102 protein-coding genes and 1 tRNA gene (1 of these 103 running past the window's edge) are annotated in these 115,343 nt (G+C 39.4%); 48 read left to right on the plus strand and 55 right to left on the minus strand.

All coding sequences use genetic code 11. The features are described from left to right. Positions 1-378 precede the first annotated feature (378 nt). The gene (locus tag IE080_RS12250) at positions 379-543 is read right to left on the minus strand and encodes a PIN domain-containing protein (RefSeq protein WP_189582839.1); all 165 of its coding nucleotides are present in this window, start codon (positions 541-543) and stop codon (positions 379-381) included. Between the two features lie 3 nt (positions 544-546). Continuing rightward, positions 547-786, minus strand: coding sequence for a hypothetical protein (locus IE080_RS12255; RefSeq protein WP_189582842.1), 240 nt, complete (start codon positions 784-786; stop codon positions 547-549). 169 nt (positions 787-955) lie between these two features. Here IE080_RS12255 and IE080_RS12260 point away from each other — a divergent pair, with 169 nt between their 5' ends. Beyond that, positions 956-3,460, plus strand: coding sequence for a hypothetical protein (locus IE080_RS12260; RefSeq protein WP_189582845.1), 2,505 nt, complete (start codon positions 956-958; stop codon positions 3,458-3,460). 462 nt (positions 3,461-3,922) lie between these two features. Here the strand turns inward: IE080_RS12260 and IE080_RS12265 are convergent, their stop codons facing one another. From IE080_RS12265 to IE080_RS12290, 6 genes are read right to left on the minus strand one after another with little or no spacing between them, the layout of a single operon-like run. After that, positions 3,923-4,414, minus strand: a complete 492-nt coding sequence (locus tag IE080_RS12265; RefSeq protein WP_189582848.1) for a hypothetical protein — start codon at positions 4,412-4,414, stop codon at positions 3,923-3,925. Between the two features lie 48 nt (positions 4,415-4,462). Beyond that, complete coding sequence (locus tag IE080_RS12270; RefSeq protein ID WP_189582851.1) at positions 4,463-5,098, minus strand: ABC transporter ATP-binding protein; 636 nt, start codon at positions 5,096-5,098, stop codon at positions 4,463-4,465. A gap of 1 nt (position 5,099) precedes the next feature. Then, entirely contained in the window at positions 5,100-5,879 is a 780-nt protein-coding gene (gene lpxA, locus IE080_RS12275; RefSeq protein ID WP_189582854.1) for an acyl-ACP--UDP-N-acetylglucosamine O-acyltransferase, read from the minus strand. After that, positions 5,876-7,270 carry a bifunctional UDP-3-O-[3-hydroxymyristoyl] N-acetylglucosamine deacetylase/3-hydroxyacyl-ACP dehydratase gene (locus tag IE080_RS12280; RefSeq protein WP_189582856.1) on the minus strand — a complete coding sequence of 465 codons (1,395 nt, stop codon included), beginning with the start codon at positions 7,268-7,270 and terminating at the stop codon, positions 5,876-5,878. Before IE080_RS12280 ends, lpxA begins: the two co-directional genes overlap by 4 nt. A 34-nt stretch (positions 7,271-7,304) precedes the next feature. Beyond that, positions 7,305-8,327, minus strand: coding sequence for a UDP-3-O-(3-hydroxymyristoyl)glucosamine N-acyltransferase (gene lpxD, locus IE080_RS12285; RefSeq protein WP_189582858.1), 1,023 nt, complete (start codon positions 8,325-8,327; stop codon positions 7,305-7,307). Between the two features lie 16 nt (positions 8,328-8,343). Further along, entirely contained in the window at positions 8,344-9,582 is a 1,239-nt protein-coding gene (locus IE080_RS12290; protein WP_189582860.1) for an HD domain-containing protein, read from the minus strand. 51 nt (positions 9,583-9,633) lie between these two features. Between IE080_RS12290 and porX the strand changes: the two genes are divergently transcribed. The 3 genes from porX to IE080_RS12305 are packed head-to-tail and all read left to right on the plus strand — an operon-like array spanning position 9,634 to position 12,836. Continuing rightward, entirely contained in the window at positions 9,634-11,193 is a 1,560-nt protein-coding gene (porX, locus tag IE080_RS12295; protein ID WP_189582862.1) for a T9SS response regulator signal transducer PorX, read from the plus strand. A 1-nt stretch (position 11,194) separates the two neighbouring features. Further along, positions 11,195-11,644 (plus strand): tRNA (adenosine(37)-N6)-threonylcarbamoyltransferase complex ATPase subunit type 1 TsaE, encoded by a 450-nt coding sequence (gene tsaE, locus IE080_RS12300; protein WP_229800620.1) that lies wholly within the window; start codon positions 11,195-11,197, stop codon positions 11,642-11,644. Continuing rightward, positions 11,637-12,836 (plus strand): alanine dehydrogenase, encoded by a 1,200-nt coding sequence (locus IE080_RS12305; protein ID WP_189582866.1) that lies wholly within the window; start codon positions 11,637-11,639, stop codon positions 12,834-12,836. Before tsaE ends, IE080_RS12305 begins: the two co-directional genes overlap by 8 nt. On the opposite strand, the gene IE080_RS12310 is transcribed toward IE080_RS12305, so the two are convergent. Next, a complete protein-coding gene (locus IE080_RS12310) occupies positions 12,833-13,303 on the minus strand; it encodes a response regulator (protein ID WP_189582869.1) in 471 nt (156 codons plus the stop codon). The genes IE080_RS12305 and IE080_RS12310 overlap by 4 nt on opposite strands. Before the next feature lie 158 nt (positions 13,304-13,461). On the opposite strand from IE080_RS12310, the gene IE080_RS12315 reads away from it, so the two are divergent. From IE080_RS12315 to IE080_RS12345, 7 genes are all read left to right on the plus strand, one after another. Then, entirely contained in the window at positions 13,462-15,729 is a 2,268-nt protein-coding gene (locus IE080_RS12315; RefSeq protein ID WP_189582872.1) for an Rv1355c family protein, read from the plus strand. After that, positions 15,722-16,426, plus strand: coding sequence for a hypothetical protein (locus tag IE080_RS12320; protein ID WP_189582875.1), 705 nt, complete (start codon positions 15,722-15,724; stop codon positions 16,424-16,426). The genes IE080_RS12315 and IE080_RS12320 overlap by 8 nt, the downstream gene beginning before the upstream one ends. Further along, complete coding sequence (locus IE080_RS12325; protein ID WP_189582878.1) at positions 16,420-16,851, plus strand: 7TMR-DISMED2 domain-containing protein; 432 nt, start codon at positions 16,420-16,422, stop codon at positions 16,849-16,851. Before IE080_RS12320 ends, IE080_RS12325 begins: the two co-directional genes overlap by 7 nt. 14 nt (positions 16,852-16,865) lie before the next feature. Then, positions 16,866-18,494: a sensor histidine kinase gene (locus tag IE080_RS12330; RefSeq protein ID WP_229800621.1), complete on the plus strand. Its 1,629-nt coding sequence runs from the start codon at positions 16,866-16,868 to the stop codon at positions 18,492-18,494. Further along, positions 18,484-19,608: a hybrid sensor histidine kinase/response regulator gene (locus tag IE080_RS12335; RefSeq protein WP_189582883.1), complete on the plus strand. Its 1,125-nt coding sequence runs from the start codon at positions 18,484-18,486 to the stop codon at positions 19,606-19,608. Before IE080_RS12330 ends, IE080_RS12335 begins: the two co-directional genes overlap by 11 nt. A 77-nt stretch (positions 19,609-19,685) precedes the next feature. After that, positions 19,686-20,225: an inorganic diphosphatase gene (locus IE080_RS12340; protein WP_189582886.1), complete on the plus strand. Its 540-nt coding sequence runs from the start codon at positions 19,686-19,688 to the stop codon at positions 20,223-20,225. Positions 20,226-20,288: 63 nt separating this feature from the next. Next, on the plus strand, positions 20,289-21,335 hold the full coding sequence (locus tag IE080_RS12345; protein WP_189582889.1) for an outer membrane beta-barrel protein: 1,047 nt from the start codon (positions 20,289-20,291) through the stop codon (positions 21,333-21,335). Here IE080_RS12345 and IE080_RS12350 read toward each other — a convergent pair. Then, positions 21,307-21,786 (minus strand): hypothetical protein, encoded by a 480-nt coding sequence (locus IE080_RS12350; RefSeq protein WP_189582892.1) that lies wholly within the window; start codon positions 21,784-21,786, stop codon positions 21,307-21,309. The two genes, IE080_RS12345 and IE080_RS12350, sit on opposite strands and share 29 nt — an antisense overlap. A gap of 68 nt (positions 21,787-21,854) precedes the next feature. Then, positions 21,855-22,466, minus strand: coding sequence for an acyl carrier protein phosphodiesterase (locus IE080_RS12355; RefSeq protein WP_189582895.1), 612 nt, complete (start codon positions 22,464-22,466; stop codon positions 21,855-21,857). A 68-nt stretch (positions 22,467-22,534) separates the two neighbouring features. On the opposite strand from IE080_RS12355, the gene IE080_RS12360 reads away from it, so the two are divergent. Further along, positions 22,535-24,460, plus strand: coding sequence for an AAA domain-containing protein (locus IE080_RS12360; RefSeq protein WP_189582898.1), 1,926 nt, complete (start codon positions 22,535-22,537; stop codon positions 24,458-24,460). A gap of 63 nt (positions 24,461-24,523) precedes the next feature. Here IE080_RS12360 and IE080_RS12365 read toward each other — a convergent pair whose 3' ends face one another. Beyond that, positions 24,524-25,051, minus strand: a complete 528-nt coding sequence (locus tag IE080_RS12365) for a DUF4924 family protein (RefSeq protein WP_189582901.1) — start codon at positions 25,049-25,051, stop codon at positions 24,524-24,526. Positions 25,052-25,148: 97 nt separating this feature from the next. On the opposite strand from IE080_RS12365, the gene lepA reads away from it, so the two are divergent. From lepA to IE080_RS12390, 5 genes are all read left to right on the plus strand, one after another. Beyond that, positions 25,149-26,942 carry a translation elongation factor 4 gene (lepA, locus tag IE080_RS12370; RefSeq protein ID WP_189583114.1) on the plus strand — a complete coding sequence of 598 codons (1,794 nt, stop codon included), beginning with the start codon at positions 25,149-25,151 and terminating at the stop codon, positions 26,940-26,942. Between the two features lie 147 nt (positions 26,943-27,089). Further along, the gene (locus IE080_RS12375; protein ID WP_189582904.1) at positions 27,090-27,482 is read left to right on the plus strand and encodes a four helix bundle protein; all 393 of its coding nucleotides are present in this window, start codon (positions 27,090-27,092) and stop codon (positions 27,480-27,482) included. 214 nt (positions 27,483-27,696) lie between these two features. After that, a complete protein-coding gene (locus IE080_RS12380; RefSeq protein ID WP_189582907.1) occupies positions 27,697-28,581 on the plus strand; it encodes a bifunctional 5,10-methylenetetrahydrofolate dehydrogenase/5,10-methenyltetrahydrofolate cyclohydrolase in 885 nt (294 codons plus the stop codon). A gap of 81 nt (positions 28,582-28,662) precedes the next feature. After that, positions 28,663-28,746 (plus strand) — tRNA-Leu (locus IE080_RS12385). A 276-nt stretch (positions 28,747-29,022) separates the two neighbouring features. Continuing rightward, a complete protein-coding gene (locus IE080_RS12390) occupies positions 29,023-29,562 on the plus strand; it encodes a DsrE family protein (RefSeq protein WP_189582910.1) in 540 nt (179 codons plus the stop codon). On the opposite strand, the gene rnhB is transcribed toward IE080_RS12390, so the two are convergent. The 4 genes from rnhB to IE080_RS12410 form a co-directional block, all read right to left on the minus strand. Beyond that, the gene (gene rnhB, locus IE080_RS12395; RefSeq protein WP_189582912.1) at positions 29,559-30,155 is read right to left on the minus strand and encodes a ribonuclease HII; all 597 of its coding nucleotides are present in this window, start codon (positions 30,153-30,155) and stop codon (positions 29,559-29,561) included. The two genes, IE080_RS12390 and rnhB, sit on opposite strands and share 4 nt — an antisense overlap. Further along, a complete protein-coding gene (locus IE080_RS12400; protein WP_189582914.1) occupies positions 30,130-32,805 on the minus strand; it encodes an MGH1-like glycoside hydrolase domain-containing protein in 2,676 nt (891 codons plus the stop codon). The genes rnhB and IE080_RS12400 overlap by 26 nt, the downstream gene beginning before the upstream one ends. Positions 32,806-32,939: 134 nt before the next feature. Beyond that, positions 32,940-34,028: a glycosyltransferase family protein gene (locus IE080_RS12405; protein WP_189582916.1), complete on the minus strand. Its 1,089-nt coding sequence runs from the start codon at positions 34,026-34,028 to the stop codon at positions 32,940-32,942. A gap of 6 nt (positions 34,029-34,034) precedes the next feature. Further along, on the minus strand, positions 34,035-34,898 hold the full coding sequence (locus IE080_RS12410) for a UDP-2,3-diacylglucosamine diphosphatase (protein ID WP_189582918.1): 864 nt from the start codon (positions 34,896-34,898) through the stop codon (positions 34,035-34,037). A 225-nt stretch (positions 34,899-35,123) separates the two neighbouring features. Between IE080_RS12410 and IE080_RS12415 the strand changes: the two genes are divergently transcribed. Next, entirely contained in the window at positions 35,124-35,579 is a 456-nt protein-coding gene (locus tag IE080_RS12415; RefSeq protein ID WP_189582920.1) for a hypothetical protein, read from the plus strand. Here IE080_RS12415 and IE080_RS12420 read toward each other — a convergent pair whose 3' ends face one another. Both IE080_RS12420 and IE080_RS12425 read right to left on the minus strand, forming a co-directional pair. Beyond that, positions 35,580-36,923 carry a sensor histidine kinase gene (locus tag IE080_RS12420; protein ID WP_189582923.1) on the minus strand — a complete coding sequence of 448 codons (1,344 nt, stop codon included), beginning with the start codon at positions 36,921-36,923 and terminating at the stop codon, positions 35,580-35,582. Then, positions 36,913-38,295, minus strand: a complete 1,383-nt coding sequence (locus IE080_RS12425) for a sigma-54-dependent transcriptional regulator (protein ID WP_189583117.1) — start codon at positions 38,293-38,295, stop codon at positions 36,913-36,915. Before IE080_RS12425 ends, IE080_RS12420 begins: the two co-directional genes overlap by 11 nt. Before the next feature lie 216 nt (positions 38,296-38,511). On the opposite strand from IE080_RS12425, the gene IE080_RS12430 reads away from it, so the two are divergent. Beyond that, positions 38,512-38,940 carry an FKBP-type peptidyl-prolyl cis-trans isomerase gene (locus IE080_RS12430; RefSeq protein WP_189582926.1) on the plus strand — a complete coding sequence of 143 codons (429 nt, stop codon included), beginning with the start codon at positions 38,512-38,514 and terminating at the stop codon, positions 38,938-38,940. 33 nt (positions 38,941-38,973) lie between these two features. On the opposite strand, the gene IE080_RS12435 is transcribed toward IE080_RS12430, so the two are convergent. The 4 genes from IE080_RS12435 to rsfS form a co-directional block, all read right to left on the minus strand. Continuing rightward, positions 38,974-39,813 (minus strand): hypothetical protein, encoded by an 840-nt coding sequence (locus IE080_RS12435; protein WP_229800622.1) that lies wholly within the window; start codon positions 39,811-39,813, stop codon positions 38,974-38,976. Beyond that, on the minus strand, positions 39,810-40,571 hold the full coding sequence (locus tag IE080_RS12440) for a UDP-2,3-diacylglucosamine diphosphatase (protein ID WP_189582930.1): 762 nt from the start codon (positions 40,569-40,571) through the stop codon (positions 39,810-39,812). The genes IE080_RS12435 and IE080_RS12440 overlap by 4 nt, the downstream gene beginning before the upstream one ends. 96 nt (positions 40,572-40,667) lie before the next feature. After that, complete coding sequence (gene ftsH, locus IE080_RS12445) at positions 40,668-42,722, minus strand: ATP-dependent zinc metalloprotease FtsH (protein ID WP_189582933.1); 2,055 nt, start codon at positions 42,720-42,722, stop codon at positions 40,668-40,670. 52 nt (positions 42,723-42,774) lie between these two features. Continuing rightward, on the minus strand, positions 42,775-43,134 hold the full coding sequence (rsfS, locus tag IE080_RS12450; RefSeq protein WP_189582936.1) for a ribosome silencing factor: 360 nt from the start codon (positions 43,132-43,134) through the stop codon (positions 42,775-42,777). 88 nt (positions 43,135-43,222) lie between these two features. Here rsfS and IE080_RS12455 point away from each other — a divergent pair, with 88 nt between their 5' ends. Continuing rightward, positions 43,223-43,981 carry a biotin--[acetyl-CoA-carboxylase] ligase gene (locus tag IE080_RS12455; protein WP_189582939.1) on the plus strand — a complete coding sequence of 253 codons (759 nt, stop codon included), beginning with the start codon at positions 43,223-43,225 and terminating at the stop codon, positions 43,979-43,981. 72 nt (positions 43,982-44,053) lie between these two features. Continuing rightward, positions 44,054-45,373: an adenosylhomocysteinase gene (gene ahcY, locus IE080_RS12460; protein ID WP_189582942.1), complete on the plus strand. Its 1,320-nt coding sequence runs from the start codon at positions 44,054-44,056 to the stop codon at positions 45,371-45,373. A 53-nt stretch (positions 45,374-45,426) separates the two neighbouring features. Here the strand turns inward: ahcY and IE080_RS12465 are convergent, their stop codons facing one another. Further along, positions 45,427-46,242: a hypothetical protein gene (locus tag IE080_RS12465; protein WP_189582945.1), complete on the minus strand. Its 816-nt coding sequence runs from the start codon at positions 46,240-46,242 to the stop codon at positions 45,427-45,429. Between the two features lie 128 nt (positions 46,243-46,370). On the opposite strand from IE080_RS12465, the gene IE080_RS12470 reads away from it, so the two are divergent. Further along, entirely contained in the window at positions 46,371-47,243 is an 873-nt protein-coding gene (locus IE080_RS12470; RefSeq protein ID WP_189582947.1) for an SDR family oxidoreductase, read from the plus strand. A 107-nt stretch (positions 47,244-47,350) separates the two neighbouring features. Here the strand turns inward: IE080_RS12470 and IE080_RS12475 are convergent, their stop codons facing one another. Beyond that, positions 47,351-48,304: a sodium-dependent bicarbonate transport family permease gene (locus tag IE080_RS12475; RefSeq protein ID WP_189582950.1), complete on the minus strand. Its 954-nt coding sequence runs from the start codon at positions 48,302-48,304 to the stop codon at positions 47,351-47,353. 133 nt (positions 48,305-48,437) lie between these two features. On the opposite strand from IE080_RS12475, the gene IE080_RS12480 reads away from it, so the two are divergent. After that, positions 48,438-49,364 carry a LysR family transcriptional regulator gene (locus IE080_RS12480; RefSeq protein ID WP_189582953.1) on the plus strand — a complete coding sequence of 309 codons (927 nt, stop codon included), beginning with the start codon at positions 48,438-48,440 and terminating at the stop codon, positions 49,362-49,364. Between the two features lie 14 nt (positions 49,365-49,378). Here IE080_RS12480 and IE080_RS12485 read toward each other — a convergent pair whose 3' ends face one another. From IE080_RS12485 to IE080_RS12495, 3 genes are all read right to left on the minus strand, one after another. Continuing rightward, positions 49,379-50,779: an MBL fold metallo-hydrolase RNA specificity domain-containing protein gene (locus IE080_RS12485; RefSeq protein WP_189582956.1), complete on the minus strand. Its 1,401-nt coding sequence runs from the start codon at positions 50,777-50,779 to the stop codon at positions 49,379-49,381. A 120-nt stretch (positions 50,780-50,899) separates the two neighbouring features. Then, positions 50,900-52,813 (minus strand): PspC domain-containing protein, encoded by a 1,914-nt coding sequence (locus tag IE080_RS12490; protein WP_189582958.1) that lies wholly within the window; start codon positions 52,811-52,813, stop codon positions 50,900-50,902. Then, complete coding sequence (locus IE080_RS12495; RefSeq protein WP_229800623.1) at positions 52,810-53,163, minus strand: PadR family transcriptional regulator; 354 nt, start codon at positions 53,161-53,163, stop codon at positions 52,810-52,812. Before IE080_RS12495 ends, IE080_RS12490 begins: the two co-directional genes overlap by 4 nt. Before the next feature lie 361 nt (positions 53,164-53,524). On the opposite strand from IE080_RS12495, the gene IE080_RS12500 reads away from it, so the two are divergent. Then, positions 53,525-54,637, plus strand: coding sequence for a putative type IX sorting system protein PorV2 (locus IE080_RS12500; protein ID WP_189582961.1), 1,113 nt, complete (start codon positions 53,525-53,527; stop codon positions 54,635-54,637). Between the two features lie 3 nt (positions 54,638-54,640). After that, positions 54,641-59,671, plus strand: coding sequence for a putative type IX secretion system sortase PorU2 (porU2, locus tag IE080_RS12505; RefSeq protein WP_189582964.1), 5,031 nt, complete (start codon positions 54,641-54,643; stop codon positions 59,669-59,671). 1 nt (position 59,672) lies between these two features. Here the strand turns inward: porU2 and IE080_RS12510 are convergent, their stop codons facing one another. Continuing rightward, complete coding sequence (locus IE080_RS12510) at positions 59,673-60,368, minus strand: VTT domain-containing protein (protein WP_189582967.1); 696 nt, start codon at positions 60,366-60,368, stop codon at positions 59,673-59,675. A gap of 78 nt (positions 60,369-60,446) precedes the next feature. Between IE080_RS12510 and IE080_RS12515 the strand changes: the two genes are divergently transcribed. Beyond that, positions 60,447-61,595 carry a cystathionine gamma-synthase gene (locus IE080_RS12515; protein WP_189582970.1) on the plus strand — a complete coding sequence of 383 codons (1,149 nt, stop codon included), beginning with the start codon at positions 60,447-60,449 and terminating at the stop codon, positions 61,593-61,595. Positions 61,596-61,597: 2 nt separating this feature from the next. Here the strand turns inward: IE080_RS12515 and IE080_RS12520 are convergent, their stop codons facing one another. The 4 genes from IE080_RS12520 to IE080_RS12535 are packed head-to-tail and all read right to left on the minus strand — an operon-like array spanning position 61,598 to position 69,350. Next, positions 61,598-62,431 (minus strand): hypothetical protein, encoded by an 834-nt coding sequence (locus tag IE080_RS12520; protein ID WP_189582973.1) that lies wholly within the window; start codon positions 62,429-62,431, stop codon positions 61,598-61,600. 3 nt (positions 62,432-62,434) lie between these two features. Further along, positions 62,435-63,379 carry a Smr/MutS family protein gene (locus tag IE080_RS12525; protein ID WP_189582976.1) on the minus strand — a complete coding sequence of 315 codons (945 nt, stop codon included), beginning with the start codon at positions 63,377-63,379 and terminating at the stop codon, positions 62,435-62,437. Continuing rightward, a complete protein-coding gene (locus tag IE080_RS12530) occupies positions 63,376-64,677 on the minus strand; it encodes a cryptochrome/photolyase family protein (RefSeq protein WP_189582979.1) in 1,302 nt (433 codons plus the stop codon). The genes IE080_RS12525 and IE080_RS12530 overlap by 4 nt, the downstream gene beginning before the upstream one ends. A gap of 11 nt (positions 64,678-64,688) precedes the next feature. Then, a complete protein-coding gene (locus tag IE080_RS12535) occupies positions 64,689-69,350 on the minus strand; it encodes a translocation/assembly module TamB domain-containing protein (RefSeq protein ID WP_189582982.1) in 4,662 nt (1,553 codons plus the stop codon). Between the two features lie 13 nt (positions 69,351-69,363). Between IE080_RS12535 and tsaD the strand changes: the two genes are divergently transcribed. The 4 genes from tsaD to IE080_RS12555 all read left to right on the plus strand — a co-directional run bounded on the left by tsaD (position 69,364) and on the right by IE080_RS12555 (position 73,570). Further along, positions 69,364-70,371, plus strand: coding sequence for a tRNA (adenosine(37)-N6)-threonylcarbamoyltransferase complex transferase subunit TsaD (gene tsaD / locus IE080_RS12540; protein WP_189582985.1), 1,008 nt, complete (start codon positions 69,364-69,366; stop codon positions 70,369-70,371). 145 nt (positions 70,372-70,516) lie between these two features. Further along, positions 70,517-70,984, plus strand: coding sequence for an SsrA-binding protein (gene smpB / locus IE080_RS12545; protein ID WP_189582988.1), 468 nt, complete (start codon positions 70,517-70,519; stop codon positions 70,982-70,984). A gap of 56 nt (positions 70,985-71,040) precedes the next feature. After that, complete coding sequence (locus IE080_RS12550) at positions 71,041-71,553, plus strand: HNH endonuclease (RefSeq protein WP_189582990.1); 513 nt, start codon at positions 71,041-71,043, stop codon at positions 71,551-71,553. 133 nt (positions 71,554-71,686) lie between these two features. Beyond that, positions 71,687-73,570 (plus strand): amidophosphoribosyltransferase, encoded by a 1,884-nt coding sequence (locus IE080_RS12555; RefSeq protein ID WP_189582992.1) that lies wholly within the window; start codon positions 71,687-71,689, stop codon positions 73,568-73,570. 35 nt (positions 73,571-73,605) lie between these two features. Here IE080_RS12555 and IE080_RS12560 read toward each other — a convergent pair whose 3' ends face one another. The 3 genes from IE080_RS12560 to sucD all read right to left on the minus strand — a co-directional run bounded on the left by IE080_RS12560 (position 73,606) and on the right by sucD (position 75,688). Further along, positions 73,606-73,974, minus strand: coding sequence for a hypothetical protein (locus tag IE080_RS12560; protein WP_189582994.1), 369 nt, complete (start codon positions 73,972-73,974; stop codon positions 73,606-73,608). A 127-nt stretch (positions 73,975-74,101) separates the two neighbouring features. Next, the gene (gene hemG, locus IE080_RS12565; RefSeq protein ID WP_189582996.1) at positions 74,102-74,641 is read right to left on the minus strand and encodes a menaquinone-dependent protoporphyrinogen IX dehydrogenase; all 540 of its coding nucleotides are present in this window, start codon (positions 74,639-74,641) and stop codon (positions 74,102-74,104) included. 165 nt (positions 74,642-74,806) lie between these two features. Continuing rightward, positions 74,807-75,688 carry a succinate--CoA ligase subunit alpha gene (sucD, locus tag IE080_RS12570; RefSeq protein WP_189582998.1) on the minus strand — a complete coding sequence of 294 codons (882 nt, stop codon included), beginning with the start codon at positions 75,686-75,688 and terminating at the stop codon, positions 74,807-74,809. A gap of 131 nt (positions 75,689-75,819) precedes the next feature. On the opposite strand from sucD, the gene IE080_RS12575 reads away from it, so the two are divergent. From IE080_RS12575 to IE080_RS12595, 5 genes are read left to right on the plus strand one after another with little or no spacing between them, the layout of a single operon-like run. Next, positions 75,820-79,248 (plus strand): sensor histidine kinase, encoded by a 3,429-nt coding sequence (locus tag IE080_RS12575; RefSeq protein ID WP_189583000.1) that lies wholly within the window; start codon positions 75,820-75,822, stop codon positions 79,246-79,248. Between the two features lie 52 nt (positions 79,249-79,300). Next, the gene (locus IE080_RS12580) at positions 79,301-80,479 is read left to right on the plus strand and encodes a hybrid sensor histidine kinase/response regulator (RefSeq protein ID WP_189583004.1); all 1,179 of its coding nucleotides are present in this window, start codon (positions 79,301-79,303) and stop codon (positions 80,477-80,479) included. 2 nt (positions 80,480-80,481) lie between these two features. Continuing rightward, complete coding sequence (locus IE080_RS12585) at positions 80,482-81,114, plus strand: ABC transporter ATP-binding protein (protein WP_189583006.1); 633 nt, start codon at positions 80,482-80,484, stop codon at positions 81,112-81,114. Then, positions 81,111-82,334 carry an ABC transporter permease gene (locus IE080_RS12590; RefSeq protein WP_189583009.1) on the plus strand — a complete coding sequence of 408 codons (1,224 nt, stop codon included), beginning with the start codon at positions 81,111-81,113 and terminating at the stop codon, positions 82,332-82,334. The genes IE080_RS12585 and IE080_RS12590 overlap by 4 nt, the downstream gene beginning before the upstream one ends. 31 nt (positions 82,335-82,365) lie before the next feature. Then, positions 82,366-82,809 carry a hypothetical protein gene (locus IE080_RS12595; RefSeq protein ID WP_189583011.1) on the plus strand — a complete coding sequence of 148 codons (444 nt, stop codon included), beginning with the start codon at positions 82,366-82,368 and terminating at the stop codon, positions 82,807-82,809. Between the two features lie 56 nt (positions 82,810-82,865). Here IE080_RS12595 and IE080_RS12600 read toward each other — a convergent pair whose 3' ends face one another. Beyond that, positions 82,866-83,687, minus strand: coding sequence for an aminotransferase class IV (locus tag IE080_RS12600; protein WP_189583014.1), 822 nt, complete (start codon positions 83,685-83,687; stop codon positions 82,866-82,868). A 40-nt stretch (positions 83,688-83,727) separates the two neighbouring features. Between IE080_RS12600 and IE080_RS12605 the strand changes: the two genes are divergently transcribed. Both IE080_RS12605 and IE080_RS12610 read left to right on the plus strand, forming a co-directional pair. Further along, on the plus strand, positions 83,728-84,162 hold the full coding sequence (locus tag IE080_RS12605; RefSeq protein WP_189583017.1) for a MerC domain-containing protein: 435 nt from the start codon (positions 83,728-83,730) through the stop codon (positions 84,160-84,162). A 59-nt stretch (positions 84,163-84,221) separates the two neighbouring features. Then, entirely contained in the window at positions 84,222-84,650 is a 429-nt protein-coding gene (locus IE080_RS12610; protein ID WP_189583020.1) for a hypothetical protein, read from the plus strand. Here the strand turns inward: IE080_RS12610 and IE080_RS12615 are convergent. Genes IE080_RS12615 through IE080_RS12625 form a run of 3 tightly spaced genes read right to left on the minus strand, consistent with a single transcriptional unit; the run spans position 84,647 to position 86,302 of the window. Beyond that, the gene (locus IE080_RS12615; protein WP_189583023.1) at positions 84,647-85,102 is read right to left on the minus strand and encodes a c-type cytochrome; all 456 of its coding nucleotides are present in this window, start codon (positions 85,100-85,102) and stop codon (positions 84,647-84,649) included. The two genes, IE080_RS12610 and IE080_RS12615, sit on opposite strands and share 4 nt — an antisense overlap. Before the next feature lie 2 nt (positions 85,103-85,104). Further along, positions 85,105-85,758 carry an SCO family protein gene (locus IE080_RS12620; RefSeq protein WP_189583026.1) on the minus strand — a complete coding sequence of 218 codons (654 nt, stop codon included), beginning with the start codon at positions 85,756-85,758 and terminating at the stop codon, positions 85,105-85,107. Between the two features lie 10 nt (positions 85,759-85,768). Beyond that, positions 85,769-86,302, minus strand: coding sequence for a CopD family protein (locus IE080_RS12625; RefSeq protein ID WP_189583029.1), 534 nt, complete (start codon positions 86,300-86,302; stop codon positions 85,769-85,771). 51 nt (positions 86,303-86,353) lie between these two features. Between IE080_RS12625 and IE080_RS12630 the strand changes: the two genes are divergently transcribed. Next, positions 86,354-86,758 carry a hypothetical protein gene (locus IE080_RS12630; RefSeq protein WP_189583032.1) on the plus strand — a complete coding sequence of 135 codons (405 nt, stop codon included), beginning with the start codon at positions 86,354-86,356 and terminating at the stop codon, positions 86,756-86,758. A gap of 30 nt (positions 86,759-86,788) precedes the next feature. Then, positions 86,789-87,790, plus strand: a complete 1,002-nt coding sequence (gene meaB / locus IE080_RS12635) for a methylmalonyl Co-A mutase-associated GTPase MeaB (protein ID WP_189583035.1) — start codon at positions 86,789-86,791, stop codon at positions 87,788-87,790. An 8-nt stretch (positions 87,791-87,798) separates the two neighbouring features. Here meaB and dnaA read toward each other — a convergent pair whose 3' ends face one another. From dnaA to IE080_RS12650, 3 genes are all read right to left on the minus strand, one after another. Next, positions 87,799-89,226 carry a chromosomal replication initiator protein DnaA gene (dnaA, locus tag IE080_RS12640; RefSeq protein WP_189583037.1) on the minus strand — a complete coding sequence of 476 codons (1,428 nt, stop codon included), beginning with the start codon at positions 89,224-89,226 and terminating at the stop codon, positions 87,799-87,801. 117 nt (positions 89,227-89,343) lie between these two features. Next, entirely contained in the window at positions 89,344-90,246 is a 903-nt protein-coding gene (locus IE080_RS12645) for a bifunctional metallophosphatase/5'-nucleotidase (RefSeq protein WP_189583040.1), read from the minus strand. A 4-nt stretch (positions 90,247-90,250) separates the two neighbouring features. After that, a complete protein-coding gene (locus tag IE080_RS12650; RefSeq protein ID WP_189583043.1) occupies positions 90,251-91,006 on the minus strand; it encodes a 5'-nucleotidase C-terminal domain-containing protein in 756 nt (251 codons plus the stop codon). A gap of 136 nt (positions 91,007-91,142) precedes the next feature. Here IE080_RS12650 and IE080_RS12655 point away from each other — a divergent pair, with 136 nt between their 5' ends. The 3 genes from IE080_RS12655 (at position 91,143) to IE080_RS12665 (ending at position 97,011) form a co-directional block, all read left to right on the plus strand. Further along, positions 91,143-92,543, plus strand: coding sequence for a methylmalonyl-CoA mutase family protein (locus tag IE080_RS12655; protein ID WP_189583046.1), 1,401 nt, complete (start codon positions 91,143-91,145; stop codon positions 92,541-92,543). A gap of 12 nt (positions 92,544-92,555) precedes the next feature. Next, the gene (gene scpA / locus IE080_RS12660) at positions 92,556-94,697 is read left to right on the plus strand and encodes a methylmalonyl-CoA mutase (RefSeq protein ID WP_189583049.1); all 2,142 of its coding nucleotides are present in this window, start codon (positions 92,556-92,558) and stop codon (positions 94,695-94,697) included. A 151-nt stretch (positions 94,698-94,848) separates the two neighbouring features. Further along, positions 94,849-97,011, plus strand: coding sequence for a cation:proton antiporter (locus IE080_RS12665; protein WP_189583052.1), 2,163 nt, complete (start codon positions 94,849-94,851; stop codon positions 97,009-97,011). Between the two features lie 65 nt (positions 97,012-97,076). Here the strand turns inward: IE080_RS12665 and IE080_RS12670 are convergent, their stop codons facing one another. The 4 genes from IE080_RS12670 to IE080_RS12685 form a co-directional block, all read right to left on the minus strand. Then, the gene (locus IE080_RS12670) at positions 97,077-97,397 is read right to left on the minus strand and encodes a 2Fe-2S iron-sulfur cluster-binding protein (RefSeq protein ID WP_189583055.1); all 321 of its coding nucleotides are present in this window, start codon (positions 97,395-97,397) and stop codon (positions 97,077-97,079) included. Positions 97,398-97,408: 11 nt separating this feature from the next. Then, entirely contained in the window at positions 97,409-98,413 is a 1,005-nt protein-coding gene (locus IE080_RS12675; protein WP_189583058.1) for an NAD(P)/FAD-dependent oxidoreductase, read from the minus strand. Between the two features lie 80 nt (positions 98,414-98,493). Further along, positions 98,494-98,934 (minus strand): MarR family winged helix-turn-helix transcriptional regulator, encoded by a 441-nt coding sequence (locus IE080_RS12680; RefSeq protein ID WP_189583060.1) that lies wholly within the window; start codon positions 98,932-98,934, stop codon positions 98,494-98,496. 69 nt (positions 98,935-99,003) lie between these two features. Further along, positions 99,004-99,861: a toxin-antitoxin system YwqK family antitoxin gene (locus IE080_RS12685; RefSeq protein ID WP_189583063.1), complete on the minus strand. Its 858-nt coding sequence runs from the start codon at positions 99,859-99,861 to the stop codon at positions 99,004-99,006. Between the two features lie 132 nt (positions 99,862-99,993). Here IE080_RS12685 and IE080_RS12690 point away from each other — a divergent pair, with 132 nt between their 5' ends. The 3 genes from IE080_RS12690 (at position 99,994) to amaB (ending at position 104,439) form a co-directional block, all read left to right on the plus strand. Further along, positions 99,994-101,196, plus strand: coding sequence for a pyridoxal phosphate-dependent aminotransferase (locus tag IE080_RS12690; protein WP_189583065.1), 1,203 nt, complete (start codon positions 99,994-99,996; stop codon positions 101,194-101,196). Positions 101,197-101,802: 606 nt separating this feature from the next. Beyond that, positions 101,803-102,825: a DUF4421 domain-containing protein gene (locus tag IE080_RS12695; RefSeq protein ID WP_189583068.1), complete on the plus strand. Its 1,023-nt coding sequence runs from the start codon at positions 101,803-101,805 to the stop codon at positions 102,823-102,825. 69 nt (positions 102,826-102,894) lie between these two features. Next, positions 102,895-104,439, plus strand: coding sequence for an L-piperidine-6-carboxylate dehydrogenase (gene amaB, locus IE080_RS12700; RefSeq protein WP_189583071.1), 1,545 nt, complete (start codon positions 102,895-102,897; stop codon positions 104,437-104,439). A gap of 125 nt (positions 104,440-104,564) precedes the next feature. On the opposite strand, the gene IE080_RS12705 is transcribed toward amaB, so the two are convergent. Together IE080_RS12705 and IE080_RS12710 are read right to left on the minus strand one after the other, a co-directional pair. After that, positions 104,565-105,071, minus strand: a complete 507-nt coding sequence (locus IE080_RS12705; RefSeq protein ID WP_189583074.1) for a PIN domain-containing protein — start codon at positions 105,069-105,071, stop codon at positions 104,565-104,567. Beyond that, the gene (locus IE080_RS12710) at positions 105,071-106,126 is read right to left on the minus strand and encodes a helix-turn-helix domain-containing protein (RefSeq protein WP_189583077.1); all 1,056 of its coding nucleotides are present in this window, start codon (positions 106,124-106,126) and stop codon (positions 105,071-105,073) included. Before IE080_RS12710 ends, IE080_RS12705 begins: the two co-directional genes overlap by 1 nt. Positions 106,127-106,401: 275 nt before the next feature. Between IE080_RS12710 and IE080_RS12715 the strand changes: the two genes are divergently transcribed. The 3 genes from IE080_RS12715 to IE080_RS12725 all read left to right on the plus strand — a co-directional run bounded on the left by IE080_RS12715 (position 106,402) and on the right by IE080_RS12725 (position 109,024). After that, a complete protein-coding gene (locus IE080_RS12715) occupies positions 106,402-107,415 on the plus strand; it encodes a CBASS cGAMP-activated phospholipase (protein WP_189583080.1) in 1,014 nt (337 codons plus the stop codon). A gap of 2 nt (positions 107,416-107,417) precedes the next feature. After that, positions 107,418-108,146: a cyclic GMP-AMP synthase DncV-like nucleotidyltransferase gene (locus IE080_RS12720; RefSeq protein ID WP_189583083.1), complete on the plus strand. Its 729-nt coding sequence runs from the start codon at positions 107,418-107,420 to the stop codon at positions 108,144-108,146. 155 nt (positions 108,147-108,301) lie between these two features. Further along, the gene (locus IE080_RS12725; protein ID WP_229800625.1) at positions 108,302-109,024 is read left to right on the plus strand and encodes an SEC-C domain-containing protein; all 723 of its coding nucleotides are present in this window, start codon (positions 108,302-108,304) and stop codon (positions 109,022-109,024) included. A gap of 49 nt (positions 109,025-109,073) precedes the next feature. Here the strand turns inward: IE080_RS12725 and IE080_RS12730 are convergent, their stop codons facing one another. The 7 genes in view from IE080_RS12730 to hsdR are tightly spaced (at most 20 nt apart) and all read right to left on the minus strand, a layout consistent with a single transcriptional unit that may run on beyond the window. After that, on the minus strand, positions 109,074-110,570 hold the full coding sequence (locus IE080_RS12730) for a P-loop NTPase fold protein (protein ID WP_189583088.1): 1,497 nt from the start codon (positions 110,568-110,570) through the stop codon (positions 109,074-109,076). Between the two features lie 20 nt (positions 110,571-110,590). After that, on the minus strand, positions 110,591-111,046 hold the full coding sequence (locus tag IE080_RS12735; RefSeq protein ID WP_189583091.1) for a preprotein translocase subunit SecB: 456 nt from the start codon (positions 111,044-111,046) through the stop codon (positions 110,591-110,593). Beyond that, positions 111,043-111,525, minus strand: a complete 483-nt coding sequence (locus tag IE080_RS12740; RefSeq protein ID WP_189583094.1) for a helix-turn-helix transcriptional regulator — start codon at positions 111,523-111,525, stop codon at positions 111,043-111,045. Before IE080_RS12740 ends, IE080_RS12735 begins: the two co-directional genes overlap by 4 nt. Beyond that, positions 111,518-111,721 (minus strand): hypothetical protein, encoded by a 204-nt coding sequence (locus tag IE080_RS12745; protein WP_189583097.1) that lies wholly within the window; start codon positions 111,719-111,721, stop codon positions 111,518-111,520. The genes IE080_RS12740 and IE080_RS12745 overlap by 8 nt, the downstream gene beginning before the upstream one ends. A gap of 17 nt (positions 111,722-111,738) precedes the next feature. After that, positions 111,739-113,064, minus strand: a complete 1,326-nt coding sequence (locus tag IE080_RS12750; RefSeq protein ID WP_189583100.1) for a restriction endonuclease subunit S — start codon at positions 113,062-113,064, stop codon at positions 111,739-111,741. Continuing rightward, a complete protein-coding gene (locus IE080_RS12755; protein ID WP_189583102.1) occupies positions 113,064-114,527 on the minus strand; it encodes a class I SAM-dependent DNA methyltransferase in 1,464 nt (487 codons plus the stop codon). Before IE080_RS12755 ends, IE080_RS12750 begins: the two co-directional genes overlap by 1 nt. A gap of 8 nt (positions 114,528-114,535) precedes the next feature. Next, positions 114,536-115,343, minus strand: partial view of a type I restriction-modification system endonuclease gene (gene hsdR, locus IE080_RS12760; protein WP_189583105.1) — the 3' end only. Its footprint extends 2,426 nt past the window's final position; the window shows 808 of its 3,234 coding nt (coding positions 2,427-3,234); the start codon falls outside the window, past its right edge — the gene reads right to left on this strand; its stop codon occupies positions 114,536-114,538.

A 115,343-nucleotide genomic window follows, 5' to 3' on the forward strand; every position in this document is an offset into this window, starting at 1 on the left:
CTTCATCCTTTTCCTCCTCCCCTCCGAGCCGGCCCCTCGCTAAAAAGCTATTACTATAGCTTTTCTTCACGCTCGGTCCTCCTTCATCCTTCCTCCTTCCTCCTTCATCCTTCATCCTTTCTAATAATTCATCCTTCGGAGTTGGACGTTCATCATTCGACATTTTTTTTCTCGCCACCGGCGCAAAGATTTAAACGCCACGGCCGCAAAAAATATCCCCAACTTTTATATCTATACTCTAGCCTTAAAAATTACAGAAAAGAATAGTGGAACTATTGGGTAGCAATCTAAACTTATACTCCGAAATTTTGAAGATTGGTTTAAATGCACACTCATCAATTAAACATCTGTAGAATTCTGGTAATCATTTCCAGAAAGTTACTTTTTTTGCGTCCAATTCTCCAGTTTCAGATTTTTTAAATGTCTAAAATCTTTAACGTTGTCCGTTACTAGAATCATTTCGTTAGCTAATGCTGTAACACCAATAATTAAATCAAATTCATCATGCATGGGAGTTCCTTCTTGTCGAAGCAAGTATTGCATAATTCAAATTTTTACATCTTTTGATCTGAATTTCCTGCTTTCTCTTAAATCCTTCGCGATTTCTTCTGCGGACTTTTCTGAAACGAAACCTCCAAAAGAGCTGAAAAAGTCCTTTTCTTTTGTCTTTTTTCCCTTCCTGATAGATTTTGCAAGCCGTTCCAGTAGCTCTAATTTATTTTCCGAACTCATGTTTTCAAAAAGCTCAGAGTATGTTTCGATAATATGGCGTTCTGTAAGTGACATAACCTAAATTTCAATAAATATAAATAATTCCTTCCTATCTAGAAAACTAAACGTTTGTTTAATTCAATTCATGAGTTATCTTAGTTGGTAAAAATTCCATGTGGAGTTTGAAGCCAATGGTTGGGTTTTATCGTTAAAAACATATCCCTAATAGATATCATTACCACCCATGATTAAGCGATTGTTCCTATGCTCTATTTTTTTCCTGAACCTGTCCTACCTAGCGCAGGGGCAGACGGCTTATGAACAAAAGCTGGTGGTGGAGTTTGAGCAAAAGGCGAGGCAGCATGCAAGACCGATAGAGTACCTGCAGACAGATAAGGATATCTATGAGACAGGGGAACAGCTTTGGTTCAGGTTTACGCAGCTTGACGGACAGTTGTTGACCCCACATCCCAAAGACAGTATCCTGTATCTTAGACTGGTGAAACAGACGGACAGGGAGGTTTTTTGGGAGGAGAAGTACCCGCTGAGGGGTGGATTTTCAGACGGAATGGTCCTTATCAGGGATGACCTTGTACCGGGGATATACCAGTTGGAAGCCTATTCCCCCTCAGGAGTGTACCAGGGGATGGAGCGCTACCATGCATTCAAGGAACTCGAAATCCGCAAATACATCAGCCCCGAGATTATCATCAGACATAACCATGAGGATGATGGGGACAGCCTAAGCCTGATAATCTCCGATAAACAGGCCAAGAGGCTCTCAGGAGCCGAGGTCAAGGCCAGTTGGCTGGATGTGCAGAAGCAACCTGTGCATCAGGCATCTTTCCGCTCAGATGCAGAAGGGAAACTGTCCATCCCACTCCAAAGAAACGGGGCGAAATTACTGGACCTGGAGATAGTTTCAGGCAATAAACAGGTATTCCAGCGCTTACCATTGAGGGGCCAAAAGGGATCAGAACGACTGACCTGGCATCCAGAGAGTGGCAAACTGGTCCATCATCAGGAAACCTCCGTGATGCTTTCATCCACGGGCAGTACTTCCAAGGATCAATCAAGACAGGGAGTACTAATGAAGGACGGGAAGATGCTACAACCCATTGGTACAGGAGCTGATGGCTTGGGAAAACTGAGGATCAAACCGGAAAAGGGTTCCGTGTATGGTATCCTGTGGAACGATGCGCCCTCTGATACATTACCTGTTTTTGATCAGATCGAGGAGCAGGGAGTAACGATCCATCTAAGGCCTATGGGCGATACGCTGATGGTGGGTATTCAGACCTCCTGGCCCCATCAGAAACACCTTGTGAGGATACAGATGAGAGGGATCGTGTACGTGTTTCAGGAATTTATGCTGGAAAGCAATTCCCAGATAAAGGTGCCAATCGCCCATATTCCATCAGGCATAGCAGAAGTAGCGGTATTCAATGAAGCCTCCGAACCCTTGGGCCAACGGCTGGCATGGATAGAGAACAATGGTAAGCTGCATGTGGAAGCAATCCTCAGCCAATCTGAATACGGTACCAGGGAGAAAGTCGATGTCACTTTCACCGTAAGGGATTCCCAGGGAAAGGCGCTAGGAGGTGTACTCTTGGGGGGAGCTGTATCGGATAAGCTTTTCCATAATGCGGGATACAAAAGGAACTTGTATACCCTGGCACACATACTCACCCAAGTGGGGCCACAGCCCAATCTTGAGTTCCTTATGGCAGCACCTGAGGCAAATGACAGCAGAAAGCTACAGACCATATTGGAATCCTGTGCGATAGAACAGTATATCTGGCTGGAAGAGCAGATGAAAGACCATCAGTCCAAGGCCCCCCTTCTTCCCAACAAGCTTAGGGGACAGATTGTCTATAAAAGCTCCAAAAAGCAGGACAATCCAAATTTTGCGCTTTTGTTCCGAGGGGACGATGAGTCCTCCACGGAGATTATTCCCTTGGATGGAGCGGGCAATTTTGAAATAGATGCAGAAATTCTTGACTTTGGGAGGGACGAGTATCTGTATGTAAAAGCGCTGCCGAAAGGTTCGATGCAAATCAATCTTTCCATCGAGGAACCTTTAGAACTTTTGTCTCCTGTAATGAAAACAAAAGGACTGATTTACCCAAGTATGACTTATGGAAAGCAGGAAGAGGAGAAGCTGGACTTTCCTGCCTTTGACAGGAATATGATTCTATTGGGGGAATTTGTGGTCAGAGGAAGGCGTATGGTTCAGGAACGTGAAAAGTTTATTGGTGATCTGGTTGAAAGGGCTAAATTGGATTTTAATAATGACTTTGTTTGTAATGGTGGTTATTTAAATTGTCCAATTTGTGGTTATACTGACAAAAAACCAATAGAGGGAGAGACTTACATAGAGATTTTATATTTACAAAAAGCTAATCATAGTATTTCAACAAGGGGCAATTGGAGACGTATTATATATCGATATCCAGTCTACACCGATGAGGAGTTGATGAGGATGTATAATATGACCCGGACCAAGGGATTTTTTATAGGTCGAGGGTTTGTACATAAAAAGTATCTTGATGTAGCTTCCAAAAATGACCCTGAGTCGGATTACAGGAATACGCTGACCTGGATACCGTATCTGTTGACCGATGAAGAGGGGAAGGCTGAGATGGAATTTTATACCTCCGATATCCGCTCGATATTCACCGGCAACTTCGAAGCCCTCGGTCCGGATGGAAAGATGGGGCAAGTGATTTTTGAGTTTGTGGTGGAGTAGATCTCACGAAAAAAGTCCACGAATGGCACGAATTACACGAAGGCATCATTCTGAAAGGATAAATCTAAAATCTACCTTCTAAAATCATAAATAAAAAGTCCACAGATGGCACAGATTTGCACAGATTAAGGTGTTGGGAGAAACTTGGGGGATAGTTTAGAAAAATTGCAGGCTTGACTTTTAATTTCCTCGCATGGCTTGGGTGATGGGTTTTCATCTTTCCTCCTTTCTCCTTTTCCTCCTCCCCTCCGAGCCGGCCCCTCACTAAAAAGCTATTACTATAGCTTTTCTTCACGCTCGGTCCTCCTTCATCCTTCCTCCTTTACCAAAATTCATCATTCGGAGTTGGACGTTCATCATTCGATATTTTTTTCTCGCCACGGGCGCAAAGACTTAAAGGCCACGCCTGCGACGTGATTTTCCTCCTGATTAAATTTAAAATCTACCTAAGGGAAGGCATGTCTACCTTCTTTTAAGAGTGAAAATATAGTTCCCAGCAATAGCTTCAACCCGTTCTTCTATTCTACCTGAAGGCATCGGAACATTGAAAGTGAGGATTAAGTTATCAGCAGTCCTTGTGAAGGTAATGTCTCTACCCGCAGCTGGTCTTGTACCTGATAACCTCAAACGATCAAAGTTACCTCCCTCAAATGTCCAAGTGCCGTTAGAATCAAAAAGATTATTGCTATTGGTTGTTTGATACGTTTTATTGCTGCCAGAGCTTGCTAACGTGAATTCAAAATTAGCAAATAGGGCTGTCTCTGTTCGTCCATCTCTAGTGACCGAACCCCCACCTGCAATGGTCCATACCTGAGAAGATCCGGATGTTAGATCTAAGATTGCCAGTTCTTCGGGTGTTTTTTGTGGTTCAGGATCTGAACCTGATCCTCTACAAGATCCTAGTACGAATACAATTACTAAGGGGGAAATTAAAGTGAAAAATATTTTTTTCATGCGACTAATTTTAATATTGAATGAAATGTAGCTGTTTTATTTTAACAATCAAAGTTTAGGTCTAGTCTTGTAATGCTCAATCACTATATTTTGTTTACAAAAACCATATTCTTTTGGCTCATTTGAACAAACAAGTATTTTTCTGTCCCGTCCAAAGTCATCAACTAAACTTAAATACCAATTACAACCTTTATTGTCCAAATTCGAAGAAGGCTCATCAAGTAAAATTAAAGGTACATCAGAGAAAAAGCAAAGTCCTAGCTTCAGTCGTTGTTTCATACCTGAAGAAAATTGAGAAACTGTTTTGTTTTTGTGTTCGCTGAGATACATAATGTCTATCATTTTTTTGATTGATAGATCCTTAAATGCCTTTTTGAATTTAAAATGAAATCCAAGCACTTCTTGTAAAGTAAACTCTTCTGGTAGCTCTAAATACGGAGCACTAATTACCAAGTGTTGATAAATAGTTGCATCTGAAATGCTGTTGCCATTGATACTGTAGAGTATGCTTCCGCTAGTCAGTGGGAGTTGGCCAGAAATACATTTAAGTAACGTAGATTTTCCGGATCCGTTTGACCCTGTTATGGCCCAAGCTTTCGCATCATCTAGGTTAAGAGAGATGTCTTTAAAAATCCATTCAAATTGGAATCTTTTGGAAATTTTATCAAGTTGAATGGAAATCATATTAGCTGATATAGCCTTTCATTACGCCGCGCTCAGAAGAGCGAATGAAATTGACAATTTCATCCCGCTCTTTGGTGGCTGGTAAATTAATTTCAATCTCTTCCAAAGCCCTGCTGTTGTTAAGGCTATTTAAGAATAGGTATCTATAAACCTCTTGTATGTGGCTGATGCTTTCAGAAGAAAATCCTCTTCTTCTCAAACCTAAACTATTGACTCCCGCATAACTTAAGGGTTCTCTAGCAGCTTTTGTAAATGGCGGCACATCCTTTCTTACAAGTGATCCACCCGAAATCATGCTATGCATGCCGATTTTGACAAATTGATGGATAGCACTACTGCCTCCTACAATTGCCCAATCATCAATTGTTACATGGCCTGCCACTTGTACTGAGTTGGCAATAATAACATTGTTTCCAACAATGCAGTCATGGGCAATATGGACATAAGCCATCAATAGGCAATTGCTTCCTACTTTGGTAATTCGTTTGTCTATCGTGCCACGACTAATGGTTACACATTCCCGAATGGTCGTGTTGTCTCCGATTTCTACCGTAGATACTTCTCCTTGAAATTTTAGGTCCTGAGGGATTCCTGCAATTACTGCACCAGGAAAAATTTTACAGTTTTTACCGATTCTTGCACCGGGATAAATAGTTACATTGGACCCAATCCATGTGCCTTCACCAATGATTACGTCTTCATGTATCATGGTAAAAGGGTCTATATGAACCTCGGTACCAATGATTGCTTTGGGGTCAATATGGGAAAGATTGCTGATCATGATTCTTTTCTTACAATGCTGGCTGTCATAGTAGCTTCACAAACAAGCGTATTGCCTACATAAGCCTCTCCTTTCATCTTCGCAATACCACGTCGGATAGGGGCCAAAAGTTCACATTTAAATATAAGGGTATCTCCAGGAAGAACCATTTTTCGGAATTTACAATTTTCAATTCCTAAGAAATAGGTCCAATAATTTTCAGGATCATCTACTGTACTCAATACTAATATCCCACCTGTTTGCGCCATTGCTTCAACTTGTAATACACCTGGCATCACTGGATTTGCAGGGAAGTGACCCATAAAAAATGGCTCATTGATAGTTACATTCTTCACCCCAGCTACAGTAGTCTCATCCAAATAGATGATTTTATCCAATAATTGGAAAGGGTATCTATGCGGAAGAATATTGCTGATCTGATTAATATCCATCACAGGTGGCAGTTTTGGGTCATAATGGGGGATATGGTTATGTCCCATTTTTTCCCAAGCTCTTTTTAGTTTTTTAGCAAAGGCAACATTCGCGGCATGACCAGGACGGGCAGCTAATATCTGAGCTTTTAAAGGTCTTCCTACCAATGCTAAATCACCAACTACATCCAAAAGTTTATGTCTGGCAGGCTCATTTTTATAACGAAGGTCTACATTATTTAGAATCCCTTCTTTTCGAACCTCGACTTTGTTTTTGTTGAACATTTTGGCTAGATGCTCCAATTCCGAATCATCGACAACCCTGTCCACAACCACTATCGCATTGTTTAAATCACCACCTTTTATCAAGTTTTGCTTGTAAAGCATTTCTAATTCGTGTAAGAAACAGAAGGTTCTGCAAGAAGCAATTTCAGCTTTAAATTGGTTGATATTGGTGATTGAGGCGTGCTGACTTCCTAGCACAGGAGAATTATAGTCAACCATAACAGTCACACGGTAGTCATCCAAAGGAAGTGCTGCAATTTCAACTTCACGGGAGGCATCTCTGTAAGAGATGCTTTCTGGAACTTCAAAAAATCTTCTCAAAGCATTTTGCTCTTCAATTCCAGCATTTTCTAAAACTTCAATAAACTGTATAGATGAACCGTCCATGATAGGAGGCTCTGGTCCATCCAATTGAATCAACACATTATCAATCTCTAAACCTACTAATGCTGCCAATACATGCTCTACTGTAAATACACGTGCACCACTTTGTTCCAAAGTTGTTCCACGAGATACGTCTACTACATTATCTACATCTGCATCGATGATTGGTCTTCCTTCAATATCTATTCGTTGAAATTTGTAGCCGTGATTTGGTGGGGCTGGTAAAAATGTCATATTTGAAATGACACCTGTGTGCAAACCTACACCGCTTACAGTTACTTGTTTTTTGATGGTATGTTGTTTTACCCTCATGATTCTTTTGTACAGATTTTTAAAAGATGCAAATTTAGTCTTTTTTTTCCAGTTCCTTAATTCTTTGTTGGATTTGAGGGAGATTTCTGAAAATGGCATAAGACTTCAAAAAATCCTTGAGGTCCATTGCCACAAAGCCAAAGAGTGTTTGTCCTTTATTTGTGATATTTTTACTGATTCCTGTTTTTGCTCCGATTGTAGTATTGTCTGCAATTTTGATATGCCCTACAATACCGGCTTGCCCGGCAATCACACAATTTTTACCGATTTCTGTAGAACCAGAAATACCTGTTTGAGAGGCGATTACGGTATTTTCACCTATGATTACATTGTGGGCAACTTGAACCAAGTTATCAATTTTAACTCCCTTTTTTATAATCGTAGAGCCCATAGTGGCACGGTCTACCGTTGTATTAGCCCCTATGCTGACGTTGTCTTCGATGATAACATTCCCTATTTGAGGAATAGTCTTGTAAGTGCCGTCTTCTTGAGGTGCAAAACCGAATCCATCAGAACCGATTACTGCTCCAGAGTGAATTTCACAGTTGGAGCCAATCCTGCTGTCATACTGAATTTTAACGCCTGGGTGAATGATGGTGTTATCTCCGATTTCACAGTTATCCCCTACATGGGCTTGTGCGTGAATTTTTACGTTTTTTCCGATTTTACAGTTTTTACCAATGTAAGAAAAGGCTCCTCGAAACCCGAAGTCTCCCATACTTGAACTCGCATCCATAAATGCAGGTTCTTCTACACCTTGTTTGCTTTGCTTGGTCAGTTGGCTGTAAGCTTCTAGTAGCTGGGTAAATCCAGTGTAGGGGTTTTTTACACGGATCAAGTTACATTTAACTTCTTTTTGTAAAAGCAGCGTTTCAGAAATAATTACAGCTGTTGCCTCCGTTTGGTAAAGAAAAGGCTCATATTTTTCATTGGATAAGAAACTAATGCCCCCAGCTTTTCCTTCTTGGATTTTGTCCAATCGGTTGACAGTAGCTGACCCATCCCCCTCTACCTTTCCTCCTAAAATTCCTGCAATTTGATCAAGTGTAAATTTCATTCCTTGTATTTAAAGCCTACAAATTTAAATTTTTAGCCTGACAAATGTAGTGTTTGGTCACTATTTTACTCATTGCTTTGATATTTGGCAGGTCCGCAGCTTGCGCTACATCCAAAATCTCTCCTTTTTTGGTAAGAATATGTATTTTCTCCTTCGTTAGATATGCGTAGTTACTGATGCTTCCGTAAGTAAAGAAATAGGGTAAGTCATCCTCAGGTATGACGAGTCTTTTTATGGCTTTTGTCCTGGCCTCTTCAATTTCTTCTAACAAATACTCTTCATTTCTCAAATTGATCTTAAATAGCTTCCGTCCCAAAAACATGTTTGAAATGCATTTGAGCACGTAATCTTGTTCATTTTTCCAGAGTTTGATACCTCCCCAAATATCAAAATCATCAAGGGATAAAAATAAGTTAAGTAAATCTGTAGACTGCTCAAAATCTCCCAAGGTGAAGTCATGGGAAAGAAAATGCAGCAACTCATCTGTTGCTCTTAGGTTCCCACGATTTTGCTGTACATGTTTGGCTCTGAGCACCAGGTTGATAAGCATTTTCTCTGCGCTGACGGTTGTCTTGTGCAGGTACACTTGCCAATACATTAAGCGGCGGGCAGATAAAAAATTCTCTATACTATACAGCCCTTTTTCTTCTACCACTAATTGGTCATGCTTGATGTCCATCATTTTGATGATACGGTCCGCACCGATAGTGCCTTCTGAAACCCCGGTGAAAAAGCAATCACGCTGAAGATAATCCAAACGGTCAATGTCTAATTGGGATGATACTAGCTGATGAAAAAACCTTCGTTCGTATTGGTTATTGAATATTCTTAGTGCTAAGTCAAGTTTGCCGTCAAACTGACGGTTTAGCTCTTCCATTACCAAGATGGACAAACGCTCGTGTGGAATGTTTTTGAGCAGACTATATTCGAGCGCATGGGAAAAAGGACCATGCCCCACATCATGCAGTAATATGGCAATCAATGAGGCCTCGAATTCTTCCTCGGAGATTTCATGACCTTTGTATCGGAGGTTTTCGAGCGTAATACTCATCAGGTGCATGGCGCCCAAGGCATGGTGGAATCGGGTATGCAATGCTCCGGGATAAACGAAATCTGTCAAACCTAGCTGCCTGATCCGACGTAACCTTTGAAAGTAGGGATGGTCAATGATGGAAAAAATCAACTCACTAGGGATGGTAATAAACCCGTAAACGGGGTCATTTAGAATCTTTCTGCTTTTCAATGTCGCTGACATTTGATTGATTCCAAAAGTAATTATAATTTTAAAAGAATTAAACCGAATTTTATGCAAAAATTTAAAATCCTTTGGGCTGATGACGAAATAGATCTATTGAAACCACATATTCTGTTTCTTCAACAAAAAGGCTACGAAATTGTAACTGTCAATTCGGGGGTGGATGCTATCGATGAAGTGGAGGAGCAATCGTTTGACGTGATTTTTTTGGATGAGATGATGCCTGGTATGACGGGGCTAGAAACCTTGCAGCAAATAAAAATGATCAAGCCGCATATCCCTGTGGTGATGATCACTAAAAGTGAGGAGGAGCATATCATGGATGATGCTATTGGCGGGAAGATTGCAGATTATCTGATCAAACCTATCAACCCTAATCAGATCTTACTTTCGGTAAAGAAAATTTTGCAAAACAAACAGCTCATTACAGAAAAAACCAATCTTTCTTATCGGCAGGATTTTATGAATATCAGCATGGCATGTAATGATGCATCCACTCATCGGGAATGGGCTGATATCTATAAGCGATTGACTTATTGGGAACTGGAAATTGATGAGACTGAAAATAAAAGCATGCAAGATGTGCTAGATACCCAAAAGACGGAGGCCAATAGTTCATTTGCAAAGTTTATCAAAACTAATTACCTCGATTGGCTAAATGATCCAAAGATTGAAAAGCCATTATTGAGTCCCCGAGTAATGAAAGAAAAAGTATTTCCTCACCTCGTGGAAGGGAAGCCTTTATTTTTTATAGTTATCGATAACTTAAGATTGGATCAGTGGGAAGTGTTGAAACCTTTGATAACCGAGTATTTTAACATTAAAGAAGAAACTTCTTATTTTAGTATTTTGCCAACGACCACTGCCTATGCTAGAAATTCGCTATTTAGTGGTATGATGCCATCTGAAATGGCACGTTTCCACCCGGATTTATGGGAAGGTGAAGATACAGATGAAGGGAAAAATAACAATGAAGAAGAGTTTCTAGCTGAAAATTTGCATAAAAATAGGCTGAATATAAAATTCAGTTATACTAAGATTTTACAAGCCTACCAAGGAAAAACAGCCTTGGAGCAATTCCATAATTTGTTGCACAACGATCTCAATGTGTTGGTGTATAATTTTGTGGACATGATGTCTCATGCACGTACGGATATGAAAATGATCCGTGAACTTGCCCCCAATGAGTCTGCCTACCGTTCCCTAACCAAAAGTTGGTTTGAGCATTCTACGTTGTTTGAGATGTTCAAAAAAATCAATGATGCCAAAGCCGAAGTTATTGTGACTACAGATCATGGTACCAAGCGTGTGAACAAACCCTATAAAATTATCGGGGATAAGACCATTACAACGAATCTGCGGTATAAGCAAGGGAAGAATCTTAACTTCGAAAGTGGAAAGGTTTTTGAAATTCATAAACCGGAAGATGCCAAGCTTCCTAGGTTTAATGTGTCCACAAGTTATGTTTTTGCAGTGGAAGATTATTTCTTTGCATATCCAAACAATTACAATTACTACGTCAATTTCTATAAGGACACCTTTCAGCATGGAGGCGTTTCATTGGAGGAAGTGATTGTACCTTTGGCGCATTTAAAACCCAAGACGAGCTAAATTGGAATCAAAAACCATAGACAACTATTCGTTGTCAGATATTCACGAAGTAGCCCAACAAGTAAAATCTTTTGCTCAAGATATGCCAATTTGGGTCTTCAAAGGAGCAATGGGAGCTGGCAAGACGACACTTGTTAAGGCTATTGCGGTTGCCTTTGGCGTGGAGGATCAAGTGTCTAGCCCTACCTTTGGTTTAGTGAATGAATACAGAAATGGAAAAGGTCAAACTTTCTATCATTTTGATTTTTATCGAATTAATGAAGAGGAAGAGGTGTTGGATATCGGTATAGATGAGTATTTTTACAGCGGGAACTATTGTTGGTTAGAGTGGGCGGAGAAAATTCCACATTATTTGCCTGAAGATTTTGTATTGATAACCTTAGCGGTAGATGAATCTGGCAAGAGAAAAATCCAAATGAACCGAGTGATTAAGGGGCAAAAACATGGTTGAGATAACTGATACAACGGTATTGACGCAAGAGGCTAAGGCCAAGGTGAAAACACGAAATAACTCTTTGGTAATAGGCATTCCCTTGGAACGCTCTGCGCAAGAAAAAAGGGTGGTTCTCACACCGGATGCTGTGGCACTACTAGTCAATAATGGTCAACAAGTCGTGGTGGAAACTGGGGCTGGTAAGGATTCCAAATTCACCGATAAGGATTATTCAGATGCAGGGGCAAAAGTCGTCTATTCAGCCAAGGAAGCATTTGAGGCAGAAGTGGTACTAAAGGTAGAGCCACCTACTGAAGAAGAAATCGGTTTCATGCCAGTTGGTGCTTGCCTTATTTCAGCGCTTCAGCTTGGTAAGCAAGAGGCATCTTTTATTCATGCCTTGAATGCAAAAAAAATCACAGCTGTATCCTTTGAAAATCTTGAAGACAAAGTAGGAGGTATGCCGGTGGTCAGGGCTATGAGTGAAATAGCGGGCTCCACAGTGATGTTGATAGCTGCTGAGTATTTAAGTTCTGTCAGTGCTGGCAAAGGCTTACTGCTTGGCGGTATTACAGGTGTGCCTCCGACAAAAGTAGTCATTATAGGAGCGGGAACAGTCGCTGAATATGCAGCTAGAACTGGGTTGGGGCTAGGAGCTAATATTAAAGTGTTTGATAATCATTTGTATAAGCTCCGAAGAATTAAGCAGTTACTTGGGCAACAGATATACACATCAACTATTGATAATTATACATTGGCTGAGGAGTTGAAAAATGCTGATGTAGTCATTGGTGCGCTCCGTGCAGAAAAAGGTCGTAATATGATTGTTATCACAGAAGAAATGGTGGCTGGTATGAGTCCTGGAAGCATCATCATTGATGTCAGTATCGATCAGGGTGGCTGTGTGGAAACCGCAGAAATGACCACACATGATAATCCGGTATTTATCAAGCATGATGTCATACACTATTGCGTTCCCAATATTGCCTCAAGGGTGGCTCGGACAGCATCTTTTTCTTTGAGTAATATTTTTACACCGATTATTTTACAAATGGCAGATCTGGGTGGTGCCGAAGAGATGGTGTTTAACTACAAATGGTTTATGAAAGGAGTATACACCTATAGAGGTAGCCTGACAAATGCACATTTGGCAAGAAAGTTTGGCATGACCCATAAGGAACTTCAGCTATTACTAGCAGCTAGATTTTAAGACAAAAGATTTTGGCGAAGCAAAAACTCGAGTTGCTCGTTGACCCTTATTAGATCTTGGGTTAATTTTTTATTTTCCTTTCTCAATGAAAAAACTTCAAATGCATTTCTAATTACATTTTTTAAATATTCTTCATCCCATGGCTTTGTAAGGTAATGATAAATCTGTCCTTTATTGATTGCATCTATTACAGCTTGTATGTCAGTATATCCCGTTAATAAAATTCTCATTGGCTCTGGATGAGTTGGGATGATTGATTCTAAAAAGTCAACACCTGTTTCATCGGGCATCCGTTGATCGGTAATTATAATATCCACTTTTTCTTTTGATAAAATAGCCCTTCCCTCATCTGCTGAAATAGCAATATGTACTTTAAAATCTCTTCTAAAAGTTGCCTTGAACGCTTGCAGATTATGCATTTCATCATCAACATACAAAACTGAAACTTTGTCATCTGGGATCATCATAGGGATCGGGCGTTCATTTATTTATCACAAATTTAATATACCTTACTTCAAATATCTTCTTTTCATACAAAATCTGTGAATAATTTCTAGTAAAAAGAAAAAGTTTTGCATTCATTCGTTTAAATTTACTAGAAATTTCACCCACTTAATTATTTTCAATGCCAATTCTTCCTAAGCCTTTGTATGAAGAAGACTCAAAACATATTATTTTAAATCTAACAAAAAAAAATGACTTGCGTCATTTTTTGGATTTAAAGCAAGATAGTACTATTCGAAAAATCGATCTTATACTCAATCAAATTGAAGATCTAATCAAGCTTCAAAACCCTACCAGGCAGTTTACGAGAGCAGAATTGGCAGATAAGTCAAAAGAGTTTTTGCAAGCAAATGGTGGAGACTCCTATGGGAATTGGGTATTTTATCCATGGAGAAGAAGTTTAATTCATATTTTGCCCGAAAAGGAGTATAGAGATGTACGTACTGTGAGGAATAGATATAAAATCACAGATGAAGAACAAGCGATTCTTGAAGAAAAGAAAATCGGGGTAGTTGGACTTTCAGTTGGTCAAAGCGTTGCTATTGCCCTGACGTTGGAAAGGTCTTATGGGGAGTTAAGGATAGCAGATTTTGATACCTTAGAGTTAAGTAATCTGAATAGACTTCGATCCGGTATTCACTATCTTGGTGTAAAAAAGACAACTATCGTTAGTAGAGAAGTAGCAGAGATTGATCCATATCTTCAAGTAACTGTTTTTGAAGGGGGAGTTTCAGAAGATAATATAAATAATTTTCTTTTAGATGGGGGGCAACTGGATCTCTTAATTGATGAATGCGATAGTTTGGATATGAAATTGATGATGAGGGAACGAGCTCGTCAACTTGGTATTCCTGTATTAATGGATACCTCTGATCGGGGGATGTTGGATATTGAAAGGTTTGACTTAGAGCCTCATCGAGAAATTTTCCATGGATTGGTTGGAGATTTGGACTATAGAGTTCTTAAGGATCTACCAATGAAAGAAAAAATACCTGTAGTTCTAAAAATTACGGGATTAGAGACTTTGTCTTCCCGTATGAAAGCCTCTCTGTTAGAAGTTAATCAAAGTATCACCTCTTGGCCTCAGGATGCATCTTCTGTTTTTCTGGGAGGGGCTTTGGGGGCATATGCCAGTAGAAGTTTGCTATTGGGAAATCATTCTGAATCAGGTAGATATTTTGTTGATTTTGATGAACTTCTGTTTACCAAAGCTCGATCTTTTGAAGAAAGTAAAAAGACTCTACAATTAAATAAACTGGTCAGTGAAAGTTTCTCGGTCAAGGGAAATTTGAAATCAGAATATCAACTTCCAAAAGAAAAGATAGTCGAGCTTGTTGAATTTGCGAACTTAGCACCATCTGGAGGAAATGTTCAGCCTTGGATATGGATTTTTAATAAACAAGGAGTCTTGGAATTATGGCATGATCAAGAAAGGTCTGACTCGTTATTAGACTTCAATGGAACGGGCTCTTTATTAGCCTTCGGTGCAGCCTTGGAAAATATTAGGATATGGACTCGTGCTAATGGTGTTTTAATTGAAGTTATTGAACATATACGTGAGTTTGGGCAAAATCAAATTGCATCGGTTGTGTTTTTGTCTGCTCATGCTGATTTAAAAAAAGAAGAACCTTTATTCGATTACGTATCAAGAAGGATTACTAACAGGCTTAATCAGAAGAGAATCCGAATACCTTTAGATCATATTCGGCAACTTTATCAAATTCTGGAAGGAACTGAATTTGAATTAAAGATTTTTGAGGAACCAGAAGACCTTCAGTTTTTAGCTCTTATCAATGGTAAAATGGATTGGGTCCGTATGTTGAATAAACAAGGGTATGAGGATTTTTTGGAGGAGGTTCGATGGACACCAGAGGAAGCTGAGCAGACTAAAGACGGGATAGATTTAGCCACTTTCGATTTTGGGGCAGCAGAAAAAGCTTTAATGAAGCTTATTAGCAACCGACAAGCAATGGATGTGATTCGGAAATTCAAATTAGGGCAAGGTTTTACTAAGATTTCAGATGATACATTTAAATCTGCATCAGCAATTGGGGTATTTATAGGACCGGATTTCACACCTCAAACATATCTTAATGGAGGCTCACTTCTTCAAAGAATATGGATTACAGCAAATAAGTTAGGGATAAGTTTTCAACCAGTAACCGCATCTTTATTTATGTTTCATAGATTTTTTAGGGGAGGAGAGAAAGATTTTTCATCATTCGAAAGTAATTTAATTCATGCAAGTTTTAATGAACTTCAAAGACTCATCAATATGAAAAAAGAAGTGCCTCTATTCATGTTTCGTTTGAATATTACTAATGGTGATGTTACTACTTCTTATCGTCGGGATGTAAGTGATACTCTTAAGTTTTTGCAAAATGTTTAAATTTAGAGCTTTTAGAGCTATTGATGATCAGCAGTCGTGCAAAGAATTTGCATCAGGCCATCACAATGTGTTGCAGCAATATGGGGTCAACAAGGTAACATCTGCAAATAATGATTGGATGTATAATCCTTTTGTATATGTGGTGGTGGTTGAACTTAAGGAAACAGGTGAGATAGTTTCTGGTTTGAGATTGCATATAGCTCATCCTGACTATCCTTTACCAATGGAGACGGCTGTTTCTCAAGTGGATAAAAATGTTTTTGAACTTGTGTGTTCTTACGGTAAACATGGAACAGCAGAAGTTTCCGGATTGTGGAATTCAAGAAGCATTTCTGGCTATGGAATTGGTGCGGTTTATTTGATTAGGGCAGGTATTGCGCTTTCAACTCAATTAAAATTAGGCTCTTTATTGGCATTGGTAGCCGAATATACATTGCCTCCATCGCTACAAAAAGGCTTTGAAATTGAGCCGGCGATAGGGAAAGATGGAACGTTTTTTTATCCAAAGCTAGATTTGGTTGCTACATCCATTGTTTTAAAAGATCCTTATACCTTGCCCAAAGCCGAACAGGTAGAAAGGGATTATATTTTTGAATTAAGGGAGTCTTTGCATTGCATAAAAAAGGAACATACACCCAAAGGAATTATAGAAATAGAATTTGACTTACGGCTCACTAATCCCAATTGGAAATGTTAATAAGTTCCATATTGATCATAATAAGCAGCCTTAGTATACCTGCTCTCCAATGGAAAGCAGGTGAGGCTTTAAAAAATGTCGAATGTTACGAGTTTTTGATTGATAAAGATGGGACCTTTTCTATAGAAGATGTTTTGGAAGATGATAGATTTCAGTTAATCGAATCCGAAAATCCAAATTTCGGAATCAATAAAGCTGCGATTTGGCTTCGTTTTGGTGTGAATGGTTTAAGAAATTCACCGGAAAATAAATTCCTTGTAATTAATAACAGTTCCTTGGATGTTGTAAACTATTTTTTAGTGAATGAAGGTGCGGTTGTTGATAGTCAAAAAAGCGGAAGGATAGTTGATTTTTCCACCCGGATTCTACCATCAAATAAATTTATTTTTNGAGTAGTGATAAAAAAATTGTTTCTGCTTATATAGCGACTACTTTAGGGGTGTACCAGCGATTAAACTTTGAAAACGTTTTGTTTGGAATATTCACAGGTATTATAGTTGGATTGTTTTTTTATAATATTTTTTTATACAGTTCCGTTCGTGATATTACTTATTTAGTGTATGTGCTTCATCTATTAGCTGTTTGGTTTGCTCAATCCTCTATTTTAGGGTATACACAGGAGTTTCTGTGGCCAAATTGGATTTGGATGAATCAACGATCAATTGTGATCTTTTCTTCGCTGGTAAGTATTGTTGGTATCTGGTTTCTCAGAGTATTTTTAAACTCCGATCATTATGTGCCGACCTTGAACAAAGGATTTAACTTTATCTATGGAGTTTATGCATTTATATTAATTAATGCGTTTTTCATTTCCATAACCTTAAGTTATCAGGTGTTACTTGTAACTCAGTCTATTGTGGTTTTGTATGTTTTTTTAGTAGCATTTATGATTCTTAAGAAAGGCTATGGACCTGCTCGATTATATTTAATTGCATGGTCTGTATTTATGATTGGGATATTTGTTTTTGTTTTTTCTGAAATGGGAATTATTCCTTTTACCAAGTTTTCAGCTTATATCATGCCTTTTGGTTCAGGACTTGAAGTTGTCTTGATTTCTTTTGCCTTAGCTGATAAAATCAATATTCTAAAAAAAGAAAAAGAGACGGAACAGCAAGAAAAGCTCTCTGTTATGAAAAGGAATGAGAGTTTGATTACAAGACAAAATGAATTGCTGGAGGAAAAAGTTAAACAGCGTACATTAGAATTAGAAGAAACCTTACACAATTTGCAAAGCACCCAGACTCAATTGGTAGAACAAGAGAAAATGGCTTCACTTGGTCAGTTGACAGCAGGGATTGCACATGAAATTAATAACCCTATCAATTTTGTTAGTTCCAATGTGTCTCCGTTAAAGAGAGATATTGAAGATATTTTAGAAATATTGGAAAGCTATAAAGCTAAGGGCGACATTGAATTTTCTTCTGAAACTAGAGAGGAATTGAAAGTACTGGAGGACGATTTAGAACTTTCTTATTTATTGGATGAAATCCAGCAGCTTTTACAAGGAATGGAAGATGGAGCTAAGCGTACCGTAGAAATCGTTAAAGGCTTAAAACTCTTTTCTCGAGTCGATGAGCAAGATGTAAAAAAGGTTGATGTTCATGATGGTTTGAACAGTACTCTGATATTGCTTAATAGTACTATGTCTGGAAAGATTGAGGTTGTTAAAGAATATGAATCTATACCTCCCATAGAATGTTTGGCAGGAAAAATAAATCAGGTTTTTATGAATATCCTTAATAATGCTATTCAAGCGCTATTAGAAAACGAGCATCAAGAAGTTCCTCCAAAAATAATTATCAGGACAAAAAATTTGAATCAATTTGTACAAATTGAAATTGAAGATAATGGACCGGGGATTCCTGATTCAGTCAAACAACGTATTTTTGAACCTTTCTTCACCACCAAGCCTGTGGGTAAAGGTACAGGGCTTGGATTGTCTATAGTATATACAATTATTGAAAATCATCGGGGATTTTTGGAAGTGAATACCCATTCAGGAAAAGGAACAAATTTCATAATCAAACTCCCTGTTCTTCAAAATAATCACCATACACATGAAGGATAAAATAAAAGTGCTTTATATAGATGATGAGGCTAATAATTTAAACTCATTTCGAGCTAGTTTACGCAAATTTTTCACCATTACAACTGCCACTGACGCAGCCCAAGGTTTAGAGTTAGTGAAGAATGAAGAGTTTCAAGTTGTTGTTGCAGATCAACGTATGCCAGGAATGACTGGTGTCGAATTTTTTGAGCAGTTGACAAAAATCAACCCAGATCCGATAAGGATCTTACTTACAGGTTATTCTGATATTTCTTCTGTTATTGATGCTATCAATAAAGGAGAGGTTTATAGGTTTATCGATAAACCATGGAATATTGATCAAATTAAAAATTCAATAAGCAATGCAGCTGAAATTTACAATACAAAGAAGGAATTAAGAGACAAAACCAATAGACTGGAAAAAATCCAAGCAGAGATGAATCAATTTGTGTACTCTCTATCACATGAATTAAGAGGGCCTTTAATGAGTATTTCAGGTGTTTCCAAGTTGGCTAAAATGGAGTTTTATGATCCTCAAGTTTTAGAATATTTTGAGATGATTGACTCTGCTACTGTCAAACTAGATGATTTTATTTATAAGATGTTGGATTTTTACCGTTCAACTAAAATGGACTCCAGACCTGCATCTATTAAGTTTGATGAGATTTTGTATCAACAAATGGAGAGCTACAAAGAAAAATGGGATCTCAATGGATTTGAGCTTTTATTAAGCATAAATCAAACAGAGGAATTTTGGTCTGATGACGCTAAAATCCGAGTTATATTAAATAATTTATTTTCCAATTCTTATAATTTTCACAAAGATCTCCAGAATGGTCCATGGATAAAAATTGAGGTTTTGGTAAATAATGGAATAGCCGAAATTTCGGTAGAGGATAATGGGCATGGAATAGAAGAAAAGTATCAGTCTGAGGTCTTTAACTTGTTTCAGCGAGCTTCACGGAAAAATGTAGGTTCAGGGCTTGGTTTGTACATGGTTAAAGAATCCGTTTCACAAATGGGTGGTAGTATAAAATTGATTTCCGAAGCAAGTGTAGGGACAAAAGTTACAGTAAAGCTTCCAAGCATGAAAATGGATCAGAATAATGATTTGAAGACTAATATGTCAAATTAAACTTTCAATTCATTTTTTTCCTTGGTTTTTGACCGTAATTTTGAACTCAGTTTTGTTTTAATCAAACGTTTTTAATTATGATCAATCCATGGCACGATGTGCAATTAGGAAAAGAAGCGCCTGAATATGTAATGGGTGTAATAGAAATCCCTAAGGGCAGTAAGGGTAAATATGAGTTAGATAAAAAAACAGGGATGTTGCTCTTAGATAGAGTTTTGTTCTCAGCTGTTCATTACCCTGCTAATTATGGTTTTATTCCTCAGACTTATTGTGAGGATCATGACCCCTTGGATATCTTGATTATCTCTCAAATTGATATTCCCTCAATGACATTAGTGAAAGCGAAAGTAATTGGAGTAATGAGAATGATTGATGGGGGAGAGGCAGATGATAAAATTATTGCTGTTGCAGCAGGTGATCAATCTGTTAATTATATCAACGATATAGATGAGCTGCCTCCTCATTTAATGAAAGAAGTACACCGTTTCTTTGAAGACTATAAGAAGTTGGAAAATAAAGAAGTGAAAGTGGAAGATTTCTTGGGCAAAGAAGAAGCCTTTAAAATCATTCAGGAAAGCGTTGAGCTTTACGATAAGCATTTCAGAACTAGAAAGTAATCATAAGTGAAAGCCAGCGAAAGCTGGCTTTTGTTGTTTGATTGAAACCCTAATTACATTTGTATGAGGCTTTTGCTGATTTGTCTTTTGCTGGTTAATGCAGCAAACTCTTTTGCACAAGAAGAGGGTCCAGGTTCGTGGGAATTTTCTGGGTACTTGGAAACCTATTACAGTTTTGATTTTAATCGGCCAGACAATCACCGGAGACCTCATTTTCTATACAATTTTAATCGGCATAACGAGTTCAGCGTTAATCTTGCACTTGTGAAGGCTTCCTATACGGAAGGTACTATTCGTGGTTCGCTTGCCTTAATGGCGGGGACTTATGCTCAGTATAATCTTGCAGAGGAACCTACTTGGGCTCAATATCTAAATGAAGCGTCTATTGGAGTGCGATTGCTAGAAAATCTTTGGTTAGATGTGGGAATAATGCCTTCACACATCGGATTTGAAAGTTGGATTGGGACTGTTGGATGGCATCTTAATAGAAGCTTAATGGCGGAAAATTCCCCTTACTTCCTGACAGGAGCAAGGTTAAGCTATGATTGGAAGGAACATACCCAATTCATCTTATGGGTTTCCAATGGTTGGCAAAATGTCCAACGAACCCAAAATAGTCAAGGAGTAGGACTTGGACTAGGCATCAATCATTCTCCAATCAAAGGAATGGTGATTAATTATGCCAATTATTTGGGCAATGAAAGCACCATAATCCTTAGAGAAATGCGATTTTTCAATAATTTTTACATCCAACATGAGCTACCATCTTGGGGATATACCCTTGGTTTTGATTATGGTGTGCAACAAGTAGTACTCGCCCCTAAAGCGCAGTGGTGGGGGCTGACAGCATCCTTGAAAAAAACAGTTTTGGAAAAATATACTGCTGCCATACGAACAGAGTATTATTCAGACCCTCGGGCAATTATTTTAGATGAACCATTTAAATTGTCCGGGCATTCCATCAATTTGGATGTTCCTTTGAATGATAAATTGATATGGAGAGTTGAAGGAAGACAGTTTTTGGCCGAGCAGGGAAGGTTTTCTCTTCGAGACGGGAGTTTTTCAAGAAATAATTTTGCCCTTACTTCCTCTTTGGCTTTGAGTTTTTGACAATAAAGGAAACGTGTTGTTTTGCCAGTTTTTTTTGAAAGTAAGCAAGCATTTCTGAGTAGTTTTCATGTTCATGATTGCTGATAGTAAAGGAGGTTTGATCTTCAAATACTACGGTTAGTTGTCGAAATTCCCGATTGTTTGCGAGTACTTTTTCTTCCTCCCATACCTTAACTTGATCCAAGGTATAGTTTTTTGTTAGTCTTCGAAGAGGGAATTTTAGGATAATTTTTTCTTTACCGGCAGAAATAAATTTATAGCCTGCCATCATTTTGACAAGTAGTAATAAAATTACTATCGTAAGTATGGTCGTGCTTAGTAAATAAAACCATAGGCCAAAAGTTCTGAGATTTGCGAAATGGATTAGGGTGCTAATTAATCCAATAATTAGTAATCCAAGAACTGAACTAAGTGCTACATAGGTGTTAGTTTTTGGTTTACAAGTTGTCATTTGTTGATGGATTTAGTCAAAAATAATTCTATGAACTTCATAATTAAGGATGTATCGGGTAATAGAAATTAACGTTCGGAGATAAAGTTTGAATTAATTAACTCGTTTAAGCTTGCTTTTGAATATGCTACTAAATCCTCAAAAAAATCTCCAAAATGTAAACGGAAGAACTCATGGTGTTGATCCAAGAATTTATGTGCTGTTTCCATATTAGAATTAAAGGTTGTTCTCTTAGCCATACCCTGTAATGCGCGACGTATTCCGTCAAATTCTCCATATTTCACAAGCATGTTATATAAACGGATATTTCCATACATCTTTATGAATTTCTCAGGAAGAATGTCAGCATGTTGGTCAACAATCAAGTACACTTCTTGAGCAAAATCATTTAAGGGCTGAGGATGGTAATTATTCCAAAATTTACTTAAAAAATGATCAAAGTACATATCGGTAATAACTGTGGAGTACCTACCAAAATTTGGTCTGAGTAATAATTGAGCTTCTTTTACAACAGGGTGACTATCTGTATATGCATCTATGGCTCTATGAAGCTTTATTCCAAGAACTATTTCTGGTTCATATTTTTTTTCAATTGCCCCCCTTACAGAGTCACCGATAAGGTTACCGATTAAAATCTTTGGTCTACCAAAAGAAAGATATGCATGCGCTAAATAATTCAAGACTTTTCTTAAACAGTAAGGTTGAAAGAATGATTTACTTGTAATTTCACATCCAAATTTACGATTCCATGGCAACTATTCAGGACCAATTAAAAAATACTTTTAGACTTTTAAAAATCGAATGGGAAGAAGACCTTGCTCAATACAAAAAAAAGTTCTTGTACACCTCCATAGCTGACAAAAAAGAGGAGGGTGTCTGTTGGTATCCTGTGTATTTGAAAAAATCTAAAATTGGTCACGGCGAGCGTGTGATTATTGAGTTGGAAAGACCTGATACCAATTATGCGCATATCTTTCAATCGGGGAAATCAGTATCTATTTTTTCTACACAAGAAGGCTTCCATCATCAACGAATCAATGGTGTGATCAATCAGGTCAAAAAAGAGGTAATGGTGGTGACTATTCAAGTGGATGAAATCCCTGAGTGGATGCATAAAGGCAAAATGGGTGTGGACCTGTTATTTGACGAAGCATCCTATCGAGAGATGGAATACACTATGAAGGCAGTCGTAAAAGCTGAAAAAGGCCGTATAGGTGAATTGAAGCATATTTTGTTGGGAGAACAAGCAGCAAGTTTCGATACCAAGCTTCTTCAGAATAACCCCTTATTGAATTCCTCTCAGAACAATGCTGTAGCCTTGGTAAGTAACGCCAAAGATGTTGCAATTATTCATGGACCTCCAGGAACAGGCAAGACAACGACACTCGTTGCGGCGATTGCTCAATCTTTAGAGCGTTACCTCCAGGTGTTGGTATGTGCTCCAAGTAATGCAGCGGTGGATTTGTTAGTAGAAAAATTAATTGAAAAAAATATTGCCACGCTTCGCTTAGGACACCCTGCACGGGTAGATGATGCTATCCTGAATCAAACCTTGGATGCGAAGCTAGCGATGCATGAAAGCTACCGGGATTTGAAAAAAGTTAAAAAATCTGCGGAAGAATATCGAAAGTTGGCCTTCAAGTACAAAAGAAGCTTTGGTCCCGAAGAGCGCGCCCAACGAAAAAGATTATTGGACGAAGCAGGAAGGTTGAAGGATGAGGCAGAACAATTGGAAGATTATATCACACATGATGTCTTTCAGCGCACTCAGGTATTTGCCACCACCTTGGTAGGGGCAAGTAGCCATGTGTTGAAAGGAATGGAGTTTCCAGTGGTTTTTATTGATGAAGCAGCCCAAGGTTTGGAACCGGCTACTTGGATCCCGATTTTGAAAGCTAAAAAGGTGGTGATGGCGGGAGACCATTGTCAGTTGCCACCTACCATCAAATCTTATGATGCTTCGAAAGCCGGTTTGAGTGAAACTCTATTCGAAAAAGTTATCAAAAGACAAACCAATGTTTCTCAAATGTTGCAAGAGCAATACCGCATGCCAGAGACAATTATGGGGTTTTCGAGCAGGTATTTTTACCATTCAGGCTTAACTGCTGCTTCCAATACGCGGACTCACTTTTTGCAGGAAGAGGAACCGGTGATGGAGTTTATTGATACAGCAGGAGCAGGCTATCAAGACCAGCAAGAGCAAGAATCCTTGAGTACCTATAATCCTGATGAAGCTAAATTCACCCTACAGCATTTAGAAAATTTATTAAAAAGAGTGGGGATTGGCACAATCAAAACCCAAGGCTGGACAATTGGGCTGATTGCACCTTACAGGGCTCAGGTTCGCAAATTCAATGAATTGATTTTTGAATCCTATGCATATCCCAATTTACGCTCCTTTTCAGAACTATTAACCATTGACTCCATTGACGGTTTTCAAGGTCAGGAGCGGGACATCATTGTCATCAGCTTGGTCCGCTCCAATAGCAAGGGAGAAATCGGGTTTTTATCAGATGTTCGCCGGATGAATGTAGCACTGACACGGGCCAAAAGAAAATTGGTGGTCATTGGCGATTCGGCAACCCTATGCACCCATGAGTTCTACCGAGAGTTTTTGGATTATGTGGAGGAAAAGGGTTGTTACAAGAGTGTATATGAGTTTATGGAAGAGTAGTGCGTCTAATACTACGTATAAACGCATATGGAAGCAGTTCTTACCTTGGAGATATGTGTATAACTAGTTCTTTGAATGCATATACACCTCATTCAAATAACTCAGTAATCCACCAAAGGACTCTGTGGCTTCTAAGATTTCAGAGGGTATTTCCCTTCCTTGAAGACGGGCCAATAAGCGCCCATAAATGGCGTTGAAGAACAACTGTACTTCATGTGAAATCTCATCAGCCCCTTCTTCCAGCATCATATGCAAGACATGAGGCTTTGCCAGTTGGTAGTGCTCAAAGTAGCTTTTATCGGTTTTCAGTAAGGACCAATGAAGCCGAGCCAATTCATCGACAATGGCTTGTACTGCTTGTAAGTGTCCTTTTTGAGTGATCTTTTCCTCTTGCATTTGAGTCGCCAAGTCAGCAAACCAAGTTACTGTTTCCTTTTTTTCTACTAATTCAACGGGATAGTGACTGACTACATACTGCTCAATGTCTTCTAATACAAAATTAAATGCACGTAATAAATCCTCCATTTGATACATGTAAATGATGTATTCACCAATGTTTTGTTGCTGCTTCTTTTCTGCGATGCTTTTCATAGGGAAATCGATTGAGGATGCAAAGAAAATAAAATTCTGTCTGCTATAGTTTTAATTCCCAAAATTGCCACATTTTTATCTATTTTTGCGTTCTGATATGACTATGCAAAAGACGAGAAATTTCTGTATTATCGCCCATATTGATCATGGGAAGAGTACGTTGGCAGATCGCTTACTACAATTTACGAATACTGTAAGCGACAGAGAGATGCAAGATCAGTTGTTGGACAACATGGATCTGGAGCGAGAGCGGGGAATTACCATTAAATCCCACGCCATACAGATGAAGTATAACTACAAAGGGGAGGAATATACCCTCAACTTGATTGACACACCGGGGCACGTGGATTTTTCTTATGAGGTTTCCCGGTCAATTGCTGCCTGCGAAGGCGCCTTGTTGATTGTGGATGCTTCTCAAGGGATTGAAGCCCAGACAATTTCTAACTTATACTTGGCCATTGGTCAGGATTTGGAAATTATTCCGGTTTTGAATAAAATCGATTTGCCTGGAGCTGACCCAGAAGTAGTTGCTGATGAAGTGATTGACTTGATTGGTTGTGATAGAGAAGATATCATCTTGGCTTCTGGTAAAGAAGGATTGGGTATTGAAGATATCTTGAATGCAGTTGTAGAGCGGATTCCTGCTCCTAAAGGGGAGGTTGACGCTCCTTTGCAGGCGATGATTTTTGATTCGGTTTACAATCCTTTCAGAGGAGTAGAGGTTATCTTCCGAATTTTTAATGGTACCATCAACAAAGGTGACAAAATCAAGTTTGTGAACACCGGTAAGGAATATGACGCCGATGAAATTGGTATCTTAGGTATCAACCAAATTCCGCAACAAACACTTGCAGCAGGAAATGTTGGGTATCTGATCTCCGGAATTAAAGTCGCTAAAGAAGTAAAAGTAGGGGATACCATCACACATGTGAAGAACCCTTGTCAAACAGCCATCAAAGGTTTTGAGAACGTAAAACCAATGGTATTTGCAGGTATTTATCCTGTGGATACTACGGAGTTTGAAGAATTGAGAGCATCCATGGAGAAACTCCAGTTGAATGATGCCTCCTTAGTTTGGGAACCTGAAACATCTGCTGCTTTGGGCTTTGGTTTCCGTTGTGGGTTCTTAGGAATGTTGCACATGGAAATTATTCAAGAGCGATTGGAGCGTGAGTTTGATATGACTGTTATTACCACAGTTCCATCTGTTCAGTTTAGAGCTTTGATGAATAATGGTGAGTACAAAACTATCAATGCTCCTTCTGATATGCCTGATCCAAACTTGTTCAAACATATTGAAGAACCGTTTGTGAAGGCTACGATCATCACCGCGGCTGAATATGTAGGTCCTGTGATCCAATTGTGCATGGAGAAAAGAGGACAAATCAAGAATCAGGTTTATTTGACTTCTGAGCGTGTTGAACTTTCTTTTGATATGCCTTTGGCTGAGATTGTATTCGATTTCTTTGATAAGTTGAAGACCATTTCCAGAGGATACGCATCCTTGGATTATGAGTTGATCGGTGCTCAAGCTTCTCATATGGTGCGCCTGGATGTGATGTTGAACGGGGAAGTAGTGGATGCACTTTCGGCAATTGTTCATAGAGACAAAGCCTACGAATGGGGCAAAAGGCTGTGTGAAAAGCTGAAAGAATTGGTTCCGAGACAAATGTTTGAGATTGCTATCCAAGCAGCAATCGGTACCAAAATCATTGCCCGAGAGACAGTGAAAGCTCTACGTAAAAACGTATTGGCCAAGTGTTATGGTGGTGATATCTCCCGTAAGCGTAAACTCCTTGAGAAGCAGAAAAAAGGTAAAAAACGTATGCGCCAGGTCGGAAACGTAGAAGTGCCGCAAGAGGCATTTATGGCTGTATTGAAACTTGATTAGATTGGTCTACTTTAGATGCATCTGCCTATCGAAATTCTAAATTCAGCGTTCATCATTCGGAGTTAAAATGTCGAATGATGAACGTCAAATTTCGAATAATGAAGTTTAAAACCACCTTTAAACAAACGTTTTCGAACTATAAAAATAATGTCGAAAGAATATAATCTTGAAGAAAGACTGATTGATTATGCTGTGTCGATCATTCATTTGTCAGATTCCTTGCCAAAAACCAAAGCAGGAGGGCATTTAGGAGGGCAATTGTTAAGATCGGGTACTTCTCCCGCTTTGAATTATGGTGAAGCTCAAAGCAGTGAGTCAAGAAAAGATTTTATTCATAAGTTTAGAGTGATTTTAAAAGAATTAAGGGAGTCTTTAATTTGTATAAAAATCATTCGTAAGTCTAAGTTAGCATGTGATAACCAAACGCTTAACTTCTTGTTTAAAGAGTCAAATGAGTTAATAGCTATATTTGTTAAAAGTTTAGAAACAGCCCAAAAAAATCAATTCAAATTAAAATTCAGAGTATTTAATGACTCTTAACAGTGAAACCGTAGCACTTGACAACCAGTCACTGTTCACTACTAACTATTCACTAATAACTAATCACTGCTAACTACTAACTGTTCACTAATCAATAATCACTAATCAACTAATCACTAATCAACTAATCACTAATCAACTAATCACTAATCACTAATCAACTAATCACTAATCAACTAATCACTAATCACAAGTAATCTAACCCCCTCTCACTATGCCTACTCTTATTGACGGAAAAAAAATCTCGGAAGAAATCAAATCAGAAATTGCTGCACGGGTACAGGAAATTGTATCAGAAGGTGTGAAAAAGCCACATTTGGCAGCGATATTGGTGGGAAATGATGGGGCGAGTCAAACCTATGTGGGAGCGAAAGTGAAGGCTTGTGAACAAGTTGGTTTTGACTCTACACTAGTACGTTTGGAAGAAACTGTTTCAGAAGAAGAACTTTTAAAGGTAGTAGAGGATATTAATCAAAATCCTGAAATTGACGGGTTGATCGTGCAGTTGCCACTCCCAAAGCACATTTCTGTTGAAAAGGTTACCAACAAAATTAAGCCTGAGAAAGATGTAGATGGATTTACTCCTGCTAATGTGGGTAGGATGACCTTGGGATGGCCTGCCTATGTTGCTGCTACACCTTATGGAATTGTGGAGTTGCTGAAGCGTTATCAAATTGAAACTTCTGGAAAGCATTGTGTAGTGATTGGTAGAAGTCATATTGTAGGTTCTCCCATGAGTATCTTGATGGCAAGAAATGAGTATCCGGGAAACTGTACAGTAACTTTGACACACAGTAGGACAAAGAACTTACCTGAGATAGCCAAAACAGCTGATATACTGATTGTGGCTTTGGGTAAGCCTGAGTTTGTGACTGCTGATATGGTCAAAGAAGGTGCAGTGGTGATCGATGTAGGGATTCACCGCATTGATGATGCTAGTAAGAAGTCGGGATTCCGTTTGATTGGAGATGTCAAGTTTGATGAGGTTTCCCAAAAAGCATCAGCCATTACTCCTGTTCCAGGAGGTGTAGGTCCAATGACAATCGCTTCTTTATTGTATAACACCCTATTGGCTGCGGAAGGAAAAGTCTATTCTTAATGAACTTGCAGATTTCTCGCAAAATCCTTTCAATAGATTTGCAGGGATACACTTTGATTTCTACTTTTGCAGACCTTACAAGCGCACGTGGTGAAATTGGTAGACACGCTACTTTGAGGGGGTAGTGCCCGTTCGGGTGTGGAAGTTCGAGTCTTCTCGTGCGCACAAAGCTCTGTTTTCAGAGCTTTTTTTATGATAAATACTTTTAATTGTTTTAGTAATATTTAGTTTTCTGGATTTTTATGCAAGAGAAAAATATTTTCAATCACATTTAACATTTCGGTCTTTTAGTAAAAAAAATATTGATTATTTGGGCTATGTTTTAATCTTGTGCTTTTCTTCTTCAAGTTTATGATTCATAACTAAACGGATTTTGCAAATCTAAAAATAGAGGTTTGAGGAAGCGCTGATTTTTTCTAGATTGGAAAAAAATCATCAGCTATGAAAATCATCGGATCCATATTCTTCCTTTTTATTTGCTTTAAAACCAGTTTATTTGCCCAGCATATAGGTTTGGATCCGATAGTTCCTGGATTCGGTATGGTTTTTCAAATTCCAGAGGCTACTGAAGTTCCTGATCCTGATCAAGAGTTCAAAATCATCATTGATTTGGTATCGGCTGCGGATAATCCATTACAAGTTAATCGAATGGTGGATAATATTGCCCGCATGCTGAATTTACATGGGGTAGGAGGGGTAAAGAAAGAACAACTAAACGTAAAAGTGGCTGTACATGGTGGGGCCATCTACAGTATTCTGAACAATGCCTATTATCAGAAGTTGTATGGTGTCGATAATCCCAACCTATCTACCTATGAAGCATTGAAGCAGGCAGGTGTGGAATTTTCTATCTGCGGACAGTCTCTCATCGCAAGAGGTATGGAGCCTAGCGACATGTGGCAAGGGGCAGAGATGGCACTTTCTATGTTGACTACCTTGACCAAATATGTACCTCAGGGCTATATGTTGATGCGTTTTTAAAAGAGTGGTAGCTGTTCGGGTAAATGTTTAAAACTTTTTCTGTGCCAAGGTGTCAGGCCGAGTGAGCGGATACCTGCACGATGTTTGGGAGTTGGATAACCCGCATTGTTTTCCCAATCATAGCCCGGGAATTCTTTAGCCAAATCAACCATGAGATTGTCCCGGTACACCTTTGCCAATATGGAAGCAGCAGCAATGCTTGCATACATAGCATCCCCTTTTATAATGCAAGCAAAAGGAATGTCTAGGGTAGTTTTAAAACGGTTTCCATCGATCAGTAAAAATTCAGGCTTTGAATCAAGGCTAGAAATAGCTCGATTCATGGCTAGAAAAGATGCATTCAAAATATTGATGCTATCTATTTCAGCAACGGAAGCTTCGGCCACTGACCAGGCTATGGCCTCTGTCTTGATTTCAGATACTAAGTCTTCCCGATTACGCTTACTGAGCTTTTTGGAATCATTGATAAATTCATTGGCGTAATCCATGGGGAGAATTACCGCTGCGGCCACGACAGGACCGCTTAGGCATCCTCTACCCACTTCATCACAGCCGGCCTCTATCCTGTTAGAGTCTAAAAATGGTTTCAGCATTTTCCTCTTCCTTCTTCTTATCTGATTTGTAATATTTATGAATCATTTCTGCGACCAAGCCTGTCCAACCCGTTTGATGAGATGCTCCCAAACCCGTACCGTTGTCACCGTGGAAGTACTCATAGAACAGGATGTAATCTTTGAAATGTTGATCCTCTTGGAATTTTTTGTGCTTCCCATAGACGGGTCTGTGCCCTTCCTCGTTTCTTTCAAAGATTTTTATACAACGAAGGGAAAGCTCCCGGGCAATCAAATCCATGGTCAAGTACTTTCCTGAGCCTGTTGGATATTCAATCGAAAACTCTCCCCCATAATAATGGTCAAATTTTCTAAGGGATTCTATAATCAAATGGTTGATCGGAAACCATATCGGGCCCCTCCAATTACTATTACCGCCAAACATTAAAGTATCTGATTCCCCTGGAGTATATCTGACAGTTTGAATATCTTTATTGATCCTGAGGGAAAACGGGTGCTTTTCGTGGTATTTAGACATGGACCGTACGCCATAATCACTCAAAAACTCCTCAGTATCCAGCATTTTGTTCAAAATACTCTTCATGCGATGTCCTCGGAGCAAGGCAAATAAACGTCGTTTTTCTTGTCCAGGCTGAATCCAACTGGAAACAAGAGATGCGAGTTTTGGTTTTTCCTTAAGGAAAAATTCCAGTCTCTTCTTAAAGTCAGGCAAGTCATCAAATAAATCAATGCGAATTGATTCCACTGCGAAAAGTGGTATAATCCCTACAATTGACTTGAGTTTCATGACCTTCGGTTCTTTTCCTGGCAAATGAAACAAGTCAAAGAAAAACTGCTCCTCATCATCCCAAAGGCTAATACTTTCCCCAGAGATGTTGTTCATAGCACCAGCTATGTGTAGAAAGTGCTCCAAAAACTTAATGGAGGAGTATTGGTAGGTCTTATTGAATTCGCATAGGTCCAATGATATCCTTAGCATATTCAAACTGAACATAGCCATCCATGATGTGGCGTCCGCTTGCTCTAATTTGCCTCCAAACTTATCTGCATGACTCCTATCGATCACTGATATATTATCCAACCCTAGGAAACCGCCTTGGAAAATATTCTTTCCATCGGAGTCTTTTTGGTTGACCCACCAGGTGAAATTGATCATTAATTTGTGGAAGCAGCGCTCCAAAAACTCAAAATCACCTTTCCCATCATTCATTTTTTTATCGATATGAAAAACTCGTGATACCGCATAAGCATGTACAGGGGGATTCACATCGGAGAAATTCCATTCATAGGCTGGGATTTGTCCATTGGGATGCAAATACCAGTCATTGAGGAATAAAGTCAATTGATTTTTAGCAAAATCTGGATCTATTCTTGAAATGGGAATGCAATGAAAAGCAGAATCCCATACTGCATACCAAGGGTACTCCCATTTGTCAGGCATGGAGATGATGTCATAATTATGCATATGCCTCCAGCTGGTGTTTCTGCCTTTTTTACGCTCTTTCGGAGGGGAATATCTTCCAGGATCTCCTTCTAGCCATCGTTCTACATTGTAATAGTAAAATTGTTTTCCCCACATCATACCTGCAAACGCCTGTCGTTGGATCAATTGATGATCTTCCAATTTTACTCTTGACTGGATTTCCCCATAAAAGGCATCTGCTTCCTTTATCCGATCTTGTAGTATTCGTTCGCAATCCTCTATGCAATGTGCTTGTTTTTGATGGGTCATGCGGAATTTTACACGAACACTGCCACCCGCAGGAATCATCAAACGGTAAATGGCTGCTGCCTTGGTTCCATAATCCTTTGGATTCAAATGCTGCACATAGCCTTTGACTACGTAATCATTGATGGCATCCTTGAGGTATTTTTTTTCATTAGGGATATTGTAGAGACGCATGCGGTTAGTCTCATTATCGCAAAACTTGAATTCCGGCTCTCCCTCAAAAGTAAAAAAGTAATTCCCACTCTTCGGATTAAAGGCTTTTAACTCTGTGTCACTTTGTTTGGAAATCTTAGGCATAAAAGGTTCATGTCCTGTAAACCAAGTCTTCCTAAACCAAATAGTAGGCATTACCACTAGTGGGGCATCTTGTGCCCCCCTGTTATGGATAGTGGCAAAAAAGGAAATGTCTTCCGTATCTTCTTTGGCATATTCTAGAAAAATATCGAAATATTCATCCTGATCGAATATACCCGTGTCCATCAACTCAAACTCGGGGTCTAATTTTCCCCGTTTGGCATTTACTTCATACAATTTTTTGTAGGGGAATTCATTTTGAGGATACTTGTACAGCATCTTCATGTAGCTATGGGTAGGAGTAGAGTCCAAGTAGTAGTAGAGTTCTTTGACATCTTCCCCATGATTTCCCTGAGGTCCTGTAAGTCCAAAAAGCCGCTCTTTGATAAATGGATCCTTTCCGTTCCAAAAAGCCCATGCTACACATAAACGTTGCCGATAGTCAGAGACTCCTCCGATACCTTCTTCCCCCCAACGGTAAGCTTTGCTGCGGGCTTCATCGTGGGTGACATTATTCCAAGCATCCCCATTGGGACTGTAATCTTCTCTAACGGTGCCCCACTGTCGTTCAGTCAGGTATGGTCCCCATTTTTTCCAATGCTTAAGTCGTTCTCTGTCTTCTCTAAGCCTTTCTTTTTCTATATTCATGAACGATTATGTGCTAACGTTTGCACGAATTTAACAAAGTTGGGAGGAAATTATGTGAGCACTTGGAGTAATTTCAATAAAATCCAAAAAATATTCAAAAAGTAATAATTAAGGTTTAGCTAATGTGCATGTTACTAATTGGCATAGCTCTCTGTAGATTGGAATACAAGCTTGATAAAGATATCTCTAGATTGAGTTACCCATGAATGTTGGCGCCTATATTGTTTGTTTAGATAGGCTTCTAATGCCTCTAAGTCGAACGAGTCATAGCCTAGCCCCGCTCCCGCAAGCGCTGCATCAATGGCATTGCATTCCTGCTCATATTGTCCTTCCACTGGGATCATTAAAACTGGTTTTTGAAAGTACATTGCCTCACAAATGGACTCAAAACCTGCAGTACTGATATAGGCTTTGCAAGCACTCATTTTTTCTAAAAATAAGCGATCATTGATTGGGTGAAAGACTAAGTTAGGGAGTGCTTGAAAAGATTCGGAGTGGGATTTATTGTCCCAAAAAGCTTCAATTTTAAGGTTGGGATGTGCTTTTGCTTGGATGATTAGTTCATTGGCATAGCCTTGATTGACCATATAGGCCAAGATGAACTCTCCTTCCTCTGGCAGTAGTTCAAATAATTGTTTCCGAAGTAAAGGTGGCAGTACGGTCAATTTCGGATTCTTGGATTGTTTCAATGATCGAAATGATAGTGCCAGCCATTTTTCTGCTCCTATAGCCGTCAGGTGAGTATTAACTTTGAAAAGCAATTTTTGAATGGGTTTTCCTTTAGCAAATGGAAATGATTCATGTGCAATCAGGTATTGATGGCCAATTACCCAATATCTCTGATTGGGTCTGTACACAAGTTGATGAAGGCCGCCCAATAGTTCGTAAAAATTGAGGATTACGTCAGGTTGATGCGCTTCAACCAGTTTCTGGATTGTTTTTAGACTTTCAAAAAAAGTGGGGAGTCTTACCAGGTTGCTTAGAATAGTCTGAGTTAGGAGGATTTTTTTCTGTTCTTTGTCACAAACAAAATTTGGGCTTTCAAAAGAGACTATTGGACAGTTTATTCCATTCAAAAAGAAATCGGGTATCTTTCTCCTATGGCTACTACCCACCCCAACTGCAACCAATTCATGTCCCAATTCAGCCAAAATTTCAGCAAAACTTATGGCTTGTGTCATGTGACCTCTGCCTTCTCCTTGGACCAAGAATAAGAACTTCATAGTAGCCTACAGTAGTTTGTTGAAATCTGAATCCTGTGAAAAAGGTTTAAAAGCAACAATTTTATACGCTTCTCTTGGGATTAATTTCGAAGGTGTATCATCTCCCTGCTCTTCAGAAGATTTGCGCTTAAAATCAATTTCATTGTAATAAATCAATTGCCAATTCCCATCATAGTCTTCTGCCAAGGCACTCATCGTTTCCACCCAATCTCCGCTGTTTAGGTATTCTATACCATCAATTTCTCTGTTTTCAGCTTTATGGATGTGTCCACAAATAATCCCATCACAACCTTTGGATTGCGCAAACTTTGCCAGTTCTTCCTCAAAGTTATCGATGTAAGAGACAGCTTTTTTCACTTTTCCTTTCACATATTGGCTGAGAGAATAATAGGGCAGCCCTTTTTTCCTTCTATAATAATTCACCTGCCTATTGAGCCATAGTAAAAAAGTATAACCAATATCGCCAACATAGGCAATCCACCTAAAGTGTGAAGTGACAGAGTCAAAAACATCTCCATGGGTAATGAAATACTTTTTACCACAGCTTTCATAAATCATATCCTGCTGAATTGACAGGTTACCAATGGTCAAAGGGAGGATTTGATCCAAAAAATCATCGTGGTTTCCCCGCAAGTAATATACCTTGGTATTGTCCTGCTCGATCATCTTTAATATCCGATTGAAGAATCTGGTGTGTTTACGCTTCCAAGAACCTGATTTTTTCAATTGCCAACCGTCAATGATATCCCCATTGAGAATGAGATTTTCGCAGGAATACAATTTTAAAAAGCGGGCGATTTCTTTGGCTTTGGAGCCTTTGGTCCCCAGATGTATGTCTGAGACAACGATGGTTTTGAAATGGGTTTTCAATGCTTTTAAGTTTTTATAAAAGTATATCCCCAATATCAACTGATGATGAAAGTAATATTAATGAATAGCTACTATTTTAGGAGTCAGGGAGTTGTTTGTGAACTGGGTGTTATCTACGTGTGAATCCACTGTTTCTTCAAACTTTTTTAAACGAATGTTTGGGTTATTACGTCTTTATTTCAACCTTGTAGCTGAAACTATTAAATATCCATAGAACTGTAAAAAATGAAAGCTTTAAGAGTAGTTGCATTGTTGCTGTTGGTAAGCTGCCTGGCTTGCAGTCAGGATGATAAGGAACCTGAATTTAGTATCTTGGGCTATTGGAATTTGTCCATGCTCGAAAACCCCTTTGAGGTAGCTTCGGCAGATGCTCCTTCTTTTCAAGAACGCTATATTTTTAATGATGACGGTACCTTTATCAAGTTTTCCACCAGGCTTGGAGGAGACTTAAGGAATGGTCAATTACCCTTGCAATCGTTTGGTAAATATGCCTTTATAGATGCTCCTGATGCTTCTTTTCAAGAGCTTTTTCAAGTAGAATTGATTTACGAAACCAACCCCCAAATCGCTGGTTCTTGCCTGCCAGAGATGGAGTTTTTGGTATTTGACAACGCTAGAAAGTTAAAAAACTTGGCTTGGGCGGCCTGCGATGGCCCTGTATTAATTTATACGCGTAAATAATTAGCCGTTAAAAATCAATTTAAAGGTACTTCCTTTTCCAAGCGCTGACTTTACCTGAATATTTCCCTTATGCCTTCGGATGATCTGTTTGGATAGACTTAGGCCAATACCAGAACCTTTTTTCTTGGTGGTGAAGAATGGGATAAAGATTTTTGCTAATGCTTCCTCTTCAATTCCTTTCCCGGTATCAGATATTTCCAGAATGATTTTTCCGTTTTCATCAATAAATGCTTCCAGTCTGAGCACACGTGTGACAGATTCCTCCATGGCCTGAATGGCATTTTGGATCAGATTGATCAATACCTGCTCAATAAGGGTAGGATCTGCAAATAAAATCAACTCTGTTGGCTCTACTCTTTTGATAACTTGGATTTGATGAGCTTCTAGGGTATGTTGAAGAAGGGTTGTCAATTGGTCAAAGAGCAGGGATAGTTGGATGGTCTGGAATTTTGGAGCAGGTATATGTGCCAAATTCCGGAAATCTGATACAAAATTAATCAGGCCTTCGCTCCGTTTTTCAATGGTATTTAAAGCCATTTGATAATCTTCCAGTTCCGAGGTACTTGCTTCTTGGTCATGGTCGAGTTTGGACTCAATATCGGATTTGATCGTAGAGGCCAAGGAAGAAATAGGGGACATACTGTTCATGATTTCATGTGTCAGAACCTTGATAAGTCCTTGCCAAGCTTCCATTTCTTTTTCCTCTAGTTCACTTTGAATGTTTTGCAAGGAAACAAGTTTAAACTTGTTTCCTCGCATCACTAGTTCGATAGCGTACACCGAAAGTTGGAGTATTCCATCCGGATGGGCAATTTTGATCAGTTCAGAGCCTCCTGTGCGTAAGTTACTGATAGCATGATTCAGCTCTTTGTTAATCGCTCCAATTTCACCAATATGATTAAGTTGTTCGATATTTAAGAGCCTTTTGGCGGCGGTATTAATAATCTGAACCTTACCCAAATCATCAAAAGTCATCAATCCAATGCTTAGATGTTGGAATACAGAGCGGAAATATTGGTAATTCGCTTCTTTTTCTGCTTGGTCTTCTTGGAGCTTTGCTAGGATGGCATTAAACTCAATGTGAAGGTCATCAGTCTCAGTACCATCAAATTTGACGGGGTATACATTGGTATAATTGTCCTGCTTAATATTATTCAGGAATAGGCGCACCTTATGAAATGAGCTCTCCGCATATTTTACGAGGAAAATCACCTGTGCCACAACCACGATGATAAATAAAGATATACCAAAGACCCCTGCTCCGTTGGTAATGAACAGGCTTAGAAAAAAGATAGAGGTGGCAAGTAAGACGATCCTACCTAATAAACCGATTTTATAATCCATATTTTTCTAATCTTCGGTAGAGGGATGCACGCGTCAACCCCAATTCTTTGGCGGCTTTGGAAATATTTCCACCATTTTTATCAATCACCTTTTGAATGGTAGTCTTTTCTACCTCATCCAAATTGAAGGTAGCTGAAGTGGCCATGCGCTCATTGACAGGTTTGGCTGAAAGGAAGAAGAAGTCCCGCGCATCCAACTCAGTACCATCTGCCATGATGATGGCACGTTCGATAGCATGCTGCAATTCACGGATATTCCCCGGCCAACTATAGCGCTGCAATAGCTGCATGGCAGATGCTGTAAAACCATCAAACTGCTTTCTGTATTTGTTACAATAGATTTTCAGAAAATGATTGGCCAAAAGTGGAATATCATCTAATCGCTCTCGTAAAGGAGGAAGAAATATTTCCACTGTATTGATCCTGTACAATAAATCCTGACGGAAGGTATTGTCCAAAACCATTTCATGCAATGGCATATTGGTTGCGCAGATTAAGCGTATATCTACAGGGATGGATTTATTGGTTCCGATGCGAGTTACCTCTCTTTTTTGGATGACTGTCAAAAGTTTGGATTGAAGAGGCATACTCAGGTTACCGATTTCATCTAAGAATAGGGAGCCTTTGTCAGCAATTTCAAAACGCCCTGCCCGGTCTTCCTTGGCATCGGTAAATGCTCCACGCTTATGCCCGAATAACTCACTTTCAAACAATGTTTCCGTAATGGCACCCATATCTACTCCCACGAAAATTTCATCTTTTCTCATCGAGCGCTCATGTATAGCACGCGCGATCAATTCTTTCCCTGTTCCATTTTCTCCCAAGATCAAGACATTTGCATCTGTTTGTGCGACTTTATCAATGATAGAAAAAATATTTTTCATAGAAGCAGAGGTCCCTATGATATCCTCGTAAGGTTTCTTTAAATCAGATTGTAACTGCTTTTGCTTTTTAGAAAGTTTATCTACCTGATCGTAACTTTCTTTGAGTCGTGTAGCAGCAGTAAGCGTAGCTAACAATTTCTCGTTTTGCCAAGGCTTCAGTATAAAATCTGTAGCTCCTTCTTTCAATGCCTGTACAGCCATTTCCACATCTCCAAAAGCGGTAATCAAAATAACTACGGCTTGAGGATCAATTTCTTTGATTTTCTTTAACCAAAAAAAACCTTCTTTACCGGAGGTGGTGTCCTCAGTGAAGTTCATGTCCAATAAAATGACATCATAGCTGTTGTTGCTGACCAAGAATGGAATTCTTCGGGGATCTTTTTCTATGCTGACTTCTTTCGCATATTTCTTCAATAGCATCTTAGCAGCGAATAGTAAATCCTCATTGTCATCTATGATAAGAATTTTACCGAGTTGGGGAGCGTCCATAATGTTCATCGTTTGTATTGATTCAATTGCTGTAATGACAAAATAATGCCAAAGACTAAAATCACGGCTTACAGCCCAATATAGGCACTTTTCATGAAAGTTATGTTCGATATCGAACAGTTCTTTCTCAAATGTGTACAGGTTTGCCTTGTTTCCGTACATTTTTTTAGCTTATCATAAATCCTTACCTTTGAGCTTTAACCAATTAAGTATTTTATGTCAATAGCAAGTAAAGGCGATGCTGTCAGTGTACATTACACAGGTAGATTGCAAAATGGGACTGTATTTGATAGCTCTGCTAATAGAGAGCCGTTATCTTTTACATTAGGTGATGGAAATATGATCAAAGGCTTTGATGCAGCAGTTCACGGAATGGAAATCGGACAAGAAATCACGGTGACTATTCCTTCAGTAGAAGCTTATGGAGAAAAAAGAGAGGATATGATGTTGGATATTCCATTGGATCAGGTTCCTCCGCATATCAAACCTGAATTGGGCATGGAGTTATCCCTTCAAAACCAGGCAGGTCAGCCAGTTCCGGTAAAGGTAGTACACATGGATGATGCAAAAATCACCTTGGATGCCAATCATCCTTTGGCGGGTGAAGATTTGATTTTCGATATTACCTTGGTATCAATCGGATAAGATTTGAAAGACCGCTGCCGAGGCGGTCTTTTTTTATTCTTCTGTGATTCCTAGGCTTTGCTGTATGTCATAGATTCGTAGCTGATTGTTACCATAGCAAACCAAGTGTCTAGGTCCCATCATCACGGACATATTTTTGACTTCCTTGGGGAGTAGATAAGATGAGCGTTGGCCTGTTTGGAAATCCATTAATATGAGTTGTTCTCCTTCGGTAAATACTAAGTTATTTTTCCAAAAAGACAGTTTTTGCTCGATTATAGTGTCATGTTTTCTGATGTAATTCCCTTGATTATCAAATATGAAGATGCCTTCGTCTTCGATATTCACAAATAGTAGATTTCCATATTCCCGCATATCGGTAACAAAGAGGGCGGATTCACCTAAAATCAAATTCAAGGGTTGATGTTGGATAATGCGGTTTCTGCGATAATCTAACTGTTTCAGAGATAGGTCGCTTTCATCCAGTATCCAGATGATATTGTTATTGCCTAATGTTGCGACTTTGGCAAGGGAAATGAGCTGCTCGGGAATCCTGTTTTCTGCAATCGGGTTGATAAACCTGTCTAGGATACGATACTCCTGTAAATCAACAGAAAAAGTGAAAATATTCACTGTCCAGAATGCCTCCAAGGTAGACACACGGGCTTGTCGAGGAGGAGAAAAATTATTGATCCATGAAGGTGTACCTGCTTGGTATTGATATAAATTGCCTTCTAAATCCACAACAAAAATAAAGCCTTGATTATCCAAGGAAACCAAATCCATTCTTGGAACTTGAATGACTGAAATAGGCTCCCATACCATATCTTGGGCGTGACTTGGAAGTGAAGACAAGGCAATAAGGAAACAACAGATAACTACAGGGACTCTCAATAGGAATATTTTTTTAATTCGAAGGTTTCACCGTCAAAAACACCGTAGGTGTACTGACTGACCCACTCTCCTAAGTTAATATATTTTCCTGTTTTCCCAACGGGTAGTTCAAGGGGAAGATGCCTGTGTCCAAATACAAAATAGTCAAATGGTTTAGAGGCATACAGCTGCTTGGCATACTGCCAGAGCCATTCATCTTCTCCTTTAAAGTCATTGTCATTTTTGGCCACACTGCTAGCACGGCTATTGGAGCTCCATTTAAGCGCAATCTTAACGCCTATGTCCGGATGAAGCCATTTAAAAAGCCACTTGCAGGCTGGATTTGTGAATACCTTTTTTAAAAGTTTGTATGTGTGGTCTCCTGGACCAAGTCCATCCCCGTGACCTATGAGAAACTGTTTTCCATTAATATCGGCTTCTATTGGATGATGATGTACAGGGATGCCTAATTCTTTGATAAAATAGTCTTTCATCCACAAGTCATGATTTCCTGTAAAAAAACAAACAGGGATGTTTTTATCTCGCAAATCGGCTATTTTTCCAAAAAAGCGAATAAAACCTTTGGGAATTACCGTGTCGTATTCAAACCAGAAGTCGAAAATATCCCCAACAAGGAAAATTGCTGCTGCTTCATTTTCGATCTCATTCAGCCAGCGGATGATTTTTTCTTCCCTTTGTTTACTGGCTTCTGTATTAGGAGCGCCCAAATGAAAGTCGGAGGCAAAAAAAACTTTTTTATGATGTAGATTTATTTTCATGGATTTCTGAGATGGCTCAAATATACACATTCAAGTCATTGAAATAAAAAAGCCCTCACCGAAGTGAAGGCTTTTTTGCACTATAAAGGTGAGTAATTATTTGGTTTCTTCCTCATTAACTGGCTCTGATGGATTTTCTGTAACCTCAGAGGCAGCTTTATCTTGCGCAGCGGCTGCAGCGGCAGCTTCTTTTGCGTCAATCTTCTTAGTGAACGCTTCGTAAGTCGTTTCTTTGCCAAACGGTCTTTTACCAATCAATTTTTCCAAGTCTGTCTGGAATAATATTTCTTTTTCCAAAAGCTCTTTCGCCAAAGTTTCCAATTCAGTTCTTCTACTTGCTAACAACTCTTTGGTACGGTCGTAAGCAGCTGAAATGAGTTTTCTTACCTCGGAATCGATGGTTTCAGCAGTAGTTTCAGAATAGGGCTTCGTCATTCTGTAATCGCTGGATTTGCTATCGTAGAATGAAACGTTACCGATGATGTCATTCATACCATACACAGAAACCATGGAGTAAGCCATCTTGGTCACTCTCTCTAAGTCACTTAGGGCTCCTGTAGAGATTTTTCCAAATACGATCTCTTCCGCAGCTCTACCTCCCAAGGTCATACACATCTCATCCAACAATTGCTCTGTTTGATATAAGAACTGCTCTTTAGGTAAATACTGTGCATATCCTAAGGCTGCGACACCTCTAGGGACGATACTCACCTTTACCAAAGGATCTGCATGCTCCAAAAACCATCCCGCCACAGCGTGACCTGCTTCATGATAGGCAACAATCTTCTTCTCTTCTGGAGAGATAATTTTGTTCTTTTTTTCCAAGCCTCCAATAACCCTATCAACTGCATCTTGAAAGTCTTGCATGTCAACTTCGGATTTATTTCTTCTGGCAGCAATAAGGGCCGCTTCATTACAAACATTGGCAATTTCTGCACCTGCAAATCCTGGGGTCTGGGCAGCTAATTTTTTAGCATCAATGCTTGAATCTATTTTGATTGGTTTTAAGTGAACCTTGAAGATGGCCTCTCTACCAACAATATCTGGTTTATCAATGCTGATTTGTCTATCAAATCTACCCGGTCTCAATAAAGCTGAGTCCAAGACGTCAGGTCTGTTGGTAGCAGCAAGTACGATTACGCCTGTATCTGTACCAAACCCGTCCATTTCCACCAAAAGGGAGTTCAAGGTATTTTCCCGCTCATCATTAGAACCAGGCATTTGACCTTTTCCTCTGGAGCGTCCAATAGCATCAATCTCATCAATAAAGATGATACAAGGAGCCTTTTCTTTCGCTTGTTTGAATAAATCCCGCACTCTGGCAGCACCAACTCCCACAAACATCTCTACGAAATCAGAACCTGATAGGGTAAAGAACGGGACTCCTGCTTCACCAGCGACTGCTTTTGCTAGCAAGGTCTTTCCTGTTCCTGGAGGGCCTACAAGCAATGCTCCTTTGGGTATTTTACCTCCTAGTTTGGTGTATTTTGAAGGGTTTTTCAAAAACTCCACAATTTCTTGGATCTCTTCTTTGGCCTCATCCAAGCCTGCCACATTGTCAAAAGTGATTTTGACTTTGTTTTCAGCATCAAACAGCTGTGCTTTGGATTTTCCAACATTGAAAATCTGACCTCCCGGACCACTTGGACCTGCCATTCTTCTCATCATCAACCAGAAGAATACAAATAATAGAATCAAGAAACCGAAGCTAGAAAACCAATTAGTCCAGTTTTGCTCATTTTTCACACTGTAGCCGATTCGCTGGTCTTCAGGCATGCGGCTTTCCAACTCTTCGAAGTCAGTAGCAAACTTTTCTGCTGTAGGTACTTCTATAGAATAGTGGGGGCCCAAAGGATTAAAGAACGGGCTGCTCGTATCAAGTTCAGTGCTGTATTTTTGGTTTTGCAGGGAAGATTCCTTGAGGGAAATGTCTACTCTGTTTTCGTTTCGGATAATTGTTACCTTGGCTACATCATTTGCCAGGTACATCTCTTCAAACTTGCTCTTGGTGATATTGACCACCGTACTACGTTGATTAATAAACGTAATCCCAATCAACACAACAACAGCCGTGATGATCAACCAAAGTTGAAGATTTGGCTTCTGTGGAGGCTTTGGGACGAAACCTTTATTATTTTTATTTTCGCTCATGCTACTGTTATTTGTGCAAACTTTTGATAAAACGATTTTGGGCTGTTAAAGTTCATGAAAAAGACCTTTCAATCCGTGTGATTGTTGCATCTCCCCATAGGTCTTCCAGTCCATAATATTCTCTTTTGTCTTTTAGGAAAACATGGGCAACCACATTTACATAATCGATCAATATCCATTGGCGATTACTTTTTCCTTCTGCTACTGATGGCCATTCTTTATTAGCCTTGAAAACAAACTCCTCTATTGACTCTGAAATAGCTTCCAGTTGTGTATCTGAATTTCCAGAACAAATGACAAAAAAGTCTGTAAACGCGTTTTTTACTCCTCTCAAGTCCATCAATACGATATTGCTGGCCTTTTTTTCTTCCATTCCCTGAATAATTACCTTGCTCAGCTCTTCTGCTGTCATAATTTAAAGTTTAACTTTGCTCTTTGATTAGCGATATTTAACCAAGCGATAAATATAGCCTGAATCCTATATAATTTAACTACTATTGATGTATAAAATCCTTGCCAATACAGTTTTTTTAGGGAAAGAAATCATTTATCTGACAGAGTGTCACTCTACCAATGAATATGCCCAACAACTACTAAGACAAAAGGAAGCGGGTGAGGGCATGATAATATTCACGGACAAGCAAACAAAAGGGAAAGGGCAACGAGGTAATCGATGGTGGACAGAACCTGGAATGAACCTCACATTTTCCTTGATTTTGGAGCCAAAATTCTTGCGATCTAATCAACAATTTGACCTAAATATGGTCGTTTGTTTGTCCATTTGGGAGGTGCTGAATCAATATGATCCAAATTTTGTCATCAAATGGCCAAATGATATTTTGCATAAAACGCATGGTAAAATCGCAGGAGTTTTGATAGAGAACTCTTTACAGAGCCAATGGATGGAATCTTCGATTGTGGGTATTGGGCTAAATGTGAATCAGGATATGCAAATTATTCCCAGAGCACTTTCTTTGTTTAATCTCACAGGTGAGACCTATGATCTTTGGGTAATCTTAGAAAAACTGGTCCAACGCATCGAATGGAATTACATCCGCTTGAAGCGGGGAGAAATCAGATTGCTTCGAAATAGTTATCTGAAAAATTTATTGAACTATCAGCAGAGACAACTGTTTTCAGATGGAGAGGTATTTGAAGGGGTGATTATCGGAGTAGGGGAGGATGGTAAACTCTTGGTAGACAAGGGGGGGAGTATTCGTTCGTATGGATTTAAAGAAATTCAGTACATCGGTTTGTAGCTTTCGTTTATAAATAAAAATGCGTAGTTTTGCGCTTTAATTTTGAAAATCAATTCATTAATCAAAAAATATATGTCTGAAATTAAATCTGACAAATTCATTCAGTACAAAGTGAAGGATATTTCACTTGCAGAGTGGGGAAGAAAAGAAATTACCTTGGCAGAAGCAGAAATGCCAGGATTGATGGCTTTGAGAGCGGAATATGGTCCATCTCAGCCATTGAAAGGTGCTAGAATTGCAGGATGCCTTCACATGACTATCCAAACAGCTGTTTTGATAGAGACCTTAGTAGCATTAGGTGCTGAGGTTACTTGGTCTTCTTGCAATATTTTTTCTACACAGGACCACGCAGCAGCAGCCATTGCAGCGGCTGGGATTTCTGTGTATGCTTGGAAAGGGATGACAGCTGAGGAATTTGACTGGTGTATTGAGCAGACCATTTTCTTTGGTGAAGACAGACAACCATTAAATATGATTTTGGATGATGGTGGGGACCTTACCAATATGGTGTTGGATAACTACCCTGAACTAGTGGCTGGTATCAAAGGTCTTTCGGAAGAAACCACCACAGGTGTACATAGATTATATGAGCGTATGAAAAATGGTACGCTTCCTATGCCTGCTATCAATGTAAATGATTCTGTTACCAAATCTAAGTTTGATAACAAATATGGTTGTAAGGAGTCATTGGTAGATGCTATCAGAAGAGCTACCGATGTGATGATGGCTGGTAAAGTAGCCGTAGTGGCAGGTTATGGTGACGTAGGAAAAGGTTCTGCTGCTTCCTTGAGAGGTGCAGGTGCTCGAGTAATCGTGACTGAAATCGATCCAATCTGTGCTTTGCAGGCTGCTATGGACGGTTTTGCTGTGAAGAAAATGGTGGATGCTGTGAAAGAAGCTGACATCGTAGTAACAGCCACCGGAAATAAAGACATCATCTCTGAGGTTCACTTCAGAGCTATGAAGGACAAGGCAATCGTATGTAATATCGGTCATTTTGACAATGAAATCGATATGGCTTGGTTGAACAAGAATTATGGCCATACTAAAGATGTTATCAAGCCACAGGTTGATTTGTATGAAATTGATGGTAAACAAATCATCGTGTTGGCAGAAGGCCGTTTGGTGAACTTAGGTTGTGCTACCGGTCACCCATCTTTTGTGATGTCCAATAGTTTCACTAACCAAACTTTGGCTCAGTTGGAGCTGTGGATGAACACGGATAAATATGAGCCGGGAGTGTATGTGTTGCCTAAACACTTGGATGAAAAAGTAGCGGCATTACACTTGTCTAAACTAGGAGTAGAATTAGATATCTTGTCTGACGATCAGGCAGCGTATATTGGTGTGACTCCTGAAGGACCATTTAAGCCAGAATATTACAGATATTAATCTGTTATGTATAAATAAAGGCCTTGGAAGTGATTTCAAGGCCTTTTTTATTGCTATAAACTGAAGACCAGGACTCTCCCGTCAGAAAGAGCCAAATTGGCTCGGCCCACACAAGTTTCTACAAACTCAAAGACCATAGTATGGTTGACAGCAGGGCTGTTTTGACCTCTCGAAATGGTCCAACGCTCTACCCCTTGCTGAGACAAAATATGACCTGCCTGCAAACAGCTTACTGAGTATTGTCTCGGGGTAGTTTGCTCCATACTGAAGTTTCTGCCAACGGTATTGATACCTGTCAATTGGCCAATACTCGTAAATCCCATTAATTGCCTGTTACTTAATTGTAACTGATGGGAAAAAGTACCCGAAATCCGTGAACTGGAACCACGTGCATTGGTCAATTGTACGCTTTCAAAGTTTTCCATTATGCTATTTGGACTTCCATTTCTTGCCGTTAGAAATGTTCGTTCTCCATTCAATGTTAGGTTTTTGAAGGAATAATTTTCATAACTCAGGACTTTACGCGACTCAGTGAGCGTATTTCTAACAAAATCTATGACAATCGTTCCTTTTCTGTCAAGCTTCCTACTTTCACAGGCAGGATTAGCTTCAAAAGTCAATTGCACTTGACTTGCTTCTAGGTCAACAGAAAGTTTAGGGCAGCCGGGCAAAGGTAAACTGTCTCTTTGAGCTACTCTATAGTCTTCCAACGTCAATAGGGCAAAATATAAACTTTCTTCAAAAGCTAATGAGATATTGAAAAGTTCGGTTCCCTCTACTTGTAAGTCGGTACTCAGCCTACGCTCTACATCAGAATCACAGGCCCAAAAGGTGATAAGTCCAACCAACAGGATACTAAGTTTTTTCATAATGCTTGAAATGATTGTAAAGCTAGATTCTTTTTGATGATTTTGAAAATGGAAAAAAAGTATGCATGCATACTTTTTTTTGAGTAACTGAATTTCTATCTTCAACGACGAAATAACCTACATACGATATGATACATACAGAAGGCATGCTGAAAGACGGTGCATTAAAAGGCAAGAACATACTCATTACTGGGGGTGGAACTGGTTTAGGGAAGTCCATGGGAATATATTTTTCCAAACTTGGTGCCAATTTGATCATTACGAGTCGCAAACTAGATGTGTTGCAGGCTACCGCCAATGAAATTGAGCAACTGACAGGAGGAAAAGTACTGCCTATTGCTTGTGATGTCCGTGACATTGATCAGGTTGAGGCATTATTTGATGAAGCAGATTCCATGTTTGGTAAAATAGATGTTGTCCTTAATAATGCAGCAGGAAACTTTATCAGTCCCACCGAAAGACTTTCTTCCAATGCTTTCAATACGGTCATTGATATTGTTTTGAAGGGAACTTCCAATGTGACGCTTACTGCTGGAAAACGTTGGATTGCGGCTAAACAAAAAGGTACATTTTTGAATATTGTGACTACCTATGCATGGACAGGTTCCGGTTATGTGGTTCCTTCGGCTGCTGCTAAGGCAGGTGTTTTAGCGATGACTCGCTCCTTAGCCGTGGAATGGGCCAAATATGGTATCCGCAGCAATGCAATCGCACCAGGACCATTTCCTACGGAAGGTGCTTGGAGTAGATTGCTACCGGGAGATTTGGTGAAAAAATTTGATCCGGCAAAGAAAGTACCTGTGGGTAGAGTGGGAGAACATCAGGAATTAGCCAATTTGGCTGCCTATCTGGTTTCTGATTTTTCTGCGTATGTCAATGGGGAAGTGGTGACAATTGATGGAGGTGAATGGTTGATGGGAGCAGGAGAATTCAATAATCTAGATTTGATACCGCAGGAAATGTGGGATATGTTGGAGGCATCTCGCGGAAAAAAGGGATGAGCCCCAAGGTCCTTTGGGGCTATCTAAAAGCCAAATGGAAGATTAGAAATTTGTAGTCATTTGTCCTCAGAACTGTATTTCAAAAGATTGTTCTGAGGACAGTTTTTTTATAGGCTAGCTACCCAATAGTAAAGGGGTAAGCCAATGGTGATATTCAATGGAAAAGTTACGGCCAAAGCCATTGGCAGGAAAATTCCTGGATTGGCCTTTGGTACGGCAATTTTCATGGCTGCTGGCACAGCAATGTAAGATGCTGAAGCCGCCAAAATAGCAAACATGAAACGATCACCTGTGCTGGATGTTACAAGCTGGCTTGCAAAAGCGACAATGACTCCATTTACTAAAGGTACAATAATTGCAAAGAAGGTAGTGAATTTACCAGAAGCAATAAAGTCCTTTAGTTTTCTTCCGCTAGTAATCCCCATATCTAGTAGGAAAATCGCCAAAAAACCTTTGAATAGATCAGTTGTGAACGGCTCGATTCCTCGGGCTTCTTGCTCACTGGCTAATAAACCAATCACTAAACTTCCAAGGATCAACAAGACCGAACCATTCGTAAATGCGTGTCCTGCCACATGTTTTAGTTTGGTGTTACTGCCTTCTCCGTATTTTCTAATCAATAAAACTCCCAGAATGATCGCTGGTGCTTCCATCAAGGCCATGATGGCTACCATGTAACCGCTGAAGGTTTGCTGCTGGATTTCCAAAAAAGAAACTGCTGTCACAAACGTAACTGCGGAAACAGAACCATAGGCTGCTGCTATAGCTCCAGCATTTTCAACACTAAATCTTTTCTTAAGAAGAAAAAACGTGTAAAGTGGAATCAATAAAGCTGTTACAATACCAAATAATACCGCCCAGATAATGGACATGCTGAATTCACTGTGTGCTAATTCCTGTCCTCCCTTAAATCCAATGGCAAATAGGAGATACAAGGAGATGAACTTAGATGAGTTGGGCGGGATTTCAAGGTCGCTTTTTACCCGGACTGCAATGATACCTAAAACGAAGAACAGAAACGCCGGATTCGTGAAATTGTCAATTAATAATTGAAGATCCATAGGTTTATTAGAGATATGAGGTACGCAAATCTTTCTTGTCTAAAAATTTTAGTCAAGAAACTTTTCGCAAGTTAAGTATGTATAATACATATATTTTTATTTATCCAAGAAAAATCTATCATAACAAACGCTTATGAATTACACGTTGCATCAGTTACAGATATTTATGAAAGTTGTACAACGCGAAAGCATTACAAAAGCAGCGGAGGATTTGCATCTTTCTCAACCAGCTGTTTCTGTGCAACTTAAGAATTTTCAGGATCAATTTGAAATTCCATTGACCGAGGTCGTCGGGAGAAAGTTATATGTGACAGATTTTGGAAAGGAGATTGCTGATTATGCCCAAAAAATTTTAGAGCAAATTGATGTGATTCAATCCCGTACAGCTGTATACAAAGGAAGATTGGCGGGAAAATTGAAAATATCGGTCGTATCTACCGGGAAATATGTGATTCCGTATTTTTTATCAGAGTTTTTACGAAGAAATCCTGATGTAGATTTGAAATTGGATGTGACTAATAAGGCAATGGTGATCAATAGTTTGGATGACAACGAGATCGATTTTGCCTTGGTCTCCATATTACCGGAAGCTTTTCAGGTAGAGCGTGTCCCTTTGATGGAAAACAACTTATACTTGGTCGCAGGTAAAGATTTTCAGTTGAGTACCGGTACTTTAGACCCACATATGCTGGAAAAAATGGTATTGATATTCCGGGAAGCAGGTTCTGGAACGCGGCTAGTGATGGAGCGCTTTTTAAAAGATCATGATATTCATGTGCAGAGAAAGTTGGAACTGACTTCTAATGAAGCTGTCAAACAAGCAGTTTTAGCAGGCTTGGGTTGCTCGATTATGCCTTTGATTGGTATTAAGAATGAATTAAGAAATGGAGATTTGAAAATCATCCCTGTCAAAGGTTTGCCAATTGTAACTGATTGGCATTTGATTCATTTGAAGAATAAGCGATTTTCCCCTGTAGCATTAGCCTTTTTGGATTTTATCATCCAAAATAAGGAGCAAATCATTGATGAGCATTTTCAGTGGTATAGACATTTCAAATAATTGACGGTATCCCATTAGATACCGTCAAATAACTCGAAGCTCTCCAAATATTCAGGAACAATTGTATTCCAATGCATTTCTTCCTTGAGCTTCTCCGAAAGTACGCTAGAGGCCTCTTCCTCCCCATGTACAAGAAAGGTGACTTTTGGTTTGCTCACAAACCCCTCGCACCATTCCATCAATTCATGTTGATCTGCATGTGCAGACATTCCATCTATATAATAAACAGATGCTTTTACCGGCACATCAATCCCATACATTCGTGAAGTAGTGTCTCCGTCCAAAAGTTTTCTTCCTCGAGTCCCTTCTGCCTGATAACCAACAAATATGAAGCTGTCCTGCTCATTGGGTAGTCGATTGTATAGATGATGTACAATCCTCCCTCCAGTAGCCATGCCACTAGCAGAAATAATGATAGCATCCCCTCGGATTTGATTGAGAGAAATAGACGACTCTTGTGAACTATAATAGTGTAATAGTTTGTGAAAGAATGGGTTTGCTTCCGATTCCTCTATCATGGCACCTAATCGATGATAGTGGGCAAACTCTTTATACAATTTGGTTACATCGATAGCCATGGGACTGTCCACATAGATAGGAATGGATGGGATTTTCTCTTTTTGAATCAGGTAATGCAGGTAGTATAATAGCAACTGCGTACGACCTACTGCAAAAGCAGGTATGATAGAGACTCCTCCTTTACGGTAAGTTTCACGGATTGCCCTTGCCAATTCGTCTTCTGGCTTATGATTTTTTTGTAGCCGGTTTCCATAGGTAGATTCCAAAATCAATACATCTGCAAAAGGTACTCTACATGGAGGATTGAATAGAGGGTCTTGATACCTTCCCAAATCACCTGAAAATACGATCTTCTTTTCTTGATTTTTTCCCTGAATAGTGATTTTTAGGATTGCAGCTCCTAAGATATGCCCAGCTGGAAAAAAGGTGATTTTCACATGAGGAAAAATCTCTATCCGCTCTTCCATTGCTACACCTTGGAGAAGAGGAAAGACCCGCTCCGCATCTTCTGTTTTATAGAGTGGTTCCGGTTTCTGGTGTCGAGAATATCCTTTTTTCTGGGCAAAAGAAGCTTCTTCTTCTTGTAACTTACCGGAGTCCAATAGTAATATTTTTGTTAACTCAATTGTAGGGTTGGTACAGTAGATTGGCCCTCTGAATCCTTCTTTGACCAATTTCGGTAAGTAACCCGTATGGTCAATATGGGCATGCGTAAGAACTACAGCATCAATTTCCGATGGGCTTACCGGGAAAGACTCCCAATTCCTATTTCTCAACTCCTTTAATCCCTGAAAAAGACCGCAATCAATCAGGATTTTGGTATGGTCAATTTCTAACAGATAACGAGAGCCAGTAACTGTTTTGGCACCGCCCAAAAATTTAATTTTTACTTTCATGGCTTGGGTTTACTTGTTAAGCCAAGTTAGTTGAAAAAAATTAAAATAATAGCCTCTATTGCAAAAGAAAACGCCTTTTTCTTACGCAAGAAAAAGGCGTTTTCTTTCATGATTGCGGGATTAATCCCTTGTTGCAAATGGATATTTTTCCCTGAATTTTGCAATGGAAACACTATCAGCTGTGGTTAGCCGTGCGTTGCCATCACAGGTGATGCACAGTAATCCCCGTTCGTTGAAGACAAAGTAATTGTCTGGGGATAAATCCCGGACTTTGTATCCATTTCTATAGAGGGTATTTCGAATGATAGGAGCAATGGAAGGGTCCATGATAAAGGCTTTTTCATAAGGTATTTCCAAACTCATTTGAAGCTTTTGTGCTCTAAAGACTGCCAACTCACTCAGGTTCCAATAGGTAGGAAGGGTGAGAATGGAGTCTTGAAACTGATACTTATATTGGATGGATTTTGCATGTGTTCGTGCATCTTCTTTGTTTTTACCTCTAGCTTTAAAATCCATCGTGAGTGTGGTTTGGTCAGATGGGACTCCCTTAAGTTGAATAGTAACGCCTTCCAAAAAGCCTTCTTCTGTCCATCCATCTTCACCTTTCAATACAAGGACTTTATCGCTTGGATTGAGTTGATAGGTCTCTTGATGTGTAACTTCTGTACTAAAGTTTTTCAAAACTTTTGGCACTTGGAAAACACTGACCCCAAGGGAAATTAACCAGAGACCCAATAAGACTAATCCGAAATGTCCTTTAATGATATTTCTTTTAGCTAATACCGATATTCCCAGTAGGACGATCACCAATCCAGGGATAGCAATCAAACTTGCCACTGCAATAGCTAACCAAGAAGGTGCAATGTCAGTAATCCATTCCATTGGAATATCTCCCAAATTGACCCCACTTCCCAAGACGGTTTCAGGGAGCACCGCAAAATAAACTCCCAACATCAGGACTGGTGTCAGCATCAAAATCAAACCAAATAGGAAGACGAAAACTCCGAAAAGGATGCGGAAAATGGCAAGGATAACCATTCCGATAGGTCCTAATGCTTCTCCTAAGCCATTGATGACCTTTCCCAGAAATCTAAAAGGTGCCAGTAGCGCTTTTTTTCCAGGGCTTTCTTCCGAGACCACCCCTGGATTCATGTTTTCTTTGATCGTATAATCGATATTGTCCAAGGTGATTGCTCCACCTTTCATCTGAATTCGTTGGGTAATAGATGTGGCTTGGGGCGTGATGATCCAAAGAATAATGTAAATTACTAATCCCGAACCGCCTGCAAATATCAGGGCTATGAAAATCAAGCGTGCCCAAATCACTTCGATTCCAAAGTAGGCTGCAACTCCTGAGGCTACTCCACCTAAGGTCCTGTCGTCTGGATTTCGGTAGAGTTTTTTAACATTTTTATCTTCCGGCTCCTCAAAGGATGTTGGTAGCATGATCCACATTACCACATAAGCAAGTACTGCCCAAATCCCAATGGAAAATCCAATTTTCATGTTCCATGGGAGTATATCCCAGTCTGGATTGAAGTTCAACTTGCCGCTGAAAAACAATAAGATTGCGATTAATCGTACCCAAAGTGCATCAATCGCCAAATAATGGGCTATTCCAGCACAAACTCCACCAAGGATTTTCCTGCTTTCGAGTCGGGTCAATTTTTTATACCCTTTTCCATTATTCTCAGGAGGTGTTACATACTTGTAGAAATCTTGTTGGGTATATGCTTCTTTTGTGTCCTGATCTTCTGACAAATCTGCCTCAGCGGCTTTGAAGTCTGCAATGGTTCCCATTTTTTCAATAAGAGCCGTTACATTTTCTTCCGTGATTACTTGTTTGTTGTTTTTCAGGTTTGATAGAAATATTTCTGCAATACGGTTTTCAATATCAGCAATTATCTCCTGGTAATCTGTGTAAGCTGAAAAGTGCTTATTGATGGAGTCCAAATATTTTTTCAGCGTGCTGTACCCGTCTTCTTCTATATGAAAGAGTATGCCACTGATATTGATGCTGAGTGTCTTTTTCATAATGCTGGGTGTTTAGAAGTGATGAGTGCAAGTGATGATGTGAGTGATTGCCATGTTCCTTGGAGCTTTTTTAAGTAATCCAACCCTTCTGCTGTCAAGGAGTAATACTTTTTTGGAGGCCCTGGTTCTGTGACATCAGACCGGACATGTACCAAGTTTGCTTTTCGGAACTTATAAAGCAGCGGGTATAAAGTACCCTCAGCTAAAATTAGCTCAGCGTCCTTTAGCTCTTCTAGCATATCAGAGGTATAGACCTCTCCTCTGGATAATATTTCTAAGGTGCAGAGCTCCAGTATTTTTCTGCGTAGTTGGGTGATTGAAGTGTTCATATCTGTTGGTTTCTTTTTCATCAAGGGCAGATTGAGCGGTTTTTCCGTCTCTCTCTGCCTGATACAAGAGAAAAATTATACCAAAACTTTTTTCATAGCTTCATCAAAGGTTAACTAAGCATTCCAATTTTAGGATAATCACTTATATTTCTATCAAATTAGCTCAAATTTAAAGATTTACCCAAGGACAGACCAGTAGAATCATGGAAGAAAAAAATCCTCTCGAAAAAAAGTTTGTGTACAGATAGCAATGGAAATTAAAATTCTGGACAGTTAATTGACCGATTTCGTACACTTTGCATTTCTTTTTTCTAATAATTGGACTTTTATCTTTTTGTATCTAATTTATTTTTATTTTGCATATAAGAATTCCAAGTTGTACATGTCCAAACCGGGGCTCCTTTTATTTCACCTTTTCTTCCTTCTGGTGGGAGGGGTTTATGCTCAGTCTATCGCCCCCAAATATTCTAATGAATTCATGAATATTGGAGTCGGGGCCCGTGCTTTAGCCATGGGTGGAGCACAGGTCTCTTCTGTAAGGGATGTAACTGCCGCTTTTTGGAATCCAGCTGGTTTGTTGGGGATTAAAAATAAGCATGAGTTTACTCTGATGCATGCAGAGTACTTTGCGGGGATCGCTAAATTTGACTATCTGGGGTATAGTACAAGTTTGGATTATGATAATCAGATTGCCGTTTCTCTCATTCGATTTGGCGTAGACGATATACCGGATACACGCTTCCTTTACGACGCTAATGGTGCACTAAACTATAATAATATTCAGTTTTTTAATGCGGCGGATTATGCCTTGTTATTGTCCTTTGCCAAAGATTTCAGCGATGAATTCAAGTTTGGTGTCAATGCTAAAATCATTCATAGAAATGTGGGTAGATTTGCCCAAGCATGGGGCTTCGGGTTGGATGTAGGTGGGATTTATTTATTGGATGATTGGAGGTTTGGGGTAATGTTGAAGGATGTTACCAGTACCTTCAATGCCTGGTTTCATAATGCAGACATGGTGAGAGATATTTACTCTCAAACGAATAATGAAATCCCCGTAAACTCTATAGAGCTTACCTTACCAAGAGCAATTTTTTCAGTTACTAGGGACGTGCAGATTACAGATGAAATAGGGGTTCAGGGGGTAATCGATTTAGATTTTACCTTTGACGGTCGGAGGAATACAGTATTACGGACAAGCTTGGTTTCTTTTGATCCTAGAATGGGCTTTGAGGTAAATTATAGCAATAAGTTTTTTCTCAGGGGTGGTGGAAGTAATGTGCAGCGTATAAAGGATTTTGATGGCTCATTTTATACCTCTTGGAAGCCAAGTTTTGGTTTGGGCGTTTTTCTGAGTGAAAAGTTTTTTATTGATTATGCCCTTTCCGATATTGGAGGGATATCACAGACACCCTATTCTCATATCGTATCAGTAAAAGTCAGTTTGAAAGAATTGGATGGGCGCTACAGGATCAATAAAGGTTGGAAAGATTAACATATGAACAGGAAATTTGTCATAGTATTTTTATTGGGTTGGTTGCTGTCACATATCTCGATGGCACAAAGTGACTGGATTGATTTTTCAAAAACATATTTCAAAATACCAACCTCACATGATGGCATACATCGAATCAACTTTGCGGCACTAGCTTCTGCGGGTATTAATCCTTCCGTAATTAACCCTAATCATATTCGAATGTATTTTCGAGGGGAAGAAATAGCAGTGCATATTGAAGGTGGTCAAGATGGTTCTTTTGATCCTAATGATTACATAGATTTTTTTGGCAAAAGAAATGATGGGACTTTGGATGCAAATCTGTATAAATCGCCTAGCCATGTTGGAAATATAGCTTATAATACCCATAATGACTCAACGGCTTTTTATTTGGTAATTACGCCTGGAATTAACGGACGTAGAATGATCCAACGTCCTCTCCCCCAATCCTCTGGGGCAAGATTAGAAAGTTACAAAGACGAATACTTTGAGGTCTTTCATGAACAATATAATCTAAGTAGATTGTACAGTCCTGGCGTTAGGGTCGCAGAATACGAAGAAGGTCAAGGATGGATGAGTGCTCCTATAACTAAATCTGCACCCTTAAATTTAAACCTGACTAGTCTTGGGCAAATAGCAGAATCCGGGTTTGCTACCTTAGAAATTGGCCTGACCGGACGTTCTGAAAATATCCATTTATCAGTCATCAGTGCAGGGCCTTCATTAGGAAGTTTACGTGAAGTTGGACGATTTGAATTTGATGATTATCAAGCGATTCATCGGTCAATTGACTTGAAAGTTGATGATTTTGACCGAAATGGAAATCTTAGAGTACAGATTGCTAGTCAAGGCCCCCAAACTGTTGATAACGTGTCAATTGCTTATCTTCGACTAACTTACCCTAAAAAAGTAACTCCTGGAGGCCGAATGCGGGAATATATAATTACCGATGAAGGGGAATCTATTATTGAGTTTTCTCAAGTAATTGGGAATTATTATGCTTATGATGTTTTAGATCCACTAAACCCAGAGCAAATACCTGTTCAATCAGATGGTTCCACCATTAGATTACAAGCTCAAACTCAATTTAAGTCAAGCAAGATTTTATTACAGAGTAATGCTGATATTACACCTGTTGGAACGTTGGTGCCTACGCGTTTTCGTGATTTTTTGTCAGTACCTGCAGATTTTATATTGATTACGCATCGTTCCTTGCGGAGACCAACCCAGACGTATGCAGATCCTGTTGTGGCTTATGCAGCTCATCGAGCCTCTCCAGCTGGCGGTAGTTATGATACATTGATAGTCAATATTGACGAGTTATACGATCAATTTACTTTTGGCGAAAAGACACCAAATGCTATTTTTAAGTTTTTAAAACAATATTACCCCAAGTATAAACCTGAGCATATGCTTTTGATAGGTAGATCCGTTGGGATATTTGCAACTGCCCGTGAAGGGAATACTAACTTTTTTTATCGACAGCGCCCTTCTATTTTTAGTTTTCAAGATATGATTCCGCCAGCAGGATATCCCTATGCAGATAATAATTACGCGATGGGTTTGAATCCAGAAGATCCCTATGTCGGTGAGGTAGCTATTGGCAGATTACCCGTAAGGAACTCTCAGCAAGTGGCTGATTATTTGGATAAAGTTAAAGAAAAAGATGCTTTAGGATACGATGCTTCGTGGCTGAAAGACATAGTACATCTCAGTGGAGGTATAAGTGCGTTTGAACTACAGCGTTTTTATAATTTTTTGAATGGTTTTAAAACGATAGCAGAAGGTAAATTTTTGGGAGGCAATGTCACAACTTATAGAAAACGTTCAAATTCCACCATTGAGTTAATTGATATTACAAGTGATGTAAACAAAGGTCTTGGTCTCATTACATTTTTTGGTCATGGGGCACCAACTGTAATAGATATTGAAATTGGGTTTGCATCGGATCCGACAGTTGGTTATAATAATCAAGGAAAATACCCAGTCTTACTTTTGAATGGCTGTGATGCTGGAAATGCATTCGGGAATGCATACACTTTCGGTGAAGATTGGATAGTAACTCCGAAAAAAGGGGCATCAAATTTTTTAGCACATGCTAGCTTGGGTATTGATGTATTTTTAAGGCGGTATTCTGAAGCTTTCTATTTTAATGCATTTGCTGATTCCACAATGATTCATAGACCTGTTGGTGTGGTTAAAAGAGAAACAGAACGAATGTTTTATCGATTGTACGGAGATTCACCTGTCAATCGATCACATGGGGAACAGTTGGTAATGCTTGGTGACCCAGCAGTTCGAATGTTTCCAGCCAATAAGGCGGACTATTCTGTTATAGAGTCAGAGGTCTATTTGGGAGCTTATGAGGGAGATATCTTCAATGCTTTATCAGATTCTCTGGAGCTGAAATTTGTCCTGAGAAATCTTGGTATTGTCAATACAGATTCAGTCAATTTTAAAATCAGCAGACGACTTCCGGATGGAACGGATATTACCTATCCGTTGAAAAAAATTGCAGGAGTCTTTAGAAAAGACACCATCAGTTTTGCAGTTCCTAACACAGGTTTACCAGCTTTTGGTGAGAATACATTCAGTATAGAAATCAATACTGATCGAGCCATTCCTGAAATGACATTCATGAATAACCTGATTACCGTCAGTCGTTTTATTCCTTTGAGTGGTACCATTCATTTGTTGCCAAGTTCTTTTGGGATTGTCAATGAACGGGAAGTCGAATTGGTTGCGCAGATACCTGGAAAATCTATTAATCAGCGGACGATTGTGGTGCAGATTGATACATCTCCTACATTTAATAGTTCTAACCGTCGGGAGAATAGGATTACGACTACCAATATTTTGAGTTGGAAATTGGACTTGTTCCAGAATATACAAGCGAGAGATTCCTTGACTTTCTTTTGGCGAACGCGATTCCTTCAACCGCAGGAGGGCGAAAGCAATGAATGGACAAGCAGTAGCTTCTCTTATATCCGAAATGGTCCGGAAGGCTGGACGCAGCGAGAAGTTGCCGAATTACAGACTAACATCTTGGATAATGTGGTCTTTGATGCCAATCAACGCAGATGGAATTATCAGACCAATTCGTTGGATATTGGAGTGTTTACCTTTGGTAATCAGGCAGACTCACTTACCTTTAGAAATACCCAATTTTATCTAGATGGGGTTCCATACATTATTGATAATGTCAACAATGCCAATTCTCGTTTATGTCCAGATGGTTCACTTGGTTTGGTAGCATTTGAACAAAAGTCTTTGACCCCGTATTTGGTGATTCCTGTTCCTGGTTTCGATATTTTGGATGGTCGTAGCTGTGGTCGGGTACCTCAGGTAATTCAAAGTATACGGAATGCCCAAATCAGTAATCCTGGACAAACCTTTTTGATTGATTATATCAATGGTTTAAGGGATGGGGATTTTGTGGTTATTTTCTCTGTAGGCAATGTCAATTATGAACAGTGGCCTGATATTGCTTTCCAAAAGTTGAGAGAGGTCGGGGCGAATGAGGCCGTATTGAGAAATCTGAAAAATGGAGATCCATACATCCTTTACGGACAAAAGGGTATGCGGCCGGGAGAGGCCGTAGAAATCGTAGCTCAACGAGGAATAGAACTGGAAACGAATGAGCAAATCATTGAGTTTGAAATCTCAGTTGAAGGTTATTTTACTTCTGGGTCAATTATAACTCCCCGAATTGGACCGGCATCTGATTGGAAACTATTCTTTAACCGGATCAATCGTAGAGATTGGTTTAATGAAGAACTTTCCCATTTTGATGTCATTGGTGTGAGGGCTTCCGGTGAAGAACAGGTGTTGCTTTCCAATGTCAATGAAAGTTTGGCTGATTTGAGTTTAATTAATCCGGCTACCTATCCATTCCTACGCTTGCGGTACGCTATGGATGATCCTAATTCCACCGCACCATCTCAGCTGACCAAGTGGCAGGTTAATTTTACTGGGGTGCCTGAGGGAGTATTGTTATTTAAAAACAGAGATGAAAAAATCACCCTCCAAGAGGGACAAGAAGTTGTATTGAAGTTTGAGTTTTTGAATATTTCTAAATATGATTTCCTCGACTCAATTCAGGTAGATTGGAAAATAAGGAATACCACCTCAAGAACAGTCCTGAATTTTACTCGGAAATTCCCTGCTTTGAAGGCTGGTGAAAAGTTTGAATTTGATGTGCTGTTTAATTCTATTGGGAAACCGGGAGAAAATGAAATTGAGGTTTTTGCCAATCCAAGAATTCAAATGGAACAGACTTTCCGCAATAACTTGATTGATTTGGGAGAGTATATCACAGTGATACCAGATAATACGACAGCTATTTTGGATGTAAGTTTTGATGGGGTGTATATCATGGATGGGGATATTGTATCTCCTTCCGTTATGATCACCACCTTGCTTAAAAATGAGCAAAGTTTGATTTTGAAGCGGGATACCCTTGGCCTAGAAATGTTCTTGCGTAAGCAATGTGAGGGCTGTCAGTTTGCAAGGATAAACTTCTCCGACCCTCGGGTATTCTGGACAGAAGCTACCGAAAATTCTGGATTTAGAATAGAAATGCGCCCCGGTCCATTGGAGGATGGGATGTATACCTTACGGGTAGTGACAGAGGATTTGGGTGTAGATAGGCCTTATGAGATCAATTTTGAGGTAATCAATGAAGCTACTATTACCAATTTCTACCCTTATCCTAACCCTTTTAGTACGAGCGTTCGCTTTGTATTTACCGTTACAGGAAATGAAGTGCCGGATCAGATTAAAATTCAAATCATGACGGTAACAGGAAGAGTAGTCCGAGAGATTTTGCAGGATGAATTGGGACCACTACGAATTGGTAATAACCTGACTGAATATGCCTGGGATGGTCGGGATGAATTTGGGGATCAATTGGCCAATGGTGTGTATATCTACCGGGTGTTGGTTCGTAAAAATGGAGCTTTTGTAGAATTGAGAAATACTGCTGGAGACCGGGCCTTTAGGCAAGGGTATGGTAAAATGTATTTGCTTCGATAAGCTAGTTTCTCGAGCGGATCACTTTCCAAATTCCCCAAGTACTGACAATCAGGAATCCGATAAATATCCAAATCTTCAGCCTATCATCCCCTTGGTTGATGGCATCAAAAAGGTCATTGGCAATAGTACCTGTGTAAAAAGCTACTAAGGTGCGTGGCAACATACCGATGGTTCCCCAAATAAGTAATTTCTTCCAGCCAGTTTGCACAAATGCAAATAGGAGATTAGATAAAGCAAAAGGAATTACCGGACTTATCCTTATGAAAAAAATCAATTGAGGGATGCTATGAGAACGCTCTGCAATGGCTGTTCCTACTTGAGGATAGCGTTTGATCAAGAAATCTAATCCTTCTTTGGTAACCATTCTGCCCCAAAAATAGCCTAGAAGAGATGCTGCTGCATAGGAAGCTACCAGCCAAGGAATTATTTTCCAGCCAAAAAGGAAACCAGAAAATACAGCAACCATAGTAGTCGGTAGCAAGGCAAGTCCCATTAGGAGTGTCAGAAAAATACAAGTAACCAAGAGGGAAAACGGATTCAACCAAGGGAATTTCGCTAAGTAGTTGCTCCCTTTCAAGACCAATGGCGTAGCTATCAAGGTTCCCAAACTTGGCATGATGCTGACCCATAGGATCGCTAGGCCCAAAAACAAATTCTCTTGGATGCCAGTTTTAAATTCCTTGATAATACTTCTCATTTTTGTCATCTTTGGGCTGCCAAGGCGCAAGAAAAGAAAAAAAACAGAAGTAAACCCATAAACTTTCACAGTTGACTTATGAAATTCGGAACAAAAACCATACATGCTGGTGTAGAACCAGATCCAAGTACAGGAGCGATCATGACCCCAATCTTTCAAACGTCCACTTATGTGCAACGTTCTCCGGGAGATCATCAGGGCTATGAATACTCCAGAACACATAATCCTACCCGTACAGCTTTACAGAATAATCTCGCAGCCTTGGAAAATGGCAAATATGGCCTTTGTTTTTCCTCAGGTTTGGGAGCAATTGATGCGATTATCAAATTGCTGAACCCAGGCGATGAGGTAATCTCCACGAATGATTTGTACGGTGGGTCTTACCGCATTTTCACCAAGGTTTTCCAGCGCTATGGAATAAAATTCCATTTTGTATCCATGGAAGACCCTGCTTCTATTGAGGCATCCATCAATGAAAATACCAAGCTGATTTGGGCAGAGACCCCTACTAATCCTATGATGAATATTGTAGATATCAGCAAGATTGCAGCGGTAGCCAAAAAACATGGAGTCTTGTTAGCGGTGGACAATACCTTTGCTACTCCTTTTTTACAGAATCCCTTGGATTTAGGTGCCGATATCGTCATGCATTCGGTTACCAAGTATTTAGCAGGCCATTCGGATGTGGTCATGGGTGCGATCATTGTCAATGACGATGATTTAGCAGAGCGATTGGCATTTATTCAAAATGCATGTGGCGCTACTCCAGGACCTCAGGACTGCTTTTTGGTGCTGAGAGGTATCAAGACCTTGCATATCCGGATGGAACGTCATTGTCAAAACGGAAAGACCATTGCGGCTTTTTTACGAACACATCCTATGGTAGATAAAGTGTATTGGCCAGGATTTGAAGATCATCCCAATCATCAGGTGGCTAAAACACAGATGAGGGATTTTGGAGGGATGATTTCTTTCACCATTAAAGGTAACCGCATAGAAGATGCTAATAAAGTATTAGAGAACCTTCATTATTTTGCATTAGCAGAGTCATTAGGCGGAGTAGAATCTTTATGTGGTCACCCTGCGACGATGACGCATGCTTCTATCCCTAAAGAAGAGCGGGAAAAAGTTGGCTTGGTTGATTCCTTGATTCGTCTTAGTGTGGGAATAGAGGACGCGGACGATTTGAAAGAAGATTTAAAGCAGGCACTCGCAAAGATTGGCTAAGTTTAGCGGATAATGTTATTAAACAAAAACCTACACTCCTTCTCTACCTGAAGTGTGTAGGTTTTTTTGTTTTCCTTTAGTTTTGAAAGCAGGTCTAAATATTTTTTGGAAACATTCTCCTTATCGGAAAGATAGCTGATCATGTGTTGCATCAGCAAATGATTTTCATACCAGTCCAGGAGGTTCTTCTGAAAAGTGGTCAAGTATACGTGGACAGCAGAAACAAATATTGGATTGAAACCAATTTCAATTCGTATATTTTCCAAGGCCGTAATAACACGCACACCTTCGTAAATATCTTTGATGCCTTTGTATTCTAGCTTGTGTTTGTTTTCCAAATTGAAAAACTCCAACTCTTCCTCAATGATTTTGGTCGTAGCAGTGTTGATGGCCAATGGCTTGATGCCATGACTATACTTGTAAGCCTCCTCGTATAGATCTTCCCAAATTTTCAAAGGAGCACCCACAATCATATCGTAGACCTCCGTGTAAAGTCTATTTTTTTCAGAAAGTAAGAATTTTTCGTAGGAATTGAAGGTTTCACCAGTGCTTACTTTGTAAATCTCCAACTGAGCAAGAATAATCCGGATATGCTTGACCTTCTTTAGGCCTTTGAATATTCCTTTGAAAGGAGAAAAAACCTGAAACTTCAACTGATCTTCTTTGAAGTGAATCTTGGCTAAAAGGTCCACATAGATTTCCAAAAAAATGAGTTTTTGCTCCAATTCTACAGCTTTCTTTCCTCTGAATTGCTTGCTTAGTGCATTGAACAGCGATTTTCCTTCATGAAACTGCTGATGAAAAGGCTGAAACAGCGGGGAGAGTTTACCTTGCATGGCTTATGAAATTCTGACTAAGGTTGCCCCATATCCAAATGGGCTTTTTTGTGTGTCCTTAAAGTACTTAATATTTGGCAATTGACTCAAATATCTGTGAATTTCTTTTCGAAGAACGCCATTTCCTATCCCATGAATAAAAGATATTTCATCCATCCCCCCTGCAATTGCATAGTTTAGATTCTTTTCAAATACCTCGAGTTGCAGTTTTAGCATCTCGGAATTGCTCATCAGGTCATAATCTTTGGTGAGTTTTTCAATATGCAAGTCCACTTCTTTCGGAGGTCTGGGGAAAGAAGGGGCTGCTTTAGGTTGAATTGTTTGCAATTCCTGATTCAAAGATTGAATATCCAGCGGTTTTGCTTGTTCGGTAACATTGAATACATAACCGGTTTTATTTAGGACTGGAGCCACCCCTTTGCTTTTGAAAAAGGCAGATGCTTTGAATTTGTAGGTTTTGGAAACGATTGGTTCGGTTTTCTCAATCTTTTTATTGATTGTAATCAGCTGAACCATCAGATTTGGCCATTCTTCAAAGTCCCGAATATTTTTTTCAGTGATTTTATGAGACTTGGATGGTAGAAGCGTGTCTGCTACGATTGTCTGAGAATTGCTCCCAAATACTTCGGAAACTACTACTAAATAACTCTTTGAGGAATTATTTGAAATATAAACCGCGTGTGCTTGGTCATTGAGTGGGATGTAGCTCAAAAACACCCCAGAATCCTTACTACTGACGGCTTGTTGCTTTTCAGAAATTACAGGGATCTCTGCTTCTTTTTCACCAAAAAGGATCCTCTCAGATGCAGAAATTACCACTACCTCATTTTTGAGTGCGGGGATTCTAAACCCATCTTCAATTTCTATTTCTACTTTAGAACCCGAAATTTTGGTTATTACCCCTTCTTCGTTTCCGTGGAGCAAGCGGACTTTATCGCCTATATTCATGAATTTAATGCCTCTTTGTATGTGCTGATTGCCCGTTCACGAGCAAATTTATGATCAACCATGGGTTTTGGATATGCTGATGTTCCATATTCAGGAACCCATTTTTTGATGTATTTAAGTTCTTTGTCAAACTTCTCCGTTTGGGAGTCCGGATTAAATACCCGGAAGTAAGGCTGTGCATCGGTTCCTGTGCCAGCTGCCCATTGCCAGCCCCCATTGTTGGAAGAAAGCTCGAAATCTAAGAGTTTTTTTGCAAAATATGCTTCTCCCCATCTCCAATCAATCAACAAATGCTTGGTAAGGAAGCTGGCTACGATCATTCTGACACGATTATGCATGTATCCGGTAGCGTTTAATTCGCGCATACCTGCATCCACGATCGGAAAGCCTGTTTTTCCATCACACCATTTTTGGAAATCCTCTTCACTGTTTCTCCAAGGAATTTCATCATAGGCTGGCTTAAATGCTTTATCCACCACCTGTGGGTTATGGTACAAAATCATCATGTAAAACTCTCTCCAGATCAATTCATTGAGATAGGTAGCGTTCAACTTACTGGCCTCTAAAGCTAATTTCCGCACAGAAATGGTTCCAAAGCGAAGGTGAATTCCCAATCGAGTGGTCCCATTGATCGCGGGAAAATTTCTGACCTGATCATATTTTTGGATCAAAGCCTGATTGATTTCCAAGGGGGGAATTTGAATAGAGCTAGCCTGGAAGCCCATATCTTCCAAACTTGGAATAGAAATAGCGTCAGTTTGAAAAAAAGTATTATTTGAAGGATTCAAGGATACTAATTGAATGGTGGCTTTTTGGAATTTATCCAACCACACCCTGCTGTAAGGGGTAAATACTTTGTAGAAATCACCACTTCCATTGACGATTTCCTCTTTTTCAAAGATTACTTGGTCTTTGAAATCCAAGAATTGTATGCCTTTTGTGTCCAATAGGTTTTTGACTTCCAAATCTCTACTGATGCCGTAGGGCTCATAATCCCGATTGGTATAGACATTCAGGATGTCATACTTTTCCATCAATTCTTGATAGACTTCCAAAGGCTTCCCGTATTTGACTAAAATTGAACTGCCGAATGCAGCCAATTCTTGAGATAGTCTTTGGATTTGTTGGTGAATAAAAGTAACCCTCGCATCAGTTTTATCTTCCAAATCGTCTAGGATTTCCCGATCAAAAATAAATAAAGGCAATACATTTTTTTCTTGGGTATAGGCATGATATAAGCCTCGGTTGTCTTCTAATCTAAGGTCTCTTCTAAACCAGAATATACTTACTTTTTCCATGATAGCTATTTTCATTGTAGAAGATGATAGCTTCCAAAAATGTTTGCATGATCATCTTCTTTTCTGTAGAAATTTGAGCGAGATGTGCTCTTTTTTTCAGATTCTTGAAGTTTTTTCTCTAGGTTTTCTAATGGAATCTCGGTCCATCCTTCTCGGTATTCCTCTCTTAGAAAATCGTCAGAATCATTGATCAAGTCAAAGGATGTTCTTCTATTTCTGATGCGATTGATCAGTTCTGAGAATGAGTTGAAGGAAAGATTCTGAGATAAGGAAACACCATAAGTGGCTACATTTCTCGCCAATGAAAGAGAGGTAAAGGTATTGAAATTGTTTCGGTTATAGATCCGCATACGGTAGCGTCCATCTTCTGTAAGTAAGTATTCCGCTTGCCAATCGCCTGCAATGCTATTTAAGTCAGCATTGCCCTGTAAATCTGTAAATCCACCGTCACGGGTCACCCGAAGTCTACCGTCAAGGAAGGTGTAGGCTACACGTAGCTGGAAAGTTTCCAAAGCGCTCTGATCCAAATTTGCCAAATCAATATCCACTTCCAGGTTTTGATCTACCTGTGCGATAAAAGAGTTGAGTTGGGAAGAAAGTAATTGGCTTAAATTGGAAGTAGCAATGTTGGAAACACCGGAGAATTGTCCTTCTGGAGAGAGTGAACGCATCATGATGACAGAGAAAACCTGCCTGTTTTTCTCTTGCTCATCATTGGCAATACGGTTTTGGAATGCTGAGATATAGGTTTGCACATTTCCCTCTGAGGGGAATTGCCCAAAGTCAAAATTGAAGGTGATCTCAGGGGATAGTAAATTCCCTTGCAAATCCATTAGCACACGTAGCGGCCATCTTCTGCGCATTTGTGGATCGTCGATGGTCGCATTTGGGTTGTTTTGGAGATTTTGTAAGGAGACAGATTCCTGATAATAGGCTTTGATGTCCATGATTCCCTCAAATGGATCTCCAAACCAGGAAATTCTACCACCAGGCTGTACAATGAACTCCTTATTGATAATATTATAGAGTGAGAAGTTGTAGCGTGCTTCCGTTATTTCATAATTCCCATTCATGGAGAAATTTCCTTGGGTATCGATGTTCAATGTCAAGACCCCTCTTCCTCGGCCTTGGATACTTTCCCCTGTTCTTGGGTCAATGGATATTTCAGCATAAGCATCCGGGGTAAGGTCTAAGACAAAATTCATCCGGACATTATTAATTGCCAGCTTTTCGATGCTGTCTTCGAAGGATGCGGCAACCTTACTGGAATCCCGAACATTGATAATGGTGATAAAATCTTCTTGGGCTTGGGTAGATGAAGTTCCAAAAGGAATAAATATTCTCGTATTAGGTTGAGAGGTGGCTCTCGCCACGATATCCAAGTTGTTGGCAGCACCAAATATCTCCAAGGTTCCTGTTGCATAGGCGGTTCCATAAAACAGATCATTGTCACGGATGCTGGTATTTAACACTTGGAAGTTTTCAAGATTGGAACGGATATCTAGAATGAAATCAGAAAAATAATCATGAGAAATGCCGCCTCTCATCCGGGCACGATTTCCATTGACATCTTGAATGACAAGCTCACGAAAGCTGATTTCATTTAAGGTGGAAAGTAGATTACCATCAATGGTATAGTAAGTATTCAGGTAATTGATAAGCAGTTTTCCTTCATTTACTCTTCCTGTTCCATTGATTACCGGAAAGTTCAGAGAGCCTTCAATACTAAAGTCCCCGGTGACTGTACCATCAATTTGAGTGATATAATCTGATAGGAATGGTTCGATAATTGATAGATTTGCATCTTTTAAGCTCGCATTCAATCCTATGTTTTGTTCTTCCTCATTGTTTCCTAGGTAGCCTTTGATTTCAATTACTTTTTGACCGTTTCGGATATTTTCAATCTCCAAATTGATATTGTTCTCGGCAGAATAGGTGGAAGCTAAGATATCTCCGATCAAAAAATTATTGATTAACATCTCATCTATCCGAAGCTCACCTAAGACCAGCAAGGATTGATAAAAATTACTCAGGGCAAACTGTCCATTGGCAATTCCCTGAAAGTCTTTGGTGCTCAGTGTATTGAAAAAGTCCAGATTCAATTGATTAATCTCCAGACCTAACACAGCTTCAGGATTAGAAGCGGATATCTGACCTGCCAGGGAAATGAATTGTGCTTGGTTAAAAAGTTTCAGGTTATCTACCAAGATGTTGTTTCCAGTGATGAAAATTTGATTGTTGGGATCAAATCTCCAGATTTTATCAAGAATTTTCAGTTCGGATGGGGAAAATATTATCTCTGTATGATCAGGGAAGATGGTGATTTCATTATCGACTCGGATGTAACTTCCTGACTGCAATTGGTCTTGGCTGTAGGACAGACCCACCTGATTTTCATCCCAGATAGCCTCGATTGCTAAATTGTCAAAGGTTAATCCCGATCGTAGCTGTTGGGTTTTGGAATAAATGTAAAAAGAAGCCAATACATCAGATGAATTTACCAGTTTGGAAGTATTGAAGTCGATATTATTGTTGAAAAAGAAATTTTCCTGGTAGTAAATTGAATCAATGCTGGAGAAGAAATTCAGGATGGTATTGTCAGGTGTTTGATAGAATGCGCCTTCTATCAAGGTATTTTTAGAAATCGAAATCCGGGGTTCCACCAAGTTGATAATGGGATTGATATCGATGAAATTAAGGTTGATGTCAATATTGTAAGGGTCTATTTCCTTTTTGTTTTGAAATTCAATTTTATCAGTAGCGTTAGTCAGGATGGCCAAATATTCTGAGCTTAGATCTTGTACATCTTCTATGAGTTGCGCTACCTTGAAGTTGCCATTGATACTAGCTACAAGCAAGTCTGAATTAAGGGAAATTAATCGGGAGGATTCTGTGAAAAGGGATTGGAAAAAGAAATTGTCGATGTAAAGGTTTCTCCCTTCATAGCTGAGGTTAACATTTTTGAAGCGGGCGATTCCTTCAATATCATCCAAGGTAATCCCCTTAGTATCCATTTCTATTTCTCCACTGACAAATGTTTCCCTATCCACAAAATTTAACTCCTTCAGAAAGGCCGTATCTATTTTTACCTGTAGTTGAATGGAATCTTTTTGCTGTCGTAGATCTAGAACCCCATCAAAAGAGGCCTTGAGATTTGGGTCGTTGACTTTGAGATTTCCTTTGAACAAATCACGACCGTAGGTTGCCGCAGTTTGAATATTGACGTAGTTATACCCATTAATTCCTGCGCTACGGATGTCGGCATCTACTTCCAACAAGGTATTGGCAAGCGTCAGTCCTTTACCCTTGATATTTCCTGTAAGATTTACTTTTTGAAACCGTTCCCGGTCTTCCAAAAGAATCCCCATATCCAGGTTTCTGAGTTCCACACGGCCATTGTAGGTGGGCTCGTTGTTGACTTTTCTGTAGTTTAAGCGGCCAATGAGTGTTCCGATTGCTGTACGGAAATTCCCATTTGCCGTAAAAAAGTCCAAGTATCCAGAAAAGTCAGTGTCAAATCTAATATCCCGAAATTTATTTAACTCTTGCCTACTTTCCTCACTGATATAGGGCGCAAGGTCTGCACTGTTTAGGATAGAGTTCATCAGGGACATTTTAAAAAATGTTTGATCTAGATAAGGCAGACCATCAATATCAAACTTTCCAAAGAGTGCGCTTCGTTGCCCAAATCTAATGAGAAGCTGCTCGGAGAAAAGTTTCTCTACGGTACCTCCGATTTCTCCGCTTAAGGTAATTTTGTCATCAAACTCAGGTAGGGTAGGTGCAAAGATCCGTAAATCACGCAAATGCAAAATCGTCTCGTCCAAGCGTGCAGTTAAGCTTACTTCTTGGTTGAAATTAGATAAAGCATCTAGGGACTCGTAGGAAAAAAGAAGGTATTCTTTAATTTCAGTTTGATTGGAACGGAGGTACAGTCCATCGAATTCCATAAAAGTAGGCGTATAAGTGAAAATAGTCTTGAGTTGCTGAAACTCCAAACCAGAATTGGCCTCTACGCCTCTTAAATAGTTGAGTTTGAAACCAATTTCTGGGCCTTTACTGTAAAAATTATCTGCATCAGCAATCAAGTTTCTGAAGTTAAGGTTGTTGTGATCAAAACCATCCGTGACAGGCGTTGCTCCATAATTAAGGATATCCACAGAGGTGTTTTTGAAATTAATGTTGGTGATGGTGAATTTCACAGGTTCCTTTTCAGGGTCTCTTGGGGTACCTGGAAAAAGGTCGTTGATTCGTGCAATAAATTCAGAGATGTTGAGGTAAGATTCCTGTGGATGGAACAATAAACGAACATTTCCTTCTTCCATTTTTATTTGATCCACAGCTGGATTTTTACGGTCAAACAATCCCTTGATAGAAAAATCAATGTAAACCTCCCTCAAGTCCACCATCAAACTGTCGTGATGGTCAAGAATACGGACTTCTTCCAAGCTTACGGCATCCCACCAGCGGATTTTTACCCGATCGATACTGGTTTCAAAGCCTGTCCTTTCACTCAAATAATTGGTTAGTACCGTTGAAAGTCTCGTTTGAATTGCTGGAATTTGTAAAAGTCCGGCAATGAGAATTAACAGTAATACAAGAAAGACCGTTAGCCTTGTCAGTAGCTTCAAGGCTTTCCATAAAAATTCCGTAACTTTCCGCTTCTTTTCCAAGGGTCAATCTCAAATGAAAATAACTATTCTCGCCATCGAATCATCCTGTGATGAAACGTCCGCAGCTATTATTTCTGATGGCAAAGTACTTAATAATATAATCGCAACGCAATCTGTCCATGAAAAATATGGTGGGGTTGTTCCTGAGTTGGCTTCCCGAGCCCATCAGCAGCACTTGATTCCTGTCATTCATGAAGCAATAGCATCTTCAGGTATTGCCAAAGAAGAATTATCTGCGATAGCTTTTACGCGAGGTCCAGGGCTAATGGGTTCCCTAATGGTGGGGGTGTCATTTGCTAAAGCTATGGCATTTGCCTTGGACATCCCATTGATTGATATCAATCATATGCAAGCGCATATTTTGGCTCATTTTATTGAAGATCCTAAGCCTAAGTTTCCATTTATTTGTTTGACGGTCAGTGGAGGGCATACGCAATTGGTCTTGGTGAAAGACTACTTGGATATGGAGGTCATCGGAGAGACAACGGATGATGCAGTTGGAGAAGCCTTTGACAAGACGGCCAAACTTATGGGGTTACCATATCCCGGAGGTCCTTTGATCGATAAATATGCCAAAGAAGGAAATCCAAAGGCATTCGAATTTCCGGTATCTGATATGCCAGGTTTGAATTTTTCTTTTTCTGGTATCAAAACTGCGGTCCTTTATTTCCTAAGAGATCGATTAAAAGAAAACCCTCAGTTTATTGAAGAAAACTTGGCAGATATAGCGGCGTCTGTTCAATACACCTTGATCAAAATGCTGATGCAAAAGCTTAAAAAAGCAGCCAATCAGTACAAAATCAAGGAAATCGCTATAGCTGGTGGAGTTTCTGCCAACAGCGGTTTGCGGGATGAATTAGCATCCTTGGCCCAAAAGCATCATTGGAATGTCTACGTGCCAAAATTTGAATACTGTACAGATAATGCGGCTATGATCGCAATGGCTGCGCATTACAAGTATTTGAAAGGGGAGTTTGTGGGCTTGGATGTAGTGCCGGAGGCGAGGATGAAGATTGGATGAAGCGAGAGATTAGAAGCGAGAGACGAGAAGTGAGAGACGAGAAGTGAGAGACGAGAAGTGAGAGATTAGAAGCGAGAAGTTTGATGCGAATAAAAAATCAATAGCCCTGAGTTTTAACTCAGGGAAACCAAATTGAGGAGTAACGATGACAACGAAGAAAAATAGATTTGAGAAAATCATAAATATCAAGAATAAGAAGGCAAGTTTTGAGTTTGAATTCATTGATAAATATGTGGCGGGGATTCAGTTGAAGGGGACAGAGATCAAATCCATCCGGGAAGGTAAGGTATCTTTGACAGAGGCCTATTGTTATTTTAGGAGAGGGGAGTTGTTTATCAAGCAAATGCACATTGCCCCATACTCCATGGCAGCGAGTTATAACCACGATGCTGTCCGAGAGCGTAAACTTTTGCTCAATAAACAGGAATTGGATAAAATTGAAGGAAAGTTTTCTGAAAAAGGTCTGTCCATAATTCCTGTTCGGGTTTTTATCAATGACAAAGGGCTGGCAAAGGTGGAAATTGCCTTGGCAAGAGGTAAAAAACTACACGACAAACGCGAAAGCATCAAGGCAAAAGACACCAAACGGGAGCTAGAAAGAATGAAGTTTTAAAAACATTCCTTTTGAACAACAGGTTTTTCCACACAAAGATTTTATATTAGTGGGTGATGGAAAAACGAGTATTGGTGTTGAATTTGGATCACAGGCCCGTGGGCGTTGTCACGGTGCAGAAAGCGCTTGTTCTTTCATTTTTAGATAAGGTGACTACCTTAAGCCATTTTGATAATTTGTCGATTCGAACCGTCAGTCAAGAATTTAAATATCCTGCGGTCATCCGCTTGAATGAATACAAAAACATTCCGTTTAAAAGTGTACTCTTAAATAGGAATAATTTATTTAAACGAGATGGAAACGAATGCCAATATTGTGGGTCAACCAAAAACCTGACTATTGATCATATCATTCCAAAATCAAAAGGAGGAAAGACAAGTTGGACAAACTTGATTACCGCTTGTAATCGCTGCAATGTCTATAAAGGAGATAAATCACCCGAGCAGTCCGGTTTGAAATTGCGTTCTCAGCCATTTAAACCTACCTTGAGCTTTTATTTGGCTGAATATGCAATGCGTAATGCGGAGGAGTGGATGCCGTTTTTGGATGTAAAGATTGCCAAGGTATAAATGTTGAAGAAAAAGGTTTTATGTAGAATCCGCACTTGTGACGAAATAAAAGTGAAATCAATTTTTTAAAGCTTCTATAAACTTCTAAAAAAGAGCTACCTTTGCATTCTCCAGGATATTTTGCCCAAATCAAATGAGTGATCAAATCAAGCACGAGTGTGGTATTGCCATGATTCGATTGAGGAAAGACCCTCAATATTACCTAGATAAGTACGGTTCACCGCTTTTTATCCCTAATAAGTTGTATGTATTGATGCAAAAGCAGATCAATAGGGGACAAGATGGTGCAGGTGTGGCCAATATCAAAATCAATACATCTCCAGGGACTCGTTATATCAGTCGGTACCGTTCGATAGAGCCTCAAGCAGTCAATGATATCTTCGAAAAAATCCAGAAGAAATATAAAAAAGCGAAAAAGCAGGCAGGAGAAAAAGGTATCTTGGATGCAGCTTGGTTGAAGGAAAACATTGCTTTTACTGGGGAGGTTTGGTTAGGCCATCTTCGCTACGGAACCCACGGAGAAAATAGCATAGAAACATGCCACCCATTTTTAAAGCAAAATAACTGGAGAAGTAGGAATTTAGTCATGGCTGGAAATTTCAACATGACCAATGTAGAGGAACTTTTTGATAAATTAGTACAATTGGGACAGCATCCCAAAGAAAAGACTGATACCGTAACAGTCATGGAAAAAATCGGGCACTTTTTGGATGAAGAAAACCAACGGATTTTTGACAAATACAAACACGAATATACCAACGAGCAGCTGACGCATATCATCGAAAATGAATTGGATGTGGCAAGGATTCTTCGGAGGTCTTGTAGAGACTTTGACGGAGGATATGCAATGGCGGGTATGATTGGAAATGGAAGTAGCTTCGTTGTAAGAGATCCTTCAGGGATTCGTCCGGCGTATTACTTTGCAGACGATGAGTTTGTTGTAGTGGCTTCCGAAAAGCCAGCTATCAAGTCAGCATTCAACGTTGATTATAATGAAATTAAAGAAATTCAACCGGGGCACGCCTTGGTCATCAATAAAAACGGATCTTACGCAGAGCATGAAATTCTACCTGCCCGTGAGCGCAAGTCGTGTAGTTTTGAGCGTATTTACTTTTCAAGAGGTACAGATCCGGATATCTATCGGGAGCGGAAACTGCTCGGTAAGGCTTTGATTCCACAGGTATTGAAGGCGATTGATTTTGATCTGAAAAATACAGTTTTCTCATACATTCCCAATACTGCCGAAACAGCCTTTTTGGGAATGATTGAGGGGTTGGAAGATTATTTGGCAGCTAAGAGAAAAGAGATTCTATTAGAGGGTAAGCCTCACTTAGAAGATTTGGAAGAGTTGCTCAATTTCCGTCCGAGAGTTGAGAAGTTGGTGAGTAAGGATGTGAAGTTACGGACATTCATTACCAATGACTCGGATAGAGATGCCATGGTAGCGAATGTGTACGATACCACCTATGAGGTAGTCAGGGCAGGTATTGATACCTTGGTGGTAATTGATGACTCCATTGTGCGCGGTACCACTTTGGAGAAAAGTATCTTGACGACTTTGGATAAGCTAAATCCCAAGCGGATTGTGATAGTGTCTTCTGCTCCTCAAATCCGATATCCTGATTGCTATGGTATTGATATGTCCAAGATGAAGGACTTCATTGCTTTTAGAGCAGCTGTAGCCTTATTAAAGGAACGTGGGATCGATAATTTGATGGACCAGGTATATGAGAAGTGTACTACGCAGCAGATTCTGACCGATAATTATGTAAAGGAGTTATATGCACCCTTTACCGATCAGGAGATCTCAGATAAAATTGCAGAAATCATTACTACACCTGAAATACGCGCAGAGGTCAAGGTATTGTATCAAACAGTAGAAAATCTCAATAAATGCATACCAGATCACTTAGGGGATTGGTATTTTACAGGCGATTTCCCGACTTCGGGAGGTATGCGTGTGGTTAATCGTGCATTTGCCAACTATATGGAAGGTAAAGTGGTACGAGCGTATTAAAAAAGAAAAAATCAACGCTTATATATAGCCTTTCTCTAAACTCTTGTTGGTGAAAGGCTATTTTTTTGAAATTCTTCTGCCAGAAAATTTTCTAGCTTCTCTTTTGTAAAAGCTCCGCGGACATACCTTGCTCGATTATTGGTAAGCTTGATTTTTAAATACACATTTCCCAATCTATTTTTTACTCGGATCGATTGGATTTTTGAAAATGGAATTTCATTTGAAAAATCTCGCATGAGGTACAAAATGATGAGTATAGCGTTTAAAAGACAAATAAAGATTCCAAATTCTGAAATAAACCCTTCCGTAAAAGATTTATAAATCATTGACAGTCCAAGTAAAAATCCCATAGAACCCAAAAATATTTGGGTGTATTTTTCCTTTTTAGCATTATCCTCAATCAAGATTCTATTCGAATCAAAGACTATTTTCCCATGCTCTGTGTAAAAAGTTCTCATAAGCTTGCATCAATAAGTTCCTAAACTAATAAAACTTAGCTAATGACTGAAGTGATCTGCTTAAAATAAGTACTTATTTAAGGCTGTGCCATTTTTTGGCAAAGGCATCTACAGCTTCCCAATCTGTGTATTCTATATCGGTGTTTGGGTCAGTAGGCCCTTTGGTTAATTTCATAATCAGACGGATCAGTAATTTATCCCAAAAAGAATAGATTTTGTAATTCAATTGGCCTGCAAAAACTGCTGTTACCGTAGGTTTCCAAGGAATGGTTTGAAGAAATTTGATGACATAGGGATTGGTGTTGTAGCTACTTTTTTCTTTTTTTCTAGCTACCAGATTGACGGAAATGAATGCAGCTGTCTTGGTTTGGAGTATTTGATGCTCCTGATGTATAAGCGCAGTTATCTCCTGATTGTGCTTACCATAGCGAATGCTAGAGGCCAAAATTATTTTAGAAAATACATCTAATGAAAGTTCCTCCTGTATAAAATCTTCTATACTCAGGAGTTTGACTTCTTCCTTGAACTCACTCAGAAGAGATTGGACATACTCGCAGATCTTTTTAGTCTGACCATCGACGGAGGAATAGATGATGATGGTTTGTGGAGGCATAAATGATTATGATGGCTCATGTAATTTATTCAAAATATAATCAGAAAAGGAGTATTTCAATAGTTAAAAAGTGAACCCATCCTATAGAAGTAAAAAACCCGAAGAATTCACCTCGGGTTTTATTATCATTCGCTAGCTATTTAAGCTGGTAATTGTATTAGTCGATTAAGCTTCTACGCCCAAAACCTTCGCCATTACGGCGCCGATTTCAGCAGGAGAATCTACTACGTGGATACCATTTTCTCCCATGATACGCATTTTTGCAGCGGCTGTGTCATCAGCACCACCAATGATAGCACCTGCGTGGCCCATTCTACGTCCTGGAGGCGCTGTCTGACCTGCGATGAACCCTACTACTGGCTTTTTGTTACCATTTTCACGGATCCATTTTGCAGCTTCTGCTTCATAGTTTCCGCCGATTTCACCAATCATAACGATAGCATCTGTTTCAGGATCTTCCATCAACAATTGCACAGCATCTTTGGTAGATGTACCAATAATTGGGTCACCACCGATACCAATCGCTGTAGATACTCCCAATCCTGCTTTGGCGATTTGGTCAGCAGCTTCATAAGTCAAGGTCCCTGATTTGGAAACGATACCTACTCTGCCTTGCTTAAATACGAAACCTGGCATAATTCCAACTTTCGCTTCTCCTGGAGTAATTACCCCTGGACAGTTAGGGCCGATCAATGTAGCGCCTCTTTCTTTGATGTAAGGCTTAGCTTTCATCATGTCAGCCACAGGAATTCCCTCAGTGATGGCAATGATAACTTTGATACCTGCCTCAGCAGCTTCCATGATAGCATCCGCTGCAAAAGCCGGTGGAACAAAAATGATGGAAGTGTCTGCTCCTGTTTTTTGAACAGCCTCTTCTACAGAATTAAACACGGGTTTTTCCAAGTGGGTAGTCCCACCTTTTCCCGGAGTCACACCACCTACTACATTGGTGCCATATTCTATCATTTGCTGTGCGTGAAAAGAACCTTCCGAACCGGTAAAGCCTTGCACGATCACTTTAGAATTCTTGTTGACTAAAACACTCATCTACGGTTAATTTTTAGTTTGTCACAAAATTAAAAGAATACCGTCTACTGCAAAAAGAAATGATAAACATTATCCATATAATTTCCACTTACCATAACTTTTTCTAATTTAGTCGGTATTCTTAGTGATCGATGCGGTGTTATTTACTTATTGTTATATTTCTTTTTTTTGGTTTTGGGCTCTATGGTCAGTCTTTCACCTTTAATCGTCAGATTCGAGGAGTGGATTTGCCTTCCGAAACAATTAAAGGTCTTCTTCAGGATGCTAAAGGAAGAATGTGGTTTAATACTTCAATGGGGGTTTACTACTCTGATGGATTTTCGACTTTTTCCATCCCTGCATCCGTACAGGCTGAGTTAAGTAATGATATAGGAATGTTTTTGGATAAGGATGGATGGGTTTGGTTGTTCAATCATACCAAAAAAGCCAAAGTCTTTTTCTACGATCAATTGACATGGCGTGAGTTAGCGCTTCCCGAAGATATTGTAGCTCAAGCTACCGAGTTGTATAAGCGTGTAGTTGTTTTTGGTAAAGGGGCTGATAAAAAAGTTGTGATGTTGGATGAGGAAAAGCTTTACTTGCAAGATAGAGCAGAGTCTAGATGGTTGTCCTATGATTTACCTCATTCAGAGCTTGGTTTTTTTTATTCTCATTTTGAAGAATCTGGAGAATTGCTTTTATTTTTTGAAAACAGGATTATTTCACTTAAAGAAGGACAACCCAATTTTTTTGAAATTGAGAATTCTTTTTCTGCTGGTTCCATTTATCATGTCGCAAAGGATCAAGATACCTACTACTTTTTAGGGAGAAATTTTTTAGCAAAAGGTAATTTGCTTACTAAAGTAGAAAAAATTGTGACAGCTGGTTTTGAAGAGCCTCAATATACGCACGTTGATTACACATACCTGCAGATTCATAATGGTAAAGTCTACTTTTTTTTTAATTCCCAACTCATGCAGTATGATCCTATACTGGATAGAAGACTCAAAATTGAGACCATGCAAAGTTTGCGATCCTATAGCTTGACTGCTGCTTTGGTAGATAGGGAAGGGATTATTTGGTTAGCATCCACGAGAGGGTTGGTCAATGTTTTCTCGTTAATGTTTGTCAATTACAACCGTAGAGAATTTATAGACGATGAGGTGACGGCTGTGCATGTGATGAGGGATGAGAGTTATCTCCTTGGGTTTAATAATGGAGTACAGCAATGGGAAAAAGGTAGAGTTTATACAATACAACACTTTCCTGAGTTATTGAGTCAACCCCGTAATCGAATTACGAATATTGTTTCAGACAAAAATGGTCAGATTTGGATTTCAGGGCATCAGCAAGGTGTAGGTAAATATTTTCCCGAACAGAGAAAAATTGACTTTGTTAACTCTTCTTCTAATGATGAGATAATCGGAGTATTTCCGGTAGGTGATTCTCTTTTTATCAGTGCTAAGAGAAAAGTATATCAAGCGTCTATTCGAGATAGAGGGAAAGAATTATTCCGTAATGAAGTGACCGAGCATTGGAAACAGTTAAGTCAATTAAGAGAGTTTTATGTGCGAAAAATTGGTGAGATTTCCGATGGAAAATTAATGGTGCTTTTAGGAGGTAATGTGTATACAGATGATTCCATTCGCGTAAGCCCCAATCACTTGTTTGTTGTAGGCTTTGATTATTTGGAGTTGGATACTGGTATTTTGGTTGGAACAGAAAAAGGGTTAAAGATTTTTAATAAACAAGGACTGAAAGATTTTGAATATCACGGACAAAAAATCCCGCGACCTGTATATGCATTGAAGCAGGACGAGCAAGGAAGGGTTTGGGCTGGTACTGACAAGGGTTTGTTTTTAATCGATGAAAAGCTTATTAAGAATTTTAATGAGAAAAGTGGTTTAGCGGGTTCGGAGATTAACAGAGGAGCTCTGAGAAAAACTCCAAGCGGGCAATTGCTGATAGGTACACATAAAGGCTTATCACTTTTTAATCCTTTAGAGGAAAATGTTGATCTACCAGCACCAATATTAGAAATCACGTCTTTGGCTGTACTCAATACCGATGAAGATAATCAAGAATTGCGTCAAGTTCCTTCCACTACCAATTTTATTGAAGTGAAGTATTTGGCTCCTTCCTTCCTTCAGAGTCTGGATTATATTGTTTATTACTATTTGGAGGGTTTTCATGAGGATTGGGTGCAGGTAGTTAATCCTAGATCTAATTCCATTACTTTTAGTAACCTCCCTCCCGGCAATTATCGTTTCCACATGAAAATCAGCCTGGGTAATCAAGTCGAAACAGCCATAGTCTCATCTAATGATTTTGAAATTCTTAAGCCAGTCTATTTGCGTTTGTGGTTTATTTTAATTGTCCTACTGATTTTCTTTTTAATTGGATACCTAGTGAGTACACTCTTGACCCAACTCAAAGAAAAAGGGATTTTGAAGCAGGCGATTGATGAGAAAATTTATGAGGCCTCCGTCACAGAAGATCAATTTAAAAATGTCTGGTTGAGCTCCAAAGATGGATTGTGTTTGAGCACAGAAGAAGGGAAAATTGTTGCGGTGAACCCTAGTTTATCGACATTAGTCGGGTTATCTGAAAAAAGTTTGGAGGATAGTTATTTATGGGAGATTTTCTCAGATCCAACATTTTATGATGTTAAGAGAAAAGAAATCGAAAATCTTGTTAATCAAGAGGCTTCCACTACCCTAAGTTTAGAAATGGATATGCCATTTAAATCAGGGATTAAAGTTATAGATTATTTTTCTACTGAATTGAAAACTGAATTTGAAGGGAAAAGAGTTTTTCTTTCAGTATTTAGAGATATAACCAAGCAGTCTCAACAAGAACAAAGGTTACAGGCAGCAAAAGAAAGAGCTGAGGAGTCTAGCCGCATGAAGAGTAGCTTTTTATCCAATATGAGCCACGAAATCAGGACTCCACTAACAGGTATTTTGAGTACTGCTGAGAATATTATTTTGCAACGAGCTGATGAACAAGAGTTGGTGGAGCAATTAGAAATCATTACAGAGTCTGGTGAGCGGTTGTTAGGTACAATTAATAGCATATTGGATCTATCAAAAATTGAAGCTAACAAAATGGACCTAAATTATAATGAAACAAATATTAATGATTTTGTAGCTAAAGTGCTTATGCCTCTTAAGGCTTTAGCAATGAAAAAAGGGATTCTATTGACTGTTAAATATCAAAAACAGCCTTTTTTGGGTAAGATAGATCAGAGATATATTGAGATAGTTTTGAATAATCTTATTGGTAATTCAATCAAATATTCAGAAAAAGGATTGATTTCTGTCAAGATTAACAAAGTAAGTGATAAAATGGCTTTAGTAATTGAAGATCAAGGTGTCGGAATCAGTGAAGAGTTTATGAATCGCATTTTTCAACCATTTGAACAAGAAAGTAATGGTTATCTCAGACGATATGAAGGTACTGGATTAGGTTTAGCAATTACTAAAAGCGCCATTGATTTAATGAGGGGGTCTATTGAAATTGAAAGTAAAAAAGGAGAGGGTACAAGAGTTTTGGTGTTTATCCCTTTAGAAAGAGATTAGTTTTTTAATATCTTTATAACTTGTTATTTATTAAAGCTAATCCAAAAAAGCTATGTTTCCTTTGAAGATACTTATTGTTGAAGATGATCAAGTTTCAGCTTTGCTTCTTAAAAAAGCATTGGAGAAAAATAATCATCAAATTATTGCAATTTCTGAAACTGGGGAATTTGCATTGGATATACTGGCGGAAAATCAGGCAGATATTGTAATGATGGATATTAGCTTGGCCGGTGAATTGGATGGTATACGTACTACAGAGATTATCAATGATAAGTTTAATATTCCTGTAGTATATCTAAGTGCGAGTTCAGATACCGAGACTCTTAATAAGGTTGTTGGAACTAATCCCTCCGCTTATGTTATTAAACCCTTCAATATTCGCGAATTAAACATGGTGATTGAACTAGCTATTTTCAAAGATCGTAAAGAAAAAGAGCTCCAAAAGCTCAATAACGAATTGGAAGAGAAGGTTCGTCAACGAACAAAGGATTTGGCAGAAGCTAACAAAGAATTAACAAGAGCCTTAGAAAAGGAGCGAGAAATTGGGGAGTTGAAGTCCAGAATCGTACTTAATGTGTCCCATGGCTTTAAAACACCGCTAACCTCTATTTTGAGTTCTGCTCAGCTTTTGAAAAAATATGCTGAAAAGGATCACCCCTTTAAGGCAAAAATCACAAAGCATGCAGACAAAATAGAAACTTCTGTTAGAAACCTTAATAGCTTGCTAACATCAGTTTTGTTCTTTGGAAAGGCTGATGCTAACAAAATTGATTTTAAACCACAAAAGATGTTTTTGGCTGCTATGTTGAATGAAGTGGTGGATGTGGTCAAAGCAGGAGCGGAACATGATGTGAAGTTGGTTACTAATTTTGTTAAGCTTCCAAAGACCATTACATCCGATCCAGATCTCTTGTATCAGATTTTTGAAAACCTCCTTTCCAATGCTTTAAAATACTCTAAAGAAGGTAAAACTGTAGAGTTTAATGTTTGGCAAGAAGGAGATTGTTTAAAAGCAGAAGTGAAAGACCAAGGAATTGGTATTCCGGAAAGCGAACATAGTGAGCTATTCAGTCGTTTCTTTAGAGCAAAAAACGTAGGAATCATAGAAGGTTCTGGTCTTGGGCTGTCCATTGTCAAAAAATGCGTGGAGGTTTTGCATGGTGATATTACTTTTGTCAGCAAAACCAACCAAGGTACCACCTTCTTTGTGACCTTGCCATTAAAACGATAAGCATGTTAACCTTACAGAATGTAGCATTCAAGTACGAAACATCACAACCATTTGATATACCCGATATCCACCTCGATGCAGGAGGGGAATTACTGATTTTGGGTAAATCTGGAAGTGGAAAAACAACCATTTTAAATATTATTGCAGGCTTACTTCAGCCTCAAAAAGGGACCGTTACTGTCAATGGGGTGGATTTATATTCGCTCTCAGGTTCCAAGTTGGACAAGTTTAGAGGTAGTAACATTGGGATTATTTTCCAGAAGCCTCATATTCTGTCCGCACTTTCAGTGGAAGAAAACTTGAAAATCGCCAATTATTTTGTTTCTGGCAAAGGTGATCAGAATGAACAAATATTAAAAAATCTGGGGATTTGGGAGAAAAGAAAGCAACGAGTGCAGACCTTAAGTGAAGGTGAAGCACAGCGCGTGTCCATAGCCCGTGCCTTGGCCAATCAGCCAAAGTTGATTTTGGCAGATGAGCCTACAGCAAGCTTGGACGATGAAAATGCCGCAAAGGTCATCAAACTACTCCAGCATCAAGCTTCCCAATTTCAGGCTGCGTTGGTGATTGTTACCCATGACCAACGTGTCAAAAATCATATTGCTAATCAATTGACAGTAGGAGGTGCTCGATGAATTTATTGAAATTAAGTTGGAAATATCTGATAGCGAAGCCACTGAGCACTACACTCAATATTTTATTATTGGCTTTGGGTTTGGCAATTATCACTGTATTGATATTGGTTCAGGATCAATTTGAAAAGAAAATGACCAAAGATGCAGAGGGAGTGGATTTGGTTGTTGGTGCAAAGGGTAGCCCTTTACAATTGATTCTTTCCAGTGTATATCATATTGATTTCCCTACTGGGAATATCGATATGGCCGAAGCTAAGTCGATTGCCAATAATCGATTGGTGAAAAATACTATTCCTCTAGGTTTGGGCGATAATTATTCAGGATATCGAATCGTAGGTACCAATTATGATTACATTGAGCTATATAATGCTGAGGTAGGAGAGGGGACACTTTGGGAAGTTCCATTTGAGGTGGTTTTGGGTGCGGAGGTAGCGCAAAAACTCAACTTAAAAGTTGGAGATAACTTTATAGGTTCTCATGGAATCGGAGCCTCTAGTCATGCACATGATGAGCACCCATATACCATTACCGGTATTCTCAAGCCTATGGGCAATGTGCTGGACAAGCTTGTATTAACAAGTATGGAATCTGTGTGGTATACCCATGATGAAGATCATGACCACGATAAGTTTACCCAAACAGTTGCCAAAAGAGGATTTCCTGAAACAGATGAAGATAGAGAAATCACCTCTATGTTGGTGCAGTATAGAAATCCAATGGCAGCAGTCCAATTGCCGAGGTTTATTAATAGTCGAAGTTCTTTGCAAGCCGCTTCCCCTGCATTTGAGATCTCCAGGTTATTTGAGCTTTTGGGTTTCGGGGTTAAATTGATTCAAGGATTGGCAGTTATTATCATTGTAATTGCAGGTCTAGGTATTTTCATTGCTTTATTTAATTCCCTGAAAGAGCGGAAATATGATTTAGCTGTGATGAGGACCTTAGGAGCTTCTAGTGGGCAACTCTTTATCCACATAGTCTTGGAAGGGGTCATCCTAACCTTTTTAGGTGCAGTTACAGGGATAGTGATAGGCCATGGATTTCTCTTTGCATTGGTTGCACAAAATGATCAGGGTGCCTTGAGTACATTAAGCGCAATGGTATTTTTACCGGAAGAGTTATGGATTATAGTTTATGCCCTTGTGGTGGGGGTTTTAGCCTCTCTTATACCTGCTTGGAACGCTTATCAAACAGATATTGCCAAACAGCTAACCAAGTCTTAACTTGCAACAAATTATTCAATTAAAAGCGTTTATGAAATTTCAAACCTTGAAGCTATTCGTCCTTGTGCTGTTACTTAGTACTGTTCAGTCCTTTGCACAGACAAGTTTTTCTGTGTGGAGAGATTTGTCCGAGGTGACCTACAAAATCGGACAGGATGAGTTTGGCGAATTATATATTCCCGTTTTCGGAAGTAAAATCAAAAACTTGGAAGGGAAAGTAGTTGAAGCTGATGGTTTTATTATTCCTTTTGAAGGAATGTTTAAGCCAGAACATATCATTCTTTCTTCCTTGCCTCTAGCAGAATGCTTTTTCTGTGGGAGTGGTGGACCTGAGACGGTTATGGAAGTGATGCTCAAAAATCCAATCAAGTATACGAGCAAAAAAGTACGCGTCAAGGGAAAATTAACCCTCAACGATAAAGATCCTGAAAAGCTGATGTATATATTGGTAGATGCAGAGCTATTGAGCAATTAATAGCCCTTACTATATTTCAAAAAAAGCCTGTTGAGTCATCAGCAGGCTTTCTTTTTTTAACTTAATACGGCTACTTCCATAGCAGCAAATTCCTTTATCAATTGTTGTGTCTTCGGTCCCACTTTTCCATTCCCTATGATATGATCATCTATTTTTGTGATAGGGAGAATTTTTTTGGTTGTACTCGTGATAAATAATTCATCTGCCGCTAATACTTCAGGGAAACTAATTTCACGGATAGCTGTATCAGGGACAAGTTCTAGGGTACGTTTTCTCGTGATGCCATGGAGAATATGGTTGTCGGGTGTGGATACCTTGCCGTCCTTGATCACAAAAATATTGGATCTTGAACTTTCTGAAACTATCCCGTTCCAATGATAGAGTACATCATCAGCACCTGCTGCTTTCCACTGTGCACTGTGCCAAACAGGGAACGCATAATTGGTAGTTTTGATATCTGCTATAGCCCGTACGTGTTCCACACTCAGAAGCTTGACTCCTTGCTCATATTTTTGTTGAGCAGGAAAATCCAACGCCTCATTGAATATAAAAAGACTCCCTTTGGTTGGACTAAAATGATTTTCGGAGACTCCTCCGGTTAGAACCATTCGAATTCCACCTTCTTTCAGGTCATTTTTATCAATCAGCTCCAAAATGATTTGCCTTAAGTCCTCCTTAGAGTAGGGTAAATATAGATGTGTTTTTTCTGCTGAGCGAGTAAAACGATCTAAGTAATCTTGCAAGAACATTGGGTTGTATTCTTGAGTCCTGAGAAAGTCAAAAATACCATATCCGCGAATCAGTCCAATATCCATTGGATGAATCTGTGCTTTGGCCGTTTCTAGGATGCCTTCATTGGCAAAACAATATGTTTTCATTTGTTTGGTTATTGAACGTGAATGTATTTAATTTGCAATTATGTTGCAAGTAATCAAAAGACTTTCTATACCAAAAGCTGACTTTCTGGGAATGTCAGCATCGGTTTTGTGTATGATACATTGCTTGGCTGTTCCATTGTTTGTATCACTTGGCTTTATTGTCAAAAACATGGATGGCCATGCTGGACATCATCATCATGACCACGAACATGGGTATTTTCATTTTCATTGGGATTGGCACATGCTTGATTACCTCTTCATACTATTGGCATTGGTGGCAGTGTTTCAAGCATCTAAGCAAGCGAACTCCCGTGCCATAAAATTAGCACTTTGGATGTCAGTTTCCATTTTTTCAGTAGCTATTTTATTGCATGACTTGCATAACTCCATGTTGTTTGTCTCCTTGGGAGCATCTTTGGCTTTGTTTGGAACTCATATTGTGAACTGGAAAACACATAAAAAATGTAATATTTAAATATTTTTTTTTGTTTTGGGTGTTAAAATCCTTTTCTTTGCGATGAAACCGCTTTGAAGATGAAGAATATTTTTAAAATTTTTGGAAGTTTTTTGTTCGTGGCTTTAATTGTTAGTAGTTGTAAGCAGGAACAAGTAGATGAAAATCAAGTCCTTAAGCAGGAAGTGATTGATATACATGATGAGGTGATGCCACGCATGGGTGAATTACGCTCCTTAAAGAAATCACTTTTGGAAAAGGTGGAGCAATTAGGTGCAGAAGATGCTGAGAAAAATGCCGAAGAGATCAAGCGTTTACAGGCTTATGCGGATAACTTAGAGGATGCCTTTGAAGGAATGTTTGTATGGATGCGTCAATTTCAATCCAATTATGAAGGAAGCGAAGAAGAAGTGTACGAGTATTTATTGGAACAAAAAGTCTTGGTAGAGAAAGTCAACCGAGACATCAAGTCTTCTATAGAAAATGCAAAAAAAGAATTAGGGAGCTAGTCGCTCCCTTTTTCATTGAGATATTTTTCGATATCAGAGGAACTGATGATTCCTCTAGATTCTCCCCAAATATTGTATAAGTATGTCGTTAATTTGGAGATTTCAATCGTCGTTAATTTTGAATTTGCAGGCATGACCCCATTGTATTCTATCCCGTTCACAATGATGGATCCCTCCTGACCGTTTTTGATGATCCGAACTGTTCTTCCAATATCTTCTTTGAAGTAATCCGCTCCATTGATGGGAGGAATAAGTCTTCCAAGTCCCATTCCGTCGGATCCATGACAATTGGCACACAGGTTTTCGTAGATGGTTTTCCCCTCTATGGCAAATTGCAGGACTTTGCTGTCCCGTATGTCTGCCAATCCTTTCTCACTATCGGGCTTATTGCTTCCTTGGCAAGCGATTAGGACACTTGCCAAAAGTGGAAATACCCATTTCAACCTATTCATAATTATTGCAGCAGTTTTGGTATGTCTTTCATTAGACGATTAACTTGGTCTTCTTTCGTGCCATCATAAAGTCCGCGGATTCTTCCTTGCTGATCGATCAGAATAAATGCTCCCGAGTGTAAATATCCTCCGGGCTCATTTTGATCCTCCATAGCGGTGGTCAGGTAGCTTGTCTGTCCGATTTCAAATATTTTCTCCTGATCTCCTGTCAAGAAATGCCAAGTAGACGCATTTTCTACCCCAATGCGCCCAGCATATTCCTTCAATACTTCCTGAGTATCATGTATTGGATCAATCGTATGGCTTAAGATCTGGAAATTTGGATAATCTTTGAACTCCTCATATACCCGAAGCATTTGTGCCTTCATAGTAGGGCAGATGGTAGGGCAAGTAGTAAAGAAAAAATCTGCTACATATACTTTTCCTGCAACATCCGAATTGCTAATAGCTTGTCCTTCTTGATTAATGAAGGAGAAATCTGCAATCTTATGATAAATGGTGTCTTTAACCATTTTTCCTTCCATTTCAAATTCGTTGATGTAGGAGTGACCTAATATCGGTAATTTGCCACTGCTCTCCTCTTCACGTTCCTTGCCTGAACACCCTGCGCTCCCAATGAGCAAACCAAGTACAATCCAAATTGATAACTTTTTCATATTTAGTAATTTATGCTTCTCTTACACGTTTATACCACTTGATGCCAAGCATCATGACCACACTTAATCCAATCAAGCCAACTATACCCCATATCACACTGATTAAACTTTTCAGCACTACAAGGAATACTATTGCAAATAACAACACAGTAGATACTTCGTTCCACATGCGCAACTTCATGGAGCTAAGGGTGACTTTTCCTTGCTGAAGGTCTAAGTAAATTTTATGGCAGATAAAATGATATACGTACAATAACAATACAAAGATAAGTTTTGCCTGCATCCAACCCATTTCTGTAAATCCCCAGCGGTAGGACAGTGTCCAAAAGCCAAAAATAAATGTTAAAATGGCAGAAGGCCAGGTAATGATGTACCACAAACGCTGAGCCATTAGGTTGAGTGTGGGAAGTAATATTTTTTGCTCTTCAGGGGATTTGTCGTAGGCTTCTCGCTGATAAATAAATAAGCGGACAATGTAGAAAAGTCCTGCAAACCAAGTGACTATGAAAATGATGTGCAAAGCTTTGATATAATCGAATGCCATCTTTGAATTTTTCCTCTAAATTAAGGCTTATAATTCAAAACAGCTAGGATAATGAGAGCAAAGAACACGTTCTATCTATTGAGTTCAGTAGTTGGAGTTTTGATCATCTGGTTTATGTATGAATCTTTTAATCAGCCAGGAGTGGGGCAATTGGAAGGGGAGTTTCAAGAGATGGCTTTTTATCGAAACGAAAATAATACAGGACCTGTCAAACGGATTTATGCTGTCTATACCTCTAGTGAAAATCTGGAAGAATTGGAACAGTATGGGAAGTTTATGCCGCATACCAAGTATGGATCCACTACGGTATATTTCTTTGATAATGTACTCAATACACCTAAGCAATTGAATCCGAACAGTCCTCATTTTGAATCGACTTTTGAGCGCTCTTGTATAGCGGTTTACGAAAAAAATGCCATGGGTCAGGAATCTTTTCGGGTTCAGCCTTTCAAATAATTTTCATACCTTCAAATAAAAATCAAAGTCTTGAGTAGTAGAAATCGATTTGCTCCAGAAGTTTATATCCAAGGCATATTGTCCGGTGATCGAATTCTTTTAAGTAGAGCCATTACCTTGGTAGAGAGCTCCCTTGAATCTGATAAGGTATTAGCAGCTGCTGTGGTGGAGGGGATTTTGCCATTCACAGGAAAGTCGATTCGTATAGGAATTACAGGTGTTCCTGGAGTTGGAAAAAGCACATTCATTGAGAGTTTTGGGGCCTTATTGGTTGAAAAAGGTCATAAATTGGCTGTATTAGCTATTGATCCTTCCTCCCAGCAAACCAAGGGTAGTATCCTAGGCGATAAGACAAGAATGGAGACGCTTGCGAGAGATCAGCGGGCCTATATCCGGCCTAGTCCAGCTGGTTCTACGCTAGGAGGAGTCAGTGCCAAGACCCGTGAAGCAATGTTGCTTTGTGAGGCAGCGGGCTTTGATGTGATTATCATCGAGACAGTAGGGGTGGGTCAGTCGGAAATAGCAGTGAAGGGGATGGTTGATTTCTTTTTATTGCTGATGCTTGCAGGAGCAGGGGATGAGTTGCAAGGGATCAAAAAAGGTATAGTGGAAATGTGTGATGCTTTGGTAATTAATAAGGCTGATGGGGAGATGGCTGAGGCAGCTAAGCGTGCCAGGCGAGAGTATGCTAATGCACTCCACCTTTTTCCTGCAAAGGAAAGTTTTTGGTTTCCCCAGGTCAAAGTGTGCTCTGGATTGACTGCATCCGGGCTGCCGGAAATTTGGGAGATGATTCAAGAATATCGTGACAAAGTACAGGGAAATGGTTTTTTCGATGCTAACCGATCCCAGCAGCGGGTCAATTGGATGCATGAACATATTCGGTTTTTATTAGAGACTACTTTTTACCAACATCCTTTGGTTCAAAAATCTATCAAAGAGATGGAAATTGGAGTGAAAAATGGAATTTATTCTTCTATTGCCAAAGCTAAGCAATTGGTAGAACTCTTTTATAAAAGCCAATCCTCCTAAAAAGAGGCTTAGATGGCCTTCATTTTGAATTTCTTTTTCAATTCATTCACAGCATTTCTAAAGGCTGTGTCCGTATCCATCAAATCATTGACTGTTTGTACAGCATGAATAACCGTACTGTGGTCTCTGCCACCAAAATGATACCCGATTGATTTCAAAGAGTGATTGGTAAACTCCTTGGCAAAATACATAGCTACCTGACGGGCAGTTACAATTTCTTTTTTACGGGTCTTTGCCTTCAGATCATCAACTTTGATATCAAAATAATCAGCACAAGTCTTCTGAATGAAATCAATACCAACTTCCGTCTCGATGTCCTTGACGATATTTTTCATGATCGTTTTGGCTAAAGCCAGATCGATCTCTACACGGTTGAGTGAGGCATGCGCAATAAGGGAAATCAAAACCCCTTCCAACTCACGCACATTGGTATCTACTGTGTAAGCAAGGTATTCGATAACATCATCAGGGATGAAAATACCCTCTGTCTGCATCTTCCGCTTGATAATGGCCACACGTGTTTCAAAATCAGGCATCTGCAAATCGGCCGTCAGCCCCCATTTGAATCGGGAGACTAAGCGCTCTTCAAGCCCTTTCAAATCCTTCGGTGGACAATCAGAGGTCATGATGATTTGCTTTTTGTTTTGATGCAAGTGATTGAATATGTGGAAGAACATTTCCTGTGTTCTGTCCTTTCCAGCCAAGAATTGAATATCATCGATGATCAAGACATCTACCTGCATGTAGAAATTGGTAAACGGCTTGATATTTCCGTCTTTGATTGCATCCAAAAACTGTGTTACAAATTTTTCTGAGGAAACATATAAAACGAATTTTTCCTCAGGTCCATTTTTTATTTCATTTCCTATGGCCTGTACCAAGTGAGTTTTTCCCAATCCTACTCCTCCATATACCATCAAAGGATTAAATGAAGTGACGCCAGGCTTGGTGGCAACTGCATACCCAGCTGATCTTGCTAATCGGTTACAGTCTCCTTCAATGTAAGTACCAAAGGTGTAGTTTGGATTTAAATTGGATTGTAGCAATAACTCATCATTCAAAGAAGGCATGGCAAAAGGGCTTTTGCTTTCTTCCTGATTGCCCGTATGCTTTTTTGGAGGATTGCCTGTAGCTGTGCCATGGGGAAGATTGACTACATAAGGCTGATTCTGGGAGTTACCACGATCTACAACGACCGCATATTCCAAGCGACCATTAGGGCCGAGGATAGATTTGATAGCTAACTTTAGCTGATTGATATAATTATCCTCTAGCCATTCGTAAAAAAACTGACTAGGAACTTGAATAGTAAGGCTACTTCCCTCCAGTTTCACTGGATTGATTGGCTTGAACCAAGTATTGAAACTTTGCTCATTGACATGCTGTTCGATCACACGCAAGCACTCATTCCAAACTGCTGTAGCCTCTACACTCATGAACGATATTCTAAAATCTTTTTATTTAGGACTGGATTACACCCTTGCAGAAATCAGGGGCATCAAAGTTGACAAAAATATGTCTAAATTAAAAATCAATTCTGCTACAAGTTTGAATTAAATGTGGATAACTTTTGAATTAATTTGAGCTTGAGGGCTTCTGCCATCGAAGGTGAAATCAACCTTCCCAAGCCTTAATGCGCCAGTACCTACTTGATTTACAAGTGTTTGAAAACCATTTGGTCCCGCTACTTCGGTGGGTTTTTCCAAAAAGGAGTGCGTATGACCTCCTATGATCAAATGTATTCCTTCCACTTGGGATGCCAACTTCAGATCATCAATTTTGTTGGTACGGTAGGAGTACCCCAAATGGGAAAGACAAATGATCAAGTCGCATTTCTTGCGTTGCAGCTCTTGAACCATTTCTGAAGCTACGGAAACAGGGTCTAAATAAAGGGTGTTCCCGTAATTTTTCTTGCCAACAAGCCCTTCCAATTGAATGCCTAGTCCAAAGACACCTACTTTGACTCCTCCTTTTTGAAAAATCCGATAAGGTTCAAATGCATTTTTTAAAATGGTATCTGAGAAATCATAATTTGAGATCACATGAGTGAAATTGGCATGAGAAAGTTGGTTTGCAATTCCTTCCAATCCATTGTCAAACTCATGGTTGCCCAAGGTACCTGCATCATAGCCCATCTTGCTCATTAGACGAAATTCTATTTCACCTCCGTAGAGATTGAAATAAGGAGTGCCCTGAAATACATCACCCGCATCAAATAGTAATACGTTTTCTTCCTCAGATCGGATTTTGTCCACAACAGTTGCCAATCGGTTCATGCCCCCAAGATTGGAATTTCTTCCCCCATCATTTGGGAAGGGCTCAATCCTACTATGCATATCATTGGTATGGAGGATAGTGATTTTTTTACTTTTAGGAGCAGCCAACAGTTGATTTCCTAAAAAGCTAACACCCAATCCGGTTAGAACTGTGTTTTTTATAAATATCCGTCTGTTCATCTGCTTATTCAATTATTTGTCTTCCTTCTATGCTTGCGTGTATTCGATTGCCGGCGGCAGTTTCCTTTTTGATTTGATTGATCAAGATATCACGTAATACAATGTCTGTTTCTTCTTTTCTAGTCAAGGGAATTAAAAAACTCATATTATCCCCTCCATTGGCAATGTAATCATTAGCTGCAAGTAGGTAGGTTTTTTCCTCTGAAAGTGCTTGTCCATTGATTGAAATTTCTTGAATCTCTCCTTGTACGCTGCGATAAGTTAGTCCAGCAATCCCAAGGTTTCTTCCCCTTGCTGCATAGCTGACAAGTTCACGTATGCCTGCTGCATCAATTTCTAATACATGCAGGTAATTATCAAAAGGGGAGATTTCATAAATGGTCCCCAGTTTAATATCGCCCTTTGGTAGAATATTTCTAATACCCCCATTGTTCATAATGGAAATGTCAATAGCATACCCAAGGGTTTCTTCTGCAAATGCCTTTTGAAAATCTGTGATCAAATTACCAAGCTTACTTTCGCCTGACCCGTCCTTGGTTAGTTCTTCTTCACTTTGCCCGATGACAGCATTCATTTCTGCTTCCAAGGCCTCTTTGAATGGTTGAAGAAAATTGTTGATTTCGTCTTTTACTTCCACATCCTCGGAGATTGCTATAAATTGACCTGTTCCAGAGGGAGTTAAACTTGGACTACAGGCAAGTAGGAATGCAGTGAGTAGAAGGCTGTATATAGATTTTAGCAAATGCTTTGACTTTCGCATGTTCTTTTGGTTCAAAATAATGGGTTTTGAAACTATTAGGAGCTATTTTTGACTGGTAAGATACGCCATCCCATGCAAATTATTGGAACAGTCTGCATGAGTTTACACAAATTTAACCTAATTAGTAATACCCAATATGACTCAATCGCTTTTTGAATCATTCCCTAAAGCATCCAAAGAGGAATGGATTGCACAGGTTACCAAAGATCTTAGAGGCAAGGATTTTGAAGAAACCCTCTTTTCAAAAACAGCTTCAGGTTTGCCAATTCAGCCTTTTTTCACAGCTGAAGACAATCAGGGATTAGAATTTATTGAGCCTTATAGAAATCTGATCAACCCTGTTTCTGAAATTCCAGGAATGGGCCCTAGAATTTGGTCGAATGTGCATTATGAAAAAGTTGTTGAGGAGGAATCAGCTAATAAGAGAATTTTAGAAGCACTTGCCAATGGAGTAGATGCTATCCGCATAGAGCTAAAAGGGGGTGAAAATTACCATGTGCTTCTTAGGGATGTTCATTTGCAATACATACAGGTTTTTATAGATCCACATGGATCGCCTGTGGCTATTTTGCAAGAGTTTTTGAGCTATCTAAAAGCAATAGAATTTCCCGTAGATCAACTGCAAGGAGCGTTTATGTGGGGAGGATTGGTGTATGCATTGCGTTTCAAAAACTCTCTTTCAGAATTGGTTGAGGATGCTTATCAGTTGTTGGAACTGTCAAAAGGTTTTCAAGGATTCAAAGTAGTAGGGATTGTGGGGACCTATTATCACAACGCTGGAGCAGATGCTGTTCAGGAATTGGCCTATGCATTTGGTTCGTGGATGGAATTGGCTGAGCGATTGATCATGAAAGGAGTGGATGTGGCCTATTTAGTTTCTAAGACTTTTGTAGGCACAGCTGTGGGAAGTGATTTTTTTGAAGAGATAGCAAAAGTGAAAGCCTATAGAATATTCTTCCATCAGCTATTGAGCTTGTATGGGGTGACAATTGATCCATCATCAATTTTTATCTACACTTCTACAAGTCAGTGGACAAAAACCCAGAAAGATTTACATACGAATATGATCCGCAATACCTGCGAAGCGATGGCTAGTGTCATCGGCGGTTGTAATGCACTCCATGTACTGCCATTTGATCAAGCAAGCAAAGAGGCTGACGCCTTTTCTCTTCGGATGAGTCGGAATATTTCTTCCATAGTACAGGAAGAGAGTTACCTTAATAAGGTAATGGACCCAACTGCAGGAAGCTATTATATTGAAAACCTGTTAGTACAACTCTTAGAAGCTGTGAAAGACAAGCTTTCTGTGATAGAACAGGAGGGTGGATGGTGGCATTTGTATGCCTCATATCAAATGCAGGAAGAAATCAAGTTGACCAGACAGCAAAAGCAACAGGATGTAGTGGATGGAAAAACGGTTATTGTGGGAGTGAATAAATATCCTAACAAGGCTGATATTCCTACATTTAACAGCCTGCCTCAGGAAGCCAATTGGCAACTTTTACCTTCCAGACTTTCTCTGCTAAGCGAACTTTAAGTAATGAACGACATGAGACCATCGATAGATCAATTGGATTTTAAAAAACTGCATACTCAAAATCCGGATATTTCAGCAACTTGGGATACGGCAGAAAAAATTGAAGTACCTGCTGTTTTTGATACTACAAGCATCGAACAATTACCTCATCAAGGGTTTGCTGCGGGTATTCCGCCTTACTTGAGGGGACCTTATAGTACCATGTACGTCATGAGACCATGGACTATCCGTCAGTATGCGGGTTTTTCTACAGCCGAGGAATCTAATGCATTTTATAGACGAAATCTGGCGGCTGGGCAAAAAGGCCTTTCTGTGGCTTTTGACTTGGCTACCCACCGAGGTTATGATTCTGATCATCCACGAGTAGTTGGGGATGTGGGGAAAGCAGGTGTTGCCATTGATTCCATATTGGACATGAAAATCTTATTTGATGGAATTCCATTAGATCAGATGTCTGTATCCATGACGATGAATGGTGCTGTTATCCCTATTTTGGCATTCTACATCGTAGCTGCTGAGGAACAGGGTGTCAAGCCAGAGCAATTAAGCGGGACCATTCAGAATGATATTTTGAAGGAGTTTATGGTGCGAAACACCTACATCTATCCTCCATTGCCTTCTATGCGGATAATTGCGGATATTTTTGAGTTTACTTCTCAAAAAATGCCCAAATTCAATTCCATTTCTATATCAGGATATCACATGCAGGAAGCAGGAGCTACTGCGGAATTAGAATTGGCTTATACCTTAGCAGATGGTTTGGAATATCTCCGCACAGGGATTGCGGCTGGTTTGGATACAGATGAATTTGCTCCACGCTTATCGTTCTTTTGGGCAATTGGGATGAATCATTTTATGGAGATTGCTAAAATGCGGGCAGGGCGCTTGTTGTGGTCCAAAATTGTGCAACAGTTTAATCCAAAAGATCCCAAATCATTGGCTTTGCGAACACATTGTCAGACCTCTGGTTGGTCTCTGACGGAACAAGATGCCTTCAATAATGTTGCGCGTACCGCTATCGAAGCCATGGCAGCAGCGATGGGGCATACGCAATCGTTGCATACGAATTCCTTTGATGAAGCCATTGCTTTGCCAACTGATTTTTCTGCGCGCATTGCTAGAAATACACAATTGTATCTGCAAGAAGAAACGAGAACAACTAAAGTAGTGGACCCTTGGGGTGGCTCACATTATGTAGAGTATCTCACAGATCAATTGGTCCAAAAAGCATGGGCTTTGATTGAAGAAGTAGAAGAACTTGGAGGGATGGCGAAAGCCATTGAAGCAGGTATTCCAAAAATGCGTATAGAAGAAGCTGCCGCGCGAAAGCAGGCTAGAATTGATAGTGGCAAGGATGTCATCGTAGGAGTAAATCGGTATGAGACAGATGAGCCGTCCAATTTTGAGATATTGGAAGTGGATAATCAGTCTGTGAGAGAATCCCAGTTGAAACGGCTTGCCCAATTAAAACAAGAAAGAGACCAAGAAGCAGTTCAGCAGGCATTGGGGGCAATAACCCATGCTGCAAAGACCGGTGAAGGAAATTTATTGGCTTTGGCCGTGGATGCAGCAAGGGTAAGGGCTACCTTAGGAGAAATTTCAGATGCTATGGAACAAGAATTTGGAAGACATAAAGCGGCTGTTAAATCCATTTCCGGGGTGTACTCAGGGGAGGCTAAGGATGATCAGACTTTCCAAAAAGCCAAAGAATTGGCAGATAAATTTGCAAGTTTGGAAGGCAGAAGGCCAAGGATTATGGTTGCCAAAATGGGTCAGGATGGTCATGACCGTGGAGCGAAAGTGATTTCCACTGGATTCGCTGATTTGGGTTTTGATGTGGATATCGGGCCACTTTTCCAGACTCCTGAGGAGGTCGCCATGCAGGCAGCTGAAAATGATGTACATATCGTGGGAGCTTCATCTTTAGCTGCAGGACACAAGACCTTGGTGCCAGCCTTGATTCAAGAGTTGAAGCGCTTAGGTAGAGAAGATATTATGGTGATTGCAGGTGGGGTGATTCCTCCGAAAGATTATGATTTCTTGTATGATGCTGGAGTTGCTGCGGTATTCGGACCTGGTACGGTATTATCAAAAGCAGCTATTGAAATTCTTCAAAAATTGATAGGGGAAGAAAAAAATAACCTATCAGTATAAATCCAACGATTTTGTTTGCAACTCCTTGGAATGGAGGTCTTTTTATTAGAAAGGCCTCCATTTTTATTCTTGAGTGGTTTTCGTTTTATGCAATTACTGAGAACTTTTTCATATTTTTAGTTTTTATAGGTATATATCAACTGAATTCTATATGGTATTTCTAGCTGAATTGAATCTCTCACTTCCTTGGCAGAATCCTGTTCTTATTTTTGCTTCCATTCTCTTCATAATCTTGTTTGCTCCGATTATTTTGAATCGGTTTAAGATTCCACAGTTAATTGGATTGATTGTAGCAGGAGCCATTATTGGTCCTAATGGGGTCAATCTTTTGGAGCGGGATAGTAGTGTGGTGCTATTTGGGACGGTAGGTTTATTATATATCATGTTTTTGGCGGGTTTGGAGATTGATATGGCCGAATTCAAAAAGAACTCTAGCAAATCCTTGGTCTTTGGGTTGTATACGTTCTTGATTCCTATGATTTTAGGAACTCTTGGAGGGTTATATATTTTGGATTTTTCACTACCAACCTCAGTTTTATTGGCTTCTATGTTTGCATCACATACCTTATTGGCTTACCCAATTATTTCCAAAATGGGTATAGTCAAAAATAAAGCGGTCAATATAGCTGTTGGTGGGACTGTAATTACTGATACCTTAGCCCTTTTGGTATTGGCGGTAGTTGTCGGGATGTCTGCAGGTGAAATTACATCTGATTTTTGGATTCGATTGGGATTATCCATAGTCATATTTTCTGCCATCGTAGTATTTGTATTCCCTATCATCGGGAGATGGTTTTTTAAGAAATTTGAGGACAGCGTTTCTCAGTATGTATTCGTTTTGGGGCTGGTCTTTCTAGCGGCGTTCTTAGCAGAAGCAGCTGGAGTGGAAGCGATTATTGGAGCGTTCTTAGCAGGTTTGGCTATCAATAAATTAGTTCCTCATACTTCTCCATTAATGAATAGGATTGAGTTTGTCGGGAATGCTTTATTTATTCCGTTCTTCTTGATAGGTGTAGGGATGTTGATTGATTTTCGGGTATTTTTCAATGATTTGGAGACAATTAAAGTGGCAGTTGTGATGACTGTTTTGGCTACTTTATCCAAGTTTTTAGCAGCTTGGCTTACACAAAAAACCTATAAATTCTCTGCTGCTCAACGGGATGTAATATTTGGTTTGAGTAATGCACAGGCGGCGGCCACTTTGGCGGCAGTATTGGTTGGTTATAAAATCATTGTAGGGGAAGATGCCAATGGTGAACCCATTCGATTGTTGGGAGAAAGTATCTTAAATGGTACGATTTTGATGATTTTGGTAACGTGCACGATTGCGTCGTTTGTTGCACAAAAAGGTGCCGCTAAATTAGCATTAGAAGAAGCAGAAGGAGAAGAAGAAAGTGATGAAGAAGAAACAGGAGAAAAAATTCTAATCCCGATTAATTATCCTGAGAACATCGAAGAATTGGTGCATTTGGCTGTAACAATAAAGAGTCAATCCCAAAAGGATTCACTTATTGGTCTAAATATTATTCCGTCTGATTCTGAAGATTCTTCCAAAGAAAAACATGCGAGAAAATTATTGGAAAAAGCAAGTGTGTATGCTTCTGCTACTGATAATCAATTGACAGAGCTTGTTCGCTATGATTCAAATATTGTCAATGGTATCACCAATGTCGTCAAAGAAAATAAGGTAACAGACATAATTCTTGGACTTCATAAGGATCAGGGAATTTCAGGTTCCTTTTTAGGAAAGCTTACAGAGGGGATTTTGAGTAAAATCAATGTTACAGCAATGATTTACAATAGTGTACAACCTTTGAATACAGTTGGGCGCTATGTGGTAGTCATTCCTCCTCAAGCTGAAAAGGAAATGGGCTTTGCTTTTTGGTTGCTTAGAATATGGAATCTTGGCAGGAATACTGGAGCAAAGCTTTCATTCTACGGGACCAAAGAATCCCTTTTCTACATTAAGCAAGTTCAAAAGAAATTCAGTGTGGAAGCGCAATTCAATGAATTTGCTGACTGGGAAGACTTTTTAATTCTCTCTCGGGAGTTGAAAGACAATGATGCCCTTGTAGTAGTTATGAGTAGAAAAAGCGGTGATTCCTATGATCCCATGATGGAGCGTTTGCCAAAATATTTGAACAAGTATTTTAAAAATAATAATTATATCCTTGTCTATCCTATGCAGTTTAACTTTGATGAAAAAGGATATACCTCTTATGGTGGCACACCATTGTTGAAGCCTTTACTTGCTGGGGTGGATAGTTTGGAAAATTTCGGTCAGGTGGTCGGTCAGTTGTTCAAGAAAAAATAAAGTAATTGATCAGGTTTATCTGAAATAATAGAAATAAAAAAGGGAGCTTTTGATGCTCCCTTTTTTTAATTGTCTTCTCCTCTTAATTTGAAAACAGCTCCTTCGAGCATGTCTGAAATTCGTATTTGGCAGGCAAGTCTGCTTGTAGGGAAATATTCAGGTAAATTTTCCAATTGATCCAATTCTGCGTCAGTAGCATCACCGAGTCCATCTTGGCCGTCGAATACTTCCACATGACAAGTGGCGCAAAGAGCCATACCTCCGCAAGTTGCCAGCACGGGGTATTCAGAGGCTTTCAATATTTCCATTAAGCTTAAGCCCATGTCATCTGGGGCCTCAACTTCCTGACGGTTGCCGTCGTGATCTTCAATGGTAAATTTTATCATTGTCTGGGTTATTAGAAGGCGTTGACGCCGTTTACAGTCGTGTATTTGAAGCTTAACTTTTGATCTGGATAAACATACTTAAATGCAGAGTGCATCATAATAGCAGCCTCATGGAAACCGCAAAGAATCAATTTCAGTTTGCCTGGATAGGTATTGATGTCACCAATTGCATAAATGCGGTCTACCCCTGTGGAATAATCTCTCGTATCTACCTCAATCGCACTTTTATCAATATTCAGACCCCAATCGGCGATTGGGCCTAATTTAGGACTCAATCCGAACAGTGGAATCAAATAGTCTGCTTCCAAATTGAGTTCTTCCTTATTTTTCGTTTCTAAAGTGACTGTTTCTAGTTTGCCATTACCGGAAATTTCTTTCAAATTGGCAGATAAGATCAAATCAATCTTACCATTACTTGCTAGGTCGAATACTTTAGCGGCTGAATCTGGTGCACCTCTAAAAGTTTCATTTCTGTGTACCAAGGTCACTCTTTTAGCGATTTTTGCCAAATAAATAGTCCAGTCTAAAGCGGAATCTCCACCACCGGCAAGTACCACGTTTTTGTCACGGAAAGTCTCAGGGTTTTTTACCATGTAAGTTACTCCCTTACCTTCGAAAGCTTCTAGATTTTCCAAGGCTGGCTTTCTTGGTTCGAATACTCCCAATCCACCTGCAATGACGATTACCTGCGCATGAACTTGCGTTTTATCATTAGTGGTGATAATGAAGGAGCCATCCTCTTGCTTTGCCAAATGATCCACTCGCTCACCGAGGGTGAAGGTTGGTTTGAAAGGCTTGATTTGGTCCATTAAATTATCTACTAATTCCTGCGCTTTCACTTCAGGATAGCCAGGAATATCATAAATTGGTTTCTGAGGATAAATCTCAGAAAGTTGACCTCCTACCTGCGGTAGGTAATCAATCAAATGGCACCTCATTTTCAATAACCCTGCCTCAAAAACAGCGAATAGGCCTACAGGTCCAGCTCCAATAATGCAAATGTCGGTAGTAATCATGTTGTTTTTTTTTCTAAACCAGTTGTATGCTGATTTGTTCGTGCAAATATAATTAGTATAACAACTATTGTAACTATTTTTTAACCATTATCTTCTAGATTGGTGTAAATGGTATTCAAAATCCGTTTGAACTCTTCGAAATCTTGTTGATCGAGATTTTTCCATGCTTTTTCGCGGATACCAGCGACTAGCGGTCTTAATTCACTCACTTTCGCTAGTCCTTCTTCTGTCAAAACTAATTGAAAAGATCGTCTATCTTGCGGATGAGGGACTCTCGTAACATAGCTTTTTTTGCACAGGATATCTATAATACGCGTGAGTGTTGGCTGATCTTTAAATACTAATTGGGCCAATTCAGACTGACTGAGTAGCTCATTTTCGGAAAGATTTTTCAATACCAGCCATTGATCAACAGTGATTCCAAAGTCTCCTAATTTGAATTTTTGTTGAGCATACTGCTTGACTTTTCTTGCCGTCCTGTCCAACAAAAATGAATATTTACTGAATTGTTCCTGTGTCATACAAATAATTAGTGTGACAAATATATAGATTATTCCAAAGTATTAAAAATGAAAGGGTATGAAGTGGTATCAGGTGTCTTCTCTTCGATAAATAAGGTTGCCGTCCTTGTCCCATTCTGCACGGATAAATGGGCGAAAGTTTTTGGTAAAGGGTTGTTCCTGATATTGTATCTCTCTTCTGCGGATGGTTTTTGCTTGATGATCCCAATATTCCGTCCATAAGCCGACTTTTTCACCATAACGGTATTCTCCTGTTACGGCTACTTGTCCACTTTCATGAAAATGGAAAAAATTACCCTCAGCCAATTCATACTCAATAGGGATTAATTTTTCAATCTTATTGGCCTCTCTATTATAATAGGTGATTCTGGAATCTTTAGGCCAGCCTTCCTGGAAATGTAATTTGTCTGTCAAAATGCTTTTTCCATCAAAAAACATCCAAGTCCCATGACGGGTACCGTAGAAATAATGACCGCTTTCTACAAGAGTTTCATCCACAAACCGCTCGTAAGGACCATGAAGTAAATTGCCTTTGGAGGGGTCCCATTTTTCTTTACGGACTACTTTTTCAGATCGATCATACCAATAGACATCTCGGATGTAGGGGTCAATTTCTCTCTTGACATTGACCACATTGAAGAACTGCCAACTTACTTGATTTCGAAATATCTGTTTGATCCGGACTTTTCTGGTTTGCTCACCGTAGTAGATGTTTTTCTTCGTTTTCTTTTTCTCAGCGCGATCTTTTTGCTTTTTCTCCTCATCATCAAACAATAGCAATGGAAGCGTGGTCGGTAGTAATCGATCAGAAACCACCCCACTGGAATCTGGATCTACCAGTTCCGCATCCTTTTTTTTCTTGCGCTGCCCATAGCTAGTCGAGGCAAGACAGATGAAAATCACAGAAAATAGCAAGAATCTATGCATAGCTATCGATGTAACGCCAAGCGATTGGATTTATTTTGATATAAATGTAAGAAGCATTCATCAAATCCCCTTGAAGTTTAGAATTAATCCGCTGAATCCTTAATTTTGGGCCAGCAAAATAAACAACCAAAAATGAATTCAATCCTATCAGACCGCATCAATCAGATGGAAGAATCGGCCACATTGGCCATGGCTAAAAAAGCCAGGGAGCTAAAGTCCCAAGGAATCGACATTATCAGTTTGAGTTTGGGGGAGCCCGATTTCAAAACTCCTCTTCATATTCAGCAAGCAGCTAAGGATGCTATAGACGAAGGTAAGTACTTTGCTTATCCTCCGGTAGCAGGGTATCAGGATTTGAGAGAAGCAATTGCTAAAAAGCTCAGAGATCAAAATAACATTGTGGATGCTAAGGCTGAGAATATCGTAGTATCTACCGGTGCAAAACATAGCATTGCGAATGTATTTATGTGTATGTTGAATGAAGGAGATGAGGTGGTGATTTTTTCACCTTATTGGGTCAGTTATGCCGAAATCATCAAGTTGGCCGGAGGGGTACCGGTGTTGATCGAAGGTGGAATTGAAAATAACTTCAAAGCTACCGCTGCACAATTGGAAGCCGCAATCACAGACCGTACAAAAGCCGTCATTTATTCATCTCCATGCAATCCTACTGGTTCAGTATTTAGCAAAGATGAGTTAATTGCTATCGCAGAAGTAGTTCAGAAGCGATCAGATATTTATGTAATCGCAGATGAAATATATGAGTTGATCAATTTTACTGGTGAGCATTTCAGTATTGGATCGTTGCCTGGTATGTTTGAGCGCACGATTACGGTCAATGGATTTTCAAAAGGATACGCCATGACCGGATGGAGAGTAGGGTATATTTGTGCTCCATTGTTTATAGCTAAAGCCTGTGAAAAAATGCAGGGGCAATTTACCAGTGGAGGTACAGGTATCGCCCAGCGTGCTGCTTTGGCTGCGATTGCAGGTGATCAAACACCTTCAGCAGAAATGGAGAAAGCCTATCTCAAAAGAAGAGATTTAGTATTGAAGGGTTTACAAGCTATCCCGGGGATTGAGACACATATTCCGGAAGGCGCGTTTTACTTTTTTCCTGATGTGAGTTCTTTCTTCGGGAAAAAAGCCGGGGATTTTGTGATCTCCAATGCAGATGATTTCTGCATTTATCTCCTAGAAAAAGCAAATGTGTCTTTGGTGACAGGTGAAGCTTTCGGTGCGCCAAAGTGTGTAAGAATTTCGTATGCAGCATCTGAAGAAGAATTGACAGAAGCTTTAAGGAGATTGTCGCTTGCCCTGGGTCAAGTTTCGTAATTGGTAAGTTTTTTACTGGTTTAATTGTCAGGAATAAGTATCAAAAAACAGGTATTTACTCTTTCTTTAGAAAGTTTAGATGCCTGTTTTTTTTATTTGGGCCATGTTTTAATTTGTATTAATCTAAGAAATGTTTGATTTAATTGATTTATTAATAATTGTTTAGGTTAAAGAATGTTTTCGTTGTTTAATTTTGGGTTAAGGAAACTTTATTCTCCAATTTCTTAATCGAATGAAAGTATTTGTCTTTGAAATGCATGAAAATGTACATTTATGATTTTTTTAAAGAAACTACTTTACTTTTTCTCTTGCATTATTTGTCTACTATGTATTTATTCTTCTCTTTCTAAATTGTAAAATTTCAATTTATGATAAGTTTTGGATGTTATTTTTTTGCTAAAAAATCAAAAAAAACCATGATTGTTTGTTTGCTTATCCAATTTATTTTTCTGTATATTTGCATCGGGTGATTAAGCAACTTTTTCTGCTTTTGTTTTTTAACAAAATCAATGAAGGTTATTGTGAGAATTGATTTTTTCTAACCTTCTTTGAACTTATCCTTCCCTTGTGAACTTTTAAATTAAATGTCCCAAATAAGTTAATTAGATGAAATTTTATTTTCTGTTGGTCTTTTGTTTGACAGTAGTTTTGGAGTCTTTTGGGCAATTTCAGCCCGATACGACTTATTTTGAAAACTATCCCGACCAGCTCACGACAAGATTTTATACATCAAGGAAATACACTTCATTCCTTGTTAGAGATCAAGTGACTGATCAATCCTACAGATTTGAACCCAATAGTACCTTAAATCTTGGAATAGGGGCGACTTACGATGACTTTACCCTCAACTTGGCGTATGGATTTGGGTTTATGAATCCTGATAGAAGTACAGGGAAGACCAAGTATTTGGATTTGCAGGCGCATATGTACCCGAATAAATTTGTTATTGATTTTTTTGGTCAATTCTATCGGGGATATTATTTGTTAGATGATTTAAGGGCAGGGGAGGATGAGGTATTTATTCTTCCTGAAATGCGTATGCAGCAAGTAGGATTGAACGTACAGTATTTAATGAATGGGGAACGTTTATCATTGAAGGCGGCATTTCTGCAAAGTGCATGGCAGAAAAAGTCAGCAGGTTCCCTTGTTGTTGGGATGGAAGGCTACGGTAGCCGAGTGAACAATAACGATCTCATTTTGCCTCCATCGCCTGAGTTGCTGGAGCAACGGAATTTTGATAGGATTGCATCTGTTGATTTTGGTCCCAACGTTGGATATGTACATACCTTAGTCTTTGCCAAGCATTTTTTTATAACAGGGATGCTCTCTGCTAATTTGGCGGTCAACCGTGTTGCTATGGATATCGAAGGGGTACGAGAAGTTAACTGGGGGATGAGTCCCAATATTTTCTGGAGGGGATTTGTAGGGTATAATTCTGATCGCTGGTCTATCAATGCAAACTATGTACAGAATAGGGTGCGTAATCAGACTATCAACGATATGGAGAGTGTTTTTTTAGTTGGGAATTATCGGTTCAATTTTGTTTATAGGTTTATACCCGGTCCCAAGCTTAAGCCCAAGTTGGATTTTTTCAGTCCAAAACGAATCATTGGGAGCTTGAAAAAGTAGGTTTTTTTGAGGGCTTAGACACTTTTATTCTTTAGCTTTACATCCATATCACACAATAAATCCAAAACCATGTCCACTCAATTCGGAATTAAAGAAGTCTTGCAAAGACTTGGTATTTCATCAGAAAACAAAGGCACATCTACCGGTAGTCACTGGTTGGATAGCACAGGAACTTATTTTGAATCCATTTCCCCTGTAGATGGAACTGTTATTGCACGTGTGCAGGCCACAGATGCTGCGGGTTATGAAGCGGTGGTTTCCAAAGCAGCAGAAGCTTATCAGACTTGGAGATCCATGCCTGCTCCTCAAAGAGGGGAGATTGTACGCCAAATCGGAAATGCACTGAGAGAGGTAAAAGATGATTTAGGCAAGTTAGTGTCCTACGAAATGGGTAAATCCTATCAAGAAGGCTTGGGTGAGGTGCAGGAAATGATTGATATCTGTGATTTTGCTGTAGGTTTATCCCGTCAATTATATGGGTTGACCATGCATTCCGAGCGCCCGGGACACCGCATGTATGAGCAATGGCATCCACTCGGGATTGTGGGGATTATTTCAGCTTTTAATTTTCCTGTGGCTGTATGGTCTTGGAATAGTATGATCGCTTGGGTATGCGGGGATGTCTGTATCTGGAAACCATCAGAGAAAGCTCCTATTTCTGGTATTGCCTGTCAGCATATTATTGCCAAGGTTTTTGAAGCCAATAACCTTCCGGAAGGCTTATCAGGGCTTATTATGGGAGATTATAAGATAGGAGAGCTGATGACCAATGATCATCGCTTACCGTTGATTTCTGCTACAGGTTCTGTGAGGATGGGTAAAATTGTTGGTCAGGCAGTTGCTGCAAGGTTAGGAAGATCTTTATTGGAATTAGGAGGGAACAATGCCATTATCATTTCCGAGCAAGCGGATTTGGATATAGCCATCCGAGGAGCGCTTTTTGGGGCAGTAGGGACAGCAGGGCAGCGTTGTACCACTACTAGGAGGTTGATCGTGCAGGAGTCGGTGTATGATACGGTTAAGGAGCGATTGAAGTCCGCTTATGCCAAATTAGTGATTGGGAACCCCCTCGATGAAAAGAATCATGTAGGGCCATTGATAGATACCGATGCTGTTAAGGCGTATTTGAATGCCATAGAAAAAGTGAAGCAAGAAGGAGGTAAGGAATTGGTTGCAGGTGGGGTATTGGAAGGTGAAGGTTATGAATCCGGATGCTACGTGAAACCATGCATCATTGAAGCCGAAAATCATTACCACATGGTGCAAGAAGAGACCTTTGCTCCGATCTTGTATCTGATGAAGTATAAAACCTTAGACGAGGCTATTGCCATACAGAATGGTGTTCCTCAAGGTTTATCATCTTCCATCATGACCTTGAATATGCGTGAAGCTGAAGCTTTCTTGTCGGCAGCAGGTTCAGATTGCGGTATTGCCAATGTAAATATAGGTACTTCAGGTGCAGAGATAGGTGGCGCCTTTGGAGGAGAAAAAGAAACCGGAGGAGGCCGTGAGTCAGGTTCAGACTCCTGGAAAGCTTATATGCGTAGGCAAACGAATACGATTAATTATAGTGACAGCTTGCCATTGGCGCAAGGGATCAAGTTTGATATTTGATTTTTCTAACCAACAAACAGTTTTTATGGATAAAAGAGCCTCCGAAAAGGAGGCTTTTTTGGTGGGTGTGATGGTTTAAAATTAGTATTACTCTTTTGTGATTTGCCACCTGCAAGAAATAAAAATCACATCCATTGGTGCACTCGTTCTTCAATTTCGTACCTCAATTTCCCTACTGCATACATTTTATTCAAAGCCATCAATCTTTTGAGTGATCCTGATGCACTGGATTTGGTACATATACCTTGATCTACAAACTGGTCAATCACCCAAAGCAAACCGTGACATTCTAGCTTAAGACGTTCAGTACATTTTCTTACCAGATTATCGCTTGTAATGACTATTCCATTTTCTAGACCAGTAGCGATATAAAGCACCGACTTATCTTCTGGGGAAAGTCCTTTTGGAAGGGCCAAAGTTTCTATTTTTAAAAAGTCTTGCGCATTTAGATTATGAACAATCAACTTACCCACTTGCTGATAAGCTTCTAACACCTGGTATTGCTCTGTAAACAACTCGTTCATTACTTCAACTGTTGTGTGAAGCTCCAAGTCGAGTCTAAAAAAATCCGAGACCAAATCCAGCTCGATCAGATCAATAAAAATACAGGCATCCGTAACAGCAATCCTCATCAGATGACCATATTTTCCTTCCTAAACTCCGCCAATTTCTGATTCTTCAATGCTGCTGCTTTACTGATGCTGATATACTCTTCTGCTAAGGCTCTGAACAAAAGCTGAGAAAAGCGATTGGAATGCTCCATTCCTTCATAGTCCACTGGTTCAGTTACCCGAAATCCCAGCTGATTGAAAACCATGTAGAATTGCTTGAGGTAATTTTCAGAGATCAGCCCGAGATTTTTAGCCCGATAAACTAATGCCTGCATAGAAATACCATATTGCTGCTTGATGGCTCCCAATTCATTCATGGACAATTTGCTTCTTTTTCCTCCCAGTTCTTCTCTTAAGGTATCCTCGGGGATCAACATAGCGGCAGCAAAAGCATGACAGAATTTTTCCTTTTGCTTCTCTTCGTATCCATTGACATCAAGAAGCAAGTGTGCCAATTCATGTAGGGCAGTGAAGCGCTTCCGGTCGAGTTTATTCACAAACTTGGCTTTATTGAGTACGATTAAAGGAATGTCTTTCCTATTCACCCAAGTAGCGAAACCATCAAATGACTCCTCAGAATCAATTTCTATCACTTTGACATGATGATCTTCCAAAAGCTCGATCACATTGGAAATGGCATCAGTTCCCAAGCCCCAAGCCTTTCTTAAGGTTTCAGCCGCTCTTTCAATATCCTCTAGGGTATTAATGGCCATTCCATCAAGCGGATTATGAAACTTGGTTTCTATACCCAATATTTCCTCTAACTCAATGTAGCGGCTCAGTTCATTTTTGGCAATTTCTACAATCCTGTTCTTTTCTTTGACTGGGTAAGAATCCAGTTTTCTAAATTCTATTTCTCCAAATTCTATGACAGTATCGGCATGAAAATAGTCAGGCCGGACATGCAGGGCTTCTGCCAATATGCCGATCATTTCTGAGTCAGGGATTACCTGCCCCTGCTCATACTTGCTGAGTGCTTGTTTGGTGATACGGTTCTCTATGCGGTCTGCCAGACCTTGCAAAGATAAGCCATTCATCAAACGGGCTGATTTGAGACGTTCGGCTAAATATTTCATTGGGTTTCTGTGTTGAGTGTGCTTATAAAAGTAAACGCAAATATATATAAACAGTTTACATTTATCTAAATTATTGGATAAACGTCAATTTATTATGACAAATGGTCACTGACATATTAATAATTTTTTTCTGACATTATGACTTAATTTCAGTGTTTTAGATGAAATTATCAGAGTAATAATATTGATTGACAATATTGGTAAAAAATTTGTTGTTTGTCAACCAATAATATTTCTTGCATTTTAAAACATGATATTTAACCACACCAACTATTATGAAGAAAAAGTTTAGAATCTTATCCATTGATGGCGGAGGCACCCGGGGCTTGATTCCAGCAAAATTATTAATGGAGCTTGAAAGAGAGTTACAAAAGACAGAGCCCGAAAAAAAACTTTACGAACACTTTGACTTAATCTGCGGCACATCTACAGGGTCTATTCTCGCGATTGCAATTGCTTTAGGGATTCCTGCTTCGGATTTAGTTAAATTTTACCATGATCATGCTAAAATCATTTTTCCAAAATGGTATTTGAAAGTAATACCAAGGGGTGTTCGAGTGTTAGCTAGCTCAATTTATAGTAACAAGCCACTTGAAAAAATTCTTGAAAAGGTTTTTACGGAAGCAAACGGAGGGAAACTCCCTCTTTTAAATGACCTTAAAACTAAAGTATGCATTCCAGCTTTCAATGGTAACGATGGTCAAATAAACGTCCTTAAAACCAAGCACCATAAAGACTACTTAAGAGATTATAAATTACCTGCCCATCAAGTTGCTCTTTCAAGTGCTTCCGCACCTGTTTATTTCCCACCTCATTCCTTTTCGTATTCAAATGAGTTTGGTTCCGGTAAAAACATTAATATGATTGATGGTGGAATTTTTGCTAATAATCCCTCCCTTATCGGAGTTCTAGAAGCAACAGAGAAATTAGGGCTATCTTTTTCGGAAATAAGTCTTTTGTCATTAGGGACAGGAAAGGGGAAGCATATTATAAAAACAGGCTGGAAACCCAAAGATATCTGGTATTGGCTATTTCCCAAACCGCGATTATTAGATATCATACTAGACAGTCAATCTCAAATCACTGAACAATACATCAATTTCTTAAATCGGGCTTGTGAAAAATCAGGTAATGGCTTCGATTACCTAAGAATCCAATATGATTTAGGAGGTGATACAATCGATCTTAATGCGGCTAGTAAAAAAGATCTAGATAGGCTTGAGGCCATTGGTGATGAACTTGCAAAAAATGAATTAATTAAAATTATAAACCACCTTAAAACCAACTAAAAATGGCAAACTGTCACAACTTATTCATTGAATTTCATGACGAAATTTCAATCGGCTCAAATAAGAAAAACCGAATGATTTCCTCTAAGGAATCTTTAAGAACTAGAATCCGAAAATGGTTCAAAGAGTACCACCCAGACTATGTTCCAAAATTTTACATACAAGGCTCTCACAAAATGAAATCAGGTGTTAGAACCAAAGAAGATATTTGTGATTTAGATGATGGAATATATTTCTTTAGGGAACCAGATGTTTCTGCATCAACACTTCAGGGCTGGGTTTGGAATGCTGTAAACGGGCATACAAGTACCACCCCCGAGCACAGAAAAAAATGTATCCGATCAATTTTTGCCGGAGATTATGAAATTGATCATCCAGTCTATACTAAAGTGGATGGAGAGAACTATAAACTTGCTACGAAAAACGGGGGATTTGAAGAAAGTGACCCAAAGGCTATGGTGGACTGGTTTCAAAAAAAGAAAGATAAAGAAGGGAAGTTAATACGAACCATCAAGTATCTGAAGAGCTGGTGCGATAACTGTAATCATAAAATGCCAAGCGGGTTAGCTATGACGATCCTTGCTTCTAATGCTATAGAGAAAATCGTCCTAAATGACCGTGATGACATAACTTTAAAAGATATTTTAAAGGAAATAAAAAAAGAATTAGATAGGGCATTCAAATGTGTTGTACCTGCAATACCAAATGATGATCTATTTGCAAATTTTTGATGAAACACGGAAAAGAAATTTCCTTAATTCCCTTAGTGAGTTTATTGAGGATGCGGAAAAGGCTTTAAAAGAGGATAACCAATTAAAAGCAAGCAAGCTTTGGAAAAAACACCTTGGGAGTAGATATCCAGAAGGTAATGATGAAAAGGTTCAAAATGATTCCAGATATTCCGCAGCAATATTGGGAGGGGCTTCCACTTCTAAACCTTGGGCAAGTGAATAATGCTTATTTACATTTTAAAGAAGAGTCCCTTTCACTTAAAGGTCAATTTCCTGAGCTAAATCTTGGTCAAACGGAAGATGGTATTCCAACCTTTGAAGGGAAATTAATATTGAGCGATGAAAAGAGTAATCCGATTGACTCGTATGAAATTAGAATTGTATGCTCTATAGACTATCCTCAATCTTTTCCTTTTGTTTTTGAGACCAAGAATAGAATTCCAATAAATATTGATTGGCATGTCCACACTGATGGACATGCTTGTCTTTGTACTTGGCCAGAAGAAGTTATTTATTGTCATAAAGGCATCACGCTAGAATCATTCTTAAGTGAACATGTTATCCCCTATTTTTTTAACCAAAAATATCGCGAAATGCATGGTTTTTTTCTACAAGAGCGTGCACATGGAAAATTAGGTACCATGGATTTTTTCAAAGAAAAATTCCGGACCAGTAACTTAAAGTTAATAATAAATTGGCTTGAATTCATTAAATCAAATCCCGAGCCTAGTAGGACTAATGAATGTTTTTGCGGAAGTGGCGAAAAATTCAGGAAATGTCATAGATCAGAATTTAGAGAATTCAAGATACTTCCTGTTGAAACCATAATTAATTTCATTCAATATATTAAATTGTCAAATCCTATTTTCAAGAACTAAATTGTTGATATACAAATTATTACTGAATTCTTTTTAGCTTAACTATAGTTTAAACGGATTCGTATTTTAAGTTTAAAAGTGATTTAAAATCCGTTTGTTCTAAGAGTCCCACTAAAAGAAAGAAGAAATTAATATCATCAATCTTAAGTTCTTGGCCAATACTATCAGAAATAGAGTTTACTCTGTATATGTATCTTTCTTTCAAACTATATGAATCAAATTCAGTACTAATTGTATATCTAAGATTAAAACTATCTATCTGTATTTCAAACTGCAATTCTTGACCGACTTCTTTTGGCCTTTCTTTGTTATTGCTCCAATAATTTTTAACGTTGCCTGCTTTTACTATCTGGTTAAGAAAGAAGTGATTTGAAACATTTTCTAAAATTTCTATATCCCTATTTTTTAGAACTTTACATTTTTCAACAAATAGTTTATAGTCTTGAAATAAGAAGATCAAAAAGTCAACAGCTTTTACTAGTTCAATATCATTATTGGAGATCGCATCATACTTTCCTTCCCTCCACACATACCTTTCCTTTAAACTTTGAGTTCCTGAAAAAATTCGTTTAAGTACCCGAATTGAAATTAAATCATGTTGAATAAAGGAGTGTAATATTTGTTTTATTATTGCTCCTGCTACATCTTTTCTTACTTCACCTAGAGACATTTTTTTATTTCCATAATCAAGTACCACAGAATGAAATAATTTATTTACACTTTTTATCATCTCCCCCGACAAATCATAATGAAAAATCGACCTCGAATAAAACTTATCGATATATCCTGAAAAGTCCACATCTGCGCCATAACGGTTAGAAAAGATTTTTCTGATATTCTCAATATCGCAGACAAGGATTATTTTATTGAAGTCAAACTTATTTTGATCTTTATTAATATCGACATGGGCTACCAAGACATTCAAAAGCCGAAAAATGTGTTCAGGGTCAATGCGGTCCAGGTCATCGATAATCAATACTACCTCTTTCCCGTTTTCTTGAATTTGATTGACTAAGCTACAGATTAGCTGGGTGTATAAATCATCTTCAAGTATGGATCCCTTTTTACCTGAGAATTCTTTTAAATAGTCGATTATTTTGTCTTGCTCAGTAAGATTCGCCTCCTTAAATTCTTTCTCAAATTTTTTATTTAACTCGATCAACCCGCTAGCGATATCCTTCAAAGAGGCTCCAACTTTTGGTATTACTCCCAGCAGAAAGGGAATAATTTCTGTTGCATGGCTATTCAGGAAAAATGGGAGAAATGTTCCTTTATCAATTTCCACATTCTGAAAGTCTAATCCTTTTTCAAGCAATTTGAAGAATATGTCGTACTTGATCAACTCAAAAATATCCTCGTTGGAAGAGACAGAGTAGTTCACAGGATAAATATGTATGGTTTCATATCTTTCATTGTCTTTGAAAAACTTGTTCAAAAAGTAAGTCTTACCAGTTCCAAATGCACCTGAGAAAATAATGCGATGATTATTGGGAATCTCAAGGTGATCTTGGAACTGCTTTTTTGGTATTTCTAGTTCAAATTCCATCAAAGTTAATTTTGTATTCCCTAATTTTTATCACCTTCCCCCGCCTTATCCCTCAACAACTGTGTAATATCAATCGGCGGCAACAAATACCCACCCATAGGGCCCAAGTTGGTGATCTGATAGATGATGTTCCGGAGGTTGTTGATCATCATGTTGAGGGTGGAAAATTGGGTCAGGTTGTTTTTAAGATTTTCTTCGAGTGCTTCCGGATTTTGAATACGAAAAGTACCTCCACCTTCTACTACAATTTTATACCCGGGAAGTGGATTTTCTTCCTCTGCATTGATTGCAATGAAAGTAAAGAGTTTGATTTCTTTTGTTCCTATATCCTCCTTGAGTCCAAAATCTATGTCAACGGAATACGAATGAAATAATTCCTTCACATCGAATTCATCATCTTTGGGAACAATAAACTCAACGTGTGACTCTAACAACTTGAAGTCCAATAATTGTAAAGGTGAGAATTTAGCTTTCATCCTGCCATAGCAATTAGATCCCCATCCGCATGACTCACAGCCATTACAGCTTTCGAAGAAGATACTTGATTCTTTAATTTATAATATTCCTCTGTTTGTGCCCTACGCTGATGATAAGCCATTATTTCCTCTTTAAGTCTCTCCTCAAAAGCTTCTTCAGTAGTCACAAACTCATCCTCTGCTAGAATCGCATGCATGGTAATTCCCAGAACCTTTTCAAGCTTATCTATGGTCGAAAACTTAAAATCTCCTTCCCCTTTGACCCATTTGCTGACCTGCTGAGGGGTGACTTCCAATTCTCTCGCAAGCCGAGCTTGACTCCAGCCCTTTTCTTCCAATGCATCCAAAAGCCTTAGGGCAACTTTAGCAGCTTGTCTAAGCGTTGCTTTATTGGCTTTCCTAAACGCTACCTTTTCCTTCCATTTGGAAGCAGGGTTTTCGGAAGCTAATGCTTTGATTTTTTCTTCAGTCTTATTCATCGTTGTCAAGGTCTAGGTAAACAAATTCAGGATAGTAGCTCTCATAATCTTTTTTATACTTCCTGAAGAATTCCCTAAGAAACTCCCCATCTGACCACTGTTCTTGTAGTACTTCGAGCGCATCCAAGTCCTCTTCTTCGTACTTTACGGCGAAGAGGCTTCCTTTAGAAAGCTCAAAGATACTAACAATTTTCATATTATCAACCTGCGGGTTTATGTTTTTGTTTTCACTCGATAACTTAACTGTTCCTCCGCCGCCATCAACCCCTCAATCTCCTCCACCACATACTCCTTCACTTCCTGACCTACCAACTCCCCCCGAAATGCCTTCGCCAATATCGCCTGAGGCAATTGGTCAATCTTGGCTTTTAAGGAAACATACTGGGATTCGATTTTGTCGGCTAAAGAGAATAGAGCATCGACCTGAGATACTATTTCTTTTTGTTCTTCCTTAGAAGGATTAGGGGTTGGGAAAACTCTTGCCTTTTTAATTCCGAAAGCAGGCTGAGAAGTGGCTTTTGCTCCCTCTTTTAGAAGTTTATTTATAATTGGACTATCTAAGTAATAAAAGAGGAATTTGGGATTATAATTTGATTTAGGTTGGATCAAAATAATGTTTGCGGATAATGTATATGTCCTTTCTTTAAATATTGGAAGTTGAAATGGTTTACCCAGAGTTCCAATTTTACCGAATCCTAAATCGCCTTCTTTTAATTCATATCTTTTAATGTGCTCTTCCAGCACTTTTGACGAAACAAGTGTTGAGTTACTAAAATCAATTCTACCTTTAGAGTCAACATCTTTTATACTTATGTATGGAATTCCGCCTATTACAGGCGGAGGGGTTCTATGGCTTGGGTGGGGATCAACTACATCAGCAACTTCTTGTAAATCTATGTATTCCCACTCTCCCAATCCCTTCCCCTCTCTCCACTCCTTCGTCAACTCCCCCGTCACGGCTTGGGTCAGGACCTGCTGACGGAAGTTTTTCAGCAAGGTCGGTATCCTGTCCAACTTCTCCCGTAAGCTATCCAAATGTCCAAACAAAGCATCCAACTTGCCCACAATCCGCTGCTGCTCGGGAAGGGGAGGGAGGGATATTTTTGTGTTTTTTAAAATAGTTAGATTGATATTGTTTTGAGCAACACCCTTTCCAGATTCTTGTATTTTATTTGAAAGGTTAATCAATGAATAAGTTAAAAATTTTGATTCGACAATACTTTTAGGAGTAATTCCAGCAATTGCTTGATTCGTTGCAGCATCAATTTGAAGAATCCCGACCTTTCCAATAGAAGCAAATATTGTAAACAGTATTGTACCTTTTGGAAAAATTTTTGTAGAAGAATTTTTTATACCTTCTTCAGTAATACTTTCCTCTGTTGTACTAACGTTTAGTCGACGTATATCTGAAATTTTTACCCAGGGAATATTTCCTCCCCAATATTCAGAAACAGCTCTTGATGGAGTTCCACCACTTTTTATTGACGAGATTTCATGTAAAGGCAAAACCTTCCACCCTTTCGGTAATTTCTTCTCCATCATCCCAACAAAGCAATTATCTGATCCAACTCCTTTTTAATGGCATCCAATTCAGCGGCTGCCTGCTTGGCGATATCTAAAGGCTGACCCAAGTCTGCATTTTTGCTGATGTTCTCGTCTTCTATCAAGCCTATATCCAGGGAATCGTTTTTGGCAGCGATCTGCTCTCGGGTAAAGACCTGCCATCTTGGATCTTGGATGGCTTGACGCTTGGCATCATCCACCGTTCCATCATAGCTTTCCTTCACTTCTTCCAAGCCCAGACCTCCTGTATAGGCTTTTACAAAATCCGCAAAGGCTTCCCGGGTAAAGGGGGTACGCTTTCCATAACTTGGGGCATTGGTACGCATGTCGTAAAACCATACCCGCTGAGTATTGCCGTTTTCTTTTTTTCCTCGGGTAAAGAAGAGCACATTGGTCTTTACACCTGCTGCATAGAAAATACCCGTTGGCAAACGTAACACGGTGTGCAGGTCGCACTTTTCCATCAGGTCACGGCGGATCTTCTGCCCGTCATTGTCTTCGAAGAGCACGTTATCGGGAAGCACCACCGCAGCCCTTGCCGTACCTGTATCCCTTCTCAGGGAACGGTAGATATGCATCAGGAAATTCAGCTGCTTGTTGGAGGTTTGAATGGTAAAATCATCCCGTGTTGGTCGCTCTCCTCCCTGCTTGGTACCAAAAGGGGGATTGGCGAGTACACCATCGTAGTTTTTGAAACTCTTGCCCAATTCGGTCAGGGTGTCTCCCATAGCGATGGGGCTTTCCAGTCCATGCAGCTTGGCATTCATCAGGGCCAGTCTATGGGCATCTTGAACCAATTCACAACCGGAAAAGGCCTCGTGAACCTGGAAATTCCGCTCTGCCTGGCTGAGGGAATAGTAATCATCGTACTTCCGCTTCAGGTATTCATCCGCAGCGATCATAAAGCCAAAAGTTCCTGCCGCAGGGTCATTCCAGCGCTCCCCGATTTTGGGTGCAAGCAATTCCACCATCACATTGATCAGGGGTCTTGGGGTAAAGTACTGCCCTGCTCCACTCTTTTTCTCCCCTGCATTCTTTTCCAGCAGTTCTTCATAGATGCTGGCAATCTTATCCTGCTCCTCATCCTCATACCAATCGATCTGATCGATATTGGTGATCAGGGTACGAAGGTTGACAGGCTTGCGAAGGGTGGTGGAGGCATTGGTATAGATTTCCGTGATGGCAGCATTGCTGGACATTGTACCCAAGTTGGCCAGCAGGTCACGGTAGGTGTCAAAGAGTTCTTTATTGTCCTTGATGCCTTTGAGTTTGGACCAGCGGTATTGCTCGGGAATGTCCTGATCGAATTTCTTCACCTCGGACAATCTCAAAAAAAGGATATAGGTCAGTTCGTTCAAATACTGGTGATAGGTCACTCCGTCATCGCGAAGGACGTTACACAGTTCCCACAGTTTCTTGGCTATCTGTTCTGCACTCATGGTTTCGTTTAGGCGTATAAATTTTGATTGATCTGTGCGATCACTTCCTCCAGTTGCTCCTCAAAAATCTTGTTGAGTCGCTCAAATCCTCCGGCTTCATCGAAAGGATCCTCATCCAGGTCTTCTTTTCTCAGCACGGTTTCTTTCAGCAATTGCTTTTCAAAGCGGTCTATCCACTTGAGTTGGGTTTTGTTCCAGGTTTTCATGCCACGGATACTGTCCACGGCTTTTTTGACCCGCTCTTCATGGCTGATCAGGGAACTTCCCAAGGAAAGCGTTCGGATATAGGAAATGATATCGGCTGCAATATCTTCATTTTTGGCTGCTTTCCATGCGGCATTAAGGGTAGGGGCATTGTAGCCTTCCTGATCCAAGGCCAGCATCAGCTCCTTCAAGGCCTTGCGGTCCAGTTCGGTAGGGCGGCTACAGACGATCTTGAGGGCTTCGATTTTATTTTGGTTGTCTTGGATAAATTGGGCAAAGTTGTCCAGGTAGTCTTCAGGTTTTTTGGCTTTGCCATAACCCCGCTCTATGCCCAGAAACCTATCCTCATGCTCCGAAACCAATGGTAAATTCACACCGGCTTTCAGTTCATCGAGGAATTTCCACAGTCCTGAAACTTGTATGATTTTCTCCACGGCGGATGGGGTATCCAGATTTCTCAGCGTTTCGATAAATTCATCTGGCTGGGCGCCTTTGGCATTGTACACAAACTTCTCTTCCTGATCTCCTTCCAGAAACTTTTTCTTCCGCTGAATCTTGGCTACCAATTGTTCCACCTGCCGCTTGGCCCGCTCTCCTTGATCAATGGACTTG

This window comes from Mongoliitalea lutea (genome assembly GCF_014652135.1).
GTDB classification, from domain to species: Bacteria; Bacteroidota; Bacteroidia; order Cytophagales; family Cyclobacteriaceae; genus Mongoliitalea; species Mongoliitalea lutea.

What these genes read in the sequence shown, in the direction of transcription:
- IE080_RS12250 (WP_189582839.1), bottom strand. Translation starts at nt 543, where the DNA reads ATGCAATACTTGCTTCGACAAGAAGGAACTCCCATGCATGATGAATTT.
- IE080_RS12255 (WP_189582842.1), bottom strand. Translation starts at nt 786, where the DNA reads ATGTCACTTACAGAACGCCATATTATCGAAACATACTCTGAGCTTTTT.
- IE080_RS12260 (WP_189582845.1), top strand. Translation starts at nt 956, where the DNA reads ATGATTAAGCGATTGTTCCTATGCTCTATTTTTTTCCTGAACCTGTCC.
- IE080_RS12265 (WP_189582848.1), bottom strand. Translation starts at nt 4,414, where the DNA reads ATGAAAAAAATATTTTTCACTTTAATTTCCCCCTTAGTAATTGTATTC.
- IE080_RS12270 (WP_189582851.1), bottom strand. Translation starts at nt 5,098, where the DNA reads ATGATTTCCATTCAACTTGATAAAATTTCCAAAAGATTCCAATTTGAA.
- lpxA (WP_189582854.1), bottom strand. Translation starts at nt 5,879, where the DNA reads ATGATCAGCAATCTTTCCCATATTGACCCCAAAGCAATCATTGGTACC.
- IE080_RS12280 (WP_189582856.1), bottom strand. Translation starts at nt 7,270, where the DNA reads ATGAGGGTAAAACAACATACCATCAAAAAACAAGTAACTGTAAGCGGT.
- lpxD (WP_189582858.1), bottom strand. Translation starts at nt 8,327, where the DNA reads ATGAAATTTACACTTGATCAAATTGCAGGAATTTTAGGAGGAAAGGTA.
- IE080_RS12290 (WP_189582860.1), bottom strand. Translation starts at nt 9,582, where the DNA reads ATGTCAGCGACATTGAAAAGCAGAAAGATTCTAAATGACCCCGTTTAC.
- porX (WP_189582862.1), top strand. Translation starts at nt 9,634, where the DNA reads ATGCAAAAATTTAAAATCCTTTGGGCTGATGACGAAATAGATCTATTG.
- IE080_RS12305 (WP_189582866.1), top strand. Translation starts at nt 11,637, where the DNA reads ATGGTTGAGATAACTGATACAACGGTATTGACGCAAGAGGCTAAGGCC.
- IE080_RS12310 (WP_189582869.1), bottom strand. Translation starts at nt 13,303, where the DNA reads ATGATGATCCCAGATGACAAAGTTTCAGTTTTGTATGTTGATGATGAA.
- IE080_RS12315 (WP_189582872.1), top strand. Translation starts at nt 13,462, where the DNA reads ATGCCAATTCTTCCTAAGCCTTTGTATGAAGAAGACTCAAAACATATT.
- IE080_RS12320 (WP_189582875.1), top strand. Translation starts at nt 15,722, where the DNA reads ATGTTTAAATTTAGAGCTTTTAGAGCTATTGATGATCAGCAGTCGTGC.
- IE080_RS12335 (WP_189582883.1), top strand. Translation starts at nt 18,484, where the DNA reads ATGAAGGATAAAATAAAAGTGCTTTATATAGATGATGAGGCTAATAAT.
- IE080_RS12340 (WP_189582886.1), top strand. Translation starts at nt 19,686, where the DNA reads ATGATCAATCCATGGCACGATGTGCAATTAGGAAAAGAAGCGCCTGAA.
- IE080_RS12345 (WP_189582889.1), top strand. Translation starts at nt 20,289, where the DNA reads ATGAGGCTTTTGCTGATTTGTCTTTTGCTGGTTAATGCAGCAAACTCT.
- IE080_RS12350 (WP_189582892.1), bottom strand. Translation starts at nt 21,786, where the DNA reads ATGACAACTTGTAAACCAAAAACTAACACCTATGTAGCACTTAGTTCA.
- IE080_RS12360 (WP_189582898.1), top strand. Translation starts at nt 22,535, where the DNA reads ATGGCAACTATTCAGGACCAATTAAAAAATACTTTTAGACTTTTAAAA.
- IE080_RS12365 (WP_189582901.1), bottom strand. Translation starts at nt 25,051, where the DNA reads ATGAAAAGCATCGCAGAAAAGAAGCAGCAACAAAACATTGGTGAATAC.
- lepA (WP_189583114.1), top strand. Translation starts at nt 25,149, where the DNA reads ATGACTATGCAAAAGACGAGAAATTTCTGTATTATCGCCCATATTGAT.
- IE080_RS12375 (WP_189582904.1), top strand. Translation starts at nt 27,090, where the DNA reads ATGTCGAAAGAATATAATCTTGAAGAAAGACTGATTGATTATGCTGTG.
- IE080_RS12380 (WP_189582907.1), top strand. Translation starts at nt 27,697, where the DNA reads ATGCCTACTCTTATTGACGGAAAAAAAATCTCGGAAGAAATCAAATCA.
- IE080_RS12390 (WP_189582910.1), top strand. Translation starts at nt 29,023, where the DNA reads ATGAAAATCATCGGATCCATATTCTTCCTTTTTATTTGCTTTAAAACC.
- rnhB (WP_189582912.1), bottom strand. Translation starts at nt 30,155, where the DNA reads ATGCTGAAACCATTTTTAGACTCTAACAGGATAGAGGCCGGCTGTGAT.
- IE080_RS12400 (WP_189582914.1), bottom strand. Translation starts at nt 32,805, where the DNA reads ATGAATATAGAAAAAGAAAGGCTTAGAGAAGACAGAGAACGACTTAAG.
- IE080_RS12405 (WP_189582916.1), bottom strand. Translation starts at nt 34,028, where the DNA reads ATGAAGTTCTTATTCTTGGTCCAAGGAGAAGGCAGAGGTCACATGACA.
- IE080_RS12415 (WP_189582920.1), top strand. Translation starts at nt 35,124, where the DNA reads ATGAAAGCTTTAAGAGTAGTTGCATTGTTGCTGTTGGTAAGCTGCCTG.
- IE080_RS12420 (WP_189582923.1), bottom strand. Translation starts at nt 36,923, where the DNA reads ATGGATTATAAAATCGGTTTATTAGGTAGGATCGTCTTACTTGCCACC.
- IE080_RS12425 (WP_189583117.1), bottom strand. Translation starts at nt 38,295, where the DNA reads ATGGACGCTCCCCAACTCGGTAAAATTCTTATCATAGATGACAATGAG.
- IE080_RS12430 (WP_189582926.1), top strand. Translation starts at nt 38,512, where the DNA reads ATGTCAATAGCAAGTAAAGGCGATGCTGTCAGTGTACATTACACAGGT.
- IE080_RS12440 (WP_189582930.1), bottom strand. Translation starts at nt 40,571, where the DNA reads ATGAAAATAAATCTACATCATAAAAAAGTTTTTTTTGCCTCCGACTTT.
- ftsH (WP_189582933.1), bottom strand. Translation starts at nt 42,722, where the DNA reads ATGAGCGAAAATAAAAATAATAAAGGTTTCGTCCCAAAGCCTCCACAG.
- rsfS (WP_189582936.1), bottom strand. Translation starts at nt 43,134, where the DNA reads ATGACAGCAGAAGAGCTGAGCAAGGTAATTATTCAGGGAATGGAAGAA.
- IE080_RS12455 (WP_189582939.1), top strand. Translation starts at nt 43,223, where the DNA reads ATGTATAAAATCCTTGCCAATACAGTTTTTTTAGGGAAAGAAATCATT.
- ahcY (WP_189582942.1), top strand. Translation starts at nt 44,054, where the DNA reads ATGTCTGAAATTAAATCTGACAAATTCATTCAGTACAAAGTGAAGGAT.
- IE080_RS12465 (WP_189582945.1), bottom strand. Translation starts at nt 46,242, where the DNA reads ATGAAAAAACTTAGTATCCTGTTGGTTGGACTTATCACCTTTTGGGCC.
- IE080_RS12470 (WP_189582947.1), top strand. Translation starts at nt 46,371, where the DNA reads ATGATACATACAGAAGGCATGCTGAAAGACGGTGCATTAAAAGGCAAG.
- IE080_RS12475 (WP_189582950.1), bottom strand. Translation starts at nt 48,304, where the DNA reads ATGGATCTTCAATTATTAATTGACAATTTCACGAATCCGGCGTTTCTG.
- IE080_RS12480 (WP_189582953.1), top strand. Translation starts at nt 48,438, where the DNA reads ATGAATTACACGTTGCATCAGTTACAGATATTTATGAAAGTTGTACAA.
- IE080_RS12485 (WP_189582956.1), bottom strand. Translation starts at nt 50,779, where the DNA reads ATGAAAGTAAAAATTAAATTTTTGGGCGGTGCCAAAACAGTTACTGGC.
- IE080_RS12490 (WP_189582958.1), bottom strand. Translation starts at nt 52,813, where the DNA reads ATGAAAAAGACACTCAGCATCAATATCAGTGGCATACTCTTTCATATA.
- IE080_RS12495 (WP_229800623.1), bottom strand. Translation starts at nt 53,163, where the DNA reads ATGAAAAAGAAACCAACAGATATGAACACTTCAATCACCCAACTACGC.
- IE080_RS12500 (WP_189582961.1), top strand. Translation starts at nt 53,525, where the DNA reads ATGTCCAAACCGGGGCTCCTTTTATTTCACCTTTTCTTCCTTCTGGTG.
- porU2 (WP_189582964.1), top strand. Translation starts at nt 54,641, where the DNA reads ATGAACAGGAAATTTGTCATAGTATTTTTATTGGGTTGGTTGCTGTCA.
- IE080_RS12510 (WP_189582967.1), bottom strand. Translation starts at nt 60,368, where the DNA reads ATGAGAAGTATTATCAAGGAATTTAAAACTGGCATCCAAGAGAATTTG.
- IE080_RS12515 (WP_189582970.1), top strand. Translation starts at nt 60,447, where the DNA reads ATGAAATTCGGAACAAAAACCATACATGCTGGTGTAGAACCAGATCCA.
- IE080_RS12520 (WP_189582973.1), bottom strand. Translation starts at nt 62,431, where the DNA reads ATGCAAGGTAAACTCTCCCCGCTGTTTCAGCCTTTTCATCAGCAGTTT.
- IE080_RS12525 (WP_189582976.1), bottom strand. Translation starts at nt 63,379, where the DNA reads ATGAATATAGGCGATAAAGTCCGCTTGCTCCACGGAAACGAAGAAGGG.
- IE080_RS12530 (WP_189582979.1), bottom strand. Translation starts at nt 64,677, where the DNA reads ATGGAAAAAGTAAGTATATTCTGGTTTAGAAGAGACCTTAGATTAGAA.
- tsaD (WP_189582985.1), top strand. Translation starts at nt 69,364, where the DNA reads ATGAAAATAACTATTCTCGCCATCGAATCATCCTGTGATGAAACGTCC.
- smpB (WP_189582988.1), top strand. Translation starts at nt 70,517, where the DNA reads ATGACAACGAAGAAAAATAGATTTGAGAAAATCATAAATATCAAGAAT.
- IE080_RS12550 (WP_189582990.1), top strand. Translation starts at nt 71,041, where the DNA reads ATGGAAAAACGAGTATTGGTGTTGAATTTGGATCACAGGCCCGTGGGC.
- IE080_RS12555 (WP_189582992.1), top strand. Translation starts at nt 71,687, where the DNA reads ATGAGTGATCAAATCAAGCACGAGTGTGGTATTGCCATGATTCGATTG.
- hemG (WP_189582996.1), bottom strand. Translation starts at nt 74,641, where the DNA reads ATGCCTCCACAAACCATCATCATCTATTCCTCCGTCGATGGTCAGACT.
- sucD (WP_189582998.1), bottom strand. Translation starts at nt 75,688, where the DNA reads ATGAGTGTTTTAGTCAACAAGAATTCTAAAGTGATCGTGCAAGGCTTT.
- IE080_RS12575 (WP_189583000.1), top strand. Translation starts at nt 75,820, where the DNA reads ATGCGGTGTTATTTACTTATTGTTATATTTCTTTTTTTTGGTTTTGGG.
- IE080_RS12580 (WP_189583004.1), top strand. Translation starts at nt 79,301, where the DNA reads ATGTTTCCTTTGAAGATACTTATTGTTGAAGATGATCAAGTTTCAGCT.
- IE080_RS12585 (WP_189583006.1), top strand. Translation starts at nt 80,482, where the DNA reads ATGTTAACCTTACAGAATGTAGCATTCAAGTACGAAACATCACAACCA.
- IE080_RS12590 (WP_189583009.1), top strand. Translation starts at nt 81,111, where the DNA reads ATGAATTTATTGAAATTAAGTTGGAAATATCTGATAGCGAAGCCACTG.
- IE080_RS12595 (WP_189583011.1), top strand. Translation starts at nt 82,366, where the DNA reads ATGAAATTTCAAACCTTGAAGCTATTCGTCCTTGTGCTGTTACTTAGT.
- IE080_RS12600 (WP_189583014.1), bottom strand. Translation starts at nt 83,687, where the DNA reads ATGAAAACATATTGTTTTGCCAATGAAGGCATCCTAGAAACGGCCAAA.
- IE080_RS12605 (WP_189583017.1), top strand. Translation starts at nt 83,728, where the DNA reads ATGTTGCAAGTAATCAAAAGACTTTCTATACCAAAAGCTGACTTTCTG.
- IE080_RS12610 (WP_189583020.1), top strand. Translation starts at nt 84,222, where the DNA reads ATGAAGAATATTTTTAAAATTTTTGGAAGTTTTTTGTTCGTGGCTTTA.
- IE080_RS12615 (WP_189583023.1), bottom strand. Translation starts at nt 85,102, where the DNA reads ATGAATAGGTTGAAATGGGTATTTCCACTTTTGGCAAGTGTCCTAATC.
- IE080_RS12620 (WP_189583026.1), bottom strand. Translation starts at nt 85,758, where the DNA reads ATGAAAAAGTTATCAATTTGGATTGTACTTGGTTTGCTCATTGGGAGC.
- IE080_RS12625 (WP_189583029.1), bottom strand. Translation starts at nt 86,302, where the DNA reads ATGGCATTCGATTATATCAAAGCTTTGCACATCATTTTCATAGTCACT.
- IE080_RS12630 (WP_189583032.1), top strand. Translation starts at nt 86,354, where the DNA reads ATGAGAGCAAAGAACACGTTCTATCTATTGAGTTCAGTAGTTGGAGTT.
- dnaA (WP_189583037.1), bottom strand. Translation starts at nt 89,226, where the DNA reads ATGAGTGTAGAGGCTACAGCAGTTTGGAATGAGTGCTTGCGTGTGATC.
- IE080_RS12645 (WP_189583040.1), bottom strand. Translation starts at nt 90,246, where the DNA reads ATGAACAGACGGATATTTATAAAAAACACAGTTCTAACCGGATTGGGT.
- IE080_RS12650 (WP_189583043.1), bottom strand. Translation starts at nt 91,006, where the DNA reads ATGCGAAAGTCAAAGCATTTGCTAAAATCTATATACAGCCTTCTACTC.
- IE080_RS12655 (WP_189583046.1), top strand. Translation starts at nt 91,143, where the DNA reads ATGACTCAATCGCTTTTTGAATCATTCCCTAAAGCATCCAAAGAGGAA.
- scpA (WP_189583049.1), top strand. Translation starts at nt 92,556, where the DNA reads ATGAGACCATCGATAGATCAATTGGATTTTAAAAAACTGCATACTCAA.
- IE080_RS12665 (WP_189583052.1), top strand. Translation starts at nt 94,849, where the DNA reads ATGGTATTTCTAGCTGAATTGAATCTCTCACTTCCTTGGCAGAATCCT.
- IE080_RS12670 (WP_189583055.1), bottom strand. Translation starts at nt 97,397, where the DNA reads ATGATAAAATTTACCATTGAAGATCACGACGGCAACCGTCAGGAAGTT.
- IE080_RS12675 (WP_189583058.1), bottom strand. Translation starts at nt 98,413, where the DNA reads ATGATTACTACCGACATTTGCATTATTGGAGCTGGACCTGTAGGCCTA.
- IE080_RS12680 (WP_189583060.1), bottom strand. Translation starts at nt 98,934, where the DNA reads ATGACACAGGAACAATTCAGTAAATATTCATTTTTGTTGGACAGGACG.
- IE080_RS12685 (WP_189583063.1), bottom strand. Translation starts at nt 99,861, where the DNA reads ATGCATAGATTCTTGCTATTTTCTGTGATTTTCATCTGTCTTGCCTCG.
- IE080_RS12690 (WP_189583065.1), top strand. Translation starts at nt 99,994, where the DNA reads ATGAATTCAATCCTATCAGACCGCATCAATCAGATGGAAGAATCGGCC.
- IE080_RS12695 (WP_189583068.1), top strand. Translation starts at nt 101,803, where the DNA reads ATGAAATTTTATTTTCTGTTGGTCTTTTGTTTGACAGTAGTTTTGGAG.
- amaB (WP_189583071.1), top strand. Translation starts at nt 102,895, where the DNA reads ATGTCCACTCAATTCGGAATTAAAGAAGTCTTGCAAAGACTTGGTATT.
- IE080_RS12705 (WP_189583074.1), bottom strand. Translation starts at nt 105,071, where the DNA reads ATGAGGATTGCTGTTACGGATGCCTGTATTTTTATTGATCTGATCGAG.
- IE080_RS12710 (WP_189583077.1), bottom strand. Translation starts at nt 106,126, where the DNA reads ATGAAATATTTAGCCGAACGTCTCAAATCAGCCCGTTTGATGAATGGC.
- IE080_RS12715 (WP_189583080.1), top strand. Translation starts at nt 106,402, where the DNA reads ATGAAGAAAAAGTTTAGAATCTTATCCATTGATGGCGGAGGCACCCGG.
- IE080_RS12720 (WP_189583083.1), top strand. Translation starts at nt 107,418, where the DNA reads ATGGCAAACTGTCACAACTTATTCATTGAATTTCATGACGAAATTTCA.
- IE080_RS12725 (WP_229800625.1), top strand. Translation starts at nt 108,302, where the DNA reads ATGATTCCAGATATTCCGCAGCAATATTGGGAGGGGCTTCCACTTCTA.
- IE080_RS12730 (WP_189583088.1), bottom strand. Translation starts at nt 110,570, where the DNA reads ATGGAATTTGAACTAGAAATACCAAAAAAGCAGTTCCAAGATCACCTT.
- IE080_RS12735 (WP_189583091.1), bottom strand. Translation starts at nt 111,046, where the DNA reads ATGAAAGCTAAATTCTCACCTTTACAATTATTGGACTTCAAGTTGTTA.
- IE080_RS12740 (WP_189583094.1), bottom strand. Translation starts at nt 111,525, where the DNA reads ATGAATAAGACTGAAGAAAAAATCAAAGCATTAGCTTCCGAAAACCCT.
- IE080_RS12745 (WP_189583097.1), bottom strand. Translation starts at nt 111,721, where the DNA reads ATGAAAATTGTTAGTATCTTTGAGCTTTCTAAAGGAAGCCTCTTCGCC.
- IE080_RS12750 (WP_189583100.1), bottom strand. Translation starts at nt 113,064, where the DNA reads ATGGAGAAGAAATTACCGAAAGGGTGGAAGGTTTTGCCTTTACATGAA.
- IE080_RS12755 (WP_189583102.1), bottom strand. Translation starts at nt 114,527, where the DNA reads ATGAGTGCAGAACAGATAGCCAAGAAACTGTGGGAACTGTGTAACGTC.